This is a genomic window from Streptococcus australis ATCC 700641 (assembly GCF_000186465.1).
GTDB classification, from domain to species: domain Bacteria; phylum Bacillota; class Bacilli; order Lactobacillales; family Streptococcaceae; genus Streptococcus; species Streptococcus australis.
Genome location: NZ_GL636091.1, coordinates 657,823 through 759,744, shown reverse-complemented (window position 1 = coordinate 759,744; position 101,922 = coordinate 657,823). Strand labels below are relative to the sequence as shown.

Genomic DNA, 101,922 nt, shown 5'->3' with positions numbered 1-101,922 from the left:
TGTATATTTGTTAGAATATAACTTATAGTGGGTAAAATAATAAAATTACTCATCAATATCAATAAAACTCATAAAATAGCTCATATAATTCAGAAATCTACTTTTATAGATGTTCAAACGAATTCAGGGAAATTCTCAGGGAAACTCTTTTTTTTGAACAAAAAAAGACATCCAAGAGAAAATTCTTGAATGTCTGTAAACGTTGATATAATCGTGTTGACTAACGTTTTGAGAATTTTTATACTATAAACTATGGATACTCTATCCAAATAAATCCCTTTATATCAGCATTTTAGAATTTGAAATTTCCATGAAAATGGATTAAAATCCTCCACTCTGGATAAAATTAACACCAATTAACACCGTAAAATAGACTAGTCAGCTATCTCGATTTCGAGATAGTTTTTCATTCATCAAAGATTATCCATTCAGTCAGAGCAAATTTTATACTTAAGTCTACATCAATTTCTAATTATTCTTTCTCACTAAAAATTGCATCAGTTTGAATTAGGTATATCCAGAATGTTATTAAATATATTTATATATTTGTCTGAGTTTTGATTTGTCTGTAGCTTACCTACTAACTCTGATAAGTCTGGACTAATATCTTCAGAAAAAGGAAGGAAGAACTCTGAAGGAGAAATTTCTAAGCCGTCAAGTATTTTTAGTAAAGTTTCAACAGATAAATTTCTCTTATCATTTTCAACAAGGTTCATAAAGGGAAGACTTAGTTCGCTTCGCTCAGCAAGTTCTTGTTGCGTAAGTTTCAATTTTATACGATAACTCTTAATTTGAGAACCGATAGATAATTTTTTTACAGACACTAAAAATCCCCTTTTACTCTTTTTAACTATTGTATAAATAGCTGGCAAAAAGATATATGCAATATTGTATATATATTTTGTTTTATATTTACAATTAAATAACCTTATGGTAAGATATAAAATGAGGAGGTTTAATTTAGATGGCATTACATATTCAAGAAGTTGCAGACGAGCCAGGATGTGCTGGGTGTGGGTGTATCGCAATTTTAGTCCCAATAGTAATAATTTATTTATTTAGAGACTCCATTATAGGCGGTATTATCTCGTTATTATCAGGATTGCTTACAATCGCCTTATGGTTAATTGGACTTGCAGCAATCGCCATTTTAGGTTTTTATTTGATAAGATATCTAATAGAAATAAATAAAAATAAGGAGTAAAGCAAAATACTGTGAGCATGATAATTATTAGAGAAAAAAAACTATCCTCAATCTGGATTATATTAGGAGGCTTAGTTGCTACTATACTGCTAATATTTATTTTATTAAGTAATAGTGGTTTCTTTTCAAAAAATCATACTTATAAAGAAGGAGAAATAGTAACTCTACACAATGTGGATTTTAAGTACAAAGGATCTATTACTTTGGATGACAAAAACGGCAACCACATACTAGAAGAATTAACAAGAAAAGATTTTAAGAACACATTAGAATACAATGGGAATACCTATGAGTATTTTGAAACCTACTATAACGATTTTACCGATTACATTTATCTTGATAGATATCGTAAAGTAGAAGAAGATACTGTCGAATCACAATGGGGTAATTCCTACAAAAATATGTTTCTGAATGTAGAAGCTGATTTTGACGGCACAGTTATAAGAATAGCTGACTAAAACACTTAATTAACAAGGCAATCTGAGAAAATCAGGTTGCCTTGTTGCTTTCAGTAAAACAATAACGATTGTTCTTTGTACAATTAAGGTTTGGACTAACATCCCATACAATAACACATAGCAAAAAGCCACTCTATTTCTAGAAGTGGCTTTCATCCTAAATAAATGGAAATTATTCTATAATGTCGCAATAATCCCTATAAGCATCATCCAATGCTATTTTTAATATCTCAATTTTATCTCTTATACTATTACTTTTATATTTTTGTTGAAGATATAAATCATCAACAGCATTTGAAACAATAGTCAATAAGCCAAGTGCTGATAAATGTTGACCCATTTTCAACTGAAAATGCCTCTCTTGTTTGGAAACCTGCTTATTGTAAAAATTACGATAAAAGTCTGATAAAAACATATTTTCCAATTCTGGCATTTCACGAAAATCTTTAATAAATCTCTCTTTAAGTTTCTTAGTTTCTCCTTTTTTCCATCTCTCTAGTTTTTTTACGTTAAAATCATCATAATTAAAATATTTTCCAATAAAATCTTCAGGATTCAGATTATCTTTGTTGAATTGTTTATTAAGAATTTCAACAAAATTCTCTTTTATATATTGATTAACAACCTCATCTTTAAATGATTCAATTACTAACGTTTCATACTCAATCATAATTTCTCCTTGTCAATGACATTTTTTTAATAGAAAGTGTCGTTACATTAGTTTCTTTTCATGTTTGAATATAAGTATAGAATATTTCAACAAAATGTTCAATCTAAAACGAAAGTAGATGTATTATGAAAACAATCTAAGTTTGTCCAGCTCATGACACATTAAACCGAGCGAACAATCGTATCCGTTATACATTCATATCTGCAGACGGACAAGTAATTTACTTGTGTAGATGTTTTAGTCAAAGGAGGTCTTTCTTATGGCATTACAATTAGGACTTTTTGAGAGCCCAAAAAAACTCACGGAATCATTAGCTTCTTTAACAAACATCCCTACTACAATTAAAATTGTAGATTCATCTACAGGATTGATGAATGAGGGTACCGACAAACAACGCCCATGGGGAAACCTGATTGGTGTTGATGTTGAGCTTTTTGAAAAATTCAAAAGCATCGGACAAGAACAGTTTTGTCCTTCCTTCAAGGTGAAATTGAAAAATTATCAAGAAGAAAGCTTGTCCACATTAGTCGGTACTGAAATTTCTTTCAGTAATTATGAAATTGCTTTTATCTTTGACAAGTTCAAACAACCAGTCGGTCTAGCGTTAGTTCTTGAACTTGCTGATATTTCTGTAAATTAAGATGCACTCTATGCAAAATATTATATCTTTTATCAAAAAAATACTCACTTTAAAGTGGTACTATCAGCTTAGCATTGCTCTAACTGGTTCAGTTCTATTTGCTCTGTTAATCAAATTTTTAATTTGGTTTGTTCCAATTTTACTAGCGATTTTAGCTCTACTGTTTATTCTCACTGATGGAGAAATTTTTACTGATATATTGAATAGCTATAGAAAGAGTAAGCAAGAACAAACTAATCCTTTGTTTACTAATATCTATCACTGGTTAACAGAAAATGTAAACGACCTACCACTACAAACTAAGATAGCTACGCAAGGTATTGAATGGGATAGCGAAAGAGAACCTAACATTTACTACGTTAACTTAAAATATAAAATTGATGACGATAAACTTTCTAACTTTGAGAGTAGGCTTCGACAAGAGGTTCAACTATGTTCAACCGAAATAAACGATGCCATCGTCACAATCGTCAAAAGAAGCCCATTTATCGCTATTAAGGTACGTATAGTATCTGCTGTGGAACTATCAATTAAAGAACAAGAAATTAGAGAGGATTTCTAGCTATGATTCACAACATCTTTGAAATCAATAACAGGGGATGCCCTACCCCTGTTTCCATTGATATTAACCGATATTTCGCTTGGATTATTGCAGGACCGTCTGGTTCAGGGAAATCCACCTTCTTACATAGATTTATAGGTCTTGTAGCAACCCACGATACATCTGCTGAAGCTTATTTTATGGATTTTAAAGCTGATGATGAACTATTCTCAATGTCAGGGACTCATGTAGCTCGTGGATTCAACTGTCTTGATATGTTTGAAACTATCTATAATCGCTTTGAAGACAGATTAAGCAAGGTAGAAACGAATAACCACAATCTATATCTTATTTTTGACGAGTGGCAGGCATTCCTAGCTTATCTTGAACAAACTGATAAAAAGAAACACAAGGAAATACTGTCTAAAATGCTAATGATGAATAGTATGGGTAGAAGCCTAGGCATCAGAATAATTTTATCCAGTCAGCGGTTCTTATTGGTAGATTTGCCTGGACGATATAACTTTAATTGTGTCATCAGTTTATCAACTAGCTTTTTGAATGCAAGCAACAATAGACAGTTACTTTTCCCAGATATGGAAAAAGACGAGGTCATCGTCAAGCCTAGGGGATATGGGTATTTTCAAATAGAAGGCGAACCTGTGAGAATGTTTCGGACTATTCCAGTTAAGAAAAGGTTCTATATCTTTAAGAGCGAGACCTTTAGATAGAGTAATGCATTGTTTTGCTGTACCTTTTCCTGGTCGATGGTAAAACGTTCTAATCCCTTGAAGGAATATTCCAAAACGCGAATGACGTTCCGAGGCTGTCATCTCATCTAAATATTTGTCAACAGCTAAAGCGAATACATTTCCATAATACCTATCATCGTCAAATCTTGTTCTAGTCATATAATCTTGAATGTCATAGAGCATAGATTTTATATTTCGATAATTGGGTGCTCCCACCAATGCTCGACTAGCTCTATTTATACCATCAACATAACTATAAGCATCGTTTAATGCACCAAAATCCCAAAACCTTTTAGAATCAAAATACTTATACTCTATGTCTAGTTGTGATTTTAATATTCGTAAAATGGCCAGAGCTTTACTGTCATCATTATTTTTTATTGCAACATAAGCTTCTTCTACTCCAGTATTATAAAAATCAATATGTTGATTGATTTCATAGCCTAAAATTCCTGTAATATCAAATTCAAGTAAATCATTTTCCAATGTAATCATAATTGCTCCTTCAACTTTCAGTTCAACAATTGTTAAAGTTTATTTACTAATCAACTAATGACAGAACATCAACAATATCACACTCCTCAAAATAATCTTTTGCTTTTTCAACAATCTGACGATCATTACTCGGCATGTAAACAATTAAATTTTTCATCGCTCTAGTAATTGCAACATAGAATAACCTCTTAGTTCTATTTTGAACCTTCTCATTAGATGAACCTTTACCAAATATAGAATTAAAATTATATTGATTCCATCTTCCATTATCTAACAAAACTAAGACATTCTCATATTCACTGCCTTTAACCTTATGCTGAGTTATGACAGATACATATTCTCTAAGATAAGCAATACTATTTACATATTCTTGAAATGGTAATTTCTCAAGGCGTAACCATAAATAATAGCCCTTATTTTCTATAAAATTAGTAAATAAGTCGTCCTTTGAAATTAATCCAGTTCTCTCTGCAAGTTTTATGACTTTTCCAATTGTAATATCATTATCAGAGATTTCTTTCATAATTTTAGATAGATTAATTTTATCAGCGGACGAAGTTATTTTAAAGCAAGTAATACGCAAAAATTCGTTATGCTTACCTATTTTATATAGTTCTATTAGTTCAAAGATTAGATCTAATCTTTGAAGAATCCTATCTCTATCTGTACCCGCCTCATATCTACTACTTAAACCATTAAATTTATAGGCCAATAAAGAATCTTTATTAACTTTACTCTTACTAATCACTTCTTCAAATGAAAATGTCTTAATTTCTTCGTAAATGGCTAAAAGTTCTGGAATAGATTTGACAATATCAATTATTAATGGACCACCCTTTCTAACAACAATTTGAGCTTCTTCTACTAATTCTTCAAAAGTTTTTCCTTTATCAACTAACTCACTTGCATTAAATTTTTTCTTCATATCTGTAATTAATTTCACAAGCAAATCAGAACTATACAATTCAAATAGTTTAGAAAACCCAGCCGTTTCTGCATTAAGTTTGTGTGTTAATCGCAATTCCTTTGTTTTCTGTGGTATATCAAACTCTAATTCTTTAAATAGTTCGCTATTTCTAAGATCTTCAAGGTGGGTAATACCATCACCATAAATGAATTTCACCGTTCCTTCAATTACATTACCATTATTCATGTTTGGAGCCGCTACATCACTAGAAGGAATCTGAACTAATCCATCGCTTCTAAATTTATTTGCTAAATTAATAACTTTTCGTGGATTACGTCTATTTTGATTTTTTTGTATTTTTTCAAGACCATAGGAATCTATGTTTCCCACTCCTGAGTCATAGATAGCCTGCATTGAATCTCCAAAAAAACCTACAATATTATCTCTAGTACTCTTTCTGAGATGCTCTAATAAAATTTTTACAACTAAGGGACTCGTATCTTGATACTCGTCAACAAAAATATAGTTTGCAGTATCCTTTAAAATATCACTCAACTTCTTATATTTAGAAAACATTTTTTCAGCAACTATAAGAACATGGTCATGACTTATTTGAACTTTATTTTGCTCAGTTATGCTCATAGAATACCATTCAGTATATTCAACACGAACACTATCAAAGTAATCAAGCGAAATAAGTTCCTCACCTAATACTTCCTTTGGAGCAACGAATAGAATTTGTTCATCATCATTTATTAACTCAACAAGACATTCTTTAATCTCTTTTTGGAAATTTTTAATGACATGCCATATAAAATCGTGAATAGTTGAAACCCGTAAATTATCATTAATGATTCTAGATCTAATTTCTGCAACAGCATTGTTAGTATAAGTAATGCATACAATCGATTTTTTTGGTTCTTCCATAGATATTTTTTCAATAATGGAAATTAATGAATAAGTTTTCCCACTCCCAGCACCACCCTCAAGGATAAAATTTTGACCTTGTTTTATTACTTCAAATACTTTTTCTACCTCTGGTTCTACTGTTTTCTCAACCATAATAATCCCTCCGAAATATATTTAGGTACTTTCCAAGTATTTTCTTCACCTTCAAAATATAATAAACTTGATGCAAATGCAGATTTTTTGTTTACTTTATCCCTAGCAAATTTATAGAAATCTTCTATTTCACTATCATCAAAGTCTTTTAAAGCTTCAAATTGAATAAAACCAGCTTTTTGATCAATAATGAATTGTTTATTTAAACTGATAAAAGCATCCTCAAAACTAGCAGGCTGATAACCATTTTCATCTTCGGGAATTTGATATGCAATACGAATTCTACCATCTGATGTTATTTTTTCTGCCAAACTCTTTTGAGCTACTATTGAAAAAACTTCATCTCCAGAAATATCAAAAAAATTTTTAATTGAAGCATTTGTCGTAGAGGTAGCATCTACTGCTGAGCAAGAAGTTAAGCGATTATTTTCATTTTTATTTGCTGGATCAATATCCGTAATTATCAATACTTTTATTCCTAAAAAATCAAATAACTTCCTAAACACTTGTGAATGGGCACCTGTTTCAATGATTGAAATATTTTGAGAAAGCAATGGCATTGTATTAGAAGCTTGATTTATTGGATTGGTTGTATCTACCTTTTGCATCATCGTAGGAATTAAAATCCTTTCTGTATCACCTTCAACACAAATGACTTTATCAGCAAAAAATAATTCACTACTATTGAGAGTAAGGTACTGCTTTACAAATTTATATCCTAGTTGTTCATCACCATATTCTTCTTTCAATGAATTAAAAGCCTTTGATACTGCTGTACCGTTATCACGTTTAAAATAAATTAGATCATCAAAGTTACAATCAGAAACTATATGAGAGGAATGAGTTGTAATTAAAGTTTGAATACAACTAAAATCTCCACTTTCTTTTAGTTCATCATTGTGTTCCTTTAGCAAATCTTTAATATTCTTGATAAAAATATACTGTAATTGTGGATGTGTATGTGATTCTGGTTCTTCAATATATATTAGGTTAATATCAGCAGGTTCGTTTTTTATATCTGCCATTAAAGTTTCAATTTCAAAAATAATTCCATATAAATTTAAATATCCCAAACCATTATATGTTTCAGGTAACAGACTATCGTCATGCTTATAATACAATGTCGTATTATTGCTTAAAATATCTTTCTCAGATAGTGATGAATGAATTGCTAATTCTGCTTCACTATCATTTCCACCAAATCTTTTGACGCGTTCAAAGACTGAAGTAAAAATTCCTTCTACGCTATCATCACCACTATATGCTCTGGTTAAAGTTTCATCTGCCTTTAAAATAGCAGATTGCAGTAAATTATTTGCTTTACTGTTAATTTCTTCGCCATTATTTAATTTATAAAATCGATTTGATGTCTTAGATAATGAATGGTTATTTTCTTTATTAGATACTTCTCGACTAGCACTAATCCCTCTTACTTTAATAATTTTATGAACATCTTTCATTTCATGTAAATCAGACTTTTCTTCTGTCATTTCTTGAGTAATAGGATTATATCCACGTGAATAAATCTGTATTTCGAAAAATTTATTCAGATTTTTCTTCATAAATGATTCAAATTTTGAAAAATCATCTGCAAAATCACAAGTCAAACTACTTATCTCGCGAAGCTTTTGAGTAGGAATTATATACGAAAATTCAAGAATAATAAAATTATTTTCGGGATTTAAATCCATCATAAATCCTTGGATATTTTGATAAGAATCTGATTCTGAGTATTGAATCCAAATTTGAAGATTAATCCCTAAAATAGACGATAATTCTGAATCAGGAATATCAGAGACTCTCTTTATATTCTCAAAGATTTCCCTCCTATGATTTAAATTAATATCTTCCCATACCAAATTGCGATTGGAATTTTTATTGAATATTTTTTCTAACACAGATAAAACCGAAGTCTTGCCACAATTGTTTTTACCCACAATTAAGGATAAATCATTTTTCAACTCTAAAGAAAAATCGTTTAATAAACGATAATATTGAATATAGATTTTTTTAATTTCCATCAATTATACCTTTTTTCATTTCCATTAATTCTCTCAACCGTTCCTGCCCCATCTTAAACATCTCTTCCTCCACCTTACTCCATTTTCCGAAGAGGCATTCGTGTAGAACTTCTGCTGCTGAGGTTTCATCTACTTGCGAATCATAAACGCACGATTGATCTCTTTGAAAAATTTGAATTTGATTAAAAATATTATCATTTTCTAACTCTCGTAAGTTATCAACTAAATGTTCTACAATTTCATCATGGTGCTCTTTGGGAGTTGCTCTAGCTTGATTAGGATCTATAGCATAGAGCTCTTCATAACGTATCAAGGTGCTGAGATAGGACAATTCAGGCTTGGTCGCAATCAGTGCAAGTGAGACTTGGTAACCTCTAATTACCAATAATTGTGCCGTCTTTCGAGGAACTTCTGTTGTTCTCAAGGTACCCTCGATTAACAAATGATAGCCTAGTTTACTCAATTCATCTACGAGATATTCAACCATTCGTCCCGCAAATACTTTGGTATAATCCACACTATCTTTGCCATACTTTTCCTGTAGGCCAAGGTAGTTCGGATGAAATGAGCGATAACTATCTCCATCAATGATAATGATATTACCTTGAAATTCCCTTTGTTTAATACGATGAATCGTTGTTTTCCCAGCACCACTCTGTCCACCTAGCAAGATAGCCTTGGGCCGAGACGAAGTTGTTTTACCACGAGTTAAAGAACGAACGAGTCGTCTGGATGCTCGTCCAAAATCATCTTGACTAAATTCTTCTAGTTTCATTAAGCCACCACCAGATGACTGGCTTGTTCTAGCATCCGTTCAATGCCATCCAAATAGCCATTATATCGCTCCACATCCTCAAAAGTTGCAACAAGATAAATCTTCGTGTTAATCAAATCAGAAAGATCATCGCTTATTAGAACCCACGGATTATTAGCATCATCAAATGCAATTTCTAGTTCATCTTGTAAACGATAAAGTTGCGCTAAGATATTCGCCCCTCGTTCTTTAATCACTTCAATTTTCAGAGTTAACTGATAATCTTCTACTGGCGTGAGCATCTTTTCCTCTCCTACAATATCGATATAAGAAACATTAAATTTCTGACAAATACGATCTATTAATTCTGTCGAAACTGAACTTGTCCCGTTTTCATAACGACTCAGGCTATTTCGAGAGATGCCAACAATCTTTGCGAACTCAGGCTGGGTTAGGTCATGTGTTTTACGTAACGCTTTAATATTTTCTCCGATCATGAGAGCCCTCCTTTTATTTATTTCTATTATAGCATTAATAATTTAAAAACGCACCATTATTGGTGCGTTTTTAAATCTGGTAGATGAATCTTTCTTCAATCTAACCTACTGATCTCAGTAGGTTAAAACTAATCCAAATATATAATTTTATCAAAAAGAGATCTTATATTTTCATCTAGATGATGGCTTACAAAAATAACAGTTTTTTCTGTCATGGAGAATAGATGTTTCTCAATTTGATACCGTCTTTCTTTATCAATCGCATCAGTTGCCTCATCAATAATCAAAATTGGTTTTTCTTCAAGGTAAGCTCTAGCTAGACTAATTCGTTGCTTCTGTCCACTAGAAATGTCTTGGCTAATTTCCGATAAAGTAGTTTCCAATCCATGACTCAATCCATTAATCCAGTCTCTTAAATAAAATAATTCCAATGCTTTTTCGATTTTTGAATCTTCTATTTCTCGGCCTAATGTCAAATTAAATAAAATGGATTCGTTAAAAATATGATCTTCCAAACTAACATAAGAAATATTTTCATGAAGATCCTTGAAATTCATATTTTTTGAATCAATATTGTCATAGAAGATGTGGCCTTTCGAAATTGGGATTTCACCATTAATAGCCTTTAATATAGTTGATTTTCCTGAACCAGATGACCCTGATATTGCATACTTCTTATTTTTTTCAATTTTAACATTTAAATTATCTAAGACAATCTTACCATCACGTTCAATAGTTACCGATTGAAATTCTACTTTATCTATAAATTTCTTCCAAGTTTGTTTATTAACATTACTTTCATGAATACTTTGGTCACCTTCCAATTCAAATTTTTCAAATATTTTGTTTACAGTTTTAAACTCAGCGTAATTTGCCGTTAAGCCTGTTAAGCCAGCAAAGATAATTGATGAAAAATATTGAGAAGAAGATACAGCCCCAATCGGAATTAATCGGTTGAAATATAAGACTCCTGCGTGGGTCAACATGGCAATTTGACTCACAAAACTAGTCCCATTTTGAACAGACATAAGCCCACCAAAGGTTTTTGAATATGAAACTCTGGACTTCGAATATTTTTTTGAATAAGATAAGATTTTTACCATTAAAAAATGAAGTTGATTAGCATTGGATAACATTCGAAATCCACTTAAAGAATCATCAATTGCTTTAACTAATTCTTCATTCTTCTCAGTAAAGTGAACAGCTTTATTCTCCATTTTCTTTGTAAATATTTTAGGGAGATTTACCATTAAAAGGAAGAATATCAAAATTGTAAACAATAATGAATAATTGAAACTAAAAAAGGCAATAATTGCAAAAATGATATTTAATGCTTGACTAATCATTAATTCAAGTGTTTCAAAGCCAAGATCTCGAATAGTATTGAGATCATTTGTCAGCCATGAGGTATAGGCGCTAACACTTTTTGAGCCAAAACGTATCACACCTTTACTTTCAATACTTTTTACAATATCTTTACGTATTTCGGTACACATTTCTTGTATGGCTTTTTCACTTGCTTTTGAGTTTTGATATATTTGTAATACCCATATTAAATTTACAGCTAAAATCGCTCCACTTAAATACAAAAATCCCTGTAAATCAAAATTTACAATTGTAGAGATTGCTTTGGCACTCAATATACCATTTAAGTAAACACATAATGAATTAATAAAAATCCAAAACAACCATATAGAATTACTTCGTTTGCATCTAATTAAATAAGTTTTTAATGTCATATCCCAGCCTCACTTAAAAATTCCAAATATTTCTTCACAAATTATTATCTTATGTTTAAGTGCAACATAAGATAATAAAGTTCCTATTTTGTCACTTAATACTACTCAAACACTATATTCATTAAGTACTTTGTTATTGAAATAATTTCTTTCCAGTAATCTACAATACCCTTTGAATATCTTTTGTTGAATACTTATCATCGCACGAATAGAGCAAGTCAGCTAACCCGTGACAAAAACAAATCCTTCTTGATCTCCTCCCTTTTGTATTATTGCATTTTATTTTAGCACCTCATTCATAACAAATCAATACATAATATAATAATTTTGTATCTATTTCTAATCAAATGCTTTTTTGTATTTTAAAACGATGTTATTTAAAAACATCGTTACATATTATTCCGTCAATTTTAAAATATATTGCTCTACTTTTAGCATCATAGGAATATTCTCATCAAGTTTGTACAAAAAACGGGCAACTTCATAATTTTCTAATGTGTTATCTTTTGATGAAATACTTTTGCTTATATTTCCCATTAATACATATAAATCTGCTAATAGATAGGTAGTTCTATAATCTTTACATTGCTGAATTGTAGTAGAAATTCTAGAAATTGCTTGTTCAGTATCTTTTTGGAGCCATAAATACCGGCATACGTTATAGTTAAATTTGATTGACAATTCTAGTTCTTCTATCGTATTTAAACTCAATTGGTTAACTCTTTCCTCTATTCGATCTCTAATTTTATTAAATCGTTCTATACTCTCAACTTCATAATAAAAATTAAATAATGTATTAGAGAATTGAAGATAGTTCAAATCAGATGTACTTAGTTGCTCAAGTACTCCCTCTAATTTTTGAACTGCCTCGTCTTTCTTTCCATAAAAATAAAAATCAACAAGTGTTTTTATCCACTCCATATAAAGTTTATCAGATAAAGATAAACGATGAGTCTTAATATTTTCTAATTCAAGTATATATTTTAAAGACTCATAATTCCGATTCATAATAAAAATACGTGCTATTTTTTTAAATTCTGTTAGCTCGTCTATTTTCTGTTCAACATGTTCTTCAAAAAAATAATCCATACTGACTTTTAGTTTGCGTGATAAAGCATACAAGAAGTCTGCCCCTGGAGTATATTCTCCACTCTCTAACCGACTAATTTGACCTTGTTTGCAAATCCCTTCAGCCAATTCTTTTTGTGACATTTTTAATTCTTTTCGTCTATTTTTTAATCTTGTTGCTAATAGTGATCTCAAGCCTATGTTCCCTCCATAAATTTATTTCACTATTAATTTTAACACGAGAGATATGTATATTCAAATATATCCAACAAAAAATACACATTATAGATACTACTGAAACAGTGAATTAAAACAGCAAGCGAACTTTTTTTGAGACAAACTAAAATAAAGATGGGGTGAACTTTAGTTTTTTAACAAAAAAGACATCCAAGAGAAAATTCTTGAATGTCTGTAAACGTTGATAGTATCGTGTTGATTAACGTTTTTAGGCAACTGACTTTGTCAGCTTGCAGCCACATTTGTAAGCGACTAAAGTCGCAACAACTGTGTCAATTGCACCAATTTAGTATGGAAGCATAAAAAAGAACACCCCGAAAGGTGCTCTTTGTAAGTACAGTAATTCTTTCAAATTAACGTTTACTAAATTGTGAAGCTTTACGAGCTTTCTTAAGACCTGGTTTCTTACGTTCAACTTTACGTGAGTCACGTGTAAGAAGCCCTGCGCGTTTCAATGAATCGCGGAAGTCTGGGTCTACTTGAAGAAGGGCACGAGCGATACCGTGACGGATAGCTCCTGATTGACCAGCGTATCCACCACCTACAACGTTAACGAAAACGTCGTATGAACCTACAGTTGAAGTAACTGCGAATGGTTGGTTGATTACAAGACGAAGGTCAGCGTGTGGGATGTACTCTTCAACATCTTTTTTGTTAACAGTGATTTTACCAGTTCCTGGAACAAGGCGAACGCGTGCAACAGCGTTTTTACGACGTCCAGTACCTGCATATTGTGCTTGTGACATACTTTATTGTTCCTTTCCTTAGATAAGTCCTGAAATATCAAGAACTTCTGGTTGTTGTGCAGCGTGAGTGTGCTCAGCTCCAACAAATACTTTCAATTTCATACCTTGAGCGCGGCCAAGAGTATTGTGTGGAAGCATACCTTTAACTGATTTCTCGATCAAACGTACTGCATTTTTAGAACGAAGTTCACCAGCAGAGATTGATTTCAATCCACCTGGGTGGTTTGAGTGAGTGTAGTAGATCTTATCAGTAGCTTTTTTACCAGTCAATTTAACTTTTTCAGCATTGATAACGATTACGAAGTCACCTGTATCAGTGTGAGGTGTGAATGTTGGTTTGTTTTTTCCGCGAAGCACGCTTGCAACAACTGCTGAAAGGCGTCCAAGAGGTACATCAGTTGCGTCAACAACGTACCATTTGCGTTCTACTTGGCCTGGTTTAGCCATGAATGTAGTTTTGTTCATGATTTCTCCTATTATGAATATCGTTTTTGTTTACAGGGCGGATGTTCCGGTCCGCAAGTTATTTGAAAGGTTCCGGGGCCTTACAAATGGGGTAAACAATACCGCCTACTATTGTATCAAATTTTTCAAATAAAAGTCAACCGATTTGAAAAATTATTTGCGATTTTCTTTTCCTATAACAAAGCCGATGAGAGAATTAGGACCAACGTGGGCAGCAATGACGGGACCTAGCGGCATAATCAAGACTTGGGAGATAGCTGGATTCTCCAACAATTGAGCCTTGAGCTCTTCTGCTCCAGCTAGATCATCCGTGTAAGAAACCAAAGCTGTACTGTGGCCAATATCCTCCTGGATGAGTGAGAGCATTTCCCGCATGGCTTTTTTGCGTCCACGAATTTTGGCTATAGGGGCTAATTTGCCTTCTGCATCAATCCAAAGAAGGGGTTTGATGTTAACCAAACTTCCGACGATAGCTGAACTCTTAGAAAGACGTCCCCCGCGCATCAGATGGTAGAGATCATCCACCAAGAAATAGGTCCGCAACTTAGGAGCCACTTCCATTAGTTCTTCCTTAACTTGATCCAAACTCTTACCGGCATCACGCGCCTCAACTGCCAGCATAGACAAGTAGCCTTCTCCAATCCCTGCCGCTTTTGGATCGATGATTTCGATCACAGCTTCTGGGTAGTCTTCAAGGACCAAGTCTCTCGCCATGACCGCACTCTGGTAAGTCCCTGATAAGACTGAAGAAAAAGCGATATAAAGGAGATCTTCCTTGCGTTGAGCATAACCTTTGAAAATCTCTTGGAATTGCCCAACATTGACCTGACTGGTCGTTGGTTTAGCACCTTTTTGCATCTCTGCTAATAATTGAGGGCTAGTGAGTTTGTCTGGACCCACTGTCTCATAATGAGTCCCATCGATTTGGATTGACAAGCCGACAATCTCTACATCATGCTCCTGTGCCCATCTTTCATCTAAATCTGCAGTTGAATCTGTTAAAATTTTAAAGGTCATTTACTTGCTCCCATCTCTTTTTGTAGTTGACGTAGGCCCTCTTGGTCAAAAGGCCGTATCGGTGGTTTTTGATCGTTGACGGCTCCTCGCGCCTGGTTCAAGTCGGCCTTGACAACGGCAACTCTCTTCTCCAGCTCCCGCGCCGAAACACGAAGTGCTCCTTGAGCAAAGACCGTCCATTGCTCATTCAAGTCACTCGTCGCGACTGATACTTGGTGAAGGGGTGTATTGAGCTCTGCTGCCAAACGTTCAATGTAGTCATCGGCGGTCTCCTCCTCCGCTGTGAAGACCACTTGGACCTGAAATTCTTCATAGGTCTGGCGAATCCCTGGCATGTATTGGGCATCAAAGACACAAATCACGCGAATGCCTTCAAAGCTGGCATAGTGGCTCAGCTTCTCTAAGAGGATCGTTCGTGCAGCATCCAGCTCACTCTTTTTAAAGAGTTGGCGGGTCTCCTGCCAGAAGGCAATCATGTTGTAGCCGTCCACTAACAAAATCTTTTCTTTCATCGACTGCCTCCTTCCTACGATTTTCCTCTATTATAGTTTGTTGCGAAAGACCTCATACATAAGAATCGCTGCGGCGACACTGGCATTCAGGCTTTGGACATGCCCCTGCATCGGAATCGTAATCATTTCATCCACTTGCTTTTTAATATTGGTCGAAATGCCCTTGCCTTCGTTTCCAATAATGAGGGCTAGCTTCCCACTGGTATTCCATTTGTGAGAAGGCGTCCCGTTCATATCGGTTCCAAAAATCCAAAAACCTGCTTCTTTGAGCTTATCCAAGGTTTGGCTAAGGTTGGTCACACGAGCAATGGGAACATGCTCCACTGCTCCAGTTGAGGTCTTGGCGACAACTGGGGTCACCCCAACAGCACGGTGCTTGGGAATGATGACTCCCGCTACCTGAGTAGCATCGGCTGTTCGGAGAATGGATCCTAAGTTATGCGGATCGGTCAAACCATCCAAAATCAAGAGCAGGGGATTGTCTTGATTAGCAACCTGGGTCAAGATCTCATTCAAGTCCGTATAGGCAAATTCCGAAACCCGCAAGACAAAACCTTGGTGGACAGCCCCTTCTGTCATCTCTTGCAAGGTCTTCTTAGGAGTCCAAGAAATGGACACCTTTTTATCTGCTGCCAGATCCTTGATTTTTTCTACATTTTTTCCACGCAAATCATCCTGGATATACAATTTATTTCCTGTATTTGCGATCAGTGCTTCTGTGACGGCATGAACACCGTAAACAATATCGTTTTTTTCCATGAAACTAGTATAACACAATTGCCATATCTGGTGAAACATTTGGAGTAGCCCAGTTTGCTTGTGGTATAATAAAACTAGTTTAGAAAAAGGAAAGAATCCGCATTATGCCACTTATTCACCGAACCATCAAGATGGTCCTCGCCACCTGTTTGGCCATCTTGCTTGCAGAGTTTTTAGGTCTGACCTACGCCACCTCTGCGGGAATCATTGCCATCCTCAGCATTACCGATACCCGTCGAAGTACAGCTAGATTGGCTTACAACCGCTTTATGTCCATGCTTCTCGCCCTGTTCATTGGAAGCTTAGCCTTTCAGATTCTCGGCTACAATCTCTGGGCCCTTGGTTTTTATCTAGCTACCTATGTTCCCCTCGCTTTTCTACAAGGCTGCGAAATCGGCATCACACCAAGCTCTGTCCTGGTTACCCATCTCCTGCTAGAAAAATCCACTTCTATAGCTTTATTGGGAAATGAGGTTACCATTTTCCTGATTGGAACCAGCTTTGCTCTCTTAGCCAATCTCTATATGCCTTCTCGACAAGCAGAAATTGATCGCTATCATGAAATTGTCGAGGAACAACTCAAAAAGATTCTTTATCGTTTTGCAGAATTTCTGGGAAAAGGAGACGGGAGCAACGATGCTAGCTTGATTCGTGAGCTAGATACCATCTTAAGGGAAGCTCTCGATTTGGTGTATCTAGACCACTCCAACCACCTCTTCCACCAGACTAACTACCATGTTCATTATTTCGAGATGAGAAAGCGTCAAAATAATATCCTGCGAGACATGGCTAACAACGTAAACAACTGTCAATTAGCCGCGAGTGAGAGCCTCATTTTAGCTCAACTTTTTGCTAAAACAGCCAGCCAGCTCAGTCAGGAAAATCCAGCGCAGTTCCTTCTTGATGAAATCAATCGCTATCTAGCAGTCTTTCGCGAACGACCTCTCCCTCGATCTCGTCAAGAATTTGAAACCCGAGCGACTCTTTTGCAACTCCTCCGAGACCTTGAAACCTTCATCTCCATCAAGGTGGAATTCTATCAAAATTACCAGGATGAACTGCAAGCATGAGTTCTGCTCATATACAGAAAGAGGCCAAATGTTTCGGGTTCTTTTTTATCTTTTTCTTGGTCCTCCTCTACTCCTTTCCTCTCCTTTCCTCAGAAAATTATTCCAAAATCTCTATTGAAAGCGCTGTCATAAAATGATATGATAAGTGTATATGTATGCAAAGAACAAAGGAGGTCTCTTTATGCATTCTTCTTATAAGAAGCGTTTGTACACAAACGCTCTCAGTATCTCTACCGCAGTCCTCTTAGCCTTCCTCGCACAAGGCCAAGTTGCTGCGGACACTGTCGAGCCCGCTAGTCCTGCTGCACCTGTCGAAAATGTCCTCAAACCAGAGGACACTAGTGCTAGTCCAGTTGCTGGATCAGAAGTTGCAAGTCCTAGCTCAGCAACAGAAGTTACACCAAGCCCTGTGGAAGCAAGTCCTAGCTCAGCTAGTCCTGCTAGCCCAGAAACAAGCTCTTCTACTGCTTCAGACACCGCTAGCCCTGCTGCCAAACCAGAAAACCCGGTGTCAGATCGTGCAGCTAGCACAGAACCAGCTGTCAGCTTGACCAACAGCACTATTTACATGTCTGAAAAAGAGAAATTGACCGATACCGTCAAGGGTCAAGCACAGGCTGCTGGAAAAATCAGCTGGACCTTGGACGACAAACCGCTGGAAGAGTGGAAAACTTGGGACATGGAAACAGGAACTCTTTCCAAAGATCCTTTCATCACTGTTGAAGAAAATAAAAACGGAAACGATTTGGATGTGACCTTTAACGTCAAGGAACTCTTTGGCGAAGATTTAAGCCTTCGGAGCCCTAATAATATCCGTCGGACCTATCGGAACTATATTGGCGAGCATACTTTAGTCGGAACTAGTTCAGATCTTGGGCTGACTATTCGCAAGAATCTAACCTTCCGTCCATATAAAGATTTCCATACCCACGAGGAAATGCTAGCTTCCATTGAGCAGACAAAGGCAGAAGCCAAAACGGACCGTCTAGTTCAGCTTGAAACTCTTGGTAAGAGCGCCCAAGGCCGTGATATGAAGATGGGAATTGTGAGTAAGGACCAAGCAAGTATTGACCACTACCTCTCATCTACCAATCCAAAAGCCCTCACCAAACCAAGCGAGATGTTGGCAGCTCTGAAGGACAAGACCTTGGATTACAAACTGCCTGTCCTGGTTCATAATACGCATGCGGATGAACAACCTGGGATTGACATCATCACTGGTCTCTTCCGTACCTTCGCTACAGAAAATCAAGTCACTTTTAAAACGACAGACGAAGCTGGTAACGTCAAGAATGTAACTCTGGACATCCCAACTCTCCTAAACAAATTTATCTTCTTGTTTGACTTCACGGAAAACCCTGATGGGGACGCTCTCAACCTGCGTGCTTTGGCCAATGGACTGGATCCCAACCGCGATGCCAGCTACCAAACAAACCCCGAAGTGCGTACCGTCATCCAAATGATCAACAAGTGGAATCCAATTGCTCTCTATGATATCCATGGATTTGTCAAAGAATTCTTGATTGAGCCTGCAACACCTCCACATGATCCGAACTTTGAATACGACCTCATGTCCAACCTCATGCTAGAAAATGCCCACCATATGGGCCGCGCAGGGGTTGCTAATTCCAAATACGACAGCTACATCATTCCAAAACTGGATTGGGGAGATGGCTGGGATGATTCCTTCTCTGGTTATACAGGTGTCTATGCTGTCTATCACGGCATCTTGGGCCACACCATTGAAATACCAGAATCCAACCAGGAATCTTATTATGCTGGTCGTAATGCTGTCCTCGGCGGCATTGACTTCCTCAACCAAGATCCAGACAAACTCCTTGAAATGCGGCTCAACTTCTACTTACGTGGTCTCAACAAGATTGAAGATCCAAAAGCAGAAAATGAATTAGTAGGACCAACTGGTGAAGTTGTCGGTCGTGTGAAGAATGGTCGTCCGAAATTCTTCCCTGACTATTATGTTATCCCAATGGGACTCGACAAGGACAATGACGCCCAAGAAGCCTTCAATATGATCGACTACTTCAAACGAAACGGTGTCCTCGTTAAAGAACTCAAAGAAGATACAGGCAACTACAAAAAAGGGGACTTAGTCATTGATATGGCCCAAGCCAAACGGGGCTATGCCAACCATATTCTCTATAAAGGTTCTAATGAATCCGCCTGGGCTGCCATGTATGCGGAACTTCTCGTAAACTTCCCTGATATGAAAGGCTTCAAGGCAGAACCTGTATTCAAGGACGGTCTCTTTGCTGGAAAACTTGGAGAAGTCACAACTACTCGCGCGACTAGAACCTCTGAGATCGATCCAAAGGCACCTTACTACGTCATCGCTAATACATCAGCCAGCGCTGTTCAAGCAGTAAACAAGGCGATTTCCCAAGGCAAATCTGTTTACCTAACAGATGATGGCTACATCGTTGACCGTGATACCTTCGCATCGCTCCTTCCAAACTATGCTATCTACGGCGAAGCCCTCTACAAGGTACCAAACGGTCCAACCTTGAAACCATTGAAAATCTACTCGCCTAATTATCACTACGATTGGACTGGAGTAGACGCACCGGCTCATACTAGTCTGGTTCTTAAAAAATTAGGTTTCCAAATCGTCGACACTCCTGATGAAGCAGATGTTATTGTTCTTGAAAACAATCGCTTCGATGCCTCCATCTTCGGCAAGAAACCAACTCTCGTCATCGGCGGGGAAGCCATGCAGAAACTGGAAAAATTGGGAGTTCTTGCAGGATTTGACGCTGAAAAACTAAAAGGTGGCAGTGACTACGAGGGCTTGATGAAGGCCATCATCGATGACCAAGATCCACTGACCAGCGGTTACAAGAAGAACGCCCTCTTCTACTCCAACTCAGGAAACTGGATTGAAAAAGTTCCAAGCAACTTCAAGACCTTGATGAGCATCGCTTCAAGCGACTACTACATTGCTGGTTGGTGGCCAAAAAATGAAGTCCTAGCCAATAAGGTCATGGCCATCTCTGGAGAACTACTTGGCCAACCACTCTTTGTTTACGCTGGAAATCCAACTAACCGCCAACACCCTGTCCACTTCTTCCGCTGGGTAACCAACGCAATCTTTGGCAGCAAGTTGGCTAGCTTGATGGATTACGTACCAGCCAAAGAACCAGATCAGGTGGTGGTTCCAATTCATAACCAAACAACCACTCCACAGCCAATCTTGGCTAAGAAAGACACTACTAAAGTTCTCCTTCCACAAAAAGAAACCGCAGCTGAAGCTGAAGAAAGCGCGCAAACCTTGAGCTACCAAGTGGGACAAAGATTCCAAGAAAATCCAGCCAAGGCGCAATTGCCACAAACTGGAGATCACTCAACCGGACACTTTGTTCTTTCAAGCTTCTTGCTAGCCGTTAGCGGAGGCATGCTCCTCTTGAAAAAGAAAGAAGTTGAATAAGTTCCAGGTTTAGACTTGGATGGCATGAAAAGAACCTTCGCATCTGCGAAGGTTCTTTTCGGAAATAAAATATTTTTCAAAACTTTCCTTAGGTGAGTACGGACGTCAGCGAACTTCTTCGAAGTTCCATGACTTAGTTTTGAGCCTAAGGTCTCAAAACTCCCGAGTGCTTGAAACAATAATGTTTCAAGCACTTTTCTCACAGCGGAAAGTTTCAGTTTATACTTGACTGATTCTAAAGTAATAGAAATCTTCTATAAATTTTTTCAGAATATTTAATGAAAATACTATTCTACATCTTAAATTCTAACAATGATGCAAAGTTCCTTCTTATTCTTGTAGTTCCAGCACGATGGTTTGGTAAGGGGCCAATTCTAATACCTGGTCTCCTTCTTGGAACAACCCTGCGGTATTATTTAAAACGACCGTTTTAATCGGAGCTGTCAACTCCAAAGTGGCCTGGCGATTTTGGAAATTGCTGATTACCAAGAGACGCTTGTCCCCACGGCGTTCGAAGGCGATGATATTCTCACGTTCCCGATAAGCTGGGATCATATCTCCAAACCGGATGGTATTTCCATAGAGGGGATGGCGATACAAGGCCGTTAACTGGCGGTAATAATTCAAGATGGAGTCTGGATCTTTTTCCTGGTCCTCTACATTAATAGAATAGTCTGGTTTGGGACTGATCAACCAGGCTGGTCCATCGCTAAAGCCCAGACCTGGCTCTCTTGTCCACTGCATCGGTGTCCGCGCATTATCCCGGCTGTAGTTGGCAATCACTGCTAAGGCTTCTTCCTCACTCAAACCAGCTTCTTTAGCAACGTGGTAGCCATTGATGGTCGCGATATCATCAAAGTCTTCCACTGATTCAAAGACTTGGTTCTCCATTCCAATTTCTTGACCTTGATAGATAAACGGAATTCCCTTGCGCAAAACCTGAATGGTTCCCAGGGCTTTTTTACTGGTATCGTTTACCGGACCTTCTGCGATATAATGGGACACTCCACGAGGTTCGTCGTGGTTTTCGATGATGGTTGAGAGAACACCAATCCTATCTGTGCGCTCATGGGCTTGGAAAATACTTTCCTTGAGTTCTTCCGCTGTTGGAAGAGTATGGTCAAACCAGCCCTTTCCTTCCTGCCCCAAGCAGGTTTGCTTGAAGTCAAAGATAGAAGAAAAGACTCCGTCTTTTCCAATGAAGAAATGCAATTCTTCATCGGTTTCATTGAAAACTTCTCCTACAGTGAAAGCATTGTATTTGGCAAAGGTTCGCTCCTTTAACTCTTGCAAGAAGGGTTCAATGGGTTGCGCATTCACCAGCGACTCCGGCACTGGGACCAGGCCATTCTTACGGTCTGATGGAAGCGAACGCCATTCTAAATCCTTTTTAATATTGATGATGGCATCAATCCGGAATCCCGCGATTCCCTTGTCCAACCACCAATTGATCATCCTGTAAATTTCTTCGCGCAAGACAGGATTTTGCCAATTGAGATCTGGCTGATCCTTGTGGAAAGAATGAAGATAGTATTTGTTGGTGCCAGGAACCGGCTCCCAAACACTGCCCCCAAAGTAACTTTCCCAGTTGTTGGGTTCTTTGTCACTTTCGATAAAATAAAAGTAATCCGCATAAGGGCCATCTGGATCCGCTAAAGCCTTTTGGAACCACTCGTGATGACTGGAGCAATGGTTAACCACCAAGTCCATAATGATAGAAATTCCTCGCTTCTTACCTTCCGCAATCAACTCTTCCATATCTTCCATGCTCCCAAAAAGGGGGTCAATGGCATAATAATCGGAAATATCATATCCCTGATCAATAAAAGGGCTCTTGTAAACAGGCGATAACCAGAGAATATCAATCCCCAACTGTTGAAGGTAATCGAGTTTCTCCGTGATTCCTTTTAAATCACCAACACCATCGCCATTGCTGTCCTTAAAGCTTTTTGGGTAAATCTGGTAAGCGACCTTCCCCTTCCACCAATATTTTTCCATGTCTTGTCTCCTTAAAATGAAAGAGACCGAGACAAATCGTCTCAGTCTCTATAGTGTCAGTAGGTATTAGTATACTGTTTTTTCAGTTTCTTTATCGAAGAAGTGAGCTTTGTTCAAGTCAAATCCAAGTTCGATCGTTTCACCAGTTCCAAGGTAGTCACGCGCATCTACTTTTGCGATAAATTCGTTGTCACCAACTTGGCAGTACAAGTGAGATTCAGAACCAAGCAGCTCAGACACTGAGATCGTAGCTTTCACTACTGATTCTGGGAAAGTTTCAAGGAAAGCAGCTTCTGTGTTCACGTCTTCTGGACGGATACCAAAGATCAATTCTTTACCATCATAGCCTTTTTCTTTCAAGACTTTCAAAGCACCTTCTGGAACTTTCAAATTCAATCCATTAGCAACGATGTGTCCACCTTCCAATTTTACATTGATGAAGTTCATCGCAGGGCTTCCGATAAATCCAGCTACGAATTTGTTAACTGGGTTTTTGTACACTTCTTGCGGAGAACCAATTTGTTCCACACGTCCAATTGTACCAGTACCAGCTGGGTTTTTAGTAGCTGACATGATAACGATACGGTCTGCCAATGTCATCGCTTCTGTTTGGTCGTGAGTTACGTAGATGGTTGTAGCACCGATACGACGGTGGATTTTCGCGATTTCAGCACGCATGGATACACGAAGTTTAGCATCCAAGTTTGACAAAGGTTCGTCCATCAAGAATACTTTTGCATCACGGACAATGGCACGTCCCATGGCCACACGTTGACGTTGACCACCAGAAAGGTCAGCTGGTTTACGATCCAAGAATTCTTTCAAGCCAAGGATTTCAGCTGCTTCTTGTACACGTTTGTCGATATCTTCCTTGCTGTATTTACGCAATTTCAAACCAAATGCCATGTTATCGTACACAGTCATGTGTGGGTAAAGAGCGTAGTTTTGGAATACCATGGCGATATCACGGTCTTTAGGTGCCACGTTGTTTACAACAGTGCCATCGATTGAACACTCACCTTCTGTGATATCTTCAAGACCAGCGATCATACGAAGAGTCGTTGATTTACCACATCCTGAAGGACCTACGAAAACGATAAATTCTTTGTCTTTGATGTCCAAGTTGAAGTCTTCAACTGAGTAGTGTTCGCTGTTTGGATATTTTTTGTAAATATTTTTAAGATTTAATTCTACCATGATGGTACTCCTTTGATGTTTATAGTTCTATTGTAAATGAAAACGCTTTACAAATCTATGGCAGGTCTCACAAAAAAGAAAAAGAGTTTTGTGCAAGTTGCACAAAACTCTGGATTGATTCCCTTACATCACATCTTGTAATACCAAATGGTAACAAAGGGCCAGATCTGTCAGATTTTTTAACTGGAGACCCGTTAGCTCCTCCCATTTATCCATCTTGTATTGAAGGGAATTGCGATGGAGATAGAGTTGCTGGGCCGCCTTGGTCACAACTGCTCCATTGTCCCAAAGTGCAACAATGATGTCCTGCAACTGATCTTGACTCGCAATCAACTGACGCAAGCGTTCTTTGATAGGATGTAGATCCAAATCTTCCTGTTCGATTCCCCACAGATAGAGTTGAGAAAAGTGGTAAACACCTTGATGCCCTTCTCGGATCCAGCCTCTAAAGACTTCTCGTTCTGCTCGAATGACTGAAGACAGTCTCCAATCCTTAGGCTCGGTCCATACCTGCCCCACCATGATGGATAAGCGAAGATTAAAGTCATACTCCATAGCAGATACGGTATCTTTTAAGATAGCAGCTACAGGCAGCGACTGCTCTTGGTCCAGAATGAGTACATAGTCCTGCCCACTCAGCTGCAAGACTGCTCGAAAGTTGGGCAAGAGTGTCTGCATCATCTCTAACCAGGAAGCTGTTCCTTCCGCTGTCGAATGTGAGAGGTGGCAATAGACAAGTTGCATTTTTTTGATAACTTGAGGGGCTTCTCCCTTTCCATCAATCAAGTATTGATACCAAGGATTGGGGGCAAGATCTTTCTCACTGCCCAACCAGGCAATCAATTGCTTTTCTCTCTCCGTCAGCTCTTCTTCTTTCAGTTGCAGCCATTGCTGGGCCTGAAGAGGGATGGCTACAAAACCAGCTGGTGGAGTCGGTTGATCCGTCACCTCAGCATGAGGGAACCACTCTCTGATATCTTTCACTACTTTATCCCTTCTTCCACTTTTTGGATACACCAAGCTACCAATTTTTCTAAGCGGTTGATTTCATCTGTCAAGTGCAAGTAACCCATGACCGCTTCAAAGCCTGTCGACATGCGATAGGTCACGACGTCGGCATTTTTGGCCTTGGTATGGCTATTGGTATTACGACCGCGTTTATAGATTTCGACTTCTTTCACTGTCAAAACATCTTCCTCAAGCATCATCGCAATCAGATTAGCCTGAGCCTTGGCAGAGACATACCTCGTTGCAGTCTGGTGGAGTTTGTTAGGCTTGGTCATCCCTTGCAAAATCAAATGCTTACGGATATACATGGAATAAACCGCATCCCCTTCAAAGGCAAGAGCTATGCCGTTGATTAGATTGATATCAATCACGTGTCCACCTTACACCTTCTTTAGTGTCTAACAGTTTAATCCCTTGAGCTGCTAGTTGATCTCGAATCTCATCTGCTCGCGCAAAATCTTTATTAGCCCGTGCTTCTTGACGTTCTGCGATCAAGGCTTCAATATCCGCAGCCAAGACCTCTTCAACAAAGACAATTCCAAAGACTTCTAACATCTTTGCCAAGGCCTCCTTGACGTCTTGGTCGTAGTGACCTGAGTTGATCCATTTGGCCAATTCAAAGACGACAGTGATTCCGTTTGCCGCATTGATATCTTCATCCATAGCCGCTACAAACTTGTCCACAAAGCTTTGCAAGTCTGCTGGATCCACTTCTCCTGTGAAAGGTTGCTCGTAGGTATTTTTCAAATACTTGAGGTTGGTCTCCGCATCGCGCACAGCTTTTTCTGTGAAGTTGATGGGCTTGCGGTAGTGCTGAGTCGCAAAGAAGAAGCGAAGCACTTGGCCATCGATGGTCTTCAATGCATCATGCACAGTGATAAAGTTACCTAAGGACTTGGACATCTTGACATTATCAATATTGACAAAGCCATTGTGCATCCAGTAATTGGCAAAAGTTTTGCCTGTTTTGGCTTCTGACTGGGCAATTTCATTGGTATGGTGCGGAAACTCAAGGTCAGCTCCACCACCGTGAATATCAATGGTATCGCCTAAAATCCCTGTTGACATGACCGAACACTCAATGTGCCAGCCAGGACGACCAGGGCCCCAAGGGCTTTCCCAAGAAACTTCACCTGGTTTGGCAGCTTTCCAGAGAGCAAAGTCGACCGGATTTTCCTTGCGGGCTGTTTCTTCATCTGTCCGACCAGAAGCACCTAGCTCTAGGTCTTCCAGGGTTTTATTGGCCAATTTAGCATAGTTATGGGATTTTTCCACACGGAAATAGACATCGCCTTGACTCTCGTAGGCATAGCCTTTTTCGATCAAGTCGGTAACAAAGCGAATGATGTCATCCATAAACTCAACCACACGAGGGTGACGGGTTGCAGGTTTGACCCCCAAAGCCGTCACATCTTCACGAAAGGCCGCGATGTACTTGTCTGCCACTTCCTGAGGCGTAATACCTTCTTCCTTGGCACGGTTGATGATCTTATCATCCACATCGGTAAAGTTGGAAATATAGGCAACTTCGTAGCCACGATACTCAAAGTAGCGACGAATGGTATCGAAGGCTACTGTCGAGCGAGCATTCCCCACGTGGATATAGTTGTACACAGTTGGTCCACAGACATACATGCGAACCTTTCCTTCTTCGATGGGGACAAATTCTCGCAAATCACGAGACATGGTGTCATAAATTTTAATCATGCGGTCCACTCCCTTCTCTATTTCTGACTTTTTCGGCTGAAGACCAGCTCTGCAAAAGGGCCAAATTGTCTGAGGCTATCCAGTTGGTAAAAGCGCTGCCCTTCCTCTTGGGTAAAGAGGGGAACCCCCTTTCCTAGGATAAGGGGCGCTATCTGAATAATGAGGTGGTCGAAAAGATCCGCATCCAAGAGCGGTCCTACCAAGGAATTACCACCAATCACAAAGACATTTTTACCTTTGTCAATCTGGTGAACAAAGTCCACCACATCCCCAGCTACTGGCTGGTAATTGCTGACAGGCAGGTGCCTATCATGCGTAAAGACATAGTTTTCCGTAGCTTGATAAAAACTTTCTACATCTTGCAAATCTTGGATTTCCTCAAAGGTCCGCTTGCCCATGATGGTGATATCCATTTGCCTGTAAAAGTCATCATAGCCTGTATCCTCTACAGAACCAAGCTGATGCAGCCAGTCTATCCTGTGCTGGCTGTCTGCCAAGTAGCCATCCATGGTGATACAGCCGTAAAAATATACTGCCATTCTTGTAGTTACCTTTCTAGTTCCTTCGCTATTGTCAAAGCGATAGTGAAAAAAGTCATGGCATCAGCTGTCCGCTCTTCATGGCGGGTATCCCAGGTTCGGTTATAATGATCCACATAGTCAGCTGTGTAGAAGAACTGATAGACTTTACTCTTGCGAAATTGACTCCAAGCAATGATAGCTGAAGCTTCCATGTCCACCACTTGAGCCCCAGCAGCTAAGCGACGCTTGACCTTATCAGGCGTTTCCCGATAAAAGGCATCAGTCGTCCAGGACTTGGTGCGGATATGCTCAATATCGTACTTGTCAAAGATAGCTTCAAGCTTAACTAACAGAGACTCGTCATAAGCGACTTCATCACCCGGTGGGGCATAGTGGTAGCTAGTGCCTTCATCTCGCAAAGCAGCAGCTGGCAGGATAATCTTGTCCGCCTCAATTGAGCGATCCAAAACGCCACAAGAACCTAGAATGATGAAATTCTGGAATCCTCTGGCCGCCAACTCCTCTAGTTGGCCAATCACTGATGGAGCTCCAATAAGCGCAGTCATGACCGCAACTTGATTTCCATCATAATTATATACATACCAAGGGAATTGACCGTTAATATTTTTTAAATAGCCTCCTTGATAGACTTTTTCTGACTCAATCAAACGTTTCAGAATTTCGCCATTAAAGGACAGGATGATAGTTTCACAAACCTCACCCTTGTCCATAATCTGCCTATCTGTTGGTTCAATAACCCCAGCCACATCTTCAAATTCTTCTAATAGCATAAGTTCCCTTTCTTTAAGGCTTCAGCAAATCCACCTTCATCTTTTCTATACGGCGCAGCTTGGTCTCATCTTTTTTTGCTTCACTGATATAGCGAGCCCATTCGCGCTGGTGGCTAGGCGGTAGTTTGGCAAAGAACTCCTTAGCAGGACCGTCCAAGCCTTCTTTCAGTTCAAGGACTACCTGGTTCAAAATAGCATCTGGTAAATCTGACATGTCGGTTCCTCCTGTCATATTTTACTTCGATAACTTCGCCAACCTTTTCTAAAGACTTGATGAATGGTGACTGGCTTCCTTGGCGTGTTCCATCTTATTCACGTAGTATTCGCGTTTTTCTTCTTCTTGGTGAATGATTGGCTCATCCTTCTTACCGTGAACACGAACAATCTTGGCAGGGACTCCGACAACAGTCACATCACTCGGTACATCCGATACAACGACGGCTCCTGCCCCTACTTTGGCCTTGGCCCCAATCTCAATCGGGCCGATGACCTGAGCATGAGCGGAGACCAAAGCTCCCTCACGAACCGTTGGATGGCGCTTCCCTGTATCCTTTCCAGTTCCACCGAGCGTCACCCCATGGTAGAGCATAACGCCTTTTTCAACAACGGCTGTCTCACCAATAACGAGACCTGCCCCGTGGTCGATAAAAACTCCCGAAGCAATGATCGCACCTGGATGGATCTCAATCTGGGTCCAAAAACGCCAGAACTGACTATGCATCCGAGCTAGGAGTTTAAAGCCATGGTTCCACAAAAAGTGAGAAACACGGTGAGCAGCCAGTGCTTTAACCCCTGGATAGGTCAAGAGGACCTCCAGCGAGGTACGTGCTGCTGGGTCATTTTCTTTTACAATATCAATGGTTTCACGCCACCATCCCATACCGTGCTCCTTTCTTTTGATTGCTTATTCTTTTGTTTCTTGACCTGCATCTTTGGCAAAGTCTTTTCTCGGTTTGTGGTGACGAGGACGATCGCCATGACGATGACCCTTATCCCCTTTTTCTTCTGCATGTTCCGGTTTTGGAGGACGAGGAAGAAGAGCTTTCATCGAAGCATCGACACGACCTTTTTCATCAATCTTGATGACCTTGACATCGACTTCGTCTCCGATTTCCACTAAATCTTCGACGCGGTTGGTGCGAGTCCAAGCCATTTCAGAGATGTGAACGAGGGCATCCGTCTTGTCAAAGAGGTTGACAAAGGCACCGAATTTCTCGATACGCACCACTTTGGCATGGTAAACTTCGTCCACTTTGGCTTCACGAACCAAGCCTGCAATGATCTCTTTGGCACGGTTAATGGCATCTTGGTCACTCGAGTAGATCGATACGTTACCTTCTTCGTCGATATCAATCTTAACGCCTGTTTCAGCGATGATCTTATCGATGGTTTCTCCACCTTTACCGATGACAATCTTGATCTTGTCCACATCAATCTTGATGGTATCAATTTTCGGAGCAGTTGGAGCCAATTCTGGACGAACTTCTGGAATAGTAACTTCAATCACATCAAGGATTTCAAAACGAGCTTTCTTGGCTTGGGCAAGAGCTTCTGTCAAGATTTCTGCAGTAATCCCTTGAATCTTGATATCCATTTGAAGGGCTGTAATCCCGTCGCGAGTACCTGCAACCTTAAAGTCCATATCTCCAAAGTGGTCTTCCAAACCTTGGATATCTGTTAATACGGTGTAGTTGTTTCCATCTGAGATGAGACCCATAGCAATACCAGCTACTGGCGCCTTGATTGGCACACCACCAGCCATAAGGGCAAGAGTTCCGGCACAGATAGAGGCTTGAGATGAAGAACCGTTTGATTCCAATACTTCTGCTACTAGACGAATGGCGTATGGGAATTCTTCCAAGCTTGGCAATACTTGAGCAAGAGCACGCTCACCAAGAGCACCGTGACCAATTTCACGACGACCAGGTGCACCGTAACGACCAGTTTCCCCTACAGAGTATTGAGGGAAGTTATAGTGGTGCATAAAGCGTTTCTTGTACTCTGGATCCAAACCATCGATGATTTGAGTTTCACCCATTGGCGCCAAAGTCAAGATAGAAAGAGCCTGAGTTTGTCCACGAGTAAAGAGACCTGAACCGTGAACGCGAGGAAGAAAGTCAACAACCGCATCCAAAGGACGGATTTCATCGACCTTACGACCATCAGGACGAACCTTGTCTTCTGTGATCAAACGGCGCACTTCTGCGTGTTCCATTTGTTCTAAGATTTCAGCCACATCCCGCATGATACGGTCAAACTCTTCATGGTCTGCATATTTTTCTTCGTAAACAGCTGTGACTTGGTCTTTCACTGCTTGAGTTGCAGCTTCACGAGCCAATTTTTCTTCTACTTGGACCGCTTTTTGAAGGTCGCTGTTGTAGGCTGCGATGATTTCAGCTTGCAAGTCAGCATCTACATGAAGCAATTCTACTTCTGCTTTTTCTTTACCAACTGCCGCAACGATTTCTTCTTGGAAGGCAATCAATTCTTTGACAGCTTCGTGTCCTTTCAAAAGAGCTTCCAACATGATTTCTTCTGACAATTCTTTGGCACCAGACTCTACCATGTTGATAGCGTGCTTAGTACCTGCTACTGTCAATTCAAGAAGCGATTGCTCTGCTTGTTCTTGCGTTGGGTTGATGATGATTTGGCCATCAACATAACCTACTTGTACCCCAGCGATTGGACCGTCAAACGGAATATCTGAGATAGACAAGGCCAATGATGAACCAAACATAGCTGCCATTGGTGCAGATGCATTTTCATCGTAAGAAAGAACAGTATTGATGACTTGCACTTCATTACGGAAACCTTCCGCAAACATTGGACGGATTGGACGGTCAATCAAACGCGCTGTCAAAGTCGCATCTGTTGAAGGACGTCCTTCCCGTTTCATAAAGCCACCAGGAAATTTCCCAGCTGCATACATTTTTTCTTCGTAGTTGACTTGAAGCGGGAAGAAATCCCCAGTTGCCATCTTCTTAGACATAACGGCTGCCGTCAAGACAGTTGACTCACCGTAACGTACGACAACAGAGCCATTTGCTTGCTTAGCAACCTGGCCAGTCTCTACGATTAACTCACGACCCGCAAAAGTCGTTTGAAACACTTGTTTTGCCATTTTAATCCCCTTTGGATTTATAAAATTATACGACTTGCCTACAAAGATCAGGATACAAAGGGCGTGAAGAATCCCGTATGAAAATAGGAGATTGACGCAGTGTGCCACGCACACTAGGAAATCTATCTTTTTCACTAGGGATTTAACCCGTGTTCAACTATCAAGATACTAAGCCGTTAAGCAACTCAAAGGAAAATAGGAAATTGAACGACGAAGCGACCGCTCCTAGGAGGATTTATCTTTTTTACACGGCTTTTCGGCCGGGTTCAATTAATCAAGATATTTTGGACGGTTCGGCTCGCCGAACATTTCTGTAGAAAAATAGGAAGGTGACACCGCACTCGATGAGTGCTAGGAAACTTATCTTTTTTCCTAAGAAATGAGGCCAAAATTCAATTAATCAAGATACTAAGGCATTAAACCGCTTAACGAAATATGGATTTCAATAGCCTTTCTGTATGTTATATCCTCATCTTTGTATCCAAGCACGTATAACCTTTATTTTACCATATTCAAGCCCAAAAGAAAAAGGCTTTAAAAGCCTTTTTCGAGGAATATTTGATTTCCACTTATTTTAAAATTCTAGAGCTAGATATAGGTGCTATCTATTTTCCATTCCACACATTTTCTTTACTAACGACATAGAATCGCGTTTTATGTTCTCCACCTGAATATTCTTTCTTACTCCGCTTCAACACATAGCGCTCAAAAGGTTGAGAAGATGTCTTAACTCTAGTTGTTACTGTAACAGTATCATTCTCAACGACCCACTCATCCACTGAAGGAATGACAACCGCTGGACCAGCACCTCCTCGTCCTCCAGGAACGAATTCAAAAAACTTCTTATCTTTCGAAGAGTATATCTAGCCTTGTTTTCTTTCTTTCGCAAGTTGAATTAACTGATCTGTAGTCATAGACTGAATGGATTCTGATGTTTCTTTAGCTTCCAATTTTTTAATGACATCTGCAAGTTGATAGGTGTCTGGAGTATAACTATTGAAATAATCTAAGAACATCCCCTCTGTATAAGAATAGATACCACTATGGTCATTTGATAAGTCTAATATAAAGGTTGGTTTGACCAATCTAGAATACATTAGAGCATACCCGTTCTCTACTACCGAGTGGATATCCTCTTGATCTTCCGCACTCAATCCTTTAACAGTGGATGCATTTCCCCCTTCCACTTTCGTCGTAAATTCAAGCGCGATCCAACCTTGGCCAGATTGGAGCTTGCCCCAGGTATAACCGTCAGCTGAAACTGTCTCTGTAATCGTATAAACACCCTGTGGGATCATTCCTACTTCCTCTCCCTTGATCGATGCTTCTTTACGAATCCGAAGATCTGAGACTCCTACACGGACTTGAAAACTACTTGTTTGCTGCTCTGAGTTACTTGCTTGGCTCATCGCCTTCTTACCGGTCTCTAGTTTTTTCCATTCAAATTTTGCTTGATCCATTTCTTTCGCTGTAATCCCTAAGGCTTGTTCTGGCTTCTGGCCGTCCCCATTTTTTATTTGAATCTGATTGATAGTCTCAAGCTTTCCTTTTTGAAACTTGTAATGGATCAAATCTACCTCTGGTCGAAGAGACGAAAAGCTAGCATAAATGACCGAGCCATCCTCAAAAATTTGGAAACCTGAACGTGAGCCACCAGAGGAAGCCACAAAAGCTGTATGTAACAATTCTGGTTTCTGACCTTTTAGATAATAAATCGCTGAGACTGTTTGGCCGTTTCCAATCAAGAGCTCATCCCGTCCATCCTTATCCAAATCCATATAAAAATAGGAAAGGTTAGGTTTACTCCCCAGAGTTTGAAGATACATGGCATAGACATACTCATCAGATTGAGAATCTATTTCTTTTAGTTTAGTCTCTAGACCTGCACTATCACCTGTCTCGATAGCCCTAGAGTAAGCCTGATAACGTTCAAGAACTGTTTGATAGTACTCATGCCCAGACGATGTCTTCTTGGAACTTTTTCCATCTGCTACTTCACTCTGAACTGTAGAAGGTTGCGTCCTAGGACGTCGCTTAGGCCCACATGCCACCAGAGTTAACAAGGTCATCGCTGTCAAGCTAACTTTATAGATTTTTTTCATCATATACTCCCTAAAACTTTCTCCATTTTATTATACCAAAAGAAGGTAAAAATGCTAGAAAATCCTTGTTTTCTTATTGGATAAAGCCGACTATGATAAGATCCCCCATTCGCCTATCATTCTGCCCTCTTTTCTGCTATACTAAGTATAGCCAATTGATCAAAAGGAGAATACTATGGAATTAAAAAAACGTTCTGAATTTCCTGAGAACGAACTCTGGGACCTCACAGCCCTCTATCAAGACCAGGAAGACTTCTTGCGTGCCATTGAAAAAACGCGCGAAGAAATCAATGAATTTGTCCGTAACTACAAGGGCAACCTCCACACTTTTGAAGACTTTGAAGCTGCCTTTGCAGTCTTTGAACAAATTCAGATCCAACTCAGCCACATTGGTAACTACAGCTTTATGCCCCAAACGACGGACTTTGGCGATGAAGCTTTTGCGGAAATTGCCCAAGCAGGGATGGATTTCGAAACTTGGGCCAGCGTCGAACTCTCTTTCTTTGATGATACCTTAGTCGAAGCGGATGAGGAGGTCCTCGAACGTCTCGGACAATTGCCTCACCTCACTTCTGCTATTCGTCAAGCCAAGATCAAAAAAGCTCACTACTTGGGAGCTGATGTGGAAAAAACTCTGACCAACCTTGGTGAAGTCTTCTACGGACCGCAAGATATCTATACCAAGATGCGGGCAGGTGACTTTGAAATGGCTGATTTTGAAGTAGATGGAAAAGTTTACAAGAATAGCTTTGTCACCTATGAAAACTTCTACCAAAACCATGAGAATGCAGAAGTCCGTGAAAAAGCCTTTCGTTCCTTTTCAGAAGGTCTCCGCAAGCACCAAAACACAGCTGCTGCCACCTATCTAGCCCAAGTCAAAGCAGAAAAACTGATCGCAGATATGCGAGGTTACGACTCAGTCTTTGACTATCTCTTGGCTGAACAGGAAGTGGATCGTGCTATGTTTGATCGTCAGATTGACCTGATTATGAAGGACTTCGCTCCAGTCGCTCAAAAATTCCTCAAACACGTGGCCAAGGTCAACGGCCTTGAGAAAATGACCTTTGCTGATTGGAAGTTGGACTTGGACAGTGCGCTCAACCCAGATGTCACCATTGATGACGCTTATGACTTGGTCATGAAATCTGTGGCACCTCTTGGCGAAGAATATTCTCGCGAAATTGCCCGCTACCAAACCGAACGTTGGGTCGACTTTGCTGCTAATGAAGGCAAGGATTCCGGTGGATATGCAGCTGACCCTTATCGCGTCCATCCTTATGTCCTCATGAGTTGGACAGGACGAATGAGCGATGTTTATACCCTGATCCACGAGATTGGACACTCTGGTCAATTCATCTTCTCAGATAACAACCAAAGCTACTTCAACGCCCACATGTCGACCTACTATGTAGAAGCCCCTTCTACCTTTAACGAGCTCCTCCTCAGCGACTATTTGGAACACCAGTTTGACGACCCTCGTCAAAAACGCTTTGCCCTAGCTCACCGCTTGACAGATACCTACTTCCACAACTTCATCACCCACTTGCTGGAAGCGGCTTTCCAACGCAAGGTCTACACCCTGATTGAAGAAGGTGGAACCTTCGGCGCTAGCAAGCTCAACAGCATCATGAAGGAAGTCTTGACCGAATTCTGGGGAGATGCTGTTGAAATCGATGACGATGCAGCCCTGACCTGGATGCGCCAAAGCCACTACTACATGGGACTTTACAGCTACACCTACTCAGCTGGATTAGTTATCTCAACAGCCGGTTACCTACATTTGAAGGACTCCGAAAACGGAGCCAAAGATTGGCTAGATCTCCTTAAATCAGGCGGTAGCAAAACCCCACTCGAGTCTGCTATGATTATCGGAGCAGATATCTCAACAGATAAACCACTTCGCGATACCATTCAGTTCTTGTCTGATACGGTTGATCAGATTATTGCTTACAGTGCTGAGTTATGAGTATAAGCAAAAACAGATTGGATTTTTCCAATCTGTTTTGCTTATCCCCAAAATCTATCTTCTTCAGCTTGATCTGAAGAGAAGAGCCAAACTTCTTTGATTTTCCCGTCTTCAATACGGAAGAGGTCAATCCCGTTCATATTGAGTTCAGTACCATCAGCCCGTGTTCCAAGAAAAGTAACATTAGCTGCGACAAAATCCTTATTATCAGAAACCCAATTTGTTATCACCTTAAAGGTTCCATTAGTTTTCTCAGCAAATGTAGCTAGGTGAGATCCTAGTTGGTCCTTACCAACAACTGTACCAGATATACTATGAGTACCAGGTTGATGCCAGACAATATCGTCTGCCATCGTTTCAAAGACACCAGGAAAATCACCAGCAATTAAAGCTTGGTTATAAGTATTGAAAATTTCTAAGTTTGTTGACATATCTATTCTCCATTTCTTTTTTATGATATAATTGTAACAGTTACAATCGAAAAAACAAGTAGATACTTTTTCGATAGCTGGTATCAAAAGTAGTACTATTGTTGATACTAAAAGATAAATTTTTTTAAAAAAATAGAAAGAAGATATTTTATGCCAAATAAAGTAAGTGAGTATGGTATTTGTCCATTTGCGACAACGCAGAGGGTTTTAACGGGGAAATGGGCACTGGTAATCATTTATCAGTTGAGTACGGGTACTAAACGATTTAAAGAATTGCAAAGATTATTGCCTGGGATTACTCAAACTATTTTGACACGTCATCTCCGTCAATTAGAAAAGGATAAGATTATTCAACGAAAGGTCTATGCGGAAGTTCCCCCACGAGTTGAGTACAGCTTAACCGAAATAGGGCAGGAATTCAAAGTTGTCTTAGATGCTGTGGAGAACTGGGGTCTAGATTATATCAAGTTGCTAAAAATGTAGAGGTTTTGACCATGTATCAAGAATTACAAAGTAAAGTGACAGAAGAAAAACCAAGCTATCGTCAAGAAGAAATCCATTGGTTGCTGGAACATTTGGGAGACCCCTCGCCCGAAATTCGCGATGATCTCGTTTTTACCAGCTTGGCTAGAGGGATTCAAGAAGAACTGTTTACACAGGAGCAATTTCATTTCATTGCTGAGACGATCTCGTCCAATGAAGGAGTAGAAAAAGAGATTGATAAGATTGGGCTATCAACACTTGAGCGTTCTTTTAAAGCCCTTGTTTATGCCAACCTCTTATCTGCAGATGCTAATCCGCAATCAATTTTTTATCAAAGATTAAAAGCCGATATAAGATATATTTTACTGGATCAAGGTTTACATTATCTTGAAAAAGAAAAGGATACAACAGGTTTTTCCAGTCAGTATGGTTGGGTTCACGCTTTTGCGCATGGAGCTGACCTCTTGACAGAAGTGGTTTGTCATCCTGGCTTTCCTAAAAATAGAGTACTTGACGGATTGGACATACTTGGCCAAATCTTTAAAAGGATTTCGATTTGTTTTACAGATGATGAGGATTGGCGCTTGGCGAGAGTGCTTTATGAACCTATTTTACAGGGAAAGTTAGAACAAGAGCAAGTAGCTTCTTGGATAAAAGCTGTTGATTTCCCAATAGAAGAAAGGGAAGACTTTTATAAATTTTCCAACTTCAGATCCTGCCTATTGGAAGTCTATGTCCAACTCGATCAGAGAAACATTTTACAAGCTGACTTGAAAGAAGCTATTCAATCTTTTCAATACTAATGGTGACACAGTGAATGTAAAACTCACCAAAATATTCTAAGTCACTTTTCGTGAAAAAATTATTGAAGATAAAAGAGCCTTGCTCCTCATATAAAAGGACAGGGCTCTTTCTTTGGATATAAAAAAGCACTCCTATTTTACCAATGGAAGTGTTTAGGATATTAACTCAATTCAGCCACAATAGCCTTGATTTGTTCTGCAGTGTGAACACCAGCAACCTGTTTAACCACTTGTCCATCTTTTTTGAAAAGAAGAGTAGGGATAGACATAATGCCGAAAGCACGCGCTGTATTTGGATTTTCGTCAACGTCCATTTTAACAATTTTCAAGACATCTTCTGAAAGTTCTTCAGACAATTTGTCCAAGATTGGACCTTGCATACGACATGGACCACACCAGGTCGCCCAGAAGTCTACCAAGACCAATCCTTCTTTGGTTTCTGCTTCAAATGTTGCGTCTGTAATTGCTTTTGCCATTGTTTTTCTCCTTTAGTTTTTGTATTGTTCCAGGTCTTGCTTCATCAAATAGAAGAAGACATCTCCGTAAGTTCCATGGTAATCGAGTTCGTGCCCATTATAGGTCAATTTTTCTACGGGATAGTAATCCGCTACACCTATCAAGCAGGTCTGTTGGGAGCGTTCAAATTCTTCATAGGAATCAAAATGCATGACTCTTTCTTGTTTTGCACCATCTAGATATGTAATATCAATCATATCGATAACCTCTATTTCTTAAGATGTATCCATTGTAACTCTGTTAATTACATCTGTCAAACAAAACGACTTACTCAGAATAATGAATCTTGTCCGAAAAAAGATAACAAAAAAGCCCTCTGAATTCAGAAGGCTCCATTCTTGCTGGATAAAACGTTTCTAGACAAGGCGCCGAGCCGAAGATTGTACTGAAATTCTAGTAAAAAAGAAAAGCTACTCTACAATAGAGTAACTTTTCTTTTTTGTATTCAATCGAACACGGCCTAAGCACTTGGCAAAAAAGATAAAATTTCTTAGAAATTGAGATTTCTTCGTCAATTTTCCTATTTTTGCTTTGTGCTTTCGACGGCCTTTGTATCTTGAATTAACGACGAAGTCCAAGAGAGTTGATCAACTCACGGTAACGGTTAACGTCGTTCTTACGAAGGTAAGCCAACAAGTTACGACGGCGACCGATTTTCTTCATCAAACCACGGTAAGTTGCGTGGTCTTTTTTGTGTTGTTTGATGTGGTCGTTCAAGTGGTTGATTTCCCAAGTAAGGACAGCAACTTGTACTTCTACTGAACCAGTGTCACCTTCGTGACGTGCGTATTGTGCAATGATTTCATTTTTTTTCTCTTTTGAGATTGCCATGATAAGCTCCTTTTCTTTATGCTCTATCCGAGTGGCAGGTTTGGCATAGCCTGCTACCAAGAAAGAGTTAGTTGTCTATTCGACCTATTCATTCTACCAAGATTTCATCTTTCTGTCAAACACTTATGCTCCCTTAAAAAAACATTAATATGAATCTTTTGAATGATGTATTCTAGAAGTCCTTTAACAGAAAAAAGACAACTATCTTTTTAGATAATTGTCTAATTTATTTCCATTGTAGTTGTTAGTCAACTTTCCGTTTACCACTTAAGAGCATCGCTGCACCAACAAGAGCTAACAAAGCACTTGCTCCGAACAAGCCATAAGAAGTAGCTTCACCAGTTGATGGAAGAATTTTTCTCTTTCCTTCTGTTGGTGTCGGTGGGGTTTCTGGTTTTTCCGATGTGCTTGGTGGGGTTGTCGGTGGTGTATGACGATTGATTACCGTGAAACCATCGATAGTTGCTGTATACCCCGCTACTGGATCCTCAGTAATCGTGTAGGCAATCTTCTTGCCTTCCTTGTATACTGGTAGATCCGTAAAGCTTGCCTGCCAATTGTCAGTAGCAGTGATTTCTTTCACGGCCACTTCTTGACCATCCGCAAGCAGACGGACTGTTACCTTCTCTGGACGAAGGCCATCTTTATTCTCCGCATCATCCCAGACTTTCTTGACAGCTACTTCTGTCACTTCTGGTGTACGGCTATTGGTAATATTCGTTCCTTCAACAGTCGCTTCATATCCTGCAACAGGTTCTTCTGAAACTGTGTAGGCAATGAGATTACCAGCATCGTCAACAACATCAAGATTGTCAAACTGATAGAGCCAATTCCCTTCTGCATCTGGTTTCACTTCTTTAGAAGCTACTTTGACACCATTTGCTAAGAGATTAACGGTGATGGCTGATGGGCGTTTCCCATCTTGATTGTCATTGTCATTCCAAGTTTTTTGACCAGAAATGCTGGTTTTTTCTTTTTTGTTAACAACGTCACGGGAAATCGCAAGGTCATTTCCAAAATCTTCTCGGCTGACTTTGATTGGCTCTTCTGAGAGGACGTATCCTGTCGGAGCTTGAATTTCTTGAACCGTATAGGCTTGCTTGATCAAGCCAGCAATGGTTCCTGTACCGTTCTCATCTGTGGTAATGATTCCGACTTGCTCACCAGTGTCATCTGCTGTCACAGTGAAGACAGCACCTGCAAGAACTTGCCCATTTTCTCCTTTTTTATGGATGGTAAAGGAATATTTCTCTCCATTGAAGTATCCTTCAAGGAATTGGTATAAAACAACTGCTTCTTTATGTTGCTCTTTGACTTCTGTGGCTGTCATTGTCGCATTGTTTTTATATTTTGTATTGATGGCTGGAACTTTGTCTAAATACACATCATAGCGAATAGTCATCCCTTGTTCTGGAGCTAGATCTCCGATATGAACGGTTAGAGATTGACCATCGGCACTGACAACAGGGGAGTAATCTTTTGTTACATTCGTGGTATCCCGCAAATGATAAGCTCCATCTTCGTCACTGACCTGCCAAGTTCCTGTATGGATGTTGACAGAATCTGCTTTGATTTTTCCATCTGTAAAGGCCAATTGGTCTTTTATATCAATATTATGAAGGGCTGTGTGACCTTGATTGATATTCAAGGTATAGGTCAATTTTAATTTATCATCTGAGTTGGTCCATCCCCATTTACTAAAGACTTTTGGAGTTGGAGGATACTCACCTGGATTGACTCCTTTATAATCGATTTTTCCACCTGAAATTTTTTTCGTATCAACCGTCAGAGTGAAATCGAGCGTCTTTTGTCCTTTGACAACTTGGTGATCCACACGCGCGAAAAAGCGCAGTTTCCCTGTTACATTAGCCATTCTTTCAGGATAGTCTGTATAGGTTACTGTGATGATTTTTCTTTGATCATCTACCGTTGCCGTCGCAACTTTTTGACCACTTGGATCGAGCAGCTCAATGGTGTCCGTTTCAAAGACCTTGAAGTCATCTCCAAGTTGGATGACCGTCTGATCGCCTGCTTTTACACGACCATTCGGTAAAACAAAATTTGCTTCAACATTAAAACTTTCCCAAACACCGAGTGGTTCTGTTAAGTCTCCACCAGTCGATTTAGAGATGTTCACTGAGCTTACAACATCATTGATCGTATCGGCATGTACTTTAGTAAGCCCATTGGGTTTAGCAAATCCTAAAGCTGCTAGTAAAAATAAGGCAACTGTTGTCACAACAGCATAGAGCCACTTTTTCATAAACGATTTTTCTCCTTTTTTACGTTTACTAGATAAGTCCAGTCAGGAATGAAGACCATTACCTATTACAGATTTTTACAAAACCTATCTTTTCTCATTATAATTGATTTGCTTTGATAGTACAAGCTATTTTATATATTTTTTTGTCCGTAACATTCATTTTTTTGACACAAGTAAAAAACTAGCCTCCTGTTGCCTCAGTTTGCTAGCTTTCCCTTTGTTTATAATGGGATTCCAAAGACCTCTAAAGAAGCCAATTCAGAGGATTGGAGCCTACGCCACTGACCCAATTTTAGAGCGGGATCTAGACTCAATGGCCCCATGGAAATCCGCTCGAGATCGGTGACTTCCTTGCCACAAGCCGCGACCATGCGCTTGACCTGGTGGAATTTGCCTTCAGCGATGCGGATCTGAACCAAGCAACTATTAGCTTCTTGATCAACCTCCAACATTTCCAATTCCGCTGGCAATGTGGTGAAATCCTTCAATTCTATTCCTTCTTTGAAGCGGTCGATATCTTCTTGGGTCATGATGCCAGCTACTTGAGCACGGTAGACCTTGTCCACATGTTTCTTAGGCGAGAGCATGGCATGAGCCAACTTACCATTATTAGTCAAGAGGAGTAAGCCATGGGTATCGATATCTAGCCGTCCGACAGGAAAGACTTCCTTGTGTCTGGCCGTGTCATCTAACAAATCTAAGACTGTTTGATGGTGGTCATCTTCCGTTGCTGAAATGACCCCTTTGGGTTTATTGAGCAGATAGTAAACAAACTCTTCATGGAATAAACTTTCTCCCAGATAGGTCACTTGATCTTTATCTGGATCAATATGAATCTTGGGAGAGGTTTCTACCTTTCCATTGACCTGAATCTTTTTTTTCTTAAGGACTTGCTTGACTTCTGTCCGGCTTCCCACTCCACAGTCCACTAAATATTTATCTAGACGCATGCTTGCCTCCTTCATTCTTCTTATCATTATACCATGAACCAGACTAGGATTCTTTCCTTTTCTAGTTTACAGTCCGTCTAGTCCATTAGCACCCCTCAATCAATTGGGAAACTTTCATTCTAGAAGGAATTATGATATGATGGTTTCTAGAAAAAAGGAGTGAATGAGAACATGTCTGCAATCGAAACTATTACAAAAGCTGCCCATCTAATCGATATGAATGATATTATCCGCGAAGGCCATCCGACTTTACGAGCTATCGCAGAAGAGGTCACTTTTCCACTGTCGGATCAAGAGATTATTCTTGGGGAAAAAATGATGCAGTTCTTGCACCATTCACAGGATCCTGTCATGGCGGAAAAATTGGGTCTTCGAGGAGGAGTGGGACTCGCTGCCCCTCAATTAGACATTTCTAAACGCATCATTGCTGTCCTCGTCCCAAATCCAGAGGACGAAGAAGGAAATCCTCCGAAAGAAGCCTACTCCATCCAAGAAGTCATGTACAATCCTAAAATTGTCTCCCACTCAGTCCAAGATGCGGCTCTAGGAGATGGCGAAGGGTGTCTCTCTGTAGACCGCAACGTTCCTGGTTATGTAGTTCGCCACGCGCGCGTAACGGTAGACTACTATGACAAGACGGGAGAAAAGCACCGTATCAAACTCAAAGGCTACAATTCCATTGTGGTCCAACACGAAATCGACCACATCAATGGCGTAATGTTCTACGATCGGATCAATCCGAAAGATCCTTTCGCTGTCAAAGATGGCATGCTTATTTTAGAATAAGAAAAAAGACCCATGGGTCTTTTTTTATTAAGGTGTGACAGAGAAAGTGGTTGGAATCTCGATGCCATTTTGTAAGAGGGCATCATGATAGAGTTTGTAATAAAGATGGTAGATGGCCACTTGGCTTCCCGATTGGACCATCATGGCCACACGGAAGGAATAGCGGCCTGTTCCCTTTTCAATTTGAGGACCTAAAATCGTCGGACCATCTAAGATTTCTGGATGCTTCTGGGCTTGTTCATCGTTGACTTGCTGGAAGACTTGATAAATCTTATCCAGATCTGTCTGAGCTGAAATCGGCATATCAATTAAAACGCGCTGGTTGCCCCGCGAGAGATTGCTAACAACCATAATATTGCGATTAGGGATAAAATGCAAGGTCCCATCTGCATCTCGCACCTGGGTCGTCCGAATGCCGACACTCGACACTGTCCCTGCGATGGTAATCGGACCATTGGTCACTCGCACCGTATCTCCAACATCCAATTGGCGCTCAAGAAGAATAAAGAAGCCATTGACCAAATCCGATAAGAAGCCTTGAGCTCCCATCCCAATGGCAACTCCTGCAATTCCAGCACCCGCCAAAAGACTTGAGACTGGCAAGCCGAGGATGGAAAGAATCCAGTAAATGAGGATGAAATAAAGGCAGTAAGTTAACAGACTTTCTACCAAACGCAAAATAGTTTTCTTCCGAGCGTCATCTTGTCTAACATAGTTCAGAGATGGTTTTAAAATCTGTTTCACCATGCTACGAAGTAGTTTTTTGGCAAGCAAAAATAAAATAAATAAAATAGCTAAGGAAATCAATTTCGAAACCAACTCATCCATGATCTTGGTCCAATCAAATTGACTGACATAGCGGGAAAAAATATTCTTCATACCTTCTATCAATCTCCTTCTCTCTTTTTCTAATGGTTTGATTATATCAGATTTTAGGCTACAGAACCAGTAACCTCCTCTTAGGCTCACCTTGATTTTCAGACTTATCTATCGTATAATGGACGGTAAACTTTCAATAAAGGAGGTCCTTATGGTCAAACGATTCATTCAAACTTGGAATAAAACCAACCTTATGAAGCGGATTGCAATCGGAATCTTCGTTGGAGCTCTCTTAGCTCTGCTTCTTCCTCAAGCATCTGCAATTGGTCTATTAGGGGAAATCTTTGTAGGAGGCTTGCGGGCAATTGCTCCTCTTTTAGTCTTCGCACTTGTCGCTAACGCCCTCTCCCAGCACCAAAAGGGAACCCAAACCAATATGAAATCAGTCATCATTTTGTATCTATTGGGAACTTTTGCGGCAGCCCTGGTAGCAGTCCTGGTGAACTATCTATTTCCTATTACCATTTCTTTAACGGGAACTAGTGCTGAAGGAACTTCTCCCGATGGACTAGGGGAAGTTATCAGCAACCTTCTTTTAAAAATCGTGGACAATCCCCTCAATGCCCTTATCCAGGCTAATTATATCGGGATTTTATCCTGGGCCGTAGTCTTTGGTGTTGCTATGAGAGAAGCTAGTGAGCACAGTAAGGACCTCCTTCAAACCCTAGCGGATATTACTTCCAAGATTGTCGAATGGATTATTAACCTAGCTCCATTTGGAATTCTAGGCTTAGTCTATACCACCATCGCAGGACAAGGCTTTGATGGACTCAAGAGCTATGGGCTCCTCTTACTTCTCTTGGTTGGCACCATGTTCTTCGTTGCTCTAGTCATCAACCCGATTTTTGTCTACATCATGATTCGCAAAAATCCTTATCCGCTCGTCTTCAAATGTCTACGAGTGAGTGGATTGACTGCCTTCTTTACTAGAAGCTCTGCTGCTAACATCCCTGTCAATATTAAACTTTGTAAGGAGCTAGGTCTCAACCCTGATACTTACTCGGTCTCTATCCCTCTAGGATCTACTATTAATATGGCCGGAGCTGCCGTTACCATTAATACCTTGACCCTAGCTGCTGTCAATACCTTAGGCATTCAGGTCGATTTTGGGACTGCCCTGGTCCTCAGTATCGTTGCAGCTGTTTCAGCCTGTGGGGCTTCTGGAGTAGCTGGTGGCTCCCTCCTCTTGATTCCTGTCGCCTGCAGCCTCTTTGGTATCGACAATGATATTGCTATGCAAGTAGTCAGCGTGGGCTTCATTATTGGTGTCATCCAAGATTCTTGTGAAACAGCTCTCAACTCATCAACAGATGTCCTCTTTACAGCTATTTCTGAAATGAAAGATTGGCCCAAAGAAGAACGCTATTAAGCCAGAAAGACCATATCACAAGATCTGGTCTATTTCTTTTTCTTAAAATACCGTTTGCTTTCCTTTATAATCACAGGTGATAAGGCTAACAAGGCGATGAGGTTCGGCAAGGCCATCAGTCCATTCACAATATCGGCAATGATCCAGACCAACTCCAACTGAAGAAAGCCTCCTACCCCCACCATCAGGATAAACAGAAGACGGTAATAGGGAATCAGTTTGACACCCGCCAAAAATTCGACACAGCGTTCACCATAATAAGACCAACCCAAAATGGTCGTCGTCGCAAACAAGACCAAACAAAGGGTCAGAATGATCCCACCGATGTGGCCAAAGGTCGAGATAAAGACCTGTTGGGTCAAATCACTCCCAACTTGCCCCACTGTTGTCCACTGGCCAGACACTAAAATAGCTAGACCAGTTAGGCTACAAATAATTATGGTATCGATGAAGGTCCCGGTCATAGAAATCAAACCTTGCTCCACTGGCTCTTCCGTTTTTGCTGCCGCTGCTGCAATCGGCGCAGATCCCAGTCCTGACTCATTGGAGAAAACTCCACGCGCCACCCCTTTTTGAATAGCCTCTTTCACCAAGGCTCCAGAAAAACCACCGATAGCCGCGGTTCCTGTAAAAGCACCTTGGAAAACTTGGGATAGAACGGTCGGCACTTGGTCCATATTCAAGACAATAATATAAACTGTCGCAAAGATATAGGCTGCAGCCATAAAAGGAACCACCTTTTCGGAAACCTTGGAAATCCAATGAATTCCCCCAAATATGACAGCCGATACGATTCCTGCAATGACCAGACTAGCGACTTGAGGAGAAAGTTGAAAACTAGTCTTCAAAGCGCCCGTAATGGCATTCACCTGGGTCATGGTTCCAATCCCAAAGAGAGCCACCAAGACACCTGCCAGGGCAAAGAAGATGGCAAGGGGGCGCCATTTTTCACCCATCCCATGAAGGATATAGTACATCGGACCACCAGAAATGTGACCATTGTCATCCTTGGTCCGGTAGCGAATGGCCAACAAACCTTCTGCATACTTGGTCGCCATCCCAAAGAAGGCCGCCATCCACATCCAAAAGAGGGCACCCGGACCTCCTGTTTGAATAGCTGTCGCTACTCCGACAATATTTCCTGTCCCAACTGTTGCCGCCAAGGCTGTTGCCAAGGCTCCGAAGCTAGAGATATCCCCTTCTCCTTGATCTTCTTCAAAAATGAGCCGAAAGGCCTGAGGCAAACGAAAAACTTGAAGCAAGCCCAAGCGGAAGCTCAGATAAATCCCAGTCCCCACCAAGAGGATCAAAAGGGGAGCCCCCCAGACCACATTATCTACTTGTTTAAAAAATACTAGCCAATCTGTCATCCTTATCTATTTCTCCTTTTATCATTTGTCTAACTTTAGAAAGGGATAGCCATCCACTTCCTCCACATCATCCAAAGAGAAAAAGAAAGAGTACATGTCAAACATGTACTCTGGTGCTCCAAATAAAAACCAAAAAGGCTTCTATCTTTTGCTCTGTCCTTTTACCTGAGAGTTTGAGTAGAATGCTCTACCTTGCCCCTTCGGTGCCTTTACGGTCTCTCCAGAGTTCCGTCCATTTCACAGTCATAGGAAGGCCCTACTTCTGAAAAACTTCATCCGGTATGATGTTCAATTTGTTCTATTTTAGCATAATTTGAAAAGAAGGTCAATATTTTCAGAAACCATCATGAAATAGCACAACTTAGCCCAACTAATCACTCAAAGAAAAATGGTTGGTCATCAGGTTGCTAGCATCCAACAAGATCTTATCCAATAAGCGATCCGTCGCTTCTTGAATCTGATCACTCATTTCCTGATTTTCTCTTTCGAAGTCAACAGTTTGTCCTGCTGCCAAGGCTTGATCCACTCGTCCAATCCGAGCATGCCCAAGGGACATAGTGCTTTCTTGGTAATCTTCTAAATCTCCAACATGATGACTATAGTGGGCATCTGCCAGACCAGCAATGATCCGATTGGTCCAATAGAAGGAATCCGTTGTCACCTTTTCTGTCGTATTGGCAAAATAATCCGGGGTTTTATCTACCTGGGTAAAGAAAGGAACAGCTGTATTGAAGGGCATAGACCCATAGCAAAGCCATTGAATCCCGGTTGTCTCTTGAGGACGATTTGGCCGCAATTGAAGAATGGCCGTCTGGCTAGTTCGGTTAATACCAATGGTACGGAAGGTCCGACGACTATGACTATCTCCTTCTGAACCATAAGGATCATAGGCTGAATCCTGGTAGTGACTGCTGAGGACATATTTGACATCTTCAATCGTAATCTTGCGATAAGGTTTTTGACACCAAGGAAGAAAGAAGGAACGAGGATCTTGCTCCACTTCTGGGTTGAGGAACCGTTGAATATCCCAAGCACGTGGTGTGTTGTAATGGCGGTCCTTGTCTCGCTGGCTCCCAAAAGCATAACGAGGGTTAAAGGAGGAACCGTCAAAATCCAAGGCCAAGTGATGCCGTTCCACAAAATCTTTCAAGTCTGGGTCACATAAAAATTCTTCCGGGCGATCAAACTCAAAGCGATCACTTCCCAATTGATTGGGATTGGTCACATAGGCATCGTCAGGTACACGGCGGGCCATCCAGTGATGACCTCCGATGGTTTCCAACCACCAGATTTCATTGACATCGCTGATAGCCACCCCATTAGACTCATAGGTGCCGTATTCCTCAAGGAGTTTCCCCAAACGAAGAACACCTTCCCGGGCAGTCTGGACATAAGGAAGGACCAAGGTCAGCATGTCTTCCTCCCCGATGCCACTTTCCACCAGAGGATCCGCTCCCAAGACTCGGCTATTGGTCGTAATGGTTTCTGTTTCACTCATGGCCACATTATAGTGATTGATACCCGCTTCTCCCCAGATACCATCCTTAGGAATAGCATCTGGAACAGCTGTGTAACGAACAGGGTTATCAGGCAGATCTATCTCAAAAGGAGATAGGACTGACCGATAATGACGGGGTTGATCCTCTGGCTGAACAACGATAAATTTCTTAGGGGTAAACACTCCGTTTTGAGAGTCTTCTGTGCGAGCTACAATGGTTGAACCATCATAGCTAGCACCTTTTCCGACGAGTATGGTGGTGCAAGAATCGGACGAACGATTAGGGGTCATAAACTTTCCTTCTTTCCGTTTAAACTGACTGTATTATAGCAAAAAGCGTGCCTGATTAAAAGGCACGACTGACTCTTTGCTTATTTAAAGGTAACAATTGTTGCTCCACTTCCTCCTGCATTTTGAGGAGCGTATTCAAAGCTTTTGACATGCTTATTGCGACGAAGGTACTTGGTGACCCCTTCCCGGATGACCCCTGTTCCAATGCCGTGGATGATATCGACTTGGGCCATATTGTTGAGAAGCGCTTGGTCGATAAAGCTGTCCAATTCTTCCATGGCTTCCTCATACCTTTTACCACGAAGGTCCAAGCGAGCCCGAGGACCGTTGACGTTGGACCGTTTGACCACGTGAACCTGGCGCTTTTTCGGTTGTGAAGCATCTTTTTCAGCTTTTAGAAGATTAAATTCTTTTTCTTCCAAGGTCATCTTGATTAGTCCCACTTGGGCTTCCCAACGACCATCTTTGAGCTGCTTGGTAAGACTTCCTCTTTGCCCATAGCTGATGACCAAGATCTCGTCTCCTACTTTTGGAGCTCGGGCTTTCTTGGCCTGTTTCAAGACCTTGTTCTTTGATAGGTCGACCGTTTCTGGAGATAATTTCTTCAACTGAGACTTAGCCTCAATAATTTCATGGGGCTTGAGTTGTGATTTGGCATGGAGACCTTGTAAGATCTGGTCGCTTTCTGCTAGAGCCAGATCTACAATTTCTTGCGCTTCTTTACGCGCCTTGTTAAGCTCTGTCTCCCGCTCCCTGGTCAACTCATTATACAATTTCTTGAGGACACGGTTGAATTTTAGATTTTCCTGTTCGACATCTCGGATGGAGTCGAGGCGTTTGCGACTTTCTAGGGTCTGAGCTTCCAACTTTTCAATGATGCGGTTGACATCCCGATCTTGATTGGTCATCCCCTGCGCTTGACGAACGATCACTTCTGATAAGCCTAGACGACGAGCGATCTCAAAGGCATTAGAACGTCCTGGTACCCCCTGCATAAACCGATAGGTCGGACGCAAGCTGTCCGTATCAAATTCCATGCTGGCATTTTGAACACCAAGGGTTTCAATCCCATAGGCCTTAAGTTCTGGATAGTGGGTGGTTGCCATGGTCTTGATCCCTCGTAAGCGGAGATCTTCTAGAATGGCAATCGCTAGTGAAGCCCCTTCTTGGGGATCCGTTCCAGCTCCCAACTCATCTAGCAAGACCAAGGATTCCTCATCGACCTGCTCCAAAATAGAGACAATATTGGTCATGTGACTGGAGAAGGTAGATAGGCTCTGCTCGATCGACTGCTCATCCCCAATATCAGAGAAGATTTGCGTGAAGACAGCTACCTTACTCCCAGTATCTGCTAGGATTGGCAACCCCGACTGGGCCATTAATTGGGCTAGTCCTAGGGTCTTCAGCATGATGGTCTTCCCACCCGTATTCGGCCCTGTAATCACAATCTCTGTGAGGTCTTTGCCAAAGTGGATATCATTGGGAACAGCCTTCTCGATCAAGGGATGACGAACCTGCAGCAGCTGAATCTCCCCTTGAGCTGACAAGGCTGGAATGGTCCCTTTTCGATCCTGTAAAAAGCGATGTTTGGCACGAACGAGGTCAATATGACCGATCAGCCAAGCATTGTTCCGGATTTCCCCCGCATGAGGCCGAAGGAGATTTGAAATTTCTTCCAAGATCCGGAGCATCTCGAAGCGTTCATCCGCACGATGGTTCGCAATCTCTTCATTGAGATTGACGACTGCTCGAGGTTCGATATAGACAGTATTCCCACTAGTAGAAATATCGTGAACTACACCGGCAATCCGATTGCGGTAAGTGTTTTTGACTGGCAAAACATTTCGTCCATTCCGACTAGCTACGACCTGATCAGCCAGCATTTCGGACTTGCTCTTCAACAATTCTTGCAGAATGTCTCGCACTTGGTGTTCATTCTCTTGAATCCGTCGACGGATTTTAGCCAAAGTTTCGCTGGCAAAATTTTCGATAAATCCAGCCTCATTAATGGCATGTAAACTTCCCTGCAACTGTGGAAGATCGACTAGATTTTCAAAAATTCGATCCAGTTTTTCCAAGCGGACATTTTCTAATTCATCATAAAAATTTCGCAATTCATGAGTCACGCGCAGGACTTTCTTCACCGCTAACAATTCATCAATATTGAGCGATGTTTCTAATTCTAAACGTTTGGTCACCGGACGAATTTCTTGGATGGTGGGCACGCTAAAGTGCGGATGCTCCACAAATATCTGAGCCATATCCGCCATCTCAAGAAAGGCGGTTTCAATTGCTTCTTTTTTTGCAAGCGGGGCTAATTCCTGCAACTCCACTTCGCCCTGCTCCGTTTGCAAATAGGGCTCTACTAAGTTTTTGACTTTTTGAAACTCTAAGGTTTCGAGAATTTTTTGATTCATGTTTCTCCACAACAGAAAAGGAGGCTGATTTTGGTCTGAGCCTCCCCTTCCTTTCTATAATATCTCTCATGAACTGTTACACATGATGAGAAGTGATTACGCACCTAAGATTTTTACAACCCAAAGTTGTTTCAAGAGGCCTGCTGTAAGGGGGCTATGTTGCACCATAAATCGAATGAGGAAACTTCCATGGAGCCGATCTTGAATGGCTACCATGGGGATTGTTGATAAAATCGTGAATCCCATTTGCAGAACAAAGTAAGTCACCAAGACAGCTAAAACACCACTGGCAATCTGAAACGGGAACTCCTCCCATTTTTCAGGCGTTGGAATCAAGGGAATAAAGAGTCCAATCACTCGACCAATCGCATAGACCAAAACAAACAAGATGAAATAAGCCAAACCAGCGTAAAAAACTTTGTCTAAGTGAAAGAGTTGGTCCGCACCATAAAAATAGGTTTTTGAAGCTTGTGTTGCACTCGAAAATGGGATCCATAGACTAATGGTTTTTGCCAAGGACTGATAGCCTGATCCTGCGACCAACATGGCCACAACCATGGTGAAAAAATAATATCCTTGAAGCAAAATCCCTCGTGAATACCCAATATAAAAACTCCAAGCTAGGATGAATAAAATCAGGATTGAAAACATGCAACTCCCCTTAATTAGATGATCTACCGACCAGGCCATCTAGGGCCTTGCGACGAAAGTCTTCCAATTCTTTTTCCTTATCGTCAAACTCAATCTCACGACTCAATTGTGTTGATAAACTATTGATTGCTAGTAAAATAGCCAGGGTCTCATCATCAGCAACTGGCATTTGTTCTTTAATCGCTTCATATTTTTCCTTCGCGACCCGTTCAACTTCTTCCATGAAGAGATTATCATGATTAGTTGTGAGAGTCAGCGATTTATTGCCGAAAGTAAATTTGTATCTATTTAAGCTGGACATAAAAAATCACCTCACGATATTATATCAAAATCTAGCCTGCTTGTCAGTAGAAAAATCCCCTTCCTATAGGAGGTACTGGAGGCAGTAGGCCACGGTTTATCTTTTTTTCCCCAAGCATGATACAATAGAGAAAGTAGGAAAGGACGTAAAAAAATGAATATTTATGATTTCTCTATAGAAGCCCAAGACGGGAGCACCATCCCCCTAGAAACCTATCGAGGGCATGTGCTTCTCATCGTCAATACAGCAACAGGTTGTGGTCTGACGCCTCAATACCAGGGATTGCAAGAGCTCTATGAGCGCTACCATAACCAAGGTTTTGAAATCCTTGACTTTCCATGTAATCAATTTATGGGCCAAGCGCCGGGCAATGCTGAAGAAATCAATCAGTTTTGTAGCCTCCATTACCAAACCAGTTTCCCACGCTTCGCAAAAATAAAAGTCAATGGGAAAGAAGCCAGTCCCCTTTACCAATGGCTCAAAGAACAAGCTAGTGGTCCCTTGGGCTCCCGTATTGAATGGAATTTCGCCAAATTCTTGATCGATCGCCAAGGCCAGGTCGTCCACCGCTTCTCTTCAAAAACCGATCCTCAAGCAATTGAAGCAAGTCTAAAAGAAGTCCTTTCAGACTAAATTCGGTTGGTCTTTTTCTGGCCTTTCATAGAGCATTTATGATACAATAAGGGCTATGGAAACAATCACATTGTCCCCTCAAAATGAGGACATCCAAGCATTTGTTCGTCAGTACCAAGACCATTTGGCGCCTTCAAAAAATCCATATATCCGATATTTTTTTAAGGCTCCTGGTGCAACCATTTCGATTTACACATCAGGAAAGGTTGTCCTACAAGGTAATCAAGCCACGCGCTATGCTGCCTTTTTCGGTTACCAGCAAGATCCGATAGACCAAGCACTTGCCGGACAAGACTTCCCCTTAATCGGAACGGATGAAGTTGGAAACGGCTCTTACTTTGGAGGGCTTGCCGTAGTAGCTTCACTGGTCAGCCCGGAGCAACATGCCCGCTTAAAAAGTCTAGGAGTTGGGGATTCTAAAACCCTGGATGATCGAAAAATTCGAGCTCTCGCACCGATCCTCAAAAAAGAAATCCCACATCAGGCCTTGCTGCTGACACCTAAGAAATACAATCAGGTCATCGCCTCTGGCTACAATGCGGTATCTGTCAAGGTCGCCCTCCACAATCAAGCTATTTTTTTGCTCTTGCAACAAGGGGCAAAAGCTCAAAAAATTGTGGTAGATGCCTTTACGACCAAGAAAAACTATGATCGCTATGTTCAGGCAGAAGCGAATCAGGTCCCACAAGTCGTCACCCTAGAAGAAAAGGCCGAAGGAAAATACCTGGCGGTAGCTGTGAGTTCCATTATCGCTCGCGATCTCTTCCTCCAAAATCTGGAAGAATTGAGTCAAGAACTAGGCTATACCCTTCCTAGTGGTGCTGGTACTCCCTCAGATAAGGTTGCTGCTCAACTATTACAGGCCTATGGCATTCAAGCCCTTGACTACAGTGCCAAACTTCACTTTAAAAATACAGAAAAAGCAAAAAAATTAATAGAAAGATAAAGCATGAAACCTTCAAAAAAATCAAACAATCCAGTTCGTTCTTTCCTGAAAGAATGGGCGCTCTTTGGCCTCATTATTGGAGGCATTATTCTCTCTCGTATTTATCTGTGGACACCTGTCCGTGTCGATGGCCATTCTATGGATCCAACCTTGGCAGACAGTGAATACCTTCTCGTAATCAATAAACTGCCTATCGACCGTTTTGATATCGTGGTCGCTAGTGAAACAGAAAATGGAAAAACCAAAGAAATCGTTAAACGGGTCATTGGACTCCCTGGCGAAACCATCGAGTACAAAAACGATGTCCTCTATATCAACGGCAAAGAAACTGACGAGCCCTACTTGAAAGAATACATTCAAAAATTCAAAGAGGATAAATTACAGTCAACCTATTCTGGAAAAGGGTTCGAAGAAAATGGAGAGCTCTTCCGCCAAATGGCACAGATAGCCGAGGCTTTCACTGTTGATAAAGATGGAAGTGCGACCTTCACGAAAAAGCTCTTGGATGATGAATATCTACTCCTTGGTGATGATCGAATCGTTTCTAAAGATAGCCGTCAGGTTGGGGCTTTCAAGAAGGATCAAATCAAAGGAGAAGCCGTTCTTCGCCTCTGGCCACTCCTTCCATTCCAGACTTATTAACCCATGATGAGGTTGGAACTCTTGTTCCAATCTCTTTCAATATCTTCGTGAGAGATACTCTCTCTGATTACTACTAAAAAGGAAACTCTGCATGGAATACTATTTCTCAGGAACCATTGAGCGAGTCATTTTTGAAAATCAAAGTAGTTTTTTCCGTATCTTATTGTTGGATATCAATGATACCGATGCAGAGGACTATGATGACTTTGAAATTATCGTTACTGGAACGATGGCAGATATCGTTGAAGGAGAAGATTATACCTTCTGGGGAGAACTGGTCCATCATCCGAAATATGGCCAACAGTTGCAAATGAATCGCTATGAACGAGCCAAACCCACCAGCAAAGGCTTGGTGAAATACTTCTCTAGCGATCATTTTAAAGGAATTGGACTCAAAACAGCCCAAAAGATTGTGGATCTCTATGGTGAGGATACCATTGATAAAATCCTTCAAGCACCTGAAAAGCTAGCCTCTATCTCCGGACTTTCTAAAAAGAATCGCGAGGCCTTTGTCGAAAAACTACAGCTCAACTATGGTACAGAACGGGTCCTCGCCCAACTTGCCAACTATGGCATCCCTAATAAACTAGCCTTCCAAATCCAAGATTTCTACAAAGAAGAAACCTTGCAAATCGTCGAATCGGCTCCCTATCAACTGGTCGAAGATATTCAAGGAATGGGTTTTAAGATTGCCGACCAACTAGCAGAAGAATTAGGGATTGCCAGCGATGCACCTGAACGCTTCCGAGCCGGGCTAGTCCATAGTCTGTTAACCCTCTCCTTAGAAACAGGGGACACCTATATTGAAGCCAAAGAATTGCTCCAGGCCACTATCCAACTCTTAGAAGCATCCCGTCCCGTTGAGCTCGATCCAGCTAGCGTTGCCCAAGAATTGGCCAGTCTCATCGAAGAAGACAAGGTGCAAAACATTAACACTAAGATTTTCAACAACAGCCTCTTCTTTGCGGAAGAAGGGATCCGCAGCCATATCGGTCGCTTGCTAGAAAAAGGAAAGCAAGAATCTTTCGAACCAGAAAAAATCGAACAAACAATCGATGACATTGAAGAAGATCTCCATATCCACTACGATCCCATCCAACGGAAGGCTATCCAGGAAGCCATCCAGCAAAAGGTCTTCGTGCTAACAGGTGGACCAGGAACGGGGAAAACAACTGTTATCAATGGGATTATCGGAACCTACGCCCGCCTGCACCAATTGGACCTTCGGAAGAAATCTCAATTACCAATCCTCTTAGCTGCTCCAACCGGTCGAGCAGCGCGAAGAATGAGTGAACTGACTGGTCTTCCGAGCGCCACCATTCATCGTCACTTAGGAATGACGGGAGACGATGACACGAGTCACTTGGACGATTATCTCGATGCGGATTTTATCATTGTCGATGAATTTTCTATGGTGGATACTTGGTTAGCCAATCAGCTTCTCAGCAATATCTCCTCCAATACCAAACTCTTAATTGTTGGAGATGCCGATCAGCTTCCTTCTGTGAGTCCTGGACAAGTCTTGTCCGATCTCCTACAGATCCCAAGCATCCCTCAAGTCAAACTGGAACACATCTTTCGTCAAGGTGAGGATTCGACGATCGTCACTTTGGCCAGTCAAATTCGCAAAGGCCAACTGCCTTCTGATTTTACAGAGAAAAAGCCCGATCGTTCCTATTTTGAAGCGCCGAGCGAGCTCATCGCTCCCATGATTGAAAAAATCACCAGTGCTGCCCTTCGCAACGGCATCCCGGCCCGGGACATCCAGGTCCTTGCTCCTATGTATCGAGGTTCTGCTGGCATTGACCAGATTAATGGTCTCATGCAAGAACTTCTCAATCCATTAGAAACAGATGCTATTTTCTTTCAAGCGCTAGATTGCCAGTATCGAAATGGTGACAAGGTCATCCACCTGGTCAACGATGCCGAGAGCAATGTCTTTAACGGAGATATTGGCTACATTACCGACCTTTTACCGGCTAAGTATACCGAATCCAAACAAGATGAACTTACCATCCAGTTTGACGGCAATGAATTGGTCTACCCACGCAATGAATGGTACAAGATTCGCCTAGCCTATGCCATGAGTATCCATAAGTCTCAAGGGAGTGAATTCCCCGTGGTCATCCTTCCCTTGACCAATCAGAGTCGACGGATGCTCCAACGCAATCTGATCTACACAGCCATTACCCGTTCCAAAAGCAAACTCATCCTTCTGGGAGAATACACTGCATTTCACTTTGCGACACAGAATACCGGAACCGCACGAAAAACCTATCTGATTGAACGCTTTTCTGATGTACTTCCTCAAGGTAGAGAGTCTTCCTCAGCCAGCACCACTCATCTGAAAAATACTTCTCAAACAACAGAGCCCCAAAAGGAGCTTGTCTCAGTTGAAAACCACTCTGACTTATCTGCTTCCCAAGCTTCTCAACAAGGCTATCGATTAACAGAGGATAATTACTTAAGCATTGATCCCTTGATTGGCCTCACAGAGGAAGAGATTCAGAACTTCTTTAAAAAATAGTCAAAAATTCCCCGTAGGTCTATATACCTACGGGGTTTCTTCTATTAAAGATTCTTCATAGGGTTCCTGAGACTCGGAAGAAAAATTAGTGAGGGTCACCCCTAAGAGGCGAATACCTGAGGGATTAGTCTCCAAACTCTGATAAAGCTCCTGAGCCACTCTCTGAATGACTGCTGGGTCACTGGTTGCTTCCTCTAAACTTCGTCTCTTGGTCAAGGTCGTAAAATCTGCATAACGAATCTTGAGTACCAAGGTCTTACCAATTTTCTGATGCTTGGCCAAACTGCTCGCCACTTTTTCAGATAGGTTGGCTAATTCTTTTAGCACATCATCCTCGGCCACCAGCAATTTTCGATAGGTGCGTTCCTTCCCAATGGACTTGCGAATACGATTGCTCTTGACAGGACTGTTATGGATCCCCCGAGCCTTTCGATAAAGATCAAACCCAAAGCGACCGAAGTGATCGATGAGAGTCATTTCCGGCACTTCTAAGAGATCTGCACCAGTATAAATTCCTAAATCATGAAGCCGCTCCACTGTCCGTTTTCCCACACCATGAAACTTAGCTACATCTAGCTGACTTAAAAAATCTTGAGCTTGCTCGGGTAAAATAACGGTTAGTCCTCGAGGCTTCTGGTAATCACTGGCAATTTTTGCAAGAAACTTATTGTAGGAAACTCCGGCAGAAGCCGTCAAATGCAACTCATCCCAAATATCATGCTGAATCAAGCGGGCTACTTTGACAGCAGACTGAACACCAAGCTTATTGTTGGTCACATCCAGATAGGCTTCGTCGATGCTCATAGGCTCAATTAGATCGGTATAGCGTTTAAAAATTTCTCTGACTTGGAGACCGACTGCCTGATACTTCTCGTAATTACCAGGGATGAACACTGCCTGAGGACAACGTTCGTAGGCTTCTTTGGAACTCATAGCCGAATGGACGCCATATTTTCTGGCTTCATAATTGCAAGTTGATACCACTCCTCTTCCGCCAGACAAACGGGGATCATGGCCAATGATGACAGGCTTTCCCTTCAATTCAGGATGGTCGCGCTCTTCAACGGACGCAAAAAAGGCATCCATGTCGATATGAATGATCTTACGGCTCGTATCATTTACTAAAGGAAATATAAGCATGGGCAACCTCCTTTTTCATTATATCCTTATCAACGATTTTTTCCCACTAATTTCCACCTCTCCCAAGGCAAAAATATAATACAGTTTATTCATCTACACCTTTCTGTATTATAAAAGAATCCAAAATCTTTTTGTTATTCCCTTTGTGAAACCGATTTCTATGTGGTATACTACTATTGTAAGTGCAACAGATTTGTTGCTAGAAAGATATAAGAGGATTTAAACATGGTTGTTAAAACAGTTGTTGAAGCACAAGATATTTTTGACAAAGCCTGGGAAGGCTTCCAAGGGGAAGACTGGAAAGAAAGAGCCAGCGTCTCACGCTTTGTACAAGCTAACTACACTCCATATGATGGAGACGAAAGCTTCCTAGCTGGACCAACTGAACGTTCTCTTCACATCAAGAAGATTGTTGAAGAAACAAAAGCACACTACGAAGAAACTCGTTTCCCATACGATACTCGTCCAACTTCTATCGCTGATATCGCAGCTGGATACATTGACAAAGAAAACGAAGTCATCTTCGGTATCCAAAACGATGAGTTGTTCAAATTGAACTTCATGCCTCGTGGTGGTATCCGTATGGCGGAAACTACTTTGAAAGAAAATGGATTTGAGCCAGATCCAGCTGTGCATGAAATCTTCACTAAATATGTAACAACAGTTAACGATGGTATCTTCCGTGCTTATACTACAAACATCCGTCGTGCACGTCACGCTCACACAGTAACTGGTCTTCCAGATGCTTACTCACGTGGACGTATCATCGGGGTTTATGCTCGTTTGGCCCTGTACGGAGCTGACTACTTGATGGCTGAAAAAGCAAACGACTGGAACGCGATCACTGAAATCGATGAAGAATCAATCCGTCTTCGTGAAGAAGTAAACCTTCAATACCAAGCACTTCAAGAAGTTGTTAAATTGGGTGACCTTTATGGTGTAGACGTACGTCGTCCTGCCTTCGATACAAAAGAAGCAATCCAATGGACAAACATCGCCTTCATGGCTGTCTGCCGTGTGATCAACGGTGCTGCTACTTCTCTTGGACGTGTGCCAATCGTTTTGGATATCTACGCTGAACGTGACTTGGCTCGTGGTACTTACACTGAGTCTGAACTCCAAGAATTCGTTGACGATTTCGTTATGAAATTGCGTACTGTTAAATTTGCTCGTACAAAAGCTTACGACCAATTGTACTCAGGTGACCCAACCTTCATCACAACTTCTATGGCTGGTATGGGTAACGACGGACGTCACCGTGTTACTAAGATGGACTACCGTTTCTTGAACACTTTGGACAACATCGGTAACTCTCCAGAACCAAACTTGACAGTTCTTTGGACTGACAAATTGCCATACAGCTTCCGTCGCTACTGTATGCACATGAGCCACAAACACTCTTCTATCCAATACGAAGGTGTTACAACAATGGCTAAAGACGGATACGGTGAAATGAGCTGTATCTCATGTTGTGTATCTCCACTTGACCCAGAAAACGAAGAACAACGCCACAACATCCAGTACTTCGGTGCTCGTGTAAACGTTCTTAAAGCTCTTCTTACTGGTTTGAACGGTGGTTACGACGACGTTCATAAAGACTACAAAGTTTTTGACATCGATCCTATCCGTGACGAAGTTCTTGAATTCGAATCTGTTAAAGCAAACTTCGAAAAATCACTTGACTGGTTGACTGACACTTACGTAGATGCTTTGAACATCATCCACTACATGACTGATAAGTACAACTACGAAGCAGTTCAAATGGCCTTCTTGCCAACTCACCAACGCGCTAACATGGGATTCGGTATCTGTGGATTCGCTAACACTGTTGATACTTTGTCAGCTATTAAATACGCTACTGTTAAACCAATCCGTGACGAAGATGGCTACATCTACGATTACGAAACAATCGGTGAATACCCACGTTGGGGTGAAGATGACCCACGTTCTAACGAATTGGCAGAATGGTTGATCGAAGCTTACACTACTCGTCTTCGCAGCCACAAACTTTACAAGAACGCTGAAGCAACTGTTTCACTTCTTACCATCACTTCTAACGTTGCATACTCTAAACAAACTGGTAACTCACCAGTCCACAAAGGGGTATACCTCAACGAAGATGGTTCTGTAAACACAAGCAAATTGGAATTCTTCTCACCAGGTGCTAACCCATCTAACAAAGCGAAAGGTGGATGGCTGCAAAACTTGAACTCACTTGCTAGCCTTGACTTTGGTTACGCAGCTGACGGTATCTCACTTACTACTCAAGTGTCACCTCGTGCTCTTGGTAAAACTCGTGACGAACAAGTAGACAACTTGGTAACTATCCTTGATGGATACTTCGAAAACGGTGGACAACACGTTAACTTGAACGTTATGGACTTGTCAGACGTTTACGAAAAGATCATGAGCGGTGAAGATGTTATCGTACGTATCTCTGGATACTGTGTAAACACTAAATACCTCACTCCAGAACAAAAAACTGAATTGACACAACGTGTCTTCCACGAAGTTCTTTCTATGGATGATGCATTGAGCTAAGATTCAAATAGATTTTTCAAACCAGTCGGAAACGGCTGGTTTTTTCTTGTCCTGTCTTGACTAAATCCGTGGTAACACTAGTACAAATCAGTGAAATTTTGATATAATGGAGACAATCTATTAACAGAACAGGAAGAACAATGGAAGCGTCTAAAGATATGGACCGCGTGATTGATGTCCTCATGTTGGCAGGAACCCTCCTTTTAGAGAGTGGTTCTGAAATCCATCGGGTAGAGGATACCATGATCCGGATTGCTCATTCTCAAGGAATCGATGATTGCAATGCCTTAGCGATGCCAGTCGCTATTTTCTTTTCAATCGAAAATGCCAATATCACTCGGATGAAGCGGATCCTGCGGACCAATTACAATATCGAGAAGGTCTGTGATGTCAATCAGATTTCTCGCCAATTAGTCTCAGGGCACATCAATCTCGAAGAAGCCTACCAAGCCTTGAGCCAATTGAAACAAAAGGCAGTCCCTTATACCAATCTGCAGTTAACCATTGCAGCTACTCTTAGTGCCCCTTTTTTCTCCATTATGTTTGGCGGGAATTTCTATGATGCGATTGGAGCAGGTATTGCGACTGTCTTTGCCTTTGCTTTCTCTCTAGTAGTTGAGAAATATGTGCGCATCCCTTTTGCCACTGCTTTTGCGGCAGCCTTTGTCTTTGGCTTTTTGGCCCATATTTGGTCTCAATATAGTGGTTTTCCCTCCAATACCGATCTCATTATTGCCGGTTGTGTCATGCCTTTCGTTCCTGGAATCGCCATGACCAATGCCGTCAGGGATCTGATGAACAACCACCTCAACTCTGGGATGAGTAAACTTTTTGAGACCCTGCTCATCACTCTTGCCCTTGGTGCCGGAACGACCGTCGCTCTTGTCCTTATGAAATAGAATCATGAATCTAATCGAATTTTTAATCCAAGCCGTGGCAAGTTTGATTGCCATCATTACCTTTTTAATCGTCCTCAATGTGCAACGTTCCATGTTAATCCCTGGAGGAATTTTAGGGATGGCTATTTGGTTGCTCTACTATATCTTGAAAGGACCTACCAATGTTATTATCGCGACTTTTATCGCCGCCATTGTCGGTTCTTGTATCAGTCAAATTTTAAGTATCATCTACAAGACGCCTGTAGTTGTCTTTATGCTGGCTATTCTCGCTCCCCTGGTTCCTGGATATATTTCCTATCGGACTACCTCCTTCTTTGTTAGTGGCCAATATCGGCAAGCCATGACCAGTGTAACCTTGGTTGTTATTCTAGCCTTGGTCATCTCTATCGGGATGGCTAGCGGGTCTGTCGTCTTAAAACTCTACCATTCTTACCAACGCCATCAAAAAAGAAAAATGACCAATGCCAACTAGCATTGGTTTTTCAAAACTTATCTATGTAATCGCTCGCATTTTTGATTAAAAGGAGTACAATGATAGTGAGATAACAAATCCTTTAGAGTATGCGAGGTGCTGTATGATGATAAACAAGTATATCAAGTATCTTCCTTGGATGATCCTAGGAGCCCTCCCCTCCTATCAATCAGCGACTTACTATGCCCGTAATTCATTTGACTTGTTCTATCTGACCTTGAACTTTCTGATTGTGTACATCGCTTTAATCGTCTTCTACGAAAAAGTTCTAAGAGATAAATGCAAAGAACTCTTCATACGAATCATGAGCAATCCTAAAAAAGATAAGCAAGGATAAGAGTTGAAGAGAGTGGGACAGAAATCGGTAATTCGTTAGAATTCGATTTCGTCGTCCCACCTCCGCACAGTTGAGTAGGGCTGTAAAAGCTGATGAAATCAGCGTAGTAGAGTCCACTCAACCACTGCGTCTTTCTCGACAATCCAAAGACAATTGAGAGGCTAGGACTTTTGTCCCAGCCTTTTTTGTTTTTCGTCCTCTTTTTTTCAAAAAATCCTCTTGCCCAACTCGGTCCTAAGAATGATTTCCATACTGTTCTGGCTTTTTCAAGGGAGTTTTGCTCTCAAATATGGTAAAATAGTAACGAAATATACTAGTAGATATCAAATTAAAAGAGGTTATTTATGACAATCGGTATTGATAAGATTGGATTTGCGACCAGCCAGTATGTCTTGCGCTTAAGTGAGCTAGCGGCTGCTCGAAATACTGATCCAGAAAAACTCAGTAAAGGGCTCTTATTGAAAGAACTGAGTATTGCCCCTATTACAGAGGATATCGTCACACTTGGAGCAAGTGCCAGCCATAGTATTTTAACCGAAGAAGAAAAAGAAGAAATCGATATGGTCATCCTGGCGACCGAGTCAGGAATTGACCAGAGTAAGGCTGCTGCTGTTTTCGTTCACGGTCTCCTAGGAATCCAACCCTTTGCTCGGAGCTTTGAAATGAAGGAAGCCTGCTATGCTGCTACTGCCGCTTTGGACTATGCTAAACTTCATGTTGAAAAGTTCCCACAGAGCAAGGTCTTGGTCATTGCCAGTGATATTGCAAAATATGGGATCGACACCCCTGGAGAGCCGACTCAAGGAGCTGGATCTGTCGCTATGCTGGTGACGCAAAACCCACGTATCCTAGCATTTAATGATGATAATGTAGCTCAGACCCGTGATGTCATGGATTTCTGGCGTCCCAACTATTCCAGCACCCCCTTTGTCAATGGGATTTATTCGACCCAACAGTACTTGGATTGCTTGAAAACAACTTGGACAGAGTATCAAAAACGGACTGGCTTAACCTTGGATGATTTTGCTGCGGTTTGCTTCCACCTGCCTTATCCCAAGCTCGCCCTCAAGGGCTTAAAAAAGATTCTTGACAAGAGTCTTTCTCCTGAGAAACAAGCCCAATTGCAATACAATTTTGAACAATCCATTCTCTACAGCCAAAAGGTTGGGAATATCTATACGGGTTCCCTCTTCCTAGGTTTGCTTTCTCTCTTAGAGAATCAGCCTCAACTAGTGGCCGGCGACCGGATCGCCCTCTATGGATATGGAAGTGGCGCAGTCGCTGAGATTTTTAGTGCTCACTTAGTCGAAGGATATGAGCAAATGCTCCATCCAAATCGTATGGCAGAATTGGATCAGCGAAAAGCTCTTACGATTGCCGAATATGAGAAGATCTTCTTCGAAGAGGCACAATTAGATGCTGAAGGCAATCAAACCTTCCAAGGTTACCAAGATCAAACCTATGCCTTATCAGAAATCAACGAACACCAACGAACCTATGTAAAGGTAGAACACCATGGTTAAATTAACTGGTTTTTCAAAAGCAAGTCCAGCAGAGCGTATCGAAAAATTGGCTCAGGCCGGACTCCTTTCAGAAGAAGGACTACAAACAGTGAGGGACAATGACACATTGCCCCTTTCTCTTGCCAATGAAATGGTCGAAAATGTCCTCGGAACTTTAGCCTTACCCTTTGGTATAGCTCCTGGCTTCCAGGTAGATGGGCAGGAAGTCCAGGTCCCAATGGTGACGGAAGAACCCTCTGTCATTGCTGCCGCCTCTTACGCTGCAGGGTTGATCAAGCGTTCAGGTGGTTTTCAGACCCAGGTGCACAAGCGTCAAATGATTGGGCAAGTGGCTCTCTATGAGGTTAGCAATAAAGAAAAGGCCACTCAGGCGATTACAGAAGCTAAAGAAGACCTGCTCCAACTGGCCAATCAAGCCTATCCTTCCATCGTTAAACGGGGAGGAGGGGCACGAGATCTTTGGATAGAGGAGAAAGGTGACTTTCTCATTTGCTACCTATCCGTTGATCCAAAAGAAGCTATGGGGGCCAATATGCTCAATACTATGCTAGAATCTCTGGTCGACCCTTTAGAAGACTTATCTGAGGGACAGGGTTTAATGGCTATTTTGTCCAACCTAGCAACAGATGCCCTCGTCACTGCAAGGTGTCACATAGACTACCGCTTCCTCAGTCGTGATCCCAAGGAAGCTGCCGAAATCGTTCAGAAAATAGCTCTGGCCAGTCAACTAGCGGCTGTTGATCCTTATCGAGCAGCGACTCACAACAAGGGAATTTTCAATGGCATCGATGCTGTCGTCTTGGCAACTGGGAATGATTGGCGGGCGATTGAAGCGGGTGGCCATACCTATGCTAGTCGATCTGGACAAGCTCAAGGACTATCTAACTGGATAGCTCATCCAGATCAGCAAGTTCTAGAAGGCCAGTTGACTCTTCCCATGCCTATCGCTACCAAGGGAGGCTCCATCGGACTCAATCCAAGTGTTCAAGTGGCTCATGAACTACTTGGAAATCCCGATGCCCAAACTCTTGCACGGATTATTGTGTCCGTTGGCCTAGCTCAAAACTTTGCAGCGCTTAAGGCCTTGGTCAGCACCGGTATTCAACATGGGCATATGAAACTCCAGGCTAAGTCACTCGCCCTACTTGCTGGAGCTACTCCGTCAGAGGTGGCTCCGGTGGTGCAAGCATTGCTAGAGGACAAACCCTTTAACCTGGAAAAAGCCCAAGTTATTTTAGAGGAAATTCGTCAAAGTACCTAAAAAATCCTTCCGTGCAAACGGAGGGATTTTTGCTAGTTTCTTCAAGTTAATCATGGATAGAGGGGATTTGTTCATATCCTTCTTTTACACGGCCATAAAGAAGATAGGGAACCTTTCTCAAATCGGCAAGTGTCTGACAGGAAAGAGCACACATGATCAGGCGTAAATCCTCCTTCCAAGCATTGACTTGGGCGATGACCTCGTCAATCGGCTTTGTCTCTACCAATTCTAAAATGGTCCGAGAAAGACCGACCCCCTTGGCTCCTAGAACCAGTGCCTTGATCATATCCAAGGGATGACGAACGCCACCAGAGGCGAGAACCTCGACCTGATCCATCAGTGGTTGAGCCCCAAGTAGGGCTTGGACCGTTGTTTGTCCCCAGTCATTGAGATAGGAACGATTTCCTCCCCGACGGTTTTCGATATAGGCAAAACTGGTCCCGCCTCTACCAGAGATATCAACGGTCCTGACACCTAGTTCCATGGCTCTTTGGATAGTTCCGGCATCCATACCAAAACCGACCTCTTTTAGCACCAAGGGCACTGGAAGTTGCTTTGCATAGTCTGCTAAATGCTCTTGCCAGTTTCTAAAGCTTCGTTCCCCTTCGGGCATGAGAAGCTCCTGCATGAGGTTGACATGGAGTTGGAGAAAGAGGGGCTGGGTCTCTTCAATCGTCCGCAAGCCCAATTCAAGCGGTTTGTCAATCCCGATATTGGTCGCAAAGAGTAGGTCCGGATGAAGGTCCTTGACTCGATAGGAGCTATCCTGAGGATCCTTCAAAGCTGCACTATAAGAACCTGTCACAAAGAGAATACCACAGGCTTCTGCCACCTGGGCCAACTTCCGATTGATTTCTCCCCCCTTGGCACTGCCACCTGTCATGGCATTGATATAAAAAGGGTAGTCCCAATCACGACCCGCAAAATGAGTCGTCACATCCACCTCATCTAAATCGATAGTTGGTAAAGAGGAATGAATCAACTCAACCTCATCAAAGCTATTGTAACCCGGAGTCTGTTCCAAGGCCAAGCGAATATGTTCATCCTTTCGGTTGGTCGTCATACTCTCCCATCCTTTCTGAATATAATAAATCAATCCCTGCTTCTCGCCAGCGTCTGACGATTTCTTGGGCAGCAGCCTCCTCAAATGCGAGGGCGATTCCACAATCTCCTCCTCCAGCGCCACTGGATTTTGCAATGACCTTTAACCCCTCTTCTGCCCTCTTTAATTGGGCTAGTTTTTTGGTATAAATTACCTCATTAAGAGATAGAAGTAAGTCACTAGCCCGACCGATAGAGGACCAGGCTAAGTCTCTGTCTGCTTCTTGAAAAGCAACTAAGAGGTCTTGTACAGCCTGCTCAGTACCCTTTAAAAAGACTGGGCCAATAGCCGAACGAACGCGGTTAATCAAGTCCCTTGAAATAGCAGGTTCTTGGGTCCAACCCACTAAAAAAGTATAGGACAACTGAGGGGAAAGAAGCTCAATTTCATAACCCCAGTCCAGGGCTAAGACCTGGTCCAGATCCTGATCTTGTAATTGCTCAGCCAGCGCCCGTCTGTCAAAAGAGCGGTAGCTAACCAAGCCTTCATAGGCAATACAAGCTAGGTCTCCCATTGACCCATTGTCACCACGCTGAATCAAGACCAAACAGGCCAAACGAAAGAGCAAGTCTGCAGGCAGAGGGAAATCATAAAGAGCTGCCATGGCTTTGAGGGTCAACAAGACCACACTGCCACTAGAGCCAATTCCGAATTTCTTACCCTCTCGCTCAAATTTCCCCCCAATACGTAAATCAAAGGGAGAAATCGCTACTCCTTGTGACTGGAGGTAGGCGTTCATCAGATGCACGGTTTCTTGGATCAATGCATAGTCCGTATTCGGAGTCAAATCAACCGCAAAGGGAAACATGTCCGACTGAATCCGATAAGTAGATGCTGGTTGGATTTCTGCCTGCATGTAAATAGGGATAAACTGAATGATGGCTGTTTGTCCAGGAGTTAAGATAGAATATTCCCCAGCGACATACAGCTTCCCACCTGCACGAACTTCTTTCTTAATCTTCATGGGATAAATCCTTGGTCTTGGAGACAATGATACGGTAGTCTTGTTCAAAAAGTGGAACCAATTGGTCCAGATCCTCTTCTAGACAGAGAACCTTCACATTCGGACCTGCATCCATGGTGAAGTAGCAACGTTTCCCTTCGTTACGAAGAGAGCGCACGAACTCCATGGCCTCGTAGCTCTTATCCGTCAAATAGGAGAAGGCTGGACTTGCAGTCTTGGTTGTAGAATGCATGAGAAGAGCATTCCGTTCGGTCAATTCCCCTACTTTTTCAAAGTCATTGTCCTTCAGGTAAGCCAGCATATCTTGGTAATCCTGAGCTGACTGGCGGATCCATTCTTGGAAATTGCTAGAGGTTTCCGTGCACCGTTTCATCCCTTCCCGACTAGAAAGAATTTTTTGTTGGTCGTTTAACACCAGCATGATCATAGCCAGTTTGAGGTCCGTTTCCACTTGGTAGATTTCCCCAGTATCCTTGTCCCAAGCAGCTAAGGGGCCAAAGAAGGAACGAGAAGACGAACCGGAGGCAAACTTAGCCGCTTGAGCTTGTTCTGCCTGCGTCATTCCCAGTTGGTAATAGCAATTGCAGGCTTTTACCAATGCAGATAAACCACTGGAACTAGAAGAAAGTCCTGCAGCTGTCGGCATATTGTTGCTTGTATCAACCCGCACAAAGCCTGTCTCTCCTTCTGGTTTAAAACGGTCGATGACTGCTCCAATCTTGGCCTGCTCCGCTTCATTCTGGAAGACCCCATCAATAAAGAAGGCATGGGACTTGGCTTCAGGTCCCAAAGGACTAAGTCGAGTCTCCGTATACATATTTTCCAAGGTCAAGGAAATGGAACTAGTTGATGGCACCATTGCTTCACTGTTTTCCTTGCCCCAATACTTAATAATGGCGATATTGGCATACGATTTCACGCTTACAGGCTTTCGATCCATAACTCCTCCACTCCTTTATTTCTTAGTTCTTTTGCGATCATCTCTGCATGTTCCTGGTCTGCAGCAAGGGCAATGATACAGCCACCGAGCCCGCCACCGCTCATCTTGGCTCCCAAGGCTCCACTCCCTAAGGCTAGTTCCACCAATTGATCCGCTTCTGGACAACTCACTCCCACTGCTTGCAAATGATGATGGCAGTCTGTTAAGATGCGTCCCAAGGTGAAAGCATCTTTTTGAGCAAGAGCTTTTTCTGCGTACTCAGTTAGAAGTCCAATTTCATGGAAACTAGCAAGGGCCGCTGCTCCCAACTCCTTGACTTTCTGAATGGCTTCTTTGGTATGGCCATGGATACCTGTATCAGCAATGACTAGCTTGGCACCCAAATCAACTTCTAACTCACTAAAACCGACGTTGCGAATGAACTTAATCGGCTGATCACTGAGGCAGGTCTTGGCATCCAGCCCACTTGGATTCATATGTGCAATCATTTCTGCTCGATTAACTAAGATTTCCAAGGTTTCTTGACTCAAATCTCGCTTGAAGTAATCAAAAACTGCTCGAATCGCCGCAATACTGACAGCAGCCGAGGACCCCATCCCCCGCTGGGCCGGAATCATGGAGTCAATCTGGCAAGTAATGGCCGCCTCCTCAATCCCCAAATACTCTAAGGAAGCGTAGACCGCCATCGATAAGCTATCATTCTCAAAAAGGACCCACGGACGCTCCGCAGGTACAATCTGACAAGTGACCTGAATGTGAAGGAGGGGCAAGGCAATAGCTGGATAGCCATAAACGACCGCATGTTCTCCTATTAAAATAATCTTGCTATGTGCCTGGCCGACACCTATCGATCTAGTCATACGTCTCTCAGTTATCTTCATTCTTTTCTGCTATAGATTGCTTGATACAATCTTCTCTCCTTCCATTTTAATATAAAAAAGAAAAAAAGCGATGGCTAAACCACGCTTCTTTCTCCGTCTTAGGAAGGATTTTTTCCGGTTCCTTCCATTCCTCTTTTGATGAGCTCCATGAGTTGATTCCGATCCAGGATCCATTGGGCCCGCTCATCTTTTTCATAGGTCCGATTGGATAGGAAAATAGCTGCCAATTGGAGCTTGCGATTATAGAGAAGGAAGGTCCCCGTATAGCCTGTATGGTCCAACCAGTCTCCTTCCAGGTTCCAGGCCAGAGAGCGCGCCTTCCCTTCTTCCAAGGCATAGTTCTGCGATAAAATCTCTGCAAAAGGATCCTGTAAATAATGCTCCAGGAAAATTTCCATATCTTTAATAGTGGAGAACAGGCCTGCACTTCCGGCATGGACCCCCAGCACACGCGCTTTCGGATCATGGACGACGCCACCTTGTACTCCACGAAGGGTTGGCACCGCTTGAGAAACCGGGCCAAACGTAGTCCCCTTCATTTGCCAAGGTTCAAATACTTGCTCTTTAAAAATCTGCTCCAAATCCTGACCAAACCACTTCTCCAGAAGAAAGCCCAACAAAAGAAAATTGACATCCGTATAATGGAACTGGCGATTGTCCTTTAGTTTCAAACGGTGCAAGGCTTCTTTTAAGCCCTCAGCATCCAAGTCATCTCGTCCAGGGATGAAAGGATCCAGCCCAGAAGTATGGGTCAAGAGCTGACGGATGGTCACCTCTGTTTGCTCCATATCCGGATAGTAAGAAGCTAAGGGACGATCGATATCAATTTGCCCTTGTTGGACCAGAAAAGCAAGAACTGTTCCAACTCCGACGACCTTACTCACACTAGCCAAATCATAGGTCAAGCCGGCAACAACTGGCTCTTGCTTGGCTGGATCAGCTAGTCCCAAGTAATACTCCTGCCAGCTTCCCTTCTGATAGAGCGCAAGAGAGGCACCTGGATAGATGCCTGCTCCTATTTGCTCTTGAATTTTTTGGATGATTTTTTCCATTTTTCTTCACTCATTTCAATTAGCCAAAGACTTGCTTAGGCTTCAAACCACCATTCAATCTTGCTTGGATCTTCAACCAAGACAAATTGTTGCCTTTTTGGTACAAAAGTCACCCGATCTCCAAAGCAAGAGGCTACTTCACTTGCTACAAATGGCTCTAGAATGACCTTGACCTGACAAAGGTCCCAAGTCTGCCCATTTGAAAGTGTGAGGTCTGGACCATCTGATGCTTCTAACTCTAAATACTCTTCTAAGCCAGGTAGTTGTTGATAGAAAGCTGTAGAAATCTCTACATTAGGCACACGAAGCACCATCTTTTCTACGAAAAACTCCGTCAAGGTTGTAAACTCTTCATTCGCTTGAAAATCTGGAACTTCCCCAATTTCAACTAAACTGTCCACTTGCTCTTCCGCATGGAGTAAGATACGATCTCCTTCTGGCGAAAGGGCCTCGAAGGCATAACCATTTTTTCCTTTGAAGAGGCGATCAACTTGATGACCACGAGCCAGAAGCCACTCAATTTCTTGAGGATTTGTCACACGAATCTTTAAGCAGGCGAGGCGTTTTGGCCCCTCTACCTTGCGTGTTCTCATACTAGGGGATTCCTCTAAATAGAGACGGTCTATCTTCGATTGGTCTCCAAGGGATAATAAGGCCCCATCTTCCAACAGGGTTTTCATTCCCAAGACCTTTTCAAAAAATTCTTGATTGACATTTCGATTGTTTGTTTTTAATACAGGTGAAATACTACTAATTTTATTTATGCACATAATTCCTCCAAGCCTTTTATATTTTAAAAGATTTTCTTTTTTTTTACAAGAAATCTTGTGCAAAAAAGACAGATTTCTCAAAATTTAGAATCTGTCTTTCTTTTCTTAATATACTGTTCTTGTATGGACCAGCCCATTTGGAGCTTCAAATTCATACTCTAAATAATCCTGATAGGTCCCTGGTGCAATCACTCCCCGCACATCTAATACGGCCGTTCCCGCCTGTCCCACAATTGAATCTGCCAACAGGCAGCAATTAGTAGACAGAACAAAATAAGATTTAAAACGCGAAGAAGTAAATTTATATAATTCAGCCCCTAAATCATATTTCAATTTGTAAGCGTAGGTCGGCTGACCGTCTTCCAGTAACCTACTAGGTGGATCCCAAGGTTCTAACAACTGATCAATTTCAGCTAGACGCTTCTCTACTGCCTGATTCTCTTCTTCGGTAAGGGATAGGCTGTAGCCAAACAGCGTCTTTTGACTCTCTTTTTTACATAGTTCGATGTATGGTTCCTTATCCACTTTAAACAGTACGCCATCCCCAATCGTCCCAAATAGACGCTCTGAAAAGGGATCGTAACTTCCGTAAGAAATGACCTTCCCCTGATAACAAATATCTACATGCCCAATCGCTCCAAATAAGTTGCTGTCAGAAGTATGAACCAAAATTTCTAATTCCCTTGCCTCTTCTTCTTTTTTCACCAATCGATAAGGGCCTGTGTGTCCCGCCGAGCTCCCTTTTTGAAGAAACTGGTTAAACCGTTTTAACTCCTTAGCAGGGATAAAGGCTGCAAAGATAACCGGTAGGCTAATACGAAAGCGACGTTTTAACTCTTGGCCTTGTTGGTCTTTGTCAAATAAAATACCATCTCGAATATTAGAAATCCCCAACAAGACCAGATAAGCCCCCAAGAGGATAAATTGGAAGTGCCCATCTGAACCAGGTTCCAAGACAGTTGCTAGACCAATCCCACCGTTTAAAAGCGCATCCCATAAATAGAGCCAGCCTCCTTTTACCCGATTGGCCTTATAAAGCCAAAATGTGATCCCATAGACAATGGCACTCCCCAACTGATATGCCCCTAAACAAATCACAACTAAGTTTACGGGCAGACTACTCAGTCGATTCAACCAGATCAACGCAAGTGAAAGAAAAATAAACCAAATAGAGTGGCTATAGGAAATAGACTTGCTACGTAACAAAAAGCGAAGAAGAAAGCTTCCTAGTCCATCAACTAAAAAGTAAATGGCTAATAGATCCAAGGAAAATTTTGTGAAACCAACACCGTTTCGAAAAATGAGGATCCCAAAAATGACGGCAAGAACCCCAAACAATAAAGTCCGTCTTCTTGCAACTTCTTCAACAGATAATTTTCTCACCATGACACCCTCCTTCAGAGATCAAAGGTCTTTAGACAAATACTATTTTATCACGTATAATATAAGAAGTAAAGAAACAGTGAAGCTGATAAAAGGAGCATCCTATGAAATTCAATCAATATAGCTATCTACCAGTCGACCAAGCAGACATTCTAAAGGAACTGAAAGAAATCGGGTTTGACCTTCCCCTTCATCTTACAGAGAAAGAACTGTTTGAATGGTTTGTTCGCAAGGTTTATTTCACCTACAAAAATACAGATTATCCTCTCTCTAACCTAGTGGCGGATGCTGAAACAGATCTCCTGAGCTATTTCCAATCTGACCGCGAATGGTCTCCAAATATTTTCTACACAGTGGCCCTCCAATTGCTCGGTTTCCGCTATTTTATTGACTTTGAAAATACGGACAGCTTCTTAAAAGAAGTCCAAATTCCGATTGAGTATGGAAACTTGGTTGAGAACCTCTATCACCTCCTCAATACTCGAACAGTCAAAGGGAATTTACTCATTGAACAGTTGGTCAGTGATGGCTTGATCCCTGAAGACAATCGCTACCACTTTTTCAACGGAAAAAGTCTAGCTACCTTTAACTGCCATGATGTGATTCGTGAGGTGGTCTATGTGGAAAGTCGGATTGATAGCGACCAAGATGGCCTTCCAGATTTGATCAAGGTCAATATTATTCGCCCTCGCTATGAAGGAAAAATTCCAGCCGTCATGACTGCCAGCCCTTATCACCAAGGAACCAATGACAAGGCCAGTGACAAGGCTCTCTATAATATGAATGTGGACCTGGAGAAAAAAGAAGCAAGAAGCATCCAAGTCAGTCAACCCACGCTCGAAACCGTTGACCCAGTTGGAGAAGCCCGACTGGTCTCTGAGGCTGAAGAAACCCTCACTCATATCAACAGCAGTTATACTCTCAATGACTACCTTCTCGCCCGTGGCTTCGCCAATCTCTACGTCTCCGGTCTAGGGACCAAGGACTCCCAAGGTTTGATGACTAATGGAGATTACCGTCAAATCGAGGCCTATAAAAATGTCATCGACTGGCTCAACGGACGCTGTCGTGCCTTCACAGACCATAGTCGCCAACGCCAAATCAAGGCTGATTGGTCTAACGGCAAGGTAGCAACCACAGGGATCTCTTACCTTGGAACCATGTCTAATGGTCTTGCGACTACAGGTGTCGATGGCCTAGAAGTCATCATCGCAGAAGCTGGTATCTCTTCTTGGTACAACTACTACCGGGAAAACGGACTCGTGACGAGTCCTGGGGGCTATCCTGGAGAGGATTTTGATTCGCTCGCTGAGTTGACCTATTCACGCGCCCTTCGGGCAGGTGACTATCTCCGCCACCATGCAGCCCATCTAGAGGATTTGAAACGACTCAAGGAGCAATTGGATCGCAAAACAGGGGACTACAACCAGTTCTGGCACGACCGTAACTACCTTCTTCAGGCAGACAAAGTCAAAGCTGAAGTCGTCTTCACCCATGGTTCGCAAGACTGGAACGTGAAGCCCCTCCATGTCTTTAATATGTTCCAGGCTCTTCCAGCAAACATCAAGAAACACCTCTTCTACCACAATGGAGCCCATGTTTACCTCAACAACTGGCAGTCCATTGACTTCCGTGAGAGCATGAATGCCCTTCTCTCTAAAAAATTGCTAGGCTACGATTCAAACTATGAATTGCCAACTGTCATCTGGCAGGACAATACAGGAGAGCAAAGCTGGATTTCCTTGGATGATTTTGGCAACCAAACAGCTCAGCGAACCTTCTCACTGGGGGATGGTGAAAAGGTCATCCAAAACCGCTACGAGACAGAAGATTATGAGCGCTATGGCAAGGCCTATCCAACCTTCTTAACTGATCTTTACCAAGATAAGGCCCAGCAAGTGACCATCGATCTTCCGATAGAAAAAGACCTACACCTCAACGGAAAAGCTCGCCTTCACCTACGGCTCCAATCTAGCACTGACAAGGGCTTGCTCTCAGCCCAACTGATGGAGCTAAGAAACAAGAAGTACCTCCAACCCTATCCAGCCGTCTTATCCGTCCGTACCCTTGATAACGGTCGTTACCATATGCTGGACAACTTGACCGAGTTGCCTTTCAAAGAGGCCGGCCAACGAGTGATTACAAAGGGCTATCTCAACCTTCAAAACCGAAATGACCTCTTACAAGTCGAGCCTGTCACACCAGGAGAGTGGATGGAATTTGACTTTGATCTCCAACCAACCATCTACAAGCTGGAAAAAGGGACTACTCTTCGTCTTGTCCTTTATACAACCGATTTCGAGATCACCGTCCGCGACCAGACGGACTACCAACTCACCATTGACCTGGCCAACTCTAGCCTGACCCTTCCTGAAATGGAGTAAGGAAAATCCAGCCTTTTCCCCAGTCGTCCCTTCCTTTGCTTCATTTGACAGCCTTGCCTACTTATGATAATATCTAAGAGAGTATTTCATAGAAAAAGAGTTTAGAGGATATTATGGCTATCGAAAAAACAGTCAGCGAAATTGCTGAAATTCTAGGAGTTAGTCGCCAAGCGGTCAACAACCGTGTCAAGGCCCTAGATCCTGAAGATACAGAAAAAAATGATAAGGGAGTTACCGTCGTAACCCGTAGTGGCTTGATCAAGCTAGAAGAAATCTACAAAAAGACGATCTTTGAAGACGAGCCCGTCAGTGATGATGTCAAACAACGGGAACTGATGGAGATTCTAGTCGACGAGAAGAATGCTGAAATCGTTCGTCTCTACGAACAACTAAAAGCAAAAGACGACCAGCTAAAATCCAAAGATGAGCAATTATCTAAAAAGGACGAACAGTTGCGTGTCAAAGATGTTCAGATCGCTGAAAAAGACAAACAGCTCGACCAACAACAACAGCTAACCCTTCAGGCAATGAATGACCGCGAAACATTGAAATTGGAATTAGATCAAGCCAATGAAAAGGTTCAAGAACAAGAGAGTAAAGGCTTCTGGAGACGCGTCTTTGGTCGCTAAAAACTGACTTCGGTCAGTTTTTTCTATGCTTTTACCCCCCCCCGAAAATCAAAAAGCAAGCATTAGATGAAGGAGTTCCCTTGAAAGAATTAAGCCACTATGTCTCCTTTGATTTAGAATTTAATCAATTCGAAGGAAAGTACCACATTATTCAAGTTTCTGCTGTCCGCTTTGCAGATGGCCAAGAAGTTGCCCACTATGATTCCTATGCCTATACGGATAAACCACTAAAGAGCTTTATCAATGGGCTCACCGGGATTACATCTGATAAAATCCTCCAAGCTCCCCCACTCGAGCAGGTCCTAGCGGAGTTTCGAGACTTTGTTGCAGAGAGTCCCCTCATTGGATACAATGCTATCAAGAGTGACCTCCCTATCCTAACGGAAAATGGGCTAGAGTTCACAAACCAATATGCTGTTGATGTCTTTGAGGAAGCTTCTAAACGCCGGCCTTCTGACCTCCATGGGATCAAAAACTTGCAGCTCCATACAGTTGCTCAGTTTTTAGGAGTGGCTGGAAAATCGCATGATAGTCTAGAAGATGCACGAATGACTGCCCTTGTTTATGAAGCCTTTCTCGAATCAGACCGGGCCCGGCAACTCTTAACAGAACAAGAATCCTTTTCTACCTCTCCTTTTGGTGGATTAGACCTCTCCAATTTTTTTAACGACTAAAAAGAGGCTGGGACAAAAGTCCTAGCCTCTCAATTGTCTTTTGATTATCGAGCAAGACGCAGTGGTTGAGTGAGCTCTACTACGCTGATTTTATCAGCTTTTACAGCCCTACTCAACTGTGCGGAGGTGGGACGACGAAATCCAATTCTAACGAATTACCGATTTCTGTCCCACTCTCTTTCTCTGTATGCTTAGAATGGTAATTTACCAGCAAAAGCTCCCAATTTTTTCTTGGTTGCCTCATCAATTTCTTCGATGGCCGCATTGATGGCTTGAACCGTCATATCAGAAAGAGTTTCTGTATCTTCTGGGTCCACTACTGCTGGGTTAAATTCGATGGATACCACCTTTTTATCACCTGTCAAAGTAGCGACGACCAAGTCCTGAGCTGATTTGCCAACAAATTGAGAAGCCGCCAACTCTGCCTGGCTTTGTTCCATTTGTTTCTGAAGCTTTTGTGCTTGCTTCATCATATTTTGCATATTCATCATAAGATTTTCTAGATTCCTTTCGTATCAAGGGGTTAGGACCTCTTGTTTAATGGTTACTGCCCACTTCTGCCCATTTTCTAGCTAGATGGGGACTTCTCTACTATTATAGCATGTTTTCCCCGTCCGACAAAGCTGATTTTTTATTTAAAGAGCGTCGTCACAATGAGTTGGACGTTTAAAAGAGTCAGAAGAGTCGCTACTCCGTAAGCTAAGTAGGTATTCCATTTTGCATTGACAAATTCTCCCATGATTTTTTTATTGGAGGTAAAGTAAACCAAGGGAAAAATTGAAAATGGTAGAGCCAGAGACAAGAAGACTTGAGAATAGACCAACAAATCATCTAGAACACTTTCCTGGTCTCCAAAGAGAAAGGCGACAATCAGGACAGGAGTGAGGGCCAACATCCGTGTAAACAGGCGGACAAGCCATTGAGGAAGGCGGAATCTAAGGAAACCTTCCATGACAATTTGACCCGTCAGAGTGCCTGTAATTGTTGAATTCTGACCACTTGCTAACAAAGCAACAGCAAACAAAGTGGACAGAAAAGGACTTGCAATAGCTCCTGCAATGGCATTGTTTTGCAAGGCATCATACATACTAGAGAAGGCTCCAATTTCTTCTGCATGTCCAAAAAAGAGGGCCGCTCCGAGAATCAGCAAGAGAGAGTTGACAACAAAAGCCAGGGTTAATTCAATATTGGAGTCCCAGGTCATGAAGCGCACAGCCCGACGAACATCTGCAGGATCCTCATAATCGACCTTGCGTGTCTGTGAAATGGAGGAATGCAAATAGAGATTATGAGGCATGACGGTTGCACCAATTATCCCCAAGGCCAGCGTCAAGGCTTGTGATCCCTTGGGAAGACCAATACCTACAATTTCTTTCTGAGGAAGAAAGCCAGCAAAAATGCCACCTATATCTGGTTTTGATAGGACCACAAGGTAGATAAAAATCCCTAGAATGGTCAAAATCAAGGTGGAGACAATAGCCTCAATCTTACGAAAACCTAAGTGCATGAGTCCGAGAAGGAGGAAGACATCCAGGATGGTGACCAAAATAGAAAAGAGCAAGGGCCATCCGAACAGCAAATGGAGTGCAATCCCTGAACCAATGACTTCTGCTAAATCTGTCGCCATCAAGGCTAATTCAATCACTATCCAAAGCATATAGCGGAGCCACTTGGGCAAATGCGTCGCTGTTGTCTGGGCCAAATCTTTCCGATGGACAATCCCTAGTTTCCCAGCCATCTGTTGCAATTGCATGGCAATCAAGGAAGACAAGAGAACCACCGACAAGAGCAAGTAACGATAGTGAGCCCCTCCAACAACGCTGGTGATCCAGTTCCCAGGATCCATGTAGCCCACTGCTACTAGGCTCCCCGGACCTGAAAACAATAATAAGGTCCTCCAAAAAGAAGTTCCCTTGGGAACCTTGACGGATTGATTGATTTCTTGGAGCGATTTCCGCTCTAACTGTTCTAAACTCATGATACCCTTCTTTCCATGACGTCACTTCCCCTTGATTATAGCACAAATGAAAGGTTTCGGTAAATTTTCTTTGCATTTTCAAAAAAATATGCCCTTCTTCTCCCCACTTCCCCATTTTCTTCGTATTCCTTTAGCAACTTTTTCTCCTTTGCTCCTCTAAAATGAACCAAATAGCTTCAAAAATGAACCAAATAGATTTTTCCCCCTATCTGACTTCAAAAGCTTGTATACTAATCGTAACTGAAAGAAAGCTCAGTTATTTACTCAATAGCAAAGGAAAGAAACTATGATTTATGTCATTGAATACAATTATCCCTCTAAGATGTTGGTCGAACATATTAACAACTATCTAGAGAAAAAACGGGTTCGTAATCTACCAGTCAAGCTGGTCTATAATGGAAATATCTCCTATATCGACTATGACTTGAAAAACATTTACTTCTTCTCCTGTCAAGGAAATTCTGGAATCAACGCCTACAAAGAGCTGGAACGCATCCGAAGAAATGATCCCTTCGGACGCATTATCGTTCACTCTAACAAGGTAGACGGACGTAGACTCATGGACCATAAGCTACAAGTCTATGGTTTGATGGAACTAAGCCTTAGTGACTACGGAAAGCCAGACCTCTATTATCAAGAGCTCGACTTCTTGCTCGGTGATCTCTACGAAGAGCTCTGGGAAATGGCAGCAGAAGCCAAGTACGCTGCTGGGAAGAAAACCAATCAGCTCTTCCCACGCTGGGGTCCTGAAATCGGCATTTACCCACCTAAGCGTTATTCCATCCACCTCCGTCAAAATCCAGACGAAGACAATTAACTCATAAAAAGTGGAGCCTGGGGACAGGGTCCATTTTTTATGTTACAATGAACTGGAAATAAAACGAGACGAGAAAAAGGAGACCTTATGAACCACTACGATACCATTGTCATCGGAGGAGGGCCTGCTGGCATGATGGCCACCATCTCCAGTTCCTTCTACGGGCAAGCAACCCTCCTCTTGGAAAAAAACCGCAAACTAGGGAAAAAACTAGCTGGGACTGGTGGAGGTCGGTGCAATGTGACCAACAATGGAAGCCTGGACGATCTCCTAGCAGGCATTCCAGGAAATGGACGTTTCCTCTACAGTGTCTTTTCTCAATTTGACAACCATGATATCATCCGCTTCTTCACAGAAAACGGGGTCAAGCTCAAGGTCGAAGACCATGGTCGTGTCTTTCCAGCTTCAGATCGTTCCCAAACGATTATTCAAGCTCTGACAGATAAGATTGCCGAGCTCGGCGGTCAAGTTCGCTGCCAAGTAGAGGTAACCTCTGTGAAGAAAATCGATGGACAATTCGTCATCAAATCCAAAGATGAGACCTGGATGGCAGACCGCTTGATTGTGACAACTGGTGGAAAGTCCTACCCTTCGACGGGTTCCACCGGCTTTGGCCACGATATCGCCCGTCACTTTAAGCACACTATCACCGAGCTCGAAGCTGCCGAGAGTCCTTTATTGACGGATTTTCCGCATAAGGCCTTGCAGGGAATTTCACTGGACGATGTGACTCTAAGCTATGGCAAGCATGTCATCACCCATGACCTCCTCTTTACCCACTTTGGCTTGTCAGGCCCTGCTGCACTACGCATGTCTAGCTTTGTCAAGGGTGGTGAAATCCTCTCCCTAGATGTCTTGCCACAACTTTCTGAAAGTGATTTGCTATCATTTCTTGAAGAAAACCGTGAAAAATCCTTGAAAAATGCTTTGAAAACCATGCTCCCTGAACGCTTGGCAGAATTCTTTATTCAAGGATATCCAGAAAAAGTCAAACAACTAACAGAAAAAGAACTTGACCAACTTGTCCAATCTATCAAATCCCTCAAAATCCCTGTGACTGGAAAGATGTCGCTAGCAAAATCTTTTGTAACTAAAGGTGGTGTTAGTCTCAAAGAAATTAATCCTAAAACTCTGGAAAGCAAATTGGTTCCTGGCCTTCACTTTGCTGGTGAAGTACTTGATATCAATGCTCACACAGGTGGCTTTAACATCACTTCTGCCCTCTGCACTGGTTGGGTGGCAGGAAGTCTGCATTATGATTAAATATCAAAGGTTGTGAAAAATGAACAGAAGAGAGTCAGTTGAATTTGTCAACATGTGCATGATTAAAAATGGGGACAAGGTTCTGGTTCAAGATCGAGTTAGTCCTGACTGGCCTGGCATTACTTTTCCTGGCGGACATGTTGAACGTGGCGAATCCTTTGTCGATGCGGTCATTCGTGAAGTGAGAGAAGAAACGGGTCTAACCATTTCTAAACCCCAACTCTGTGGTATCAAGGACTGGTACGATGATGAGGATTACCGTTATGTCGTCCTTTTTTACAAGACCGAACACTTTACTGGTGAGCTCCAGTCTTCAGACGAAGGAAAGGTCTGGTGGGAAGAGTTTGAAAATCTATCTCATCTAAAACTTGCAACCAATGATATGTCTGATATGCTTCGTGTTTTTTTGGAAGATGATCTCAGTGAATTCTTCTACTATAAAGACGGTGACGACTGGCTTTATGATTTAAAATAGCAAATAATCGGCGGAGAGTCCTCCGCCGATTATTTGCTCTGTTTTTCAACATAGTGGGCAATCACATCTGATGTGTACTGGGCTGTTCCAGGTCCAAATTTATCAATATTTTCCTTGAACTCAGGGTTATAGACGTATCCTTTACCGATATGTCCGAAGACTTCAATAGAGCAGTCAAATCCATAAGTACGAATGGCTTGCAAGAGCTTGGCTGCTAGCTCTTGGTTTTCAATTGCTGTTGCAGGTAAACCAGCTTGAAGATTTTGTGCTAAAGTTTGAAAGACTTGGTTAAAGGCAGCCGTAGACTCATCTTCACGACCTTTTTGGCGTTCGAGGGCTTGATCCATGACTTCTTGGCCATACTTCTCCACCGCTTCTTGCTGGTATTTTTGATGATCTTGATAGCTAAATCCAGTGAATTTTTCCTCAATGGTCATTTTTCTTTCTCCTTTTTGTTCTCGAATCGTTTTTTGCAAGGTGGAAATCAAGGTATCCAGATGTTGCCTTTCTCGAGTTAGATAGTTCAACTGCCTAGTCAAATGGGGCAATAAATCTATTCTTTCTTCCTTTAATAGCTCTGCTATTTTCTCTAAAGAAAACCCTAGATATTTGTAGTAAAGAATGACCTGAAGGCGTTCCAAATCCTCTTGACTGTAAGTTCGATAGCCGTTTTCCGACTTTAAGGGGACCAAGAGTCCTATCTTGTCATAGTGGTGCAGGGTCTTGACAGAGACACCTGAAAGCTGCGCAGCTTCTTTTATTTGGTACATGATTTGCTCCTTACAATGATAGTATACCCCCTCCCCTTAGGTCAGAGTCAAGTGTTTTTGCGAAAATTTTTTAACTTTTTGAGAAAACTATAAAAACATGAAAACCGCTTTCTTGACAGTCTTTAAAAATCATGATAGGATAATCAAGTCTATCAATCACACAGAAGGCTCCTAAAGAGCCGTTGAGAGAAGGCTATTTGATAACTCAAGTAGCCTTTTCTTATTTAAAAATAGATCGGAGTTTTAAAGATGTCTGAAAAATCTCAATGGGGTTCCAAAATTGGCTTCATCCTAGCCTCTGCAGGTTCTGCAATTGGGCTTGGAGCAGTTTGGAAATTTCCCTATATGACCGCTGCTAACGGGGGCGGAAGTTTTCTTCTCGTTTTTTTGATAGCAACTCTACTCATCGGCTTTCCCCTCTTACTGGCTGAATTTACTCTAGGACGTGCAGCTGGTGTCTCTGCCATTAAGACCTTTGGAAAACTCGGTGGCCGTCGCCTCTACGATGGAATCGGTTGGATTGGTGCCTTTGCCCTGTTCATCCTCCTCTCCTTCTACAGTGTCATCGGTGGCTGGATCCTGATTTATCTAGGAGTCGCCTTGGGAGAGTTATTCCAACTTCTCTCAGTTAGTGATTATACCCAGCTCTTTGGGGAGATTATTTCAAATCCCTGGTTGGTTCTTGGGGCCCAGGCCATCTTCATCCTCCTCAATGTCTTGATTGTTTCTAAGGGGGTGGAACAAGGGATTGAAAAGGCCTCAAAATTCATGATGCCTCTTCTCTTCATCATTTTCTTAGTCATGATTGGTCGTTCCTTGACCTTACCTGGCGCTTGGGAGGGAGTCGCCTATTTCCTCAAGCCAGACTTCTCCAAGATGACCAGCGAAGGTCTTCTCTATGCCTTGGGCCAATCTTTCTTCGCCCTCTCTCTAGGGGTGACGGCCATGTTGACCTATGCTTCCTATTTGGACAAGGACACTGACCTGGTCCAATCCGGGATTTCCGTCGTCTTCATGAATATTGCCGTTTCCATCATGGCGGGCTTGGCGATCTTCCCAGCTATGTCAGCCTTTCAAATCCCTTCTACTAGTGGACCGGGGCTCCTCTTTGTAGTCCTTCCACAAGTCTTTGACAAGATGCCTTTTGGTACTCTCTTCTACCTGCTTTTCCTTCTTCTCTTCCTCTTTGCGACTATTACCTCATCCGTCGTCATGTTAGAGATTAATGTCGGAAATGTTACCAACCAAGACAACAAAAAGCGGGCTAAATGGAGCCAAATCATTGGTCTTCTGACCTTTGTCTTTGGGATCCCATCTGCTCTTTCCTATGGAGTGCTCTCCAAATGGACCCTCTTTGGAAAATCCTTCTTTGATTGCATGGACTTTTTGGTTTCCAACCTCCTCATGCCTTTTGGAGCTCTCTGCCTCTCCCTGTTTACAGGCTATCTCTTTGATCAAGTCCTAGCCCAAGAAGAACTCAAGGTGGGAGAAGAGAAAACCAAGAGTTTCTTCTTCAAGCTCTGGATTTTCTTGCTTCGCTTTGTGATTCCAATCGTCATCCTCATTGTCTTTATTACACAATTTATCTAAAACAAAATCCACGACTCCTTAGGGATTCGTGGATTTTTATTTATTTTGTAAGGGAAACACGGAAATCATTGTATTTGCTATAATCAAAGTCTTCATTAAGCCCTGTTACAAATACAATCGGTGTATAGTGGCCCTCTTCTAAAATGAAACCGGGTTTTACCTTCATATTCGCTCCTCCAAGTCCAGCAATCCCTGGAAGAAGGGCATCAAAAGCGCCAGGTTCGTCTGTTTCCCAGTAATAGACATTACCAGAAGCTTGGACGGCCTTGGCTTTTGTTGTTGCAGTACGAACAGGATTCAAGTCAGCTTGATAAAAGTTAGCTGTCGTAGTGACCGTACCGTCCGCAGCCACGGTCATTTGGACATCTTTGGCAATTTCGGTTGTTCCTGTCCAAGTCCCTACCAGCTCTTCTGGCACCATTTGAGACGAATCTGTGGCCTTGTCAGTGCTTGCTGCAGCAGATCCTGCTTCAGTTTGACCTGAGTTTGCTACATCTTTAGAAGCAGCTTGTGCCCCTTCTTGCGAATTCGCTTCAGTAGCTTTTGTCTCTTTCTTACCAGAAGCAGCCTTTGCTTTTTTCTGACTAGACTTCACCGTCGTTTGTGCTTCTTTAGCAGAAGATTTGTTCTCTTCTTTTTTTGAACCACAGGCTACGAGTAGGCTTGCAGAAGTTAATCCTAAAAGTGCTAAACTTGTCCATTTTTTCATCATCATGATCCCTCACTTCATTTGATAAAAACTATTATATTACAATATTACTCAATGTCAAGCTTTTTTTGAAATATTTTTGTAATATTTGCAACAAACAGTAATCTATCTAAAAATTCAGGAGATTCAGGCAACAAGCAATCGTAAGAGAGCAACCAAAACAATGCCAAATAGAACTGTACCCATTAGGTTTTTGTAGCGAAAGGCTACTATCATGGTTGGAATGGTTGCGACCAGGTCGACCCACCGAACTTGAGGAAGCTGGCCTACTTTCCCCTCAACCAGACTGGAAAGGATCAAGGCAAAAATAATAGCAATGGGGAGGTACTTTAGAAAACGAAGAACTGGATCTGGCAGACCCCGGTATTTGACCAGAACGAAGGGCAGAATGCGTGGAATCCAGGTGACCACTGCGGACGTCAAAATAACCAAGAAAATCCAACTATTCACGCGCATCGCACATCACCCCCACGAAACAGCCTGTTAAAGTAGCCACTAAAACGGCCAAGGATTGGGTCAAAAAGAAGGTCAAGAGGAAAAAGCTAAGAGCTACTGCACCTAAAACAAGGAGCATGGTAGCCATCTTCTCCGTCAAACGCATGCCTTGAAACTGACCTGCAAAAATCCCAATAAACATAGCAACTAAGGCGAAGTCCAGGCCGAAGGCACTAGGATTGGGCAAGAGGGAGCCTAGGGCTGTCCCCAAAATGGTTGATGAGCCCCAGGCTAGATAACCGACCACATTATTGCCATGCATCCAGGGAACAGTGATCCGGTCACTTTTTAATTTCTCACTTAAATAGACTCCGTAACTTTCATCTGTCAACAAACTACCAATTCCAATATTATGGACCAGGCTAGCCTCCTTAAAATCAGGGGAGGTATGCAGACTCATAAGCATATTGCGCAAATTGATGAAAAAGACGGTTAAGGCAATATTCATGAGGGACGAATGAACGGCAATCAAAGAGATCATAGCAAACTGAGAAGCCCCTGCGTAAACCAAGAGACTCATCAATCCCATTTCTAAAGGGGAGAGATAGGGAGACGCCACCACACCACAGGCTAAGCCAATACTGATATAACCCAAGGCCGTCGGAAGGGCATCCCTGACCCCCTGCTGAAAATTCTTTTCCACTCTTTTTTCCTTTCTTTTTTGATGCTATCTATTATAACAAAAAAAGGGACGGGAATCGTCCTCCCGTCGTTTATGTTCGTTTCTCAACTAATCTAAGTTCTCTTCTATCGGATCAAAAGCAAGGCTAGGCTTAGCATTGAGGTCTAAGCTAGCAAAATTTCCCTTATTCCATTCGCTGACACTGGCATAGGCAATCATCCCCGCATTGTCCCCGCAGAGGCGCAGAGGCGGAATGATGACCTTAACATCTGTGATCTCAGAAGCCAGGCGTTCACGAAGACCTTGATTGGCCGCGACTCCTCCCGCTACCACCAAAGTCTTAACAGGGTATCTTTCTAGGGCTTTTTTGGTCTTGGCCATCAAGATATCCATCACCGCAGCTTGGAAGGAAGCCGATAGGTCTTCCTTGGACAGGCTCTCGCCTTTTTGCTCGGCATTGTGGTGGAGATTGATAAAGGCAGATTTGAGCCCTGAGAATGAGAATTCCAGATTGTCTTCCTTGATCATGGCGCGTGGGAAATCGTAGATATCCTGACCCTTATGCGACAACTCGTCAATCTCACGACCGGCTGGATAGGTCAAGCCCATGACGCGACCGACCTTATCATAAGCCTCACCCACCGCATCATCACGCGTTTCCCCAACGATCTTATAATCACCCGCCTCCGAGACATAGACCAACTCGGTGTGTCCTCCGCTGACCAGCAAGGCCAAGAGCGGAAATTCTAAAGGCTCAACGCTTTGAGCGGCCATCAAGTGGCCAGCCATATGATTGACAGGAATCAAAGGAATCCCATGGGCCCATGCAAAGGCCTTGGCTGCAGCAAGACCGACCAAAAGAGCTCCAACCAGACCTGGTCCGTAAGTTACCGCAACCGCTGTGACTTCTTCTTCTGTAATTCCCGCTTCTTCTAGCGCTTCCTCAATACAGGCCGTAATAACTTCGACATGGTGCCGACTGGCAACTTCTGGAACCACTCCCCCGAATCGTTTATGGCTTTCAATTTGACTAGCAATGACATTGGACAAGAGCTCGTCGTCGTTTTTCAGGACGGCGACACTGGTCTCATCACAGGATGTCTCAAATGCTAAAATATATCTATCCTTCATTTGCTTCCCTTTTCATCATAATGGCGTCTTCGGTAGGTGCATGATAATACCCTTTCCGGCAACCAATTTCTTTAAATCCTTGTTTCTGATAGAGAGTCCGAGCCGGAGTGTTTCCTTCTCTCACCTCTAAAAAGACCTCTTTCTCCTGAGGAACCGTTTCTAGTAGCTGACCAGCAATCCCGCGCCCTTGCCACTCTTTTCGAACAGCAATTTGGACGACCTCTAACTCATAGAGAGTTTCTTGCATGGCCAAGAAGCCGACCAATGCTTCCCCACTATAGGCCAAGGCATACCAATTTTGAGCTTGACCGAGATCCGCAAGGACTTGCTCCAAGGTCCAAGGACTTTGTCCATAGACATCGTCTAAGATTTCTACCAACTGAGGGGCTAGGTCTAATCGCCCCGCATCCTTCTCGATACGAATCATAGGCGTTTGATGTAGGACTGACCGGACTCTTGATGGTCCTTGAGCCAGTTTTCCTCAGCTTCTACCCGCTTGAGGTAGTTGGGCACAAAACCATGAACGGAGACAGCTTCTTTTGTAAGTCCTAGTCGACCGATCCGTACCGCATCCGGTAGGGTTTCTACCATCTGAGCACTCGGCAATGCCTCTTGTATCTGCTCACGAAAGGCTTCCACTTCCCCAAGGAAGGTCACCTTTTCAGCTCCCTTTGCTCTTTCTAATACGGCTTCAAAAGAAAGGTGTGCCTCCGGGTAGACCAGCTGATCCTCTTGGTAAAAGCCCGCATAGACATGGTTACGCCGCGCATCCATGACTGGAATGGCCAGACCTTCTATCTCTTCTGGCACCAAGGCTAGTAAGCTCGACACCCCTACTAAGTCAATCTTTAGCGTTTGAGCCAGGGTTTTAGCCGTTGCTACCGCAATTCGTAAGCCAGTATAGGATCCAGGCCCTTCTGCTACTACGATACGGTCCAAATCCGTCGGTTTCCAATCAATGCTGGCCATCAAAAATTCAATGGTAGGCATCAAGGTAATGCTGTGGTTTTTCTTAATCGTCAATGTCAACTCTGCTAATCGGTTTTCTTCCTCCAAAAGGGCAACGGATAGGGCCCTACTGGAGGTGTCAAATGCTAATACTTTCATGTTTTCTCCTCGTTGTCTGCTTCATATTATACTACAAATAGACGCCAAACGGTAGAGGAAGCACCCCCATACTGTGAAATCACCTGCTCTCTATCCCTTCTAAAAAAGCGCTTCCTTCTGCTCTCAGAACCCGCTTGCATCTTTTCCTTAGAGCCTATTTATGGTATAATGGATAATAATTGTATCGAATCAGGACAAAAGAAAGCAAGAATAGGTGTCTCAGCTAGCTACTAGCTGTTTCTTTTCTGCTACAGTCCGAACAAGTGAAAGGAACCGAAACGAAATGATTTACAAAGTTTTCTACCAAGAAACAAAAGAACGCAACCCTCGTCGTGAAACGACTCATGCCCTCTATCTCGATATTGATGCGAAGAATGAGTTAGAAGGACGCATTGAAGCTCGTCGCCTTGTTGAGGAAAATACATCTTACAACATCGAATTTATCACTCTCTTGTCAGACCAACACCTAGAATATGAAAAAGAGTCTGGCGCATTTGAAATTACGGAGTTCTAATCCATGGCATATACCTTAAAACCTGAAGAAGTTGGTGTTTTCGCCATTGGAGGTCTCGGGGAAATCGGTAAAAATACCTATGGGATTGAATACCAAGACGAAATCATCATTGTAGATGCTGGGATCAAGTTCCCTGAAGATGATTTGTTAGGGATCGATTACGTGATTCCCGACTATTCCTATATCGTTGAAAATATCGACCGTGTCAAAGGTGTCTTGATTACTCACGGACACGAAGACCATATCGGAGGAATTCCCTTCCTCTTGAAGCAAGCCAATGTGCCAATCTATGCTGGACCTTTGGCCCTAGCCCTTATTCGTGGAAAATTAGAAGAGCATGGTCTCCTTCGTGGTGCCAAACTCTATGAAATCAACCAAAATACGGAGCTGACCTTTAAGCATATTAAAGCGACCTTCTTCCGTACAACCCACTCCATTCCAGAACCTTTGGGGATCGTTCTTCATACGCCTCAAGGAAAAATCGTCTGCACGGGAGACTTTAAATTTGACTTTACACCTGTAGGCGAGCCGGCCGACCTTCACCGGATGGCTGCACTAGGAGAGGAAGGCGTCCTCTGTCTGCTTTCTGACTCAACCAACGCGGAAGTCCCAACCTTTACCAACTCTGAAAAAGTCGTTGGCCAATCCATTATGAAGATTATTGAAGGCATTCATGGACGCATCATCTTTGCTTCCTTTGCATCTAACATCTTCCGTCTCCAACAGGCTGCAGATGCCGCTGTTAAAACCGGCCGCAAGATTGTTGTCTTTGGACGCTCGATGGAAAAAGCCATTGTCAACGGAATTGAGCTTGGCTATATCAAGGTACCACCTGGAACGATTATTGAACCAAGTGAAATCAAAGACTACCCGGCAAACGAAATCCTCATTATGTGTACAGGTAGCCAAGGGGAGCCTATGGCGGCACTGTCTCGTATCGCTAATGGAACCCACCGCCAGGTGCAATTGCAACCGGGTGATACCGTTATCTTCTCATCTAGTCCAATTCCTGGGAATACAACTAGTGTGAATAAATTGATCAATATCATCTCGGAAGCAGGAGTCGATGTCATCCACGGTAAGATTAACAACATCCATACCTCTGGACACGGTGGCCAACAAGAACAAAAGCTCATGTTGCGCTTGATCAAACCCAAATACTTCATGCCTGTCCACGGTGAGTACCGCATGCAGAAGATTCACGCTGGACTTGCGCGTGATTGTGGAGTAGAGAAAGATAACATCTTCATCATGAGCAACGGAGATGTTCTTGCCCTGACGGCTAACTCAGCTCGTATCGCAGGAAGTTTCAATGCTCAAGATATCTATGTCGACGGAAATCGCATCGGAGAAATCGGAGCGGCTGTCCTTCGTGACCGCAAAGATTTATCAGAAGATGGGGTTGTCCTAGCTGTTGCGACAGTTGACTTCAAGTCGAAAATGATTTTAGCTGGACCAGATATCCTCAGCCGTGGCTTCATCTATATGAGAGAGTCCGGTGACCTGATCCGTGAAAGTCAACGCATCCTCTTCAATGCTATTCGAATCGCCTTGAAGAACAAAGATGCCAATATTCAAACCGTACACGGTGCTATTGTCAACGCCCTTCGTCCTTTCCTTTACGAAAGCACGGAACGTGAACCTATCATTATCCCTATGATTTTGACACCAGATGAAGAAAATTAAGTAAAAAGAATGAGGCTGGGACAAAAGTCCTAGCCTCTCAATTGTCTTTGGATTGTCGAGCAAGACGCAGTGGTTGAGTGGGCTCTACTACGCTGATTTCATCAGCTTTTACAGCCCTACTCAACTGTGCGGAGGTGGGACGACGAAATCGAATTCTAACGAATTATCGATTTCTGTCCCACTCTCATTTTCTATATATGAACAATGAGCCAGGTCATCAAACCTAGCTCATTTTTGTATGGATCTGCTTAATACAAGTCCAAATAGTTATCAATTTCCCATTGTGAAACAAAGGTTGCATAGCTTGCCCACTCGATGCGTTTGGCTTCCAAGAAGCTGGTATAGATATGTTCACCAAGAGCATCCTTAACAACTTCATCTTCAGTCAAGGCTTTCAAAGCATTGTGAAGAGTAGATGGGAGGTCAGTGATTCCAGCTTCTTTACGCTCTTCTGCAGTCATGATGTAGATGTTTTCTTCGATAGGAGCTGGTGCTTCGATTTTGTTTTCAATACCGTGCAAACCAACTTCCAAGAGAACAGCCATAGCAATATATGGGTTGGCCATTGGGTCTACTGAGCGCAACTCAAGGCGTGTTCCCATACCACGTGAAGCTGGTACGCGGACCAATGGTGAACGGTTTCGGCCAGCCCAAGCGATGTAAACAGGTGCTTCATAACCTGGAACCAAACGTTTGTAGGAGTTAACTGTTGGGTTCATGATGGCTGTGTAGTTGTAGGCGTGCTTGATCAAACCGCCAAGGAAGTGATAAGCTGTTTCTGACAACTGCATTCCTTTTGGATCATTTGGATCAAAGAAGGCATTGTTTCCTTCCGCATCAAACAAGGACATATTGCAGTGCATCCCGGAACCAGCGATCCCAAATTTTGGCTTAGCCATAAAGGTTGCATACAAACCATGTTTGCGAGCAATGGTTTTGACAACGAGTTTAAAGATTTGAATCTTGTCACAGGCACGAAGCACTTCATCGTACTTAAAGTCAATTTCATGCTGACCTACGGCCACTTCGTGGTGACTGGCTTCTACTTCAAATCCCATTTGAGTCAAGACATTGACGATCTCACGGCGAGTGTTATCCGCAAGGTCTGTAGGCGCCAAGTCAAAATAGCCACCCTTGTCATTCACTTCAAGAGTTGGATCCCCATTTTCATCGAGCTTAAAGAGGAAGAACTCTGGCTCTGGTCCAAGGTTGAAAGATTTGAAGCCAACTTCTTCCATGTGACGAAGGGCACGTTTGAGGTTTCCACGAGGGTCTCCTGCAAAAGGTTCCCCTTCTGTTGTATAGACATCACAAATCAATCCTGCGACACTACCGTTCTCATCTCCCCAAGGGAAAACAGTCCAAGAGTCCAAGTCTGGATAGAGATACATATCAGACTCATTAATCCGAACAAACCCCTCGATAGAAGATCCATCAAACATGGCCTTGTTTGAGAGAACCTTTTCCAACTGTTCATCTGTCGCTGGAATTTCAACGTTTTTCATGGTCCCTAAGATATCTGAGAACATCAACCGAATAAAGGTTACATTTTTTTCTTTGACTTCGCGACGAATATCTTCAACAGTAATTGACATGTGTGTCTCCTTATGAGTAAAACATTAAGCAAAAAGAATGATCAGCGTAACTGACCATATGGCGATGAGGTCGTATGAAAGCGACTTTGCTGGAGAATGTCACGGTGAAGGGCCTTGCGGACATCCTTTTCACTGACAATCTTGGCAGCTTGACGTTGAGCTTCTTTCTCAGCAATCCGTTTTTTAATCCCTGCAATATTAAGGCCTTCAGATAAATAATCCTTAATCTCCAACAGGCGATCCATATCGTTAAGAGAAAACATCCGACGATTGCCCTCTGTTCGATCTGGAATAATGAGTTGTTGATCTTCATAGTAGCGAATTTGACGAGCTGTTAAATCTGTCAATTTCATAACACTACCAATCGGAAAGACCGCTAACGTTCGTCTTAATTCCTTTTCTTTCATACAAACCCCCTTTCTATTCTATTATAACGCAAAAAAAACCGATGTCAAGATTAAAATGTCATATAATCTCACATGGTTTTTCTTCTTTCTTTTATAAAGTCCCGAATCCGATCCACATCTGAATTGACTAAAATCGCAACGAAGACTCCGATAAAGGTTTCAAAGATGCGGGCAAAAACATATAGGAACGTTTCTCCTGTCGGAATGGAGAGGGTGATGATCAACATGGCTGAAACTCCACCGATGATTCCAGCTTTGTTGTTCATAGCGACGTTTGTCATTATGGTTAACATGGTCGCAATGGGCACAAAAATCAGGGTCACCCAAAAAGCATTGTGGAAGAGAATCTTGATCATAAAGAACAGCAGGGCATAAAAACCACCGATGCTGTTGCCCATCACGCGCGAAGCTCCGAAGTGAACACTCTTATCAAAATCTTCTCTCAAACTAAAGACAGCTGTCAGCGCCCCAATCTGCAAGCCCCGCCAGCCAAAGATACCAAAAATCAATAGAACCAGAAAAACGGCTATCCCTGTTTTGAAGGTTCGCATTCCTAATCGAAATTTGGAACGGTCAAATTTATGTCGTTTAAAGTAATCCATTGTCCCCTATCTTTCTATCTCTTTTATTCTAACATATTTCTAGAAAGGTTCAAGCGGGGAAATGAAGATCGAGTAGCTTCCTTCTACTCTACAAAGTCATCTTAAAAACTTTCCCTATGTGAGTACGGAGGTTAGGTGAAATTATCCAGTGGATGATTTCAGCAATCCAGGAAGTTCCATGACTTAGTTTCGGGTTTTTCTTGATTAATTTCAAAAATGAGATCACATTTTATTTCGATACAGAATCACTTATCTTATATAAAAATTAGTTTGTATACATTCTAAAAAAAGCACCTTTCGGTGCTTCTTCTATGGTTCATGAGGAACCGTCTTATTTTTCAGTCAAGGCTGCAAGTCCTGGAAGAACTTTACCTTCAAGAAGCTCCATTGAAGCTCCACCACCAGTAGAGATCCATGAGAACTTGTCTGCGCGACCAAGGTTGATCGCTGCGGCAGCTGAGTCACCACCACCGATGATTGATTTAACACCTGGTTGTTTCACGATAGCGTCCATCACACCGATTGTACCAGCTTGGAAGTCAGGGTTTTCAAATACACCCATTGGTCCGTTCCATACAACTGTTTTCGCACCAGTCAAAGCTTCGTCGAATTTAGCGATAGATTTAGGACCGATATCCAAACCAAGGAAACCTGGGTCTACTGCTTCACCTTCAGTGTCTTTCACTTCAGTGTAGTCAGCAAATGCGTTTGCTTCTTTTGAGTCAACTGGCAAGATCAATTTACCATTTGCTTTTTCAAGAAGAGCTTTTGCAACATCCAACTTGTCTTCTTCAACAAGTGAGTTACCGATTTCGATACCTTGTGCTTTGTAGAATGTGTAAGTCATACCACCACCGATAAGAACTTTATCAGCTTTTTCAAGCAAGTTTTCGATAACACCGATCTTATCTGAAACTTTAGAACCGCCAAGGATAGCCACGAATGGACGTTCTGGAGCTTCAACAGCTTCTTGGATGTAAGCAATTTCGTTTTCAAGAAGGAATCCAGCAACTGCTTTTTCAACGTTTGCTGAGATACCAACGTTAGATGCGTGTGCACGGTGAGCTGTACCGAATGCATCGTTTACGAAGATACCATCTCCAAGTGATGCCCAGTATTTACCAAGTTCAGGATCGTTTTTAGATTCTTTCTTGCCGTCAACATCTTCGTAACGAGTGTTTTCAACCAAGAGAACTTGTCCATCTTCAAGAGCGTTAATCGCTGCTTCCAATTCAGCACCACGAGTAACACCTGGAAGGAAAGCAACTTCTTGGCCCAATTTAGCAGCCAAGTCAGCAGCTACAGGAGCAAGTGATTTACCTTCTTTGTCTGCTTCTTCTTTCACACGTCCAAGGTGAGAGAAGAGGATTGCACGTCCACCTTGTTCAAGGATGTACTTGATTGTTGGAAGAGCAGCAGTGATACGGTTGTCGTTAGTGATCACGCCATCTTTTACAGGTACGTTGAAGTCAACACGAACGAGAACTTTTTTCCCTTTCAAGTCAACGTCTTTAACAGTCAATTTTGCCATTGGATATGACTCCTTCTATTTTTAATACATGATAATTATATCACAAAAGCTGTAAAAGAGGTAGAAAAATAGTGGATTTCTACCTCTTATTAGCAAGTCTGGAGACATGCTCCTCGATTAGAATCTGCATCATAAAACCTCCCTTGTTTTTTACAAAGGAGGTTTACGATTGAATTTAACTTTTAAAGACTCTTAAAAAGTTACTCTTCTTTCTTCTTACCGGCCAAGAGGAAGCCTCCAAGCGCTGCTAGGAGAACAGCTTCTGCTGCAAAAGTAGCCTCTAAACTTGCAGTTGTTGGCAATTCCTTGTCAGTATCTTTGCTAGTTTGATGATCTTGTTGAGAGATTCCTTCTTTAGACGGTGTTAAATAGCGACTCAAAACTTGTTGAACTCGTTGATCCAGAAGATCTGGACCATTTTCCTTTTGATTCAATGAATCAGTTGGTTTCGTTGGATTCAATTGTTCTGGTGATTTTTGATTGTCATCCGGTTGTTCTGGTTTTGTTGGATTCTCCGGCTGAGCTGGTTGATCTGGTGTCGCAGGTTGATCCGGTGTAGCTGGCTCCTCTGGCTGGATTGGGTGATCCGGTACCGCTGGTTCCTCTGGTTGGATCGGTTGATCCGGTACCGCTGGACTTGGTGTCTTATAGACAATCGCATAGTGGGTAAAGTGAGGAGCTGTAAAGATAACGGTATCTCCTTCTCGCTCAAAGGCAAGTGATTGAGGAGCTTGACCTTCTGGGAAGAAGAGGACTTGCTCCACTTCTTTATCCTTATCCACAGGGATTTTTACAAGTGATGGATGCTGGGTATCGACATCCTGACCACTTGCATCGACTCCTTCGATATCAAAGAGAGTCGCTTCTCGTCCCTTCAGCTCTTCTTTTTCTGCCTGATTGGCTCCAACTTTCGCGACTTTCAACCCCTTAATAGCAGTAGGCTCCAAGTTAGAGAACTGAACTTCGACTCCAGTCGCAGGGTCTACAAAGACCGCTGGCTTATCTTCTTTCAGGAGCGCAATCAAGGTCTCTAGACCTGTTTTTGCGGTTGCGAGCGCTTCAGGAGTGAGCTCTGAAGAGTCGAGGAGTTCTTTGTTTTTCTCAACCAGTGCCTGCAAAGCGTCACCAGAAGGGTGATTTGGCTTGCTTGCTAATAGAGCTGTCGCTTCTTCTGTCAGAGCAGAAAGTGCTTCTTTCTCTTTGACTAGATTAGCTTGTCCATCTAAGGCTTTCAAGAGAGCGGTCAATTGGTTCAACTGCTCATTTACCTGATCTTGTGTGCTGGTATCGTGCTCTTTCAAGACTTTTTCAGAAGCAGCCATTCCAGCCAACAAGGCTTCTTTGACTTCAGGACTGGCAAAAGTAAAGTCTACTTTGGCTTTTGCAGCTTCAGCTTCAGCCAATTTTTGCTTGAGGTATTCATCGTTGAGAGCTGGTTTTGGATTGACGAGGACATCAAAGCTTGTGCTAGCGCCTTTGTAATGGATGGTAATGGTTTGACGGCCTTCCTTGGTCGCATCAAAGCCAGTTACTTCCACCCCTTCATCGGTCAAAGCGTGCGTTTCGGTTGTTTCATCATCAAAGACAACTGTAAAGCGTCCGCCTTCTTTTTCAAATGCTTCTCCGACAATATACTCCACTTTTGGTTTGTCGGTCAATTCTAGACCAGCAACTGCTTTTTCACCGGCTTCCTCTGCACTGACCACAAAAACAGTGAGAGTCTTATCCAATTTCTGACCAAGGTAAGAAACTTCTAGGTGTTGTTCTCCAAGTTTGCTACTGTCAAATCCATGAATCTCTACACCTGAGTTGGTAAGGTTGACCAGTTGATCTGCTTGGCCATCTTTATAATGAACACGGAGTGTTGCTCCTTTCAGGGAAAGAGCATCACCTTGTCGGTAAACCTTCTTGGTCAATCCATCTTCGAATTGGAGTCCCGCAATTTCTTTATCATTTTTTGGAACTTCGATCGCCAAGACATTACTGATATCTTTACCAGGTTCTTGCGCACGGTAGTAAAGAAGAGACGGAGTTGATTCAAATCCGAGTGGTTTAAAGATCAGATTGCCAGCTTGATCAGCTGTCATAGTCGCAATTGGGCTAGTGGCTTCTTTATCCGCATAAAGAGTTAGTGTGGTGTTGGCCGGAACATCTTTGAAGCCGACTTGGACAAAATGATTGCCTAAGTTTTGCGCTGCAGCATTTTTCATTGGGATGTTGACCGTTTCAGTATCCAGACTTTCATACATCTTCCAGTTGTAAATCCGGATGGCTTGCCATGGAGTTCCGTTATCTGCCGTAATGACATGGAGACGCCATTCTTGAGCCTTTATTGGATGGTCGAGTGTAATATCAGATACATGGGCTTTATTGCCGCGAACTTCCTTAGCGAGCTTCCATTCACCAGCTTCATCCTTGTAGTAAAGGTCGAAGTCACGGGTATTCATCTTGCCATCATCGACAGATTCTCCACCAGCTCCCGCATGGTCCATAACCCAACGAACAATGGTCCGTGGTTGTATCAAGCGAATATCGACAGTTCCATTTAATTGAGCCGAAGACCATTTATCCGAAAGACTGGTAATGGTACCATTCAACATCCCCTCGATGCCTTCACTACCATCTGCATCTGGGAAACTTGAACCGATGACTTTGGCTCCGATGACCACGTTTGGTGCTAGGGCTTTTGGAAGACTAGTATCTGACACTGTCATGCCCCAATCAAAGGCCACAGTTCCCGCATCTGAACGTTGGCCGTTCTTCCCAACAGCAACAACCTTGAGTTCCTGGGTGGTCCCTTCAGCACTTGCTGAACGACTAACTTTTGGAAGATAGACGGTTGTAGCAGAAGAACCTGTTAAGAGACGCCAGTTATCGCCATCTTTCTCATAGACTTCATAGTAATCTGCATCTGCAACTCCCTTAAAGTTTAGGACTGCTTCTGCTTCTTGCGCATTTTGCAGGCGTTTGCCTTGCACGGTTACTTCAGAAGGCGCAGCTGGTTTTTCTTGGTTTGACGTAATCGACAACTGACCGAGATTAAATTTGTAGTCTTTGACATCTGCATCATGGTCAAAGAATAATTTAATCGCATAAATGGTCTTGCCAGCCAGGTCTCCCAAATCAAAGGTTTGAGTCGACCAATCTGCGCTTGGCGTCAATTCTTTCCATACGTATTCGGAGTAGTCTTCTTTTGTAGCAACCGCTACCCAAGCAGCTGCACCGACTCCACCCTTGTGAGAGACGCTTAATTTGGTCGTTTCTGTCACAGGAATCTTGGTCGAATAGAGCATGACATTTTGGCTGCTATTGGCTTTCAGATCGCCTTCAAAGGCTAGAGAATTTCCTCCATTATAAGCTTGATCAAAGTCATAGCGTCCTTTCAATGGCGTACTATCTTCACTATGCTCTACCCACCAGCGCCATGTTGGTAGGTAGCCAGAGACAGAGCGATAGTTCCATTCACCATCTTTTGAAATTTTTCCATCTACAAACCAATATTTCCCGTGACCAGTATTAAATGAAGTATTAAAATCAGCGTTTGTGATTGGCGTTTTATCCACTACTAAATTGGACATCCCGTACCAAGATTGATCTGCTGGTTTTCCTTTGGTTGGATCTCCTTGGAAACCTGTCCAGAATAGATCTTCATGGATGTGGTAACCTTCTCCCGTCTTTCCTAGACCTGTAATGGTGTCTGGTGCATAAAGACCAAGAGAAAGGCGCAACTTGCCATGTTCATCTAAAATCGCATTCCAGTCTACATTGGTCTTATAAGAGCCCCCTTTTTGGAGTTCCAGTCCCGCTAAAACATCATAAGGATTGCGCTGAATCCATTTTGCTGTACTGATGGAATAATCAACTTCTGATTTGCCCCAGTTAAAGTTGGCAAAGAAGGTATCAACTGGATTTTCTCCATTTTCAGGCTGCATGAAATTGTAGTTGTACTCACCCAGTGCATTTTCGTGGTAGCGACCATATTCATAAGTCATGGCGTCATACCAAGAGTACTTGATCGGATAGTTGATGCTCTTCGCATACTCCTTAGTATAAAGAAGGAAATCTCTTAATTTTGGCCCCAAAGGCTCTACTAGGTTCCCTGTTGTTTCTTGGTTGATAAAGTAACCATCGAAACCATAGTATTTCGCCAGATCAACCAATTTCCGAGCAATCGGGAAGGTTTTAGATCCTTCACTATCTTCTTTCAAGGTTTCTGCGAAGCGCTCTTGATCCTTGATGCTACTTGACCAGTTGTAAAAGAGTGTTCCATAGATGGGAACCCCATTTCGGTGAGCAGCATCAATCACATCTGCTGAAGGGACAAGCCCTTCCCAAAAGACCATGGAATCCAAATATTGCCCGTAGTCAAAAGCATAAGCTTTAAATTCTTCCCCACCGACGGAAGCATGATCCTTAGCTTTTGAGTTCATGTTAGATAGGGATTGAATTTTTGCATCCGGGTTGGCTTGCTCGTTAATTTGCTTCCCTTGAAAACGACTAGCAAGGGGAACACTTGCTCGGTTCAAATCATCATCCACTCGTTTACCAGGTTCCCATTTCAACAAATCATCCCAAGTATCAAATTTGACCTCTTTTGGTCGTAATTGTTTTTCTTCATTGGTTGGTAAATCTTCCACTTTTTCTGCAGCTACTTTTGGTTGTTCCGTCGCTGAAACGGCTGGAGTATCCGTCGTCGTGCTAGCTTCTGGAGTTGCAGGACTAGCCTCTGTCGTAGCTGGAGTTGCCTCCTCAACTGGTTTTGCTGATTCTGTAGTTGGCAAGACAGCATTCGCAGTGTAGACACCCGCTTCTCTGATCAAATGATTGACATCTTCCGTATTTGCTGTGGAAACTTCTAAGGGTTGTTCATTAGTAGCATGCGTATCATCCGCTGAGACAGCCCCCGTTCCTAAAAATGCCAATCCAATCAGTGCAGAACAAACTCCCACACTGAATTTCCGGATACTAAAACGTTGTTGTTTTTCAAATTGATGACCTTTCATCTTGACCTCCATCTTATTTTACTAATTTCCAATCTCCTAAAACACTCCTTATTTGCTTGCGTGCAATCGCTTACATTTTTGTTTAATTGGAAATCTTCACTCAGATTTAGTTTACCGCTTTAAAGAGGAGTCTGTCAATTCATTTTAGCAAATCCTATAATAAGGTGAGGAGGAACTAAAAAAAGTACAAAAAAAGAGGAGGTCACCCTCCTCTCATCATACAGATGAATTATTTAGCAATTTTTGCGAAGTATTCAAGAGTACGAACAAGTTGTGCAGTGTAAGACATTTCGTTGTCATACCATGAAACAACTTTAACCAATTGTTTACCGTCAACGTCAAGAACTTTAGTTTGAGTTGCGTCAAACAATGAACCGTAAGCCATACCTACGATATCTGAAGATACGATTGGATCTTCTGTGTAACCGTATGATTCGTTAGCTGCTGCTTTCATAGCTGCGTTCACTTCATCAACAGTAACGTTCTTTTCAAGAACTGCAACCAATTCAGTAACTGATCCAGTTGGAGTTGGAACGCGTTGTGCAGATCCGTCCAATTTACCGTTCAATTCTGGGATTACAAGACCGATAGCTTTAGCAGCACCAGTTGAGTTAGGAACGATGTTTGCAGCACCAGCGCGAGCACGACGAAGGTCACCACCACGGTGTGGTCCGTCAAGGATCATTTGGTCACCAGTGTAAGCGTGGATAGTAGTCATCAATCCTTCTACAACACCGAAGTTATCTTGAAGAGCTTTAGCCATTGGAGCCAAGCAGTTTGTAGTACATGAAGCACCTGAGATAACTGTTTCAGTACCATCAAGAATGTCGTGGTTAGTGTTAAATACAACTGTTTTAACGTCATTTCCACCAGGAGCAGTGATAACAACTTTCTTAGCTCCACCTGGGTGCAAGTGTTTTTCAGCAGCTTCTTTCTTAGCAAAGAAACCAGTTGCTTCAAGAACGATTTCTACACCGTCGTTAGCCCAGTCGATTTGTTCTGGATCACGTTCAGCAGAAACTTTAACGAATTTACCGTTAACTTCGAATCCACCTTCTTTAACTTCCACAGTACCGTCGAAACGACCTTGAGTTGTGTCATATTTCAACAAGTGTGCAAGCATAACTGGATCTGTAAGGTCGTTGATGCGAGTAACTTCAACACCTTCTACGTTTTGGATACGACGGAAAGCAAGACGACCGATACGACCGAAACCGTTAATACCAACTTTAACTACCATTCGTGATTTCCTCCTTATGAAAATCAAAAAATTTTTTATGTGAAAAGAGTAACTTGATAGGTTGCAAATCATCTTTCAACAATATTATTATATACTTTCTTCCCCTAAAATGCAACTGATTTCATTAGGATTAGAAATATTACACAAACTTTCATATTCATTTTCACTATCTCTTATGAGGAAGAGGTGTTAAACTCTTTTCGAATCAAAAAAGCTCTCCTCCTAAGAGGAAAGCTTTTAGCTAGATGGTAAAATTATGCTTCACCTTTAGCTTTTTTAATGATTTCTTCTTGTACTGATTTCGGTACATCTTCGTAGTGGTCAAATACCATCATGAAGGTACCACGTCCTTGAGTTGCAGAACGAAGGACAGTAGCGTAACCGAACATTTCAGCAAGTGGTACATAAGCACGAACGATTTGGCTTGCACCGTGTGCTTCCATACCGTCTACACGTCCACGACGAGCAGTTACGTGGCCCATAACATCCCCAAGGTTTTCTTCAGGAACTGTGATAGTTACAAGCATCATTGGCTCAAGGATTGCTGGTTGAGCTGACTTAGCTGCTTCTTTAAGAGCAAGAGATGCAGCAATCTTGAAGGCAGTTTCAGATGAGTCGACATCGTGGTATGATCCATCGTAAAGCTTCGCTTTCACGTCAACCATTGGGTAGCCAGCAAGGACACCGTTCGCCATAGATTCTTGAAGTCCTTTTTCTACTGCAGGGATGAATTCACGTGGAACCACACCACCGACGATCGCATTTTCGAACTCGAATCCTTTTCCTTCTTCGTTTGGAGTAAATTCGATCCAAACATCACCAAACTGACCTTTACCACCAGATTGACGTTTGAAGAATCCACGTGCTTGTGTAGAAGCACGGAATGTTTCACGGTAAGATACTTGAGGAGCACCAACGTTGGCTTCAACCTTGAATTCACGTTTCATACGGTCAACAAGGACATCCAAGTGCAACTCACCCATACCAGAGATAACTGTTTCACCTGTTTCAGGGTTTGTTTCAACGCGGAAGGTTGGATCTTCTTCAGCTAATTTTTGAAGAGCGATACCCATCTTGTCTTGGTCTGCTTTAGATTTTGGTTCAACCATCAATTGGATAACTGGTTCTGGAACTTCGATTGACTCAAGAATAACTTTCGCTTTTTCATCTGTCAATGAGTCACCAGTTGTTGTATCTTTCAAACCAACAGCAGCAGCAATATCACCAGAGTAAACTGTTTCGATTTCCATACGAGTGTTGGCGTGCATTTGAAGGATACGTCCGATACGTTCACGTTTACCTTTAGTAGTGTTCAATACGTAAGAACCTGAGTTCAAGACACCTGAATATACACGGAAGAATGTCAAACGACCTACGAATGGGTCAGTCATGATCTTGAAGGCAAGCGCTGCAAATGGCTCTTCGTCAGATGCTGGACGTTCTACTTCTTCGTCTGTATCTGGGTTCACACCCTTGATTGCAGGGATATCAAGTGGGCTTGGAAGGTAGTCAAGGACTGCATCCAACATCAATTGAACCCCTTTGTTCTTGAAGGCAGAACCACACAATACTGGGAAGAATTCAACGTTGATAGTCGCTTTACGGATACCAGCTTTCAATTCTTCGTTAGTGATTTCTTCACCTTCAAGGTATTTCATCATCAAGTCTTCATCAGTTTCAGCAACTGCTTCAACCAATTTTTCACGGTATTCTTGAGCTTGTTCAAGGTATTCAGCTGGGATATCTTCTTCAAGAATATCTGTACCAAGGTCATTGGTGTAGATTTCAGCTTTCATTTTGATCAAGTCGATGATTCCACGGAAGTCATCTTCAGAACCGATTGGCAATTGAATTGGATGTGCATTTGCTTGAAGACGATCATGAAGTGTGCTTACTGAGTAAAGGAAGTCAGCACCGATTTTATCCATCTTGTTCGCAAATACGATACGAGGAACACGGTATTCAGTAGCTTGACGCCAAACTGTTTCTGTTTGAGGCTCAACACCTGATTGTGAGTCAAGAACCGTTACAGCACCGTCCAAAACGCGGAGTGAACGTTGTACTTCGATCGTGAAGTCCACGTGTCCTGGTGTGTCGATGATGTTAACACGAGTGTCTTTCCATTGAGCTGTTGTCGCAGCAGATGTGATGGTGATACCACGTTCTTGCTCTTGCTCCATCCAGTCCATTTGTGACGCACCTTCGTGAGTTTCACCGATTTTGTGAATCTTACCAGTGTAGTAAAGGATACGCTCAGTTGTAGTTGTTTTACCAGCATCGACGTGGGCCATGATACCGATATTACGAGTTTTTTCAAGTGAAAATTCGCGTGCCATGAGGTTTTGTTCTCCTATATTTTTTATTTCTATACTATTATAACATGATTTAACAAAAACGGATAGGCAGGACCTACCCGTTCTCATTGTTTATCCTGTTTGGTTGGTTTCAACTTGCAAGATGATAAGTTGAATTTTACTCGAGCTAAAAGCTCAAGTTAACTGATTTGAACCCGAGCGAGGCCCGACGCAAAAAAGATAAACTGCTTTGTGTTCACGGAACACTGCATCAGTTTCCTATTTTTGCCTTGGACCTTTAGCGCTCTTGGTATCATTTTCTTACCAGCGGAAGTGTGCGAAGGCACGGTTAGCTTCAGCCATACGGTGAGTGTCTTCACGTTTCTTAACAGCTGCACCAGTGTTGTTTGCAGCATCCAAGATTTCTTTAGCAAGGCGGTCAACCATTGTGTGCTCACCACGTTGACGAGCGATGGTTACCAACCAACGAAGTCCAAGTGTTGTACGACGTTCTGGACGAACTTCAACTGGGACTTGGTAGTTAGATCCACCAACACGACGTGCACGTACTTCAAGTACAGGCATGATGTTTTCCATTGCTGTTTCAAATACTTCAAGCGCGTCATTTCCAGTAGCTTCTTTGATTTGCTCAAAAGCACCGTAAACGATTGAAGCTGCTGTACCACGTTTACCATCAAGCATAACGCGGTTGATAAGACGAGTAACTAGTTGTGAATTGTAAAGCGGATCTGGCAATACATCGCGCTTTGGAGCTCTATTTTTACGACTCATTTCTCTTTATCCCCTTTCCTTATGCTTTTGGACGTTTAGTACCGTATTTAGAACGGCCTTGTTTACGATCGTTAACACCTGCAGTATCAAGTGCACCACGGACGATATGGTAACGTACCCCTGGAAGGTCTTTTACACGTCCACCACGAAGAAGCACCACGCTGTGCTCTTGCAAGTTGTGTCCGATACCTGGGATGTAGGCAGTAACTTCGATCAAGTTGCTCAAACGTACACGAGCGAATTTACGAAGGGCAGAGTTAGGTTTTTTAGGTGTCATTGTTCCAACACGAGTTGC

93 protein-coding genes and 1 riboswitch (1 of these 94 only partly in view) are annotated in these 101,922 nt (G+C 42.4%); of the genes, 30 read left to right on the top strand and 63 right to left on the bottom strand.

Annotated elements, in window-relative coordinates:
• Positions 1–497 precede the first annotated feature (497 nt).
• Positions 498–824: a helix-turn-helix domain-containing protein gene (locus HMPREF9421_RS03565; protein WP_040802962.1), complete on the bottom strand. Its 327-nt coding sequence runs from the start codon at positions 822–824 to the stop codon at positions 498–500.
• Between the two features lie 140 nt (positions 825–964).
• Between HMPREF9421_RS03565 and HMPREF9421_RS03560 the strand changes: the two genes are divergently transcribed.
• Together HMPREF9421_RS03560 and HMPREF9421_RS03555 are read left to right on the top strand one after the other, a co-directional pair.
• The gene (locus HMPREF9421_RS03560) at positions 965–1,204 is read left to right on the top strand and encodes a hypothetical protein (RefSeq protein WP_006595615.1); all 240 of its coding nucleotides are present in this window, start codon (positions 965–967) and stop codon (positions 1,202–1,204) included.
• Positions 1,205–1,215: 11 nt separating this feature from the next.
• Positions 1,216–1,662 (top strand): hypothetical protein, encoded by a 447-nt coding sequence (locus HMPREF9421_RS03555; protein WP_145958745.1) that lies wholly within the window; start codon positions 1,216–1,218, stop codon positions 1,660–1,662.
• 172 nt (positions 1,663–1,834) lie between these two features.
• Here the strand turns inward: HMPREF9421_RS03555 and HMPREF9421_RS03550 are convergent, their stop codons facing one another.
• Entirely contained in the window at positions 1,835–2,332 is a 498-nt protein-coding gene (locus HMPREF9421_RS03550) for a hypothetical protein (RefSeq protein ID WP_006595613.1), read from the bottom strand.
• Between the two features lie 259 nt (positions 2,333–2,591).
• Here HMPREF9421_RS03550 and HMPREF9421_RS03545 point away from each other — a divergent pair, with 259 nt between their 5' ends.
• Together HMPREF9421_RS03545 and HMPREF9421_RS03540 are read left to right on the top strand one after the other, a co-directional pair.
• A complete protein-coding gene (locus HMPREF9421_RS03545) occupies positions 2,592–2,972 on the top strand; it encodes a hypothetical protein (protein WP_006595612.1) in 381 nt (126 codons plus the stop codon).
• Positions 2,973–2,982: 10 nt separating this feature from the next.
• Positions 2,983–3,534, top strand: a complete 552-nt coding sequence (locus tag HMPREF9421_RS03540; protein ID WP_006595611.1) for a hypothetical protein — start codon at positions 2,983–2,985, stop codon at positions 3,532–3,534.
• 560 nt (positions 3,535–4,094) lie between these two features.
• Here the strand turns inward: HMPREF9421_RS03540 and HMPREF9421_RS03535 are convergent.
• From HMPREF9421_RS03535 to rlmB, 12 genes are all read right to left on the bottom strand, one after another.
• A complete protein-coding gene (locus tag HMPREF9421_RS03535) occupies positions 4,095–4,760 on the bottom strand; it encodes a hypothetical protein (RefSeq protein ID WP_006595610.1) in 666 nt (221 codons plus the stop codon).
• Between the two features lie 46 nt (positions 4,761–4,806).
• Complete coding sequence (locus HMPREF9421_RS03530) at positions 4,807–6,729, bottom strand: ATP-dependent helicase (RefSeq protein ID WP_006595609.1); 1,923 nt, start codon at positions 6,727–6,729, stop codon at positions 4,807–4,809.
• On the bottom strand, positions 6,711–8,750 hold the full coding sequence (locus HMPREF9421_RS03525) for an ATP-dependent nuclease (RefSeq protein ID WP_006595608.1): 2,040 nt from the start codon (positions 8,748–8,750) through the stop codon (positions 6,711–6,713). The genes HMPREF9421_RS03530 and HMPREF9421_RS03525 overlap by 19 nt, the downstream gene beginning before the upstream one ends.
• Positions 8,740–9,525, bottom strand: coding sequence for a type II toxin-antitoxin system toxin PezT (gene pezT / locus HMPREF9421_RS03520; RefSeq protein ID WP_006595607.1), 786 nt, complete (start codon positions 9,523–9,525; stop codon positions 8,740–8,742). Before pezT ends, HMPREF9421_RS03525 begins: the two co-directional genes overlap by 11 nt.
• Positions 9,525–10,001 carry a type II toxin-antitoxin system antitoxin PezA gene (gene pezA / locus HMPREF9421_RS03515; protein ID WP_006595606.1) on the bottom strand — a complete coding sequence of 159 codons (477 nt, stop codon included), beginning with the start codon at positions 9,999–10,001 and terminating at the stop codon, positions 9,525–9,527. Before pezA ends, pezT begins: the two co-directional genes overlap by 1 nt.
• Positions 10,002–10,129: 128 nt before the next feature.
• Positions 10,130–11,740, bottom strand: a complete 1,611-nt coding sequence (locus HMPREF9421_RS03510) for an ATP-binding cassette domain-containing protein (RefSeq protein WP_006595605.1) — start codon at positions 11,738–11,740, stop codon at positions 10,130–10,132.
• 396 nt (positions 11,741–12,136) lie between these two features.
• Complete coding sequence (locus HMPREF9421_RS03505; protein WP_006595604.1) at positions 12,137–13,003, bottom strand: helix-turn-helix domain-containing protein; 867 nt, start codon at positions 13,001–13,003, stop codon at positions 12,137–12,139.
• A 395-nt stretch (positions 13,004–13,398) separates the two neighbouring features.
• Positions 13,399–13,791, bottom strand: coding sequence for a 30S ribosomal protein S9 (gene rpsI, locus HMPREF9421_RS03500; RefSeq protein WP_000075973.1), 393 nt, complete (start codon positions 13,789–13,791; stop codon positions 13,399–13,401).
• Between the two features lie 18 nt (positions 13,792–13,809).
• Positions 13,810–14,256, bottom strand: a complete 447-nt coding sequence (rplM, locus tag HMPREF9421_RS03495) for a 50S ribosomal protein L13 (RefSeq protein WP_002876943.1) — start codon at positions 14,254–14,256, stop codon at positions 13,810–13,812.
• Positions 14,257–14,409: 153 nt separating this feature from the next.
• Complete coding sequence (locus HMPREF9421_RS03490) at positions 14,410–15,273, bottom strand: DegV family protein (protein WP_006595603.1); 864 nt, start codon at positions 15,271–15,273, stop codon at positions 14,410–14,412.
• Positions 15,270–15,785: an NYN domain-containing protein gene (locus HMPREF9421_RS03485; protein ID WP_006595602.1), complete on the bottom strand. Its 516-nt coding sequence runs from the start codon at positions 15,783–15,785 to the stop codon at positions 15,270–15,272. The genes HMPREF9421_RS03490 and HMPREF9421_RS03485 overlap by 4 nt, the downstream gene beginning before the upstream one ends.
• Before the next feature lie 30 nt (positions 15,786–15,815).
• Positions 15,816–16,544, bottom strand: a complete 729-nt coding sequence (rlmB, locus tag HMPREF9421_RS03480; protein ID WP_006595601.1) for a 23S rRNA (guanosine(2251)-2'-O)-methyltransferase RlmB — start codon at positions 16,542–16,544, stop codon at positions 15,816–15,818.
• A 104-nt stretch (positions 16,545–16,648) separates the two neighbouring features.
• Between rlmB and HMPREF9421_RS03475 the strand changes: the two genes are divergently transcribed.
• Both HMPREF9421_RS03475 and HMPREF9421_RS03470 read left to right on the top strand, forming a co-directional pair.
• On the top strand, positions 16,649–17,614 hold the full coding sequence (locus HMPREF9421_RS03475; protein WP_006595600.1) for an aromatic acid exporter family protein: 966 nt from the start codon (positions 16,649–16,651) through the stop codon (positions 17,612–17,614).
• Positions 17,615–17,795: 181 nt separating this feature from the next.
• Positions 17,796–21,056, top strand: a complete 3,261-nt coding sequence (locus tag HMPREF9421_RS03470) for an LPXTG-anchored zinc carboxypeptidase (RefSeq protein WP_006597276.1) — start codon at positions 17,796–17,798, stop codon at positions 21,054–21,056.
• Positions 21,057–21,386: 330 nt separating this feature from the next.
• Here HMPREF9421_RS03470 and HMPREF9421_RS03465 read toward each other — a convergent pair whose 3' ends face one another.
• The 11 genes from HMPREF9421_RS03465 to HMPREF9421_RS03415 form a co-directional block, all read right to left on the bottom strand.
• Positions 21,387–23,054: an alpha-glucosidase gene (locus HMPREF9421_RS03465; protein WP_006595598.1), complete on the bottom strand. Its 1,668-nt coding sequence runs from the start codon at positions 23,052–23,054 to the stop codon at positions 21,387–21,389.
• 66 nt (positions 23,055–23,120) lie between these two features.
• Entirely contained in the window at positions 23,121–24,251 is a 1,131-nt protein-coding gene (locus HMPREF9421_RS03460) for an ABC transporter ATP-binding protein (protein WP_006595597.1), read from the bottom strand.
• A 123-nt stretch (positions 24,252–24,374) separates the two neighbouring features.
• Positions 24,375–25,235, bottom strand: coding sequence for a helix-turn-helix domain-containing protein (locus HMPREF9421_RS03455; RefSeq protein ID WP_006595596.1), 861 nt, complete (start codon positions 25,233–25,235; stop codon positions 24,375–24,377).
• Complete coding sequence (locus HMPREF9421_RS03450; RefSeq protein WP_006595595.1) at positions 25,235–25,630, bottom strand: Mini-ribonuclease 3; 396 nt, start codon at positions 25,628–25,630, stop codon at positions 25,235–25,237. Before HMPREF9421_RS03450 ends, HMPREF9421_RS03455 begins: the two co-directional genes overlap by 1 nt.
• Positions 25,623–26,966, bottom strand: a complete 1,344-nt coding sequence (gene cysS / locus HMPREF9421_RS03445) for a cysteine--tRNA ligase (RefSeq protein ID WP_006597283.1) — start codon at positions 26,964–26,966, stop codon at positions 25,623–25,625. Before cysS ends, HMPREF9421_RS03450 begins: the two co-directional genes overlap by 8 nt.
• A gap of 17 nt (positions 26,967–26,983) precedes the next feature.
• The gene (locus tag HMPREF9421_RS03440; RefSeq protein ID WP_000301974.1) at positions 26,984–27,505 is read right to left on the bottom strand and encodes a dihydrofolate reductase family protein; all 522 of its coding nucleotides are present in this window, start codon (positions 27,503–27,505) and stop codon (positions 26,984–26,986) included.
• An 8-nt stretch (positions 27,506–27,513) separates the two neighbouring features.
• Positions 27,514–28,278, bottom strand: a complete 765-nt coding sequence (locus tag HMPREF9421_RS03435; RefSeq protein ID WP_006595593.1) for a nucleoside phosphorylase — start codon at positions 28,276–28,278, stop codon at positions 27,514–27,516.
• A gap of 13 nt (positions 28,279–28,291) precedes the next feature.
• A complete protein-coding gene (locus tag HMPREF9421_RS03430; RefSeq protein WP_006595592.1) occupies positions 28,292–28,510 on the bottom strand; it encodes a YdeI/OmpD-associated family protein in 219 nt (72 codons plus the stop codon).
• A 30-nt stretch (positions 28,511–28,540) separates the two neighbouring features.
• Entirely contained in the window at positions 28,541–29,158 is a 618-nt protein-coding gene (cysE, locus tag HMPREF9421_RS03425; RefSeq protein WP_006595591.1) for a serine O-acetyltransferase, read from the bottom strand.
• A gap of 24 nt (positions 29,159–29,182) precedes the next feature.
• Positions 29,183–31,399, bottom strand: a complete 2,217-nt coding sequence (gene pnp / locus HMPREF9421_RS03420) for a polyribonucleotide nucleotidyltransferase (protein WP_006597279.1) — start codon at positions 31,397–31,399, stop codon at positions 29,183–29,185.
• 863 nt (positions 31,400–32,262) lie between these two features.
• Positions 32,263–33,501 (bottom strand): hypothetical protein, encoded by a 1,239-nt coding sequence (locus HMPREF9421_RS03415; protein WP_006597280.1) that lies wholly within the window; start codon positions 33,499–33,501, stop codon positions 32,263–32,265.
• A gap of 175 nt (positions 33,502–33,676) precedes the next feature.
• On the opposite strand from HMPREF9421_RS03415, the gene pepF reads away from it, so the two are divergent.
• The gene (gene pepF / locus HMPREF9421_RS03410; protein WP_006595588.1) at positions 33,677–35,467 is read left to right on the top strand and encodes an oligoendopeptidase F; all 1,791 of its coding nucleotides are present in this window, start codon (positions 33,677–33,679) and stop codon (positions 35,465–35,467) included.
• Positions 35,468–35,508: 41 nt separating this feature from the next.
• On the opposite strand, the gene HMPREF9421_RS03405 is transcribed toward pepF, so the two are convergent.
• Entirely contained in the window at positions 35,509–35,898 is a 390-nt protein-coding gene (locus tag HMPREF9421_RS03405) for a nuclear transport factor 2 family protein (protein ID WP_006595587.1), read from the bottom strand.
• A 150-nt stretch (positions 35,899–36,048) separates the two neighbouring features.
• Here HMPREF9421_RS03405 and HMPREF9421_RS03400 point away from each other — a divergent pair, with 150 nt between their 5' ends.
• Complete coding sequence (locus tag HMPREF9421_RS03400; RefSeq protein WP_006595586.1) at positions 36,049–36,381, top strand: winged helix-turn-helix transcriptional regulator; 333 nt, start codon at positions 36,049–36,051, stop codon at positions 36,379–36,381.
• A gap of 11 nt (positions 36,382–36,392) precedes the next feature.
• Positions 36,393–37,184 carry a DUF2785 domain-containing protein gene (locus HMPREF9421_RS03395; protein WP_006595585.1) on the top strand — a complete coding sequence of 264 codons (792 nt, stop codon included), beginning with the start codon at positions 36,393–36,395 and terminating at the stop codon, positions 37,182–37,184.
• A 161-nt stretch (positions 37,185–37,345) separates the two neighbouring features.
• Here the strand turns inward: HMPREF9421_RS03395 and trxA are convergent, their stop codons facing one another.
• The 5 genes from trxA to HMPREF9421_RS03370 all read right to left on the bottom strand — a co-directional run bounded on the left by trxA (position 37,346) and on the right by HMPREF9421_RS03370 (position 41,744).
• A complete protein-coding gene (gene trxA, locus HMPREF9421_RS03390) occupies positions 37,346–37,660 on the bottom strand; it encodes a thioredoxin (protein ID WP_006595584.1) in 315 nt (104 codons plus the stop codon).
• A gap of 12 nt (positions 37,661–37,672) precedes the next feature.
• The gene (locus tag HMPREF9421_RS03385; protein ID WP_006595583.1) at positions 37,673–37,897 is read right to left on the bottom strand and encodes a DUF4649 family protein; all 225 of its coding nucleotides are present in this window, start codon (positions 37,895–37,897) and stop codon (positions 37,673–37,675) included.
• A gap of 364 nt (positions 37,898–38,261) precedes the next feature.
• Complete coding sequence (gene rpsO / locus HMPREF9421_RS03380) at positions 38,262–38,531, bottom strand: 30S ribosomal protein S15 (protein ID WP_004193424.1); 270 nt, start codon at positions 38,529–38,531, stop codon at positions 38,262–38,264.
• Between the two features lie 244 nt (positions 38,532–38,775).
• On the bottom strand, positions 38,776–40,794 hold the full coding sequence (locus HMPREF9421_RS03375; protein WP_006595581.1) for a Cna B-type domain-containing protein: 2,019 nt from the start codon (positions 40,792–40,794) through the stop codon (positions 38,776–38,778).
• A gap of 221 nt (positions 40,795–41,015) precedes the next feature.
• On the bottom strand, positions 41,016–41,744 hold the full coding sequence (locus HMPREF9421_RS03370) for a pseudouridine synthase (RefSeq protein WP_006597193.1): 729 nt from the start codon (positions 41,742–41,744) through the stop codon (positions 41,016–41,018).
• A 171-nt stretch (positions 41,745–41,915) separates the two neighbouring features.
• Between HMPREF9421_RS03370 and def the strand changes: the two genes are divergently transcribed.
• The gene (def, locus tag HMPREF9421_RS03365; RefSeq protein WP_006595579.1) at positions 41,916–42,530 is read left to right on the top strand and encodes a peptide deformylase; all 615 of its coding nucleotides are present in this window, start codon (positions 41,916–41,918) and stop codon (positions 42,528–42,530) included.
• Positions 42,531–42,557: 27 nt separating this feature from the next.
• On the opposite strand, the gene HMPREF9421_RS03360 is transcribed toward def, so the two are convergent.
• Entirely contained in the window at positions 42,558–43,409 is an 852-nt protein-coding gene (locus HMPREF9421_RS03360) for a mechanosensitive ion channel family protein (protein WP_006597191.1), read from the bottom strand.
• 151 nt (positions 43,410–43,560) lie between these two features.
• Between HMPREF9421_RS03360 and sstT the strand changes: the two genes are divergently transcribed.
• Complete coding sequence (gene sstT, locus HMPREF9421_RS03355; protein WP_006597188.1) at positions 43,561–44,778, top strand: serine/threonine transporter SstT; 1,218 nt, start codon at positions 43,561–43,563, stop codon at positions 44,776–44,778.
• A 29-nt stretch (positions 44,779–44,807) separates the two neighbouring features.
• On the opposite strand, the gene HMPREF9421_RS03350 is transcribed toward sstT, so the two are convergent.
• The 5 genes from HMPREF9421_RS03350 to HMPREF9421_RS03330 form a co-directional block, all read right to left on the bottom strand.
• On the bottom strand, positions 44,808–46,148 hold the full coding sequence (locus HMPREF9421_RS03350; RefSeq protein ID WP_006595576.1) for an alanine/glycine:cation symporter family protein: 1,341 nt from the start codon (positions 46,146–46,148) through the stop codon (positions 44,808–44,810).
• A gap of 143 nt (positions 46,149–46,291) precedes the next feature.
• Positions 46,292–46,382: riboswitch (glycine riboswitch) on the bottom strand.
• Between the two features lie 136 nt (positions 46,383–46,518).
• Positions 46,519–47,937 carry a C69 family dipeptidase gene (locus HMPREF9421_RS03345; RefSeq protein ID WP_006595575.1) on the bottom strand — a complete coding sequence of 473 codons (1,419 nt, stop codon included), beginning with the start codon at positions 47,935–47,937 and terminating at the stop codon, positions 46,519–46,521.
• 80 nt (positions 47,938–48,017) lie between these two features.
• Complete coding sequence (locus HMPREF9421_RS03340; RefSeq protein ID WP_006595574.1) at positions 48,018–50,354, bottom strand: endonuclease MutS2; 2,337 nt, start codon at positions 50,352–50,354, stop codon at positions 48,018–48,020.
• Between the two features lie 96 nt (positions 50,355–50,450).
• Positions 50,451–51,005 (bottom strand): CvpA family protein, encoded by a 555-nt coding sequence (locus HMPREF9421_RS03335; protein WP_006595573.1) that lies wholly within the window; start codon positions 51,003–51,005, stop codon positions 50,451–50,453.
• A 10-nt stretch (positions 51,006–51,015) separates the two neighbouring features.
• Positions 51,016–51,306, bottom strand: a complete 291-nt coding sequence (locus HMPREF9421_RS03330) for a cell division protein ZapA (RefSeq protein WP_006595572.1) — start codon at positions 51,304–51,306, stop codon at positions 51,016–51,018.
• 153 nt (positions 51,307–51,459) lie between these two features.
• Between HMPREF9421_RS03330 and HMPREF9421_RS03325 the strand changes: the two genes are divergently transcribed.
• The 4 genes from HMPREF9421_RS03325 (at position 51,460) to recD2 (ending at position 56,054) form a co-directional block, all read left to right on the top strand.
• The gene (locus HMPREF9421_RS03325; RefSeq protein ID WP_006595571.1) at positions 51,460–51,939 is read left to right on the top strand and encodes a glutathione peroxidase; all 480 of its coding nucleotides are present in this window, start codon (positions 51,460–51,462) and stop codon (positions 51,937–51,939) included.
• A 55-nt stretch (positions 51,940–51,994) separates the two neighbouring features.
• On the top strand, positions 51,995–52,885 hold the full coding sequence (rnhC, locus tag HMPREF9421_RS03320) for a ribonuclease HIII (protein ID WP_006595570.1): 891 nt from the start codon (positions 51,995–51,997) through the stop codon (positions 52,883–52,885).
• A 3-nt stretch (positions 52,886–52,888) separates the two neighbouring features.
• Positions 52,889–53,527, top strand: a complete 639-nt coding sequence (lepB, locus tag HMPREF9421_RS03315) for a signal peptidase I (protein ID WP_006595569.1) — start codon at positions 52,889–52,891, stop codon at positions 53,525–53,527.
• A 91-nt stretch (positions 53,528–53,618) separates the two neighbouring features.
• Positions 53,619–56,054 (top strand): SF1B family DNA helicase RecD2, encoded by a 2,436-nt coding sequence (recD2, locus tag HMPREF9421_RS03310; protein ID WP_006595568.1) that lies wholly within the window; start codon positions 53,619–53,621, stop codon positions 56,052–56,054.
• Between the two features lie 27 nt (positions 56,055–56,081).
• Here the strand turns inward: recD2 and dinB are convergent, their stop codons facing one another.
• Positions 56,082–57,194 (bottom strand): DNA polymerase IV, encoded by a 1,113-nt coding sequence (gene dinB, locus HMPREF9421_RS03305; RefSeq protein ID WP_006595567.1) that lies wholly within the window; start codon positions 57,192–57,194, stop codon positions 56,082–56,084.
• A gap of 225 nt (positions 57,195–57,419) precedes the next feature.
• On the opposite strand from dinB, the gene pflB reads away from it, so the two are divergent.
• From pflB to HMPREF9421_RS03275, 6 genes are all read left to right on the top strand, one after another.
• The gene (gene pflB, locus HMPREF9421_RS03300) at positions 57,420–59,735 is read left to right on the top strand and encodes a formate C-acetyltransferase (protein WP_006595566.1); all 2,316 of its coding nucleotides are present in this window, start codon (positions 57,420–57,422) and stop codon (positions 59,733–59,735) included.
• A 140-nt stretch (positions 59,736–59,875) separates the two neighbouring features.
• Positions 59,876–60,634, top strand: a complete 759-nt coding sequence (locus HMPREF9421_RS03295; RefSeq protein WP_006595565.1) for a threonine/serine exporter family protein — start codon at positions 59,876–59,878, stop codon at positions 60,632–60,634.
• A gap of 4 nt (positions 60,635–60,638) precedes the next feature.
• Positions 60,639–61,106, top strand: coding sequence for a threonine/serine exporter family protein (locus HMPREF9421_RS03290; protein ID WP_006595564.1), 468 nt, complete (start codon positions 60,639–60,641; stop codon positions 61,104–61,106).
• 106 nt (positions 61,107–61,212) lie between these two features.
• Positions 61,213–61,443 (top strand): hypothetical protein, encoded by a 231-nt coding sequence (locus HMPREF9421_RS03285; RefSeq protein WP_006597105.1) that lies wholly within the window; start codon positions 61,213–61,215, stop codon positions 61,441–61,443.
• Positions 61,444–61,787: 344 nt separating this feature from the next.
• Positions 61,788–62,966, top strand: coding sequence for a hydroxymethylglutaryl-CoA synthase (locus HMPREF9421_RS03280; protein ID WP_006595562.1), 1,179 nt, complete (start codon positions 61,788–61,790; stop codon positions 62,964–62,966).
• Positions 62,959–64,227 carry a hydroxymethylglutaryl-CoA reductase, degradative gene (locus tag HMPREF9421_RS03275; protein ID WP_006595561.1) on the top strand — a complete coding sequence of 423 codons (1,269 nt, stop codon included), beginning with the start codon at positions 62,959–62,961 and terminating at the stop codon, positions 64,225–64,227. Before HMPREF9421_RS03280 ends, HMPREF9421_RS03275 begins: the two co-directional genes overlap by 8 nt.
• 46 nt (positions 64,228–64,273) lie before the next feature.
• Here the strand turns inward: HMPREF9421_RS03275 and fni are convergent, their stop codons facing one another.
• The 7 genes from fni to HMPREF9421_RS03240 form a co-directional block, all read right to left on the bottom strand.
• Positions 64,274–65,290 (bottom strand): type 2 isopentenyl-diphosphate Delta-isomerase, encoded by a 1,017-nt coding sequence (gene fni / locus HMPREF9421_RS03270; RefSeq protein WP_006595560.1) that lies wholly within the window; start codon positions 65,288–65,290, stop codon positions 64,274–64,276.
• Positions 65,268–66,293, bottom strand: a complete 1,026-nt coding sequence (locus HMPREF9421_RS03265; RefSeq protein ID WP_006595559.1) for a phosphomevalonate kinase — start codon at positions 66,291–66,293, stop codon at positions 65,268–65,270. The genes fni and HMPREF9421_RS03265 overlap by 23 nt, the downstream gene beginning before the upstream one ends.
• A complete protein-coding gene (gene mvaD / locus HMPREF9421_RS03260) occupies positions 66,283–67,233 on the bottom strand; it encodes a diphosphomevalonate decarboxylase (protein ID WP_006595558.1) in 951 nt (316 codons plus the stop codon). The genes HMPREF9421_RS03265 and mvaD overlap by 11 nt, the downstream gene beginning before the upstream one ends.
• Positions 67,215–68,093, bottom strand: coding sequence for a mevalonate kinase (gene mvk / locus HMPREF9421_RS03255; RefSeq protein ID WP_006597106.1), 879 nt, complete (start codon positions 68,091–68,093; stop codon positions 67,215–67,217). Before mvk ends, mvaD begins: the two co-directional genes overlap by 19 nt.
• 119 nt (positions 68,094–68,212) lie before the next feature.
• Positions 68,213–69,166 carry a serine hydrolase domain-containing protein gene (locus tag HMPREF9421_RS03250; RefSeq protein ID WP_006595556.1) on the bottom strand — a complete coding sequence of 318 codons (954 nt, stop codon included), beginning with the start codon at positions 69,164–69,166 and terminating at the stop codon, positions 68,213–68,215.
• Positions 69,167–69,201: 35 nt separating this feature from the next.
• Entirely contained in the window at positions 69,202–69,936 is a 735-nt protein-coding gene (locus HMPREF9421_RS03245) for a CppA N-terminal domain-containing protein (protein WP_006597092.1), read from the bottom strand.
• Between the two features lie 105 nt (positions 69,937–70,041).
• Positions 70,042–71,322, bottom strand: coding sequence for a DUF308 domain-containing protein (locus tag HMPREF9421_RS03240; RefSeq protein ID WP_006595554.1), 1,281 nt, complete (start codon positions 71,320–71,322; stop codon positions 70,042–70,044).
• 101 nt (positions 71,323–71,423) lie between these two features.
• Here HMPREF9421_RS03240 and HMPREF9421_RS03235 point away from each other — a divergent pair, with 101 nt between their 5' ends.
• The 3 genes from HMPREF9421_RS03235 to HMPREF9421_RS03225 all read left to right on the top strand — a co-directional run bounded on the left by HMPREF9421_RS03235 (position 71,424) and on the right by HMPREF9421_RS03225 (position 75,006).
• Positions 71,424–73,703: a Xaa-Pro dipeptidyl-peptidase gene (locus HMPREF9421_RS03235; RefSeq protein WP_006595553.1), complete on the top strand. Its 2,280-nt coding sequence runs from the start codon at positions 71,424–71,426 to the stop codon at positions 73,701–73,703.
• Positions 73,704–73,816: 113 nt separating this feature from the next.
• Positions 73,817–74,332, top strand: a complete 516-nt coding sequence (locus HMPREF9421_RS03230; RefSeq protein ID WP_006595552.1) for a DUF536 domain-containing protein — start codon at positions 73,817–73,819, stop codon at positions 74,330–74,332.
• Positions 74,333–74,412: 80 nt separating this feature from the next.
• A complete protein-coding gene (locus HMPREF9421_RS03225; protein ID WP_006595551.1) occupies positions 74,413–75,006 on the top strand; it encodes a 3'-5' exonuclease in 594 nt (197 codons plus the stop codon).
• A 191-nt stretch (positions 75,007–75,197) separates the two neighbouring features.
• Here the strand turns inward: HMPREF9421_RS03225 and HMPREF9421_RS03220 are convergent, their stop codons facing one another.
• Together HMPREF9421_RS03220 and HMPREF9421_RS03215 are read right to left on the bottom strand one after the other, a co-directional pair.
• Positions 75,198–75,497, bottom strand: coding sequence for a YbaB/EbfC family nucleoid-associated protein (locus HMPREF9421_RS03220; protein WP_006595550.1), 300 nt, complete (start codon positions 75,495–75,497; stop codon positions 75,198–75,200).
• Positions 75,498–75,637: 140 nt separating this feature from the next.
• A complete protein-coding gene (locus HMPREF9421_RS03215) occupies positions 75,638–76,984 on the bottom strand; it encodes an Nramp family divalent metal transporter (protein ID WP_006595549.1) in 1,347 nt (448 codons plus the stop codon).
• 286 nt (positions 76,985–77,270) lie between these two features.
• Between HMPREF9421_RS03215 and HMPREF9421_RS03210 the strand changes: the two genes are divergently transcribed.
• From HMPREF9421_RS03210 to HMPREF9421_RS03200, 3 genes are all read left to right on the top strand, one after another.
• The gene (locus HMPREF9421_RS03210) at positions 77,271–77,801 is read left to right on the top strand and encodes a hypothetical protein (RefSeq protein ID WP_006595548.1); all 531 of its coding nucleotides are present in this window, start codon (positions 77,271–77,273) and stop codon (positions 77,799–77,801) included.
• Positions 77,802–77,888: 87 nt separating this feature from the next.
• Positions 77,889–79,064 (top strand): aminoacetone oxidase, encoded by a 1,176-nt coding sequence (aao, locus tag HMPREF9421_RS03205; RefSeq protein WP_006595547.1) that lies wholly within the window; start codon positions 77,889–77,891, stop codon positions 79,062–79,064.
• Positions 79,065–79,083: 19 nt separating this feature from the next.
• The gene (locus HMPREF9421_RS03200; RefSeq protein WP_006595546.1) at positions 79,084–79,539 is read left to right on the top strand and encodes an 8-oxo-dGTP diphosphatase; all 456 of its coding nucleotides are present in this window, start codon (positions 79,084–79,086) and stop codon (positions 79,537–79,539) included.
• 29 nt (positions 79,540–79,568) lie between these two features.
• On the opposite strand, the gene HMPREF9421_RS03195 is transcribed toward HMPREF9421_RS03200, so the two are convergent.
• Complete coding sequence (locus HMPREF9421_RS03195) at positions 79,569–80,309, bottom strand: MerR family transcriptional regulator (protein ID WP_006595545.1); 741 nt, start codon at positions 80,307–80,309, stop codon at positions 79,569–79,571.
• 249 nt (positions 80,310–80,558) lie between these two features.
• Between HMPREF9421_RS03195 and HMPREF9421_RS03190 the strand changes: the two genes are divergently transcribed.
• On the top strand, positions 80,559–81,899 hold the full coding sequence (locus tag HMPREF9421_RS03190) for a sodium-dependent transporter (protein ID WP_006595544.1): 1,341 nt from the start codon (positions 80,559–80,561) through the stop codon (positions 81,897–81,899).
• A gap of 40 nt (positions 81,900–81,939) precedes the next feature.
• On the opposite strand, the gene HMPREF9421_RS03185 is transcribed toward HMPREF9421_RS03190, so the two are convergent.
• The 6 genes from HMPREF9421_RS03185 to tsaB form a co-directional block, all read right to left on the bottom strand.
• Complete coding sequence (locus tag HMPREF9421_RS03185; protein ID WP_040803210.1) at positions 81,940–82,608, bottom strand: hypothetical protein; 669 nt, start codon at positions 82,606–82,608, stop codon at positions 81,940–81,942.
• Positions 82,609–82,734: 126 nt separating this feature from the next.
• The gene (locus tag HMPREF9421_RS03180) at positions 82,735–83,064 is read right to left on the bottom strand and encodes an AzlD domain-containing protein (RefSeq protein WP_006595542.1); all 330 of its coding nucleotides are present in this window, start codon (positions 83,062–83,064) and stop codon (positions 82,735–82,737) included.
• On the bottom strand, positions 83,051–83,746 hold the full coding sequence (locus HMPREF9421_RS03175; RefSeq protein ID WP_006595541.1) for an AzlC family ABC transporter permease: 696 nt from the start codon (positions 83,744–83,746) through the stop codon (positions 83,051–83,053). Before HMPREF9421_RS03175 ends, HMPREF9421_RS03180 begins: the two co-directional genes overlap by 14 nt.
• An 87-nt stretch (positions 83,747–83,833) precedes the next feature.
• Entirely contained in the window at positions 83,834–84,856 is a 1,023-nt protein-coding gene (gene tsaD, locus HMPREF9421_RS03170; protein ID WP_006595540.1) for a tRNA (adenosine(37)-N6)-threonylcarbamoyltransferase complex transferase subunit TsaD, read from the bottom strand.
• Positions 84,846–85,283, bottom strand: a complete 438-nt coding sequence (rimI, locus tag HMPREF9421_RS03165; RefSeq protein ID WP_006595539.1) for a ribosomal protein S18-alanine N-acetyltransferase — start codon at positions 85,281–85,283, stop codon at positions 84,846–84,848. The genes tsaD and rimI overlap by 11 nt, the downstream gene beginning before the upstream one ends.
• Positions 85,280–85,963: a tRNA (adenosine(37)-N6)-threonylcarbamoyltransferase complex dimerization subunit type 1 TsaB gene (tsaB, locus tag HMPREF9421_RS03160; RefSeq protein ID WP_006595538.1), complete on the bottom strand. Its 684-nt coding sequence runs from the start codon at positions 85,961–85,963 to the stop codon at positions 85,280–85,282. Before tsaB ends, rimI begins: the two co-directional genes overlap by 4 nt.
• Positions 85,964–86,246: 283 nt before the next feature.
• Between tsaB and HMPREF9421_RS03155 the strand changes: the two genes are divergently transcribed.
• Together HMPREF9421_RS03155 and rnjA are read left to right on the top strand one after the other, a co-directional pair.
• On the top strand, positions 86,247–86,477 hold the full coding sequence (locus HMPREF9421_RS03155) for a DNA-dependent RNA polymerase subunit epsilon (protein WP_006595537.1): 231 nt from the start codon (positions 86,247–86,249) through the stop codon (positions 86,475–86,477).
• Between the two features lie 3 nt (positions 86,478–86,480).
• Positions 86,481–88,163, top strand: coding sequence for a ribonuclease J1 (rnjA, locus tag HMPREF9421_RS03150; RefSeq protein ID WP_006595536.1), 1,683 nt, complete (start codon positions 86,481–86,483; stop codon positions 88,161–88,163).
• Positions 88,164–88,411: 248 nt separating this feature from the next.
• On the opposite strand, the gene glnA is transcribed toward rnjA, so the two are convergent.
• The 9 genes from glnA to rpsL form a co-directional block, all read right to left on the bottom strand.
• Positions 88,412–89,758, bottom strand: coding sequence for a type I glutamate--ammonia ligase (gene glnA / locus HMPREF9421_RS03145; RefSeq protein WP_006595535.1), 1,347 nt, complete (start codon positions 89,756–89,758; stop codon positions 88,412–88,414).
• 41 nt (positions 89,759–89,799) lie between these two features.
• Positions 89,800–90,165, bottom strand: a complete 366-nt coding sequence (locus HMPREF9421_RS03140) for a MerR family transcriptional regulator (RefSeq protein ID WP_006595534.1) — start codon at positions 90,163–90,165, stop codon at positions 89,800–89,802.
• Between the two features lie 68 nt (positions 90,166–90,233).
• Positions 90,234–90,767, bottom strand: a complete 534-nt coding sequence (locus HMPREF9421_RS03135; protein ID WP_006595533.1) for an FUSC family protein — start codon at positions 90,765–90,767, stop codon at positions 90,234–90,236.
• Between the two features lie 331 nt (positions 90,768–91,098).
• A complete protein-coding gene (locus HMPREF9421_RS03130; protein ID WP_006595532.1) occupies positions 91,099–92,298 on the bottom strand; it encodes a phosphoglycerate kinase in 1,200 nt (399 codons plus the stop codon).
• A gap of 200 nt (positions 92,299–92,498) precedes the next feature.
• A complete protein-coding gene (locus HMPREF9421_RS03125) occupies positions 92,499–97,301 on the bottom strand; it encodes an endo-beta-N-acetylglucosaminidase (RefSeq protein WP_040803207.1) in 4,803 nt (1,600 codons plus the stop codon).
• A gap of 229 nt (positions 97,302–97,530) precedes the next feature.
• Positions 97,531–98,541 carry a type I glyceraldehyde-3-phosphate dehydrogenase gene (gap, locus tag HMPREF9421_RS03120; protein WP_006595530.1) on the bottom strand — a complete coding sequence of 337 codons (1,011 nt, stop codon included), beginning with the start codon at positions 98,539–98,541 and terminating at the stop codon, positions 97,531–97,533.
• A gap of 254 nt (positions 98,542–98,795) precedes the next feature.
• Complete coding sequence (fusA, locus tag HMPREF9421_RS03115) at positions 98,796–100,877, bottom strand: elongation factor G (protein ID WP_006597107.1); 2,082 nt, start codon at positions 100,875–100,877, stop codon at positions 98,796–98,798.
• Positions 100,878–101,156: 279 nt separating this feature from the next.
• Positions 101,157–101,627, bottom strand: a complete 471-nt coding sequence (rpsG, locus tag HMPREF9421_RS03110; protein WP_003003105.1) for a 30S ribosomal protein S7 — start codon at positions 101,625–101,627, stop codon at positions 101,157–101,159.
• 19 nt (positions 101,628–101,646) lie between these two features.
• Positions 101,647–101,922 carry the 3' portion of a 30S ribosomal protein S12 gene (gene rpsL / locus HMPREF9421_RS03105; RefSeq protein ID WP_001142332.1) on the bottom strand. It continues 138 nt past the right edge of the window, so the window shows 276 of its 414 coding nt (coding positions 139–414); its start codon lies beyond the right edge, outside the window; it ends in the stop codon at positions 101,647–101,649.

Coding starts and splice junctions, on each gene's coding strand:
- HMPREF9421_RS03440 (WP_000301974.1), bottom strand. CDS start 27,505: ATGGCAGTATATTTTTACGGCTGTATCACCATGGATGGCTACTTGGCA.
- pezT (WP_006595607.1), bottom strand. CDS start 9,525: ATGAAACTAGAAGAATTTAGTCAAGATGATTTTGGACGAGCATCCAGA.
- rimI (WP_006595539.1), bottom strand. CDS start 85,283: ATGATTCGTATCGAGAAGGATGCGGGGCGATTAGACCTAGCCCCTCAG.
- HMPREF9421_RS03185 (WP_040803210.1), bottom strand. CDS start 82,608: ATGAAAAAATGGACAAGTTTAGCACTTTTAGGATTAACTTCTGCAAGC.
- HMPREF9421_RS03550 (WP_006595613.1), bottom strand. CDS start 2,332: ATGATTGAGTATGAAACGTTAGTAATTGAATCATTTAAAGATGAGGTT.
- HMPREF9421_RS03335 (WP_006595573.1), bottom strand. CDS start 51,005: ATGTTTTCAATCCTGATTTTATTCATCCTAGCTTGGAGTTTTTATATT.
- HMPREF9421_RS03210 (WP_006595548.1), top strand. CDS start 77,271: ATGATTTATGTCATTGAATACAATTATCCCTCTAAGATGTTGGTCGAA.
- tsaD (WP_006595540.1), bottom strand. CDS start 84,856: ATGAAGGATAGATATATTTTAGCATTTGAGACATCCTGTGATGAGACC.
- HMPREF9421_RS03200 (WP_006595546.1), top strand. CDS start 79,084: ATGAACAGAAGAGAGTCAGTTGAATTTGTCAACATGTGCATGATTAAA.
- HMPREF9421_RS03385 (WP_006595583.1), bottom strand. CDS start 37,897: ATGATTGATATTACATATCTAGATGGTGCAAAACAAGAAAGAGTCATG.
- HMPREF9421_RS03220 (WP_006595550.1), bottom strand. CDS start 75,497: ATGATGAATATGCAAAATATGATGAAGCAAGCACAAAAGCTTCAGAAA.
- HMPREF9421_RS03250 (WP_006595556.1), bottom strand. CDS start 69,166: ATGGAAAAAATCATCCAAAAAATTCAAGAGCAAATAGGAGCAGGCATC.
- pnp (WP_006597279.1), bottom strand. CDS start 31,399: ATGGCAAAACAAGTGTTTCAAACGACTTTTGCGGGTCGTGAGTTAATC.
- HMPREF9421_RS03395 (WP_006595585.1), top strand. CDS start 36,393: ATGTATCAAGAATTACAAAGTAAAGTGACAGAAGAAAAACCAAGCTAT.
- HMPREF9421_RS03290 (WP_006595564.1), top strand. CDS start 60,639: ATGAATCTAATCGAATTTTTAATCCAAGCCGTGGCAAGTTTGATTGCC.
- HMPREF9421_RS03375 (WP_006595581.1), bottom strand. CDS start 40,794: ATGAAAAAGTGGCTCTATGCTGTTGTGACAACAGTTGCCTTATTTTTA.
- HMPREF9421_RS03415 (WP_006597280.1), bottom strand. CDS start 33,501: ATGAAAAAAATCTATAAAGTTAGCTTGACAGCGATGACCTTGTTAACT.
- HMPREF9421_RS03325 (WP_006595571.1), top strand. CDS start 51,460: ATGAATATTTATGATTTCTCTATAGAAGCCCAAGACGGGAGCACCATC.
- HMPREF9421_RS03345 (WP_006595575.1), bottom strand. CDS start 47,937: ATGACCCCTAATCGTTCGTCCGATTCTTGCACCACCATACTCGTCGGA.
- HMPREF9421_RS03470 (WP_006597276.1), top strand. CDS start 17,796: ATGCATTCTTCTTATAAGAAGCGTTTGTACACAAACGCTCTCAGTATC.
- lepB (WP_006595569.1), top strand. CDS start 52,889: ATGAAACCTTCAAAAAAATCAAACAATCCAGTTCGTTCTTTCCTGAAA.
- HMPREF9421_RS03485 (WP_006595602.1), bottom strand. CDS start 15,785: ATGAAAGAAAAGATTTTGTTAGTGGACGGCTACAACATGATTGCCTTC.
- mvaD (WP_006595558.1), bottom strand. CDS start 67,233: ATGGATCGAAAGCCTGTAAGCGTGAAATCGTATGCCAATATCGCCATT.
- HMPREF9421_RS03275 (WP_006595561.1), top strand. CDS start 62,959: ATGGTTAAATTAACTGGTTTTTCAAAAGCAAGTCCAGCAGAGCGTATC.
- HMPREF9421_RS03140 (WP_006595534.1), bottom strand. CDS start 90,165: ATGAAAGAAAAGGAATTAAGACGAACGTTAGCGGTCTTTCCGATTGGT.
- HMPREF9421_RS03235 (WP_006595553.1), top strand. CDS start 71,424: ATGAAATTCAATCAATATAGCTATCTACCAGTCGACCAAGCAGACATT.
- HMPREF9421_RS03405 (WP_006595587.1), bottom strand. CDS start 35,898: ATGTCAACAAACTTAGAAATTTTCAATACTTATAACCAAGCTTTAATT.
- HMPREF9421_RS03560 (WP_006595615.1), top strand. CDS start 965: ATGGCATTACATATTCAAGAAGTTGCAGACGAGCCAGGATGTGCTGGG.
- HMPREF9421_RS03350 (WP_006595576.1), bottom strand. CDS start 46,148: ATGACAGATTGGCTAGTATTTTTTAAACAAGTAGATAATGTGGTCTGG.
- pezA (WP_006595606.1), bottom strand. CDS start 10,001: ATGATCGGAGAAAATATTAAAGCGTTACGTAAAACACATGACCTAACC.
- cysE (WP_006595591.1), bottom strand. CDS start 29,158: ATGGGATGGTGGCGTGAAACCATTGATATTGTAAAAGAAAATGACCCA.
- HMPREF9421_RS03240 (WP_006595554.1), bottom strand. CDS start 71,322: ATGGTGAGAAAATTATCTGTTGAAGAAGTTGCAAGAAGACGGACTTTA.
- HMPREF9421_RS03295 (WP_006595565.1), top strand. CDS start 59,876: ATGGAAGCGTCTAAAGATATGGACCGCGTGATTGATGTCCTCATGTTG.
- gap (WP_006595530.1), bottom strand. CDS start 98,541: ATGGTAGTTAAAGTTGGTATTAACGGTTTCGGTCGTATCGGTCGTCTT.
- tsaB (WP_006595538.1), bottom strand. CDS start 85,963: ATGAAAGTATTAGCATTTGACACCTCCAGTAGGGCCCTATCCGTTGCC.
- HMPREF9421_RS03180 (WP_006595542.1), bottom strand. CDS start 83,064: ATGCGCGTGAATAGTTGGATTTTCTTGGTTATTTTGACGTCCGCAGTG.
- rplM (WP_002876943.1), bottom strand. CDS start 14,256: ATGAACAAAACTACATTCATGGCTAAACCAGGCCAAGTAGAACGCAAA.
- rpsO (WP_004193424.1), bottom strand. CDS start 38,531: ATGGCAATCTCAAAAGAGAAAAAAAATGAAATCATTGCACAATACGCA.
- sstT (WP_006597188.1), top strand. CDS start 43,561: ATGGTCAAACGATTCATTCAAACTTGGAATAAAACCAACCTTATGAAG.
- pflB (WP_006595566.1), top strand. CDS start 57,420: ATGGTTGTTAAAACAGTTGTTGAAGCACAAGATATTTTTGACAAAGCC.
- HMPREF9421_RS03370 (WP_006597193.1), bottom strand. CDS start 41,744: ATGCGTCTAGATAAATATTTAGTGGACTGTGGAGTGGGAAGCCGGACA.
- HMPREF9421_RS03465 (WP_006595598.1), bottom strand. CDS start 23,054: ATGGAAAAATATTGGTGGAAGGGGAAGGTCGCTTACCAGATTTACCCA.
- trxA (WP_006595584.1), bottom strand. CDS start 37,660: ATGGCAAAAGCAATTACAGACGCAACATTTGAAGCAGAAACCAAAGAA.
- HMPREF9421_RS03525 (WP_006595608.1), bottom strand. CDS start 8,750: ATGGAAATTAAAAAAATCTATATTCAATATTATCGTTTATTAAACGAT.
- HMPREF9421_RS03510 (WP_006595605.1), bottom strand. CDS start 11,740: ATGACATTAAAAACTTATTTAATTAGATGCAAACGAAGTAATTCTATA.
- rpsG (WP_003003105.1), bottom strand. CDS start 101,627: ATGAGTCGTAAAAATAGAGCTCCAAAGCGCGATGTATTGCCAGATCCG.
- fni (WP_006595560.1), bottom strand. CDS start 65,290: ATGACGACCAACCGAAAGGATGAACATATTCGCTTGGCCTTGGAACAG.
- rlmB (WP_006595601.1), bottom strand. CDS start 16,544: ATGGAAAAAAACGATATTGTTTACGGTGTTCATGCCGTCACAGAAGCA.
- HMPREF9421_RS03245 (WP_006597092.1), bottom strand. CDS start 69,936: ATGTGCATAAATAAAATTAGTAGTATTTCACCTGTATTAAAAACAAAC.
- HMPREF9421_RS03195 (WP_006595545.1), bottom strand. CDS start 80,309: ATGTACCAAATAAAAGAAGCTGCGCAGCTTTCAGGTGTCTCTGTCAAG.
- HMPREF9421_RS03285 (WP_006597105.1), top strand. CDS start 61,213: ATGATAAACAAGTATATCAAGTATCTTCCTTGGATGATCCTAGGAGCC.
- HMPREF9421_RS03155 (WP_006595537.1), top strand. CDS start 86,247: ATGATTTACAAAGTTTTCTACCAAGAAACAAAAGAACGCAACCCTCGT.
- HMPREF9421_RS03265 (WP_006595559.1), bottom strand. CDS start 66,293: ATGAAGATTAAGAAAGAAGTTCGTGCAGGTGGGAAGCTGTATGTCGCT.
- HMPREF9421_RS03490 (WP_006595603.1), bottom strand. CDS start 15,273: ATGACCTTTAAAATTTTAACAGATTCAACTGCAGATTTAGATGAAAGA.
- fusA (WP_006597107.1), bottom strand. CDS start 100,877: ATGGCACGCGAATTTTCACTTGAAAAAACTCGTAATATCGGTATCATG.
- HMPREF9421_RS03230 (WP_006595552.1), top strand. CDS start 73,817: ATGGCTATCGAAAAAACAGTCAGCGAAATTGCTGAAATTCTAGGAGTT.
- rnjA (WP_006595536.1), top strand. CDS start 86,481: ATGGCATATACCTTAAAACCTGAAGAAGTTGGTGTTTTCGCCATTGGA.
- HMPREF9421_RS03340 (WP_006595574.1), bottom strand. CDS start 50,354: ATGAATCAAAAAATTCTCGAAACCTTAGAGTTTCAAAAAGTCAAAAAC.
- HMPREF9421_RS03540 (WP_006595611.1), top strand. CDS start 2,983: ATGCAAAATATTATATCTTTTATCAAAAAAATACTCACTTTAAAGTGG.
- HMPREF9421_RS03330 (WP_006595572.1), bottom strand. CDS start 51,306: ATGTCCAGCTTAAATAGATACAAATTTACTTTCGGCAATAAATCGCTG.
- HMPREF9421_RS03215 (WP_006595549.1), bottom strand. CDS start 76,984: ATGAGTTTAGAACAGTTAGAGCGGAAATCGCTCCAAGAAATCAATCAA.
- HMPREF9421_RS03535 (WP_006595610.1), bottom strand. CDS start 4,760: ATGATTACATTGGAAAATGATTTACTTGAATTTGATATTACAGGAATT.
- pepF (WP_006595588.1), top strand. CDS start 33,677: ATGGAATTAAAAAAACGTTCTGAATTTCCTGAGAACGAACTCTGGGAC.
- mvk (WP_006597106.1), bottom strand. CDS start 68,093: ATGACTAGATCGATAGGTGTCGGCCAGGCACATAGCAAGATTATTTTA.
- HMPREF9421_RS03430 (WP_006595592.1), bottom strand. CDS start 28,510: ATGACAGGAGGAACCGACATGTCAGATTTACCAGATGCTATTTTGAAC.
- HMPREF9421_RS03400 (WP_006595586.1), top strand. CDS start 36,049: ATGCCAAATAAAGTAAGTGAGTATGGTATTTGTCCATTTGCGACAACG.
- def (WP_006595579.1), top strand. CDS start 41,916: ATGTCTGCAATCGAAACTATTACAAAAGCTGCCCATCTAATCGATATG.
- HMPREF9421_RS03190 (WP_006595544.1), top strand. CDS start 80,559: ATGTCTGAAAAATCTCAATGGGGTTCCAAAATTGGCTTCATCCTAGCC.
- HMPREF9421_RS03125 (WP_040803207.1), bottom strand. CDS start 97,301: ATGAAAGGTCATCAATTTGAAAAACAACAACGTTTTAGTATCCGGAAA.
- HMPREF9421_RS03460 (WP_006595597.1), bottom strand. CDS start 24,251: ATGGTAGAATTAAATCTTAAAAATATTTACAAAAAATATCCAAACAGC.
- HMPREF9421_RS03360 (WP_006597191.1), bottom strand. CDS start 43,409: ATGAAGAATATTTTTTCCCGCTATGTCAGTCAATTTGATTGGACCAAG.
- HMPREF9421_RS03135 (WP_006595533.1), bottom strand. CDS start 90,767: ATGGATTACTTTAAACGACATAAATTTGACCGTTCCAAATTTCGATTA.
- HMPREF9421_RS03530 (WP_006595609.1), bottom strand. CDS start 6,729: ATGGTTGAGAAAACAGTAGAACCAGAGGTAGAAAAAGTATTTGAAGTA.
- HMPREF9421_RS03435 (WP_006595593.1), bottom strand. CDS start 28,278: ATGCTATTAGAAGAATTTGAAGATGTGGCTGGGGTTATTGAACCAACA.
- rnhC (WP_006595570.1), top strand. CDS start 51,995: ATGGAAACAATCACATTGTCCCCTCAAAATGAGGACATCCAAGCATTT.
- HMPREF9421_RS03130 (WP_006595532.1), bottom strand. CDS start 92,298: ATGGCAAAATTGACTGTTAAAGACGTTGACTTGAAAGGGAAAAAAGTT.
- dinB (WP_006595567.1), bottom strand. CDS start 57,194: ATGCTTATATTTCCTTTAGTAAATGATACGAGCCGTAAGATCATTCAT.
- cysS (WP_006597283.1), bottom strand. CDS start 26,966: ATGATTAAAATTTATGACACCATGTCTCGTGATTTGCGAGAATTTGTC.
- HMPREF9421_RS03545 (WP_006595612.1), top strand. CDS start 2,592: ATGGCATTACAATTAGGACTTTTTGAGAGCCCAAAAAAACTCACGGAA.
- recD2 (WP_006595568.1), top strand. CDS start 53,619: ATGGAATACTATTTCTCAGGAACCATTGAGCGAGTCATTTTTGAAAAT.
- HMPREF9421_RS03280 (WP_006595562.1), top strand. CDS start 61,788: ATGACAATCGGTATTGATAAGATTGGATTTGCGACCAGCCAGTATGTC.
- glnA (WP_006595535.1), bottom strand. CDS start 89,758: ATGTCAATTACTGTTGAAGATATTCGTCGCGAAGTCAAAGAAAAAAAT.
- HMPREF9421_RS03475 (WP_006595600.1), top strand. CDS start 16,649: ATGCCACTTATTCACCGAACCATCAAGATGGTCCTCGCCACCTGTTTG.
- aao (WP_006595547.1), top strand. CDS start 77,889: ATGAACCACTACGATACCATTGTCATCGGAGGAGGGCCTGCTGGCATG.
- rpsI (WP_000075973.1), bottom strand. CDS start 13,791: ATGTCACAAGCACAATATGCAGGTACTGGACGTCGTAAAAACGCTGTT.